Source organism: Vibrio nigripulchritudo ATCC 27043 (genome assembly GCF_000222685.1).
In the GTDB taxonomy this organism is placed as follows: Bacteria; Pseudomonadota; Gammaproteobacteria; order Enterobacterales; family Vibrionaceae; genus Vibrio; species Vibrio nigripulchritudo.
In genome coordinates this window covers 1-115,343 of the sequence record NZ_AFWJ01000223.1, presented here as the reverse complement: position 1 = coordinate 115,343, position 115,343 = coordinate 1, and the positions used below count along the sequence as shown (strand labels likewise).

Genomic DNA, 115,343 nt, shown 5'->3' with positions numbered 1-115,343 from the left:
AAGACGCACCAATGGCACTCGGAACAAAGCTATTTTTACCCGGCTCAGGCTTGAACACAGCATTGTAAATAGGCGAGGTCATCTCATAAGGTGCGACCGCTTTGTAGACGGAGTCTGGCTTTATACCTTTGTAGAATCGGTTCGGGAACATGCGCATCATTTCACCGTACGCGGAATACATATGACCCTCTAACTGGAAGAAACCGTCGTGTTTGGTTCTGCCATTGTGCAAGGTGCTCCAGATGCCATAATTCGAGTGGTTTGGATCCTGATCTTTGTATTTAGGTGGTGTTGGGTAAGTGAAAGTTTTCGCGTCATAGTCAGCACCTACTGCGCTTTCCTGAAGCGTTTTGGCGGCGTACAAGTTGGCGCTGTGGAACGGGTCATCAATTCCAGTCACGTTCTTGAACAGCTGGGCTGCGTGTGCCATCGCCATCGCCCAATGCGGTCGTTCATTTGGAATCACAAAGGAATACGGCGCGCGCCATACCTTTCTCTTCAGTATCGCTATCTCAACCCATTTATCCGCTGTTGCCTGATCAGGGGCACTCGCCCGAATTTGATCGAGTTCTGCTTCGGAGATATTGAAATCCATTTGTCCAAGGCGAATCGGACCCGTTTTAATGAGTTTATCCGCGCTCAGTTGGTAGGTGAGTACGCCTACTTCCTGACCGGGCCACGTCGTTGACGCCGAGTTCGCCGCATGTGCTGTAGAGATCGTCATTGTTGCCAGCAAGGTGGAAACAAACAAAGGTCTTAATTTGAAACTTTGCATAGGTTTTGTACCTCTAAATTGACTGGAATTGATTACTTCTTTCCCCAAGCTATCAACCAGTCAAAGAGGTCACAATCTCGCCGATCTACATTTTATAAATGACTCGCAAACTTACGTAATTAATTGATGAATCAGTAATTATTAAAGTGACCCTGATTCGATTTGCTATCCTTTTTGCATTTTTCAGTCATTAGAATCAATCACGTTATCCGTATTTATGCTCTCGGTTTGGCATCCGCATGCTTGAGCCAGAAAGAAAATAATTTAACTACTTGATTCGATGACTGATTTGTAGTTTTCTTGAGAGAGCAAAGGAGGGCTTTATGGATATTTCACCCGTTGAACCAACGGATTTTCAAGACATCGTAAATTTAGTGGCTGAAGTGACGAGGGTAGATATTCTTCCTCACTTTGATGAACAAGGTAAAACAACCTTCACTGCCAGCGTGATTCCCGATGTTGAAAAGACCATGACTAATGATCAGTACCTTTGTTTAAAGTTAACAGTAGATGGGGAAATTGTAGGATATGGCGCGATGAGGGATAAGAATTACATCACCCATATTTTCGTGAGTAAGAAAAAGCAGTCTAAGGGATTAGGAAAACAATTGCTTGAGGCGCTGCTCTCTTCGACGGATAAGAGTGAAGTTCGCTTACGCTCATCAGTTAATGCTGCCCCTTTTTATGAAAAATTCGGCTTTGTCGCCACGGATTCAGAGCAACAGGTCAATGGCATTCGATTTGTGCCAATGACCTGCTATCGATAAAACACCGTAGATTTGGTGATCTTTGACCTAATAAGCCCAAAAATCATCAAATGTGACATCAGCAGTTAGAATGACATAATCGGCGTCGTCAGTATGAAGTTCTATTGCTGAAATGTCGGACGCAGAAAACTCCGTCTCTGCTTCAACTTTTGCAAGAATACCAGAGTCGATTTCCCAGTCATCATCATCACCGTCAGTATCTTGATGAGTAAAAGCGTCAAGCCAGACTAGATGCACTTTATGGAAAAGCATTGTGTATACTTTCCCATCTGCTCCTACCCCCCAGCCGCTTTTGTTGGCTTCCAATATATCCTCATCTAGCTTCAGAAAAGTGGCATTTGGTCTGTAATGATGATAGCTAAAATGGTTGGTACCAACGACGACTTCAAAACCTGAAAACTGCGTTTTAGGGAAAGTATCATAGGGGTTACCACTGCCACCTGATATTGGAATAGCTGAGGGACCTCCCGGTAACTGGATAACATCAATACCCTCGCCACCTTCAAATTGCCTTTTCAGTCCGGTTCTTACCGGGTCCACAATACCACTGGCGTCAACAGTATCATTACCCGTCCCCATATCTACCTCCCATTCTGTAAACACAGAGTGAGGTCCCCGGTCCCTCCCGTTATCACAATCTCTAGAGGTAATTTCAAGAAAGTCGTTGCCACCATTTAGGTCGACTTTGAACTCGTTGCTCCAATGTGAGCTATTAGACTTAGGGTAAATGAAAACCGTATCGTCTCCCTCGCCCGTGGTTATTGTCCCTCGCTTGGCATGTTCAACTTTCACAGAAACACCCTCATCCGACAGCATTTGAACATTCACATCTACAATATTTTTCACGTTGGCGATGTCTGCTTCGGTAATGAGTAATGCCTCCTTCACACCAAATGCATTCCATTTGAAGGCACTTACGTCGACAACCGTTTTTTCTATTGGTTGTTGGTTTTCATCGAAAAAATACTCGTTAGAGGTCTTCATCGAGTAAAGACCTTTGTTGATCTCACCAAATCCACTCAATACTTCATAGGTTTCAAGTTCATCTGATGAGTAATCGTCCAGATATTCGGCAAAGGAGTGAATCTCGGTGGTATAAGGATTGATACCCAAATCTTTGATCAGGGTTTCAGCCAGTCCACCTAGGTACAACTGTGAGTTAATGGTTTGGTTGGGCATAATTTCCAGCTCCTGTTAGCAGAGTAACCGAGCATCAGGAAAAGAAGAATAGGAGCCCGGCTACGAGGAATAGTAGGCTGCTACAGCATGCTTGACGAAAGGCGCGATCAGCAAGATATGATCGATTTTCGAGCAAAAGAAAGCCGGAATCATTATATTGCATCGGATGCTATGAAAATGTTACACCTGCACCTTTTGGCACTAAATTAATAAAAGAATCAATTAAAACAACACTTTTCTCATCGGTCAGACTCATCACTCACCTCAAGAAAAACAGCGAAATACCCTATCGATTCTTTTCTATGCCAACTCTTAACTGAATCTATTCTTCTTCCAACGCGGCGAGTACGGATTCGATTTCCTGAGCAGCCTGGCGAAGTTTATCCACCGAAGACACAAGATGGTCGATGGTTTTCCTTGCGATTGGAGCATGGCAGAACAGGCAGGCAATCAGTCGACCATCCGGTCTTTTGATTGGCACGGAAATGGCGTTCATTCCGTCCATAAATTCTTCATTGTCGACGCCAATCTGGGTTTGCCGAATGCCTAAAAGAGACTGCTCTAAAGCCTGAGGACCAACAATGGAGTTTTTGCCCATAGGCTTAAGATCAAACTGCTTAAACATGGCGCGACGTCGGGAGTCCGGCAAACTACTCAGATACAGCTTGCCACTAGAAGAACACCAAGCGGGAACGCGAGTGCCTACTGGAATGTGTACCCTAAGAGGGTAGTCGCATTCCACCCGTCGAAATAAATCATCTCGGTGCCATCCGGAATGGCAATACCGCAGGTTTCGTCCATCTCTTTGGCAACCCGTTCAAGGATGGCGCGCCAATGGGTTTTATGAATGCTGGTGTGAAGCACATTCAGGGCGATATTGTGGAAATGGTCACCGGGAACCAGTTGACCTTTAAGGTCGGTATACAGCCAGCCTTCTTTGAGCAATGTGTTGACAATACGATGAGAGGTTGGCTTGGGAATGTCTAACCTGACTCCGACTTCCGTGGGTGAGAGCGGTTGCTCGCTGGAAGCCACTTCTTGCAATATTTCTAGCACTCTAAGGATCGTGGAACCTTTTTCACGTTTACTGCTGGCTGTCATAATGTCCTGTTATGTCTTTCGCTTGTGTTGGCAGTATATACCCATGGTGCCGATGTACCTACCGACGTGGCCTCATTTCCACATCAGAATGTGCCTCAGGTCCACGACTCTGAGGCATATATACTCAAGTCACCTCAAGATATTTGGTTCAGCGAGAATTAACTGGCTTTCAGGCAAGACACCGATTTGAAGATCTAGTGGTTCTAAATCAATAATCGGTAACGCAGTATGAAAGTCAGTTAAACTCGCCCTTGGGAGCGCATATTCTGCTCCAATTCAAGGAAAAGAATTTGGAAAGGACTCGTCATTCCGCTGCATTCTTTTCCTTGAATTGAACCAGAATATGTCGCTCTGAATCCAGTATCTTGAGGCAACTTGAGTATAGGTCCCACTACTTCATGGTTGGCATGGAAAACTCGGCTCGCATCCCTTCCGATTCAGGCCATCGGGTGGTGACGGTTTTCATTCGGGTGAAGAATCGCACGCCATCAGGGCCATGCATATTGAGTGGTCCGAATATCGAACGTTTCCAGCCACCAAAACAGTGAAATGCCATCGGAACCGGAATAGGCACATTCACACCAATCATCCCTACCAGTACGTTTTCCTGGAATAAACGCGCCGCTCTTCCACTTTCGGTAAAGATAGACGTGCCGTTTCCGTACTCATGGTCATTGATAAGTTGAATCGCTTCTTCAAGCGTCTCAACATGCACCACGGAAAGCACAGGGCCGAATATCTCCTCCTGATAGATGATCATTTCTTTAGTGACCTTGTCGAACAGAGTCGGTCCTACAAAGAAGCCATTTTCAGCTCCCGGAACCTGATAGTTTCTGCCATCGACCAAGAGCTTCGCGCCTTCCTCAATTCCCTGATTAATGTACCCCAGCACTTTGTCGCGATGAGCCGCACTGATCAGCGGCCCCATATCCGGCTCGTCTTTGTCATTACCAGCGCCCACTTTTAATTTGGATATCGCCAGTAACAGAGATTCCACCGTATTTTTTGCAGCTTCTTCACCCACACAAACCGCGACGGAAATCGCCATACAACGCTCCCCAGCCGAGCCATACGCTGCCCCCATTAGTGCATTAGTAACTTGAGAAGTGTCGGCATCTGGCATCACCACCATGTGGTTTTTAGCGCCGCCCAATGCCTGACAACGTTTGCCGTGTGCAGAAGCCGTGGAGTAAATGTATTCCGCAATAGGGGTCGAACCAACAAAGCTAACCGCCTGAACTGCTGGATGCGTCAGCAGTACATCCACCGCCGTTTTATCACCATTCACCACGTTAAACACGCCATCTGGCAATCCGGCCTGTTTGAGCAACTCTGCAAGAAACATTGATGGCGTCGGGTTCTTTTCAGACGGTTTCAGAACAAAAGTATTCCCGCACGCAATGGCGATGGGGAACATCCACATTGGAACCATAACCGGGAAGTTGAATGGTGTGATTCCTGCACAGACGCCCAATGGCTGCATCATAGAATGTGAATCGACCTGTCTTCCCACATTGAGTGAATGCTCCCCTTTCTGGGCATGAGGAATACCGCAGGCAAATTCCACCACCTCCAAACCTCGGGTGATCTCGCCCTGAGCGTCGCTCAATACTTTTCCGTGCTGCTCCGTGATGATCTCTGCCAGTTCATCACGGTATTTCTCTACCAGTGCTTTGAACTTAAACAGCACTCGGGCACGCACCACTGAAGGGGTTTTCGACCAGCCAGGAAAGGCAGCCTCAGCGGCTTCAACGGCTTGCTCCGTCGTTTTGGCAGAAGCCAGCGCCACATTGAGAATCTTCTCACCGGTTGCCGGGTTGTAGACATCGGCAAAATCTGAATCCTGGGTTCCAGTAATAGTGTTATTGATAAAGTGTCCTACACGTTCCATTGGGGTCTCCTTATGCCCATAGTTGGTGGTAAAGCTCAACGATTTCTTGTTTTACTGGCACTCGTGGGTTGTTTCCGGGTGAGCCGGATGCCAACGCCTGTTCTGCCATGGTTTCGCTGAGTGAAAAATATTCCTCTTTGTCGATACCAAATTCCGACATGGTAGGAACAGAAAGCTCTTTGTTGATATCAACTAATTCCTGAACCAATGTATTGCATGCCGCATCATCGCTGCTCTCTTCCGATGCAATACCCATAAATCGCGCGCAGTTGGCGTAACGCTCTTTGGCGGACGGTATGGAGAATTGAGTAAGAGTAGGAAGCAACATGGCGTTAGATAAGCCATGCGGAACATGGAAAAATGCGCCTATTGGGCGACTCATACCGTGAACAAGCGCGACCGAAGCGGCAGAAAACGCCATTCCGGCCAGTGTGGAACCCAGCATCATGGCTTCTCTCGCCTGAGCATTATCTGGCTGGTGATAAGCCTTACGCAGATTTGGTGCTATCAGCTTCATCGCGGCAGTCGCCTGAGCATCGCTGAACATGTTGGCTTTCTGGCTTACATAGGCTTCGATAGCGTGAGTCAGGGCATCAATTCCGGTGTCTGCGGTAACCCGAGGCGGTACAGACTCCGTGAGTTTGTAATCCACCAGCGCCGCATCAGGCATGAAACCCAACCCCACGCATAGCATTTTTTCATCCACTTCATCGTCAGTAATGATGGTAAAGCGCGTGACTTCAGACCCGGTTCCCGCGGTTGTCGGAATAGCGATTAGCGGGACACCCGATTCGGTGACAATCCTCGGAAACTTGTAATCGCGCATTCGGCCGCCATGCGTTCCAAGAATATTGATCGCTTTGGCTGAATCGATGGGGCTGCCGCCGCCCAACGCAATGATCGCATCAAAATCGCCACTTCGAAAAACCTCGACCCCCAGTTCGATAGAAGACACCGTTGGCTCAGGCACCGTATCGGCAAAAACGGTGCATGAGATCCCTACTTCTTTGAGTATCTCTTTTATTTGATTGGGGTATCCCAGCGAGACCATCACTTTGTCGGTAATAAGCAGCGGCGAACGACATCCAAGATCGTTAAGCAATGTCGCTGTCTGTTGGGTCGCCCCCGCTCCTACTTTCAAAATCCTTGGCAGTTGAACTTCATTAACCATTCCAAAAGTCCTTTTTTCTACTTTAAACATGCCGGAGCCCGATACTAAACGGGTCATACAGTGCAAACAGACCGCAAAACAACCAGCAAACAAAAACGAAACACAATGTATCGTTTTCAATACTAATCTCTACTTGATGCAATTGTAAATATCATAATGAGACTTTTTGTATCGTTATAATAAAACAATAAGTGACAAATGACTTAATAATTAGAAACCGATCACACTTCAGACGATTCGTTAATACCCTGTAAAATTCACTTGATGCGCTCCCTTTCACCATTCAAAAACCTTTAAATTTACAAGGTATTACCCCTTCCCATTTGTTTTGTTTTTGTTAACAGAAAACACCAAAAACAACATTAAATGAGATTTTTAGTATCAAAATAGCTTTGACACTCTTCAGACAGGGTGATTATTCTTGACGCAGTTGAAAGATATTTCACTTTTCTGAAATTTCGTTCAGCCAAAAATTTTATCCCCATGACCTTATCGATGATGGGCATTCATTGCCCAAAACAAGGAGTGTTAAATGAAAAGGTTCAACCCATTCTCTTTAAACATGAAGAAGTTACTCGGTGTAGCGACAGTCTCAATTGTCGCCATGACAGGAATGAGCACTCAGGCTGTTGCTTCTGAACCATTCAGATGTAAGCCCGGAGAAACGTACTACATGAACGTTATGGTTAGCGGTGTTGAGTATTGGTTTCCCGTATACGAGATGATGAAACAAGCGGCTAAGTCGATGGGATGCAAAACCGTCTACACAGGCACACCGGAATACGATGTGAACAAGCAGTTAGCTTCATTTGAGCAGGTTTTAGCTAAAAAGCCCGCGGGAATTTTGTTGCACCCAATGAATCCTGATCCCTTTATTGAACCCATCAATCGCGCAAAAGAGATGGGTATTCCGGTAGTGACGTTCGCCGCTGACTCACCAAACAGTGAACGTGTCTCCTTTATTACGTCTGACAACTATGCAGAAGGTCGCCACGCAGCCGACACCATTGCGGAGTCTATGGGTGGAAAAGGTGAATACGCGGTATTAGAAAACCCGGGACAAGACAACCACGACCGCCGTATCGCTGCCTTTATCGCCCGCATGGAAGAAAAATGGCCAGACATGAAGCTGGTATCCCGCGCCGCCAGTAACACCGACGTCACCAAGGCATACAACGCCGTAATGACGATGGCACAGGCAAACCCTAACTTGGGTGCGGTATTCATGCCAGAAGCCACCTCTGCATTGGGCGCTGCGCAAGCTGCAAAAGAACTGGGTGGGAAAATCCGGGTTATGAATGCGGATGTGAATGCCAAAATTCTGGACATGATCAAATCGGGTGAAGTCTTCGGGGCGGTCAACCCTAATCAGGGTATGCAGGGTTACATGGGCATGATGCTGCTCTATCTTGCGGCGCACTCCAACCTCATCGACCCGATGAACGACTACCAACGCTCTGGTTACAACCCAATGGGAGTACCGTTTGTCGACAATGGTTTCGCCATTGTGACCAAAGAGAACGCAGACGATTTCTACTGGGATAAGTATCTACAAAAACGCGGTACAAAAGGCATCAACGAATAACAGCATAAGTCGCCTTCCCGAACAGATCAGCAAAAGGAGTCGTGATCTGTTCGGGCAAAAACAAAAGTACCCAGCCTACACAGGAGATACCTATGTCAGCTACATCAGTTACACCGGTATTGGAAATCAGAAACGTACGTAAGACCTTCGGGAAAACCGTTGCTCTGGAAGACGTCAGTTTTACCCTGATGCCCGGTCAGATCCACGCCCTGGCGGGAGAAAACGGCGCCGGAAAGTCTACCCTGATGAAGATTATTGATGGGATCTATCAGCCAGATTCAGGCGACATTTATCTGAACGGTAAGAAAACACGCATCGCCGATCCACTGGAAGCGCAGCGCAAAGGCATCGGTTTTGTTCATCAGGAGATTGCCCTTTGCCCGGACGTTTCCGTTGCTGAAAACATCTTAATGGCAAAAACCAGCGCATCGCAAAAATGGTTTATGGACTACAAAGCGCTGAAAGAGCAGGCAAAAGCGGCGATTTCGCAACTGGCAGATATCGACCCAAATGCGTTGTTGAGCGAACTCAGTATCTCGAATCAGCAACTGGTCGAAATTGCCAAAGCCCTGACGCTCGACTGCCATATCCTCATCCTGGACGAGCCAACAGCAGCACTGACCGAGAACGAATCGAAGATCCTGTTTCAGATCATGCATCAGCTAAAAGAAAAAGGGATCAGCATTATTTACATTAGCCACCGCATGGCGGAGATCTTTGAACACTGCGATCAGGTCACAGTGTTCCGAGACGGCAATCTGGTAGTGAGCTACCCCACCAGCAACACCACCCCTGAGCAGGTGGTCAACGATTTGGTGGGACGCGAGCTAACCAATCTCTACCCCGAAAAATGCGCAGAAGATGTAGAACATAACCCCACTCTGCTTTCGGTGAAAAACCTGTCGGACAATCGATACTTCAGAGACATCCACTTTCGCGTGCATCAGGGAGAGATCTTTGGCATCTCAGGGCTGATAGGCTCCGGGCGCTCTGAAATGGTCAAAGCCATTTGTGGATTGCAGGCGAAGCAGAGTGGTGATGTAGCTTACAAAGGCAAAACACTGGACATCCGTTGTTATCAGGACGGCATCGAAGCGGGCATTGTCTATCTTTCGGAAGATCGCAAAGAAAACGGCGTCTTTCTGGAGCTTTCAATCGCATCCAACGTTTCCGCCCTTAACCCTGATCAGGTCTCACGACGCGGTTTTATCCAGCATCACCTTGAAGACGAACAGGCCACGCGGCTGACCAACGAACTGAATCTCAAATCCAGTGGTATGTCAGCGCCGGTTTCCTCGCTCAGTGGTGGCAACCAGCAAAAAGTCGCGATTGCCAAAAGTCTGTCGGTGAAACCCAAGGTCATCATTATGGATGAACCGACCCGTGGCATCGATGTTGGCGCGAAGTCCGAAATCCACAAGATGATTCGAAGGCTCGCCAACGAGGGAGTCGCCATCATTGTCATCTCTTCAGAACTCCCTGAAGTCATTGGTCTTAGCGACCGCATCATGGTGATGTGCGAATCGCGAAACGCGGGCGTGCTTACCGCCAGTCAAATTTCAGAAGAGAACATCATGCGTCTGGCATCGGGCGTTACTCAACAGCACGTTGCTGCTTGCTAATACGAGGCCCGCTCAAGTGCGGAGAAAAAGTATGGACAACAATTTAACAGCCAATAAAGGCATGGAATCTCAATCAAAAAGCGCAGTCAGAAATCTATTCTCACGAACAAAGAACATGCGCGAATTTACCTTAATTCTGATCATTGTGGCGCTGTTTGTCACCATGAGCTTTGCGTCACCTTATTTTCTAACTTGGGCCAACATGAAAGCCATGCTGCTGTCGTTCTCAGTTGAGGGCATAGTGGTTGTGGGTATGACCATGTTGATCATTGTCGGAGGCATTGACTTGTCGGTAGGTGCGGTTATGTGCCTGGCAATGGTGTTTGCAGCCAAGCTTTTTATTCTCGGCGTTAACCCTTGGTTAGCCAGCCTGACGTCGATAGTGATGTCGGGGGGAATCGGTTATCTGATGGGGCTATGCGTGACCCGAATCGGGTTACACCACTTTATTGTCACCCTCGCATTCATGGGGCTTGCGCGCGGTGCCAGCATGATCATTACACAGGGCACCCCCATTTCGCTTTTTACCCTTCCCCCTGAGTTTAAGTTCATTGGTCAGGGCACGCTGTACGGGGTTCCCTTCTCAATCATTATCTTTTTAGTCGTGGTCGCCATATCCGATTACCTGCTCCGAAATGCAACGGCGTTTCGCAAAGTCTTCTACACCGGAAGCAATGAAAAAGCCGCAGAGTATTCGGGCATTCGCACCAACAAGGTCAAGCTTTGGGTCACCGTGCTCTGCTCTGCACTTTGCGGGCTTGGAGGCATCATCTACATGTCTAAGTTTGGTGCGGCGACCCCTAACTTCGGCGTCGGGCTGGAACTGAACATCATCGCGGCAGCTGTCATTGGTGGAGCCAGCTTTAACGGCGGTCAGGGTTCCGTACTGGGGGCTATTCTCGGCATCGCACTTCTCAGCGTAGTCTCAAGCTCTCTGATTCTGCTGAATGTTTCTGTCTACTGGCAGGACTTCATCAAAGGCTTGATCCTGCTGTTTGCCGTTGCCGTCGACCACATCCTTAACAAGAAACCGAGCTAAGGAGGAGCAGATGGCTAGCGTCTCAAACATCAAATCAGTACAGGCTAAACGCGAAGCGGACTGGCTGGTGCGCAAGGTTTTGATACTCCATTACCTTGAAAACAAAAGTCAGGCAGACATCTCGAAATACCTTTCTCTGTCTGCCGCGAAGGTCAACCGCATTATCCGCAGCGCTCGGGAAGATGGTTTGGTGGAAATCAACCTGAACATCGAACACGCCGATGTCGCGGAATACGAGCGCCAGTTGGTGGAAAAAACCAATCTGCTAGACGCCACACTCAGTGCCTCGGTGAGTACCGACCCAAGTGTGAATTTCAAGTTTGTGGCGGAAACCGCCGCCGAACTTCTGCTCAACCGCCTGCGCGATGGCGACGTGATTTGCGTCAGTGGGGGTAAAGCCATATCCACACTGGTGGAAGTCATTAAGCCAACTCGCAGCTACAAAGTCACGGTTGTGCCCGCCACCGGAGGGGTTCAGGGGAAGTATTTCACCGATGTAAATCACCTCGCTTACTCACTGGCAGAAAAGCTGGGAGGAAAATCTTACCAGCTTCACGCCCCTCTTTTTGCCGATACCCGAGAAGATCGGGATGTACTCATGGGAATGCAAACCTGCAAGGAAGTACTCGACCTGGCCAGAAACGCCGACATTGCATTGGTTGGCGTGGGTGCACTGGCGACCGGTTCGGAAAGCTACTTCGACCTAAGAAGAAACATGTCGGAAGAGGAATGCGCCCAGATACGGGCAAACCTGTGCGAAGGCGAAATGCTGGCTCACCTTATCAATGTAAAGGGCGCGTCATGCATGGACAGGCTGAACGAAAAGCTGGTTGGGCTCACCTTGGAAGAGCTGAGAAATGTCCCGATGAGAATTGGTATTGCAGCCAGTGAAAGCAAGGTTGTGCCGATTCTCGCCGCACTGAATGGCAATTTCATCAATACATTAATCTCCGATGAAAACACCGCCAAACAAGTGCTGGAACACATGATTTAAAGGATTAAAAAATGCAGACAAGAACACTCGGAACAACCGACATCGACGCATCGGTGATCGGGTTGGGCACCTGGGCCATGGGTGGCTGGATGTGGGGAGGCAACGATGAAAAGCAGTCGGTTGATGCCATACGTGCGGCACTGGATGCCGGTGTCACTCTGATTGATACCGCTCCCGCTTATGGATTGGGTCGCTCAGAGGAACTGGTTGGAGAAGCCATTTCAGGCAGACGCGAAGAAGTGGTGCTCGCCACCAAATGCGGCTTAGTTTGGCACACTCAACAGGGCAACCACTTTTTTGAAGAAGAAGGACAGCAGGTTCACCGTTACTTAGGTGCAGAATCGATTCGCTACGAACTTGAGCAAAGCCTGCGTCGCCTTAAAACCGATTACATCGACCTCTACATAACCCACTGGCAGGACGATACCACCGCCATTGAGGAAACCATGAGTACACTGCTGGCACTCAAAAAAGAGGGGCGTATTGGCGCTATCGGGATCAGCAATGCTTCTCTTAAACAACTTCAGGAATACCAAAAATACGGTCCGGTCGACGCCATTCAGGAACGCTATAACATGATTGATCGTTCACTGGAGCAGAGCTTACTGCCGCATGCTCGAAACTCTCAGGTTTCCTGCCTTAGCTATTCGTCTCTCGCATTAGGGCTGCTTTCTGGAAAAATCTCTGCCCAGACACAGTTCAGTGGCGATGATCAAAGGATATCGGATCCCTGGTTTTCTCAGGAAAACCGCCAGCTTGTTCAAGGCTTCTGCCAGCAAATCGGTCCCATAGCAGACGACCATGGCGTTTCTGTTGCTCAGTTGGTGATTGCATGGACTTTGTCTCAGCCAGGAATTACCTACGCCCTCTGCGGCGCACGCAACCCGAAACAGGCGCAGGAAAACGCCAGAGCAGGAGAACTGACACTCTCTGAAGACGTCATTTCGCTGATTGCTTCTGCGGTGAATCGTAACCTGTCTGGCATTCATCAGAGCGCGTAGGGGGGAGCATGAAGGTAAACCGTCGCCCACTGGAATCTATTGAGAACAAAGCGCACTTTGATGCCGTAGTCATAGGCGGTGGTATCAACGGCATCGCGACCTATCGGGATCTTGCTTTGCAGGGGCTCAAGGTTCTGCTGGTCGAAAAAGACGATTTTTGCAGTAAAGCCAGCGCCGCGCCTTCAAGAATGATTCACGGTGGGCTTCGCTATCTGGAAAATGCGGAATTCGATTTGGTCAAAGAGTCTTTGTATGAGCGCAATCGGCTGCTAGAGAACGCTCCGCACTGTGTTCATCCGTTAAGAACTCATATTCCCTTAACCTCCATTTCCAAAGGCATTACTTCGGCGGCGCTGCGATTTTTAGGGTTCGAGCGCCCCACCTCAGAACGTGGAGCACTGATTGTGAAGTTAGGGTTGGGGCTTTATGACCTGTTTACTCGCCACGATCAGGTGCTGCCACCTCATCGCATGTTAAGCCATAAAGCGACAGAAACTCGCTGGCCACAGTTTTCCCAAGAAGTGAAATACTGCGCCAACTATTACGATGCCTGGATTAGCGCTCCAGAGAGGCTTGCGATAGAGCTGGTCAAAGAAGCCAATGCCCTGCAAGGCAATACTCATGCGCTAAATTACGTTCATGCCCAACTTTTGCCAGACGGCGAAATTCAGTTAACGGACACCATCAGCAGTCATCAGATTTGCGTGACCACCACTCAACTGATCAATGCCACAGGGGCGTGGATTGACAAGGTGAACCAGCAGGGAGGTCATCCTACCTCCTACCTGAGTAATACCAAAGGGTCGCACATTATTGTTGATCACCCAGAGCTATTGGCAGCGCTCAAAGGGGACATGGTCTACTACGAGAATCAGGAGAACCGAGTCTGCATCATGTTTCCTTATCTCGGAAAAGTGTTGATCGGGTCAACCGACATTCCGGTTTCGGAGCCAGACAGTATCTACTGCACGCCAGAGGAAGTGGCTTACATTATCGAGTCGGTCTCTTTTATCTTCCCCGGCATCTCAATTGAGCCTTCGGATATTTTGTATCAGTTCAGCGGCATCCGCCCTTTGGGGACCGCAAGCAAGGCAACCGCAGGGCAAATCCCCCGAAGCCACCAGATACGAGAAGACAAACTCGCTGATGGCAAACTCACCGGCTACTCACTGGTGGGAGGGAAGTGGACAACCTTTCGGGCATTTGCAGAACAGGTTACAGATAAGGTGCTAGAAAGCTTAGGAAAGCCGCGCCTTCGCTCCACTCAGTCGCTTCGCATCGGCGGCGGGAAGAACTTTCCTGAAAGTGCTCAGGAACACTCCGATTATCTTGACCGATTAGGCGTGCAGCCGTTTACCTCTCGACCTATGGTGGAACGTCTTCTTACACGCTATGGCACAGAATGCGAAGCCATGTTAAGCGCTATGACATCGCCGGAAAAGGCGCTATCGACTCTGCCTCAGTACACAGAACAAGAGCTGATCTACTTAATAGAGAACGAATACGTTCACCACCCGCTCGATTTAATTCAAAGGCGCACTTCCATCGCTATCGAAGGGCTTATTTCAGATGCCTCTCTCTGCGAGATCATCACCTTGATGGCAGACACGCTTGACTGGGATGACCAGACCAAGATGCAGATGCATCAAGCCACAATAGACAGCCTCAACTTTTACAACGGATTACAGCTAACGCCAACTGAGGCGCTAACCGACACTTATCCTCAACTTGCAAGGAACGCATTATGTATATGAGCAAAAAAGTAAGACTGAAACGATTGATGAACCACGGTCGATGTCTGGACGTGGCCATCGATCACGGAGTCTGTAATGAACCAACCTTTCTGGACGGTCTTGAAGACATGGCTTCGGTCGTAAAACAGCTCGCCGATGCCAGGCCAGACGCCATTCAGATGACTTATGGGCAGTCTGACCTGCTTCAAAACATCGAGGGTAAAGACAAGCCAGCGCTGGTGATGAGGATAGATCTTGGCAACCCCTACAATGCCGAACGTCATCGTGTGATGTGGGCACTGCTGCAAAACCATCAGGATCCTGTATTGCAGGCCGTTCAGATGGACGCAGCTTGTGTCGTAGTCAACTTATTCATGTTGCCAGATGAACCAGATCTGTTTCGCCAGTGCATTGAAAACATCAGTAAGGTCAAGCTCGACTGCGAAAAATACGGCATGCCATTGATGATTGAACCTTTGGTGATGCAGCCCAACTCGGGCAATGGCGGATACATGGTGGACGGCGACTGCGAGAAGATTGTGACTCTGGTTCGGGTAGCAAGAGAGCTGGGCGCAGACATCATCAAAGCCGACCCCACCAGCGATGCGAACGACTTCCACAAAGTGGTCGAGGCGGCCCGCTGTCCGGTTCTGGTTCGCGGCGGTGGCAAAGAAGACATTGAGAGCGTCTTTTCCAAAGCCCGTGCGCTGCTGGATCAGGGAGCGCTTGGCATGGTTTACGGACGCAACATCTACCAACACCCCAACCCTGCAAAGGTGGTCGAAGCATTAATGGCAATGATCCACGATAACGCTTCGGTTAATGACGCACTGGGCATTTATCAACGCTAGCAGGAACAAAATATGGGTCGCTACATCCTTGGATTGGATTGCGGAAACACCGCGATAAAAGCCGCGCTTCTGGATATGGAAGGGGTCGAGCTGGCTTCACATGCCAGCACTATCGAAACACTTTTCCCTCATCCCGGACATACCGAGCTGGATATGAGCAGGCTATGGCAGCAGTGCTGTGAGGTTATACGGCAGGTACTCAAAGAAACAGGGATAAGTGGCGACCAAATCATCGCAATAGGCGTCAGCGGTCATGGTAATGGCGCTTATTTACTGGATAAACGCCACCAGCCGTTGCTTGGCATTCAATCCCTCGACAGCCGGGCAACGGATCTGGTGGCAGACATTCAGTCGGGCGACAAAATAGCAGAAATCCGAGAGTTAAACCGGCAGGGTGTGTGGGCATCGCAAACCGCAACGTTGCTGAGCTGGCTCAAGCAAAACCAGCCCGAAACCTATCACCAGATTGGTAATGTGTTTTTCTGCAAAGACTACCTCAACTTCTGCCTGACAGGAGAGCAGTTCACGGATTACAGCGACCTCAGTGCATCTGGACTGTTTGATTTTCCTCGCCATCAGGTGAGCAAAGAGCTCCTAACGCTCTTGGATATCCAGGAAATCATCGAAGCCATCCCTACACCAGTCCACAGTGACGAGATCATCGGAAAGCTGTCTACCCAGGCGGCAGAACAATCGGGATTGGATGCTGGAACACCGGTTATTGCAGGCATGATAGATGTTATCGCCAGTGCGCTGGGCGCAGGTGTCTGGGATGAAAATGATGCGTCTATTGTGACCGGCACCTGGAGCATCAATCAGGTTGTCACCAACAAAATCCCGGATAAACGGCTCTTTATGACCTGTCTGTTTCCAGCCAACCGATATCTGGCGATTGAGAGCAGCGCCACCTCAGCTTCAAATCTGGAGTGGTTTGTGCAGGAATTTTTCCAGTTTGAGAAGGCGCAGCTGAACGCTGGTGAAAGCATTTTTGAGCTTTGCAATCAGCTTGTGGAAAGCGTCGAAATCAGCGAAACCCTTCCCTTGTTTCACCCCTATCTATACGGTTCTGGCGATAGCGGAGCAGCCCGAGGCAATTTCTTTGATCTGGCTGGCTGGCATAAAAAAGCCCACCTGCTCTACGCCGTCTATGAAGGCGTTGTTTTCGGGCATCTGGAACATGTAAATAAACTCCGCACAGCCAACATAGGGTTTACCAAAGCTCTGCTTTCCGGTGGCGGAGCAAGAAGCCAGTTCTGGTGCCAGCTATTTGCTGATGTACTCAATATCGATATTCACATTACTCAATGCAACGAAGCCGGTGCCAAAGGTGTGGCTATGGCTGCAGCGCATGCTACGGGGCAATTTTTAAGTTTTGAAGAGGCAGTTAAAGCGATGCGAAGCCCGGTGCAGGTGTTTACGCCTGAACCTACTCATCAGGCGACGCTAAAAAAACGTTACGACCGCTATCTGCAAGTGTCGGATTGGATCAACCATTTTGGTACCTCTCCACAAGGCAATAAGGAGCCTTAGCATTACTCAGTAACAGAACCTGCAAAACAATAAAAATCAGAACAACAAAGTGGGTCGTTACACCTTTTTACACTGGCGTGGTTTTTAACTTTAGGTTCTGTACCCGAGTTAAAAAGCCACAGAATTCAATACAGGAATGAGGAATTCGAGTTATGAAACCTTCGAGTTCTGGTCGTAGGGAAACACAATCCAGACGGCTTATAACGAAATGTGCCAATGCGCTTTTTGCCGCATTGAGCACCTTCTTTCTATTTTCAGGAGGGGCTTTGGCCGCACAGGGACCGGGGCTTGGAAACGTCCAGTTTTCTTCTGGTGAAGTTTTCACCCAGGTATCCACCCCCTCTGTTGACGATACCACCAATATCCTCCCACCCGACTATCCCGGAAGAAAGCACTTTGGTGTGAATGTGATGACCATGCTCAACGGCTATATGGTCGGCATTTTCGCCCCTGATAGTGGTCAGGCTCCGGGGGGATGGATCGCCCTCGATGTATCCAATCCACGCAGTATCAGCTTAGTGAAGCAAATTTACGAACCTGATACCTCCAACGCCAATCGCACCGGAGATGGTCTTCGAACCCGCGATTTTCGTGAACCTCATTCTTTTGGGTTAAGTGAAAACCACCTTATCGCAATACAAACCGGACGAGGCATTGAAATCTGGGACTGGAGTAACGTAAACAACCCGGTTCAGCGAAGTAAGCTTGCGATATCCGGCGTTAACTTTGGTGATTACAACAATGTGTCCTGGCAACTCTTCTGGCAGGCACCTTACCTTTACGTCGCACGAGGGAACGCAGGGCTAACCATTGTAGATACTTCGGATGTTGATAACCCACACGTGGTGAAAACCGTGCCAACCAATCAACTGGGTGGCTTTACTGTGGGACCGATATTCGCGCTCGGGAATGAGCTTTATCTGTCTAGTATGAATAACCGCAGCGGGTTCTCGATTCTGAATATTGATGATCCGGAAAACCCGGTTCTGACCAAAACCCTTTCTAGCCTTCCAGAAACCTATTACGCCTCTTGCTGGGATGGGAAACGAGCCTTTTTTGGTGCGAGAAGCGCGGGCGACAAGCTCCGAATCTATGACACCACCACCAATCCATTCACGCTGTTGAGCGATTCTGAAAGCGGGTTTGTAAACCTTTACTGTAACCTTCAGGACAACCGCTTAATGCTGGGAAATCAGGACGATATCTCGGTGTTAGACGTCTCTGATATCAATAACATTTCAAGTTTAGGTAAGGGGTCTCTAAATGCGACTGGGTCTGACACAGACCACGGACAAGTGTTCGCTTTCGGGAACATGGTCTGGGTGGGTAACGATCATGGTAGCGGTAGCGGGCTTATCGCATGGCAATCCGACAAAGACACCACGCCGCCTACGTTAACTCGTGCCCTGCCCGCCAGCGAACAGTCTCACGTACCTGTGACAAGCCGAATCGGGATATCGCTGTCTGACAGCGTTTTGATGGAGTCGGTCAACAGCAACTCATTCAAAGTCACTAAGTTCGGTGACAATACTCCTTTGAGCGGCACATACAGTGTCAATCTGGGTTTTGTTCACTTTAGCCCGAGTCAGAACCTCGATACCAACCAGACGTATGTGGTCACCCTTGACGGTATTGAAGACTTTGCAGGTAACGCGATGCCACAACAGCAGTATCTGTTTTCAACGGGAAATGTTCAGTCACACAACCTGACCATTTCTGCTCCGTCGTCTACAGAGGTTGGGCAAAGCATTACCCTAAGCGCCAGTGCCAACGCCATAGGAAACGGAACACTGGAGTATTCCTGGGATTTTGGCGACGGCAGTTCACCAACGGCATTTTCTACCCAGTCTGCTGTTAGCCATACCTACACCTCTCCCGGTCACTGGCAACCTGTTGTGACTGTGCGGGAGTCCAACTTCAGCTCCTCTAACACCAGGCGTGTCACCGCTTATCATCCACCAACGTCTACACCTCCGGTCACCGCTTCCACGATCAGTCAGTCAGGAAATCAGGTGTATGTGGTTAACGAAGATAACGACACCGTCACCGCCATTTCTGCAAACAGCCCGTTTAGCAAAGTGTGGGAAGCCCCTGTCGGTGACAGACCAAGGACGCTGGACATCGCACCTAATGGGCACATCTGGGTGACCAACCAGAGTGACGACTCCATCACTGTGCTCACCGCTCAGGGCAGCAAAGTGAGGGACATTGCGCTGCCGCGAGCTTCCCAGCCTTATGGTGTCGCATTTGCGCCTGACGGAAGTGCAGCCTTTGTTACGCTTCTCGCCAGCGGCAAATTGCTCAAACTCAACCCATCCACCGGAGCCGTTCAGGATGAAGTGGTGGTGGGTCACTCTGCCAGAGGCATTGCCATCAACAGCGACTCCGATACAGCTTACATCACGCGCTTTATCTCTCCGCAGAGCCACGCTGAAGTGGTAGAAGTTAACCTCAATGGGATGTCAGTTGGGCAAGTGATTCAGTTGGCAAAAGACACCAGCACCATCGACGGACCAGACCGCAGCCGGGGGATACCGAATTACCTGAATGCCATCACCATTTCTCCTGATGGTGGTAAAGCCTGGATACCGTCAAACAAAGCCAACGTCGATCGAGGGGAGTTCAATGAAGGCAATGAAGACAAAGCATTGACCTTCGAAACCACAATCCGGGCCATCGTTTCTCAGATCGATTTGAACACTAACCAAGAGTTAACCAGCGCTCAGCTAGATATTGATAACCGAGCGCAGCCTAAAGCGATTCAGTTCAGTGATTTGGGTGACTACGCGTACATCGTCATTGAAGGGCAAAACAGCGTTGAAATACGTGACGCGTACAACCTGAGTCGGGTCAATGAACTGGCAGACAGCGGAAAAGCGCCAGTTGGACTGGTTAAATCTGGCAATCACCTGTTTGTTCATGGGTTCTTGTCTCGTTCGGTGGTGGTTTACGACGTCAGCAACTTTGAAAGTCATCTGGGCGACATCACCCGAGTCGCAGAAACCACGACTGTCGCCAACGAATCTCTGCACCCCAGAGTGCTGGCAGGGAAACAGATCTTCCACAACGCCGCCGACGCCAGAATGACTCAGGATGGTTATCTTTCCTGCGCAAGTTGTCACACCGGTGGTGACTCTGATGCACGAGTGTGGGACTTCACAGATCGCGGAGAGGGGCTGCGCAACACCATTCCGTTGGTTGGGCGAACAGGGTTAGGTCACGGACGAGTTCATTGGACGGCCAACTTCGATGAAATTCATGACTTCGAGAATGACATTCGCTCTGCCTTTGGTGGTCGAGGATTTATTGATGACAGCTTGTTTAGCGATGTCGAAGATCCACTCGGTCAGCCTAAAATGGGTCTGAGCGAAGATCTGGATAACCTGTCCTTCTACGTTACCAGCTTAAATCAATTCCCTAAAAGTCCATATCGACCCGCGAGAGGAGGAATGACGAAAGAAGCGCTAGCGGGTAGACAGCTTTTCAAAGACAAAGGTTGTGCTTCGTGTCATAGCGGAGGCTACCTCACAGACTTTCAACGTCATGATGTGGGCACTATTCAGGCATCTTCGGGGCAAGGGATTTCCCAGCCACTGGCAGGGGTGGGCTTTGAAACGCCAACCTTGATTGGACTCTGGGATTCCGCTCCGTATTACCACAACGGGCAAGCCGCAACGCTGGATGAGGCACTCCAGATTGGAAGCCAGCACACGGTATCCGACTCAGCTGAACGAGCGAAAATTGTCGCTTATCTCCAGCAAATTGAATACGGTGGTCCGCCTATTCTGGTGCCTGAGCCTCCCGCACCACCAAAGTACGACTATCTGAGCGATCTGACCGAAACCAGCTCTGACAACGGTTGGGGACCAATCGAAAAGGATCAGAGTAATGGTGAGTCCGGTTCAGGAGATGGTTCCCCAATCCGTCTTGCCGGGAAAACCTATCAGAAGGGTTTAGGGGTCCATGCTCATTCTGAAATTACCTATGACTTATCTCAGAAGGATTATGACCAGTTCACAGCCGCAATAGGTGTGGACGACGAAGTGGGTAACCGAGGCTCAGTCACCTTTGAAATTTATCTGGATGACGTGCTGAGTTACCAGAGTGGTGTGCTCACCGGAAGCAGCGCAACTCAAGCTGTCATTTTGCCCATCAATGACAACCATGGAGAACTGAAACTGGTGGTCAAAGATGGCGGAAACGGAGTGGGTCACGACCATGCTGACTGGGCAGACGCTAAGTTGAGAGAAAAAGTGGAGTCACCTTCTGTTATCGGTCTCTACTACGGCACGGTTTCCGGGAATATCAACGTGAGTGATGTTAACCCGAGAACCAGCGTGACTATCAATTTGAGCGAAACTGAAGACAGCATTGCTGGAAATACAACCGAAATATACACCGGATACATCTACGATGCCGACGGCAATATCTCTTTCAGAGAACATATCGACGATAAAACCCGTCTCTGGATAGATGGCGTTCTGGTGCTGAGAAGTGAGCATTGGAGAGATGTCGTTTCCACCGAAAACCTGAACCTGAACCCCGGGTGGCATAGCTTTGAGCTGCGTATCAGTAACGGTAAAGGGGGCAGCGGACCAACCTCAGGAATCGGTTTTGCGTATGACCCAGATGGCGGAACTAACTGGCAACATCCGGAAGATCCCGGTGACGGCAGCCTGTTCCGAACTCAAATAGCTCTGACTAACCCTTCCCGCTACGTTTACCTGAGTGATCTGCCAGAATCCTCTTCAACTAACGGGTGGGGGCCGATTGAGAAAAACCGTTCCAATGGAGAACAGGGCAGTGCGGATGGCAACACCATCACCATAGATGGTCAAACCTTCGAAAAAGGACTGGGCGTTCACGCTGAATCTGTGGTGACCTATCAGTTCAATGCGGGCACCTATAACCAATTCAGTGCCGTCATTGGGGTAGACGATGAAGTTGGTAATCGGGGCTCGGTCATCTTCAAAGTAGAAATCGATGGCACTCAAATGTTCCAGAGTTCGACTCTGACGGGCGGAGGCAGTGCAGACCAGGTAACCATAGCCATTCCTTCAACAGCAACGTCACTCACCTTAAAAGTGACAGGTGCTGGCGATGGGATTGGTCACGACCATGCAGACTGGGCAGCAGCCCGACTGCGCCTTTCTAACTGATCCTTCCCTTCCTTGTTAGGCACCAGAGCTCTGGTGCCTTTTTTCTAAAGGTATAATTAACCATGAATTATTCTGTTCTGGACGATACCCGATGCATCATCGGTGAGTCACCTGTGTGCATTGACCAATGCATTCTGTGGGTTGATGCGGAATCCGATTCTATTTATCGATTCAATCTAAAGAGTAAACAGACCACACAATTCCGCGTAGACCTGCCCGTTACCGCACTAGCAAAACTGAAGCCTTCGGGCTGGCTAGCGGTAACTAAAATAGGCATCTACGCAATGGATGAGGGTTTCCAATACCATCAATATATCGCCAATCCGGTAGAGCACTTTCCAACTTCGCGACCTAACGATGGCGTTGTCAGCCCAGCGGGCGATCTGTGGGTCGGAACCATGAACAGCGAAGAGCTGGAATCCCCCGACGGAGGGTTATTTATCCTCAGCAGACAGACGCTAAGCCTTTCCAAAATAGACGCAGGGTTTTCGGTCGCCAATGGTATCGCTTTCGATAAAAAGCGACACCTTGCCTACGTCAGTAATATGTTTAAGCGCGAAGTGTATCAGTACCAAATGGATTCAAGCTGGACACAGGTACTGAACAAAAAAGTTATCGTGAAATTACCTGATGAAGATGGCATGCCTGATGGTTTAAAAGTGGATGCCAATGGCACGCTCTATATCTGCCACTGGGACGCGGGTCTTATCTCAACCTATCGCCACACAGGTCAGCCTTTCCAGCGAATCCAACTTCCCGTTAAACACGCAACCCGATGTACTTTTATCAGTAATGACAAGCTCGCCGTCACCACGGCAAGCTACGAAATGGGCGAGTCAGATTTTCAGCAACTCCCTCTTTCAGGTGCGACCTTTCAAGTAGATTTGGAAGGCGCGGTTGCCGATACCGAGTTCGAATTTGATTCCCCTTTGCTCTCAGAAAAACTCAATAAAATTAATACCACGTGAAGTGCATTGTCTTTCCTATAAAGATTCGATACCTTGTCTGAAAAGAAGGATTTTGAGTTGAGTATATGTTTACAAAAGAAATAGATAAGGACATTCAGCTAGCACTGGTGCAACCCTCATTTGCAGCTGATTATCTCAGGCTACGCAATGAAAACTTGGAGTACCTTTCAAAATGGCTGGCGTGGCCACCACATTGTGACTCAGAAGAGGATTTCCTCAACTTCGTTCGCTCTTCATTAAAGAGCTACGCAGAAGGTGAGTCGCTGAGCTGTGCCATTCTATTTCAAGGTGAACTGGTCGGAAACGCCTCTGTTTTCAACATAGATAACAACTTGAGCAAAGCCAAACTGGGATACTGGATCGCCGAATCGGCGCAGGGAAATGGCATCGTGACACGAGTATGTCAGACCCTCATCGACATCGCCTTCGACGACTATCAACTGGAAAAGGTTCAGCTACATGCGGCTGAAGAAAACAAACCAAGCCGCGCGGTCGCGGAAAGGCTTGGAATGAAGCTGGAAGGCATAATAAGACGCAATGAAAATCTCAACGGCCGAATTGTTGATCACGCCATTTATGGCTTACTGAAAAGCGAGCGTTGATACCAGCGATTTGGCTCAATAAAGGATTAGGACAATGAGTACTTCACTTTATTGCTACGATGGTCGCCACCACCTCGAATATGGCGACTATGGAGACAAATCGCACCCTGTGGTCGTTGCTTTTCATGGATTGTTGGGCGGCGCAAAGCTGGACCAACTGGGGGCGTTTTTTAGCTCTCATAATCGAAGGCTGATCAGCGTTACCCGCCCGGGTTACGGTAATGCTTCCCCCGTTGAATTTGAACACTATCGAGACATCACAAAACTCTATCAGCAGTTACTGGATCACCTTGAAATAACTCAGTGTGAGCTGTTTGGTATTTCTGCGGGCGCGCCCCATGCTTATCAGTTGGCGGCACTGGATAGTCGGATTTCCAAAGTATGGATTTTTAGCGGGCTGCCCTTAGTGTGCGACCCGGACATACTGAAACTTTACCCACCGACTTTGGAAGAGTTATACGAGCTTGCAAGAAACAGCGACCGTATTTCTGTTGGCAACCAACTCCACGACATGCTGTTCCCAGAGGTATCACCGGAATTGCTTAAAAGTGAAATGTATCAATTCACCATGTCTCACGGTGGTTTTGCACTTGGTCAGGAAATCCATTTCCAGGCATCAATGACCTGCGAGGAATTTGAAAACATTACAGCCCCTATTGTGCTTCAACACTGCAGAGTGGATACCATGGTGCCCTTCTCTGCCGCTGAAGAAACCGCCAGAAAGCTGGGCGCGGAGTTTATTCCGGAAGAACAGGGCGAGCATGCCGACTTAAACAACATGCAGAAGCTTCTTTCGTTAATGGTTTCGTAAGGTCTCACAATCCACTTTTAAACAAAAAAAGCGCCCGAGATTGGGCGCTTAGTTCAGGACAGTTTATCGCCATGCGTTACACGAAACTTGTCCAGCTTAGGCGAAATCACCATCTGGCAATATCTGCCTTCCGGATTCGCTCGGTAATAGTTTTGGTGTTTCCCTTCTGCTTTATAGAACACCTCAAAGGGCTTTACTTCGGTCACAATGGGATCGGAAAACTCAGGCTTTAACTTCTCTATGACCTCTTTGGCGACGTTCAATTGAGATTCGTCGTGCCCGAGAATAATGCTCCGATACTGAGTGCCGCGATCCGCGCCTTGCCTGTCAGGTGTTGTCGGGTTGTGCGTCGTCAGATGAATCTCCACTAAATCAGCAAAACTTATCTCACTGTCATCAAATTCAATCTGAACCACTTCTGCATGCCCAGTCGTACCGTTACACACTTCCCGATAGGCTGGATTTTTGGTGTGACCACCACTGTAACCACTGGTCACAGACTTTACACCGCGCACCTGTTGAAAAAGCGCTTCAGTGCACCAGAAACAACCGCCACCTATTGTGGCTAATGATAAAGTCATGTTGACCTCCTATTCGGATTTCTTCAGCGCGACAGCGTTCATACAGTAACGAAGCCCGCTAGGGGGAGGACCATCGGGGAATACATGCCCTAAATGCGCCTCACAGGTGTTACAGGTGGTTTCAATCCTGCGCATACCATGAGATTCATCCATATGGTATGCAATCGCATTTGCCCGAACAGGCTGCGTAAACGAAGGCCACCCAGATCCAGATTCAAACTTCACATCCGCATCAAACAGCGGCGTATCACAACATACGCAATGGTAGATACCCGGCTCAAACAAGCTGCACGAGTCACTACTGAATGCCCTTTCAGTGCCTTTCTGGCGAGTAATTCGATATTCCTCGTCACTCAGTTGTGCACGCCATTCAGCTTCAGATTTGTGAATGACGCGATCAGGTTTCAGGTTCCCATTACTGGCGAACTCAATCACACTTTGCCAATTCAACATGATGTTTACCTCGCTGTCGGTTCTCATTTGATTTGTTTATAGACAGAAAACCCGGAACACGATCAGAGCGTGCTCAGAATTTTGAGGATTACAGTCTTAAAACGATTTGAAGAGAAGATGTAGATAAGAAAATACCCGCCCTTAGCCAGAGCAGGTATTGATTAGACCGAGGTGGTTAGGAATAAATTTCACAGCCAGATTTGCGTTGCATGAGCTGTCAATCTCACCTTACTTATAGTTGCCAGAAATGGCATAAATATTGAGCTCTGGTGCTGATGATGTTCTTCCAACAGCCCAGACGATATCTCCATTTTTCAATACCTGAGGTTCAGCACCTCGTGGGATATGGACAGGCTGATTATTGTTGTCAATCAATGGAGCAGCGGACTGCAACACCTTACCGGATTTATCAATGACCATGGAATAAGTGGTATCGACTTCGCGTCTGTCTTTCAAGACTTTCTGGTAAATGACCACAAGGTTCTCACCAACCGGAAACATCTTAGGGTTTACAATGTTAGTACCATTCATGGTTTTCCCTGTATTGCCTGTTCCTGCATCAGTAAAATGTGTGTACTGAACCAAATCCGTATCTGGTACCGGCTTACCGTCAATTTTCCCTCTGTAGAAAAAGAGGTTGTAATTCGACGAGATGGTCTTGGTTTTAAGTGCAGCGGTAAAAATGCTCGCATACTCACCATCTCCTAAGCCTACGGTCTGCCCTAACTGGGTATAAGTGAAATTCGTCGTCGAACTCGCAGGTTTTTGTTCCGGCTTGAACAGCGAGGTGGCAGGCGTTTCTTTTGAAGGCTTACCGCTGCTTTCCAGTTTTCCGGGTTTGTAAGCACCGACAGTTAACCCACCACCACCATCGGATGTCCAAAGCGCAACAAACTGCTTTTCAGACGCATCGTAAATCATCCGGTGATCCATATTGTGGAAACTTAGCGTAGTAGTGTGATCGCCATTGAGCTGATTCAGATTACTGTCAAATATACCTACCCAGCCTGACTGGTGTTCCCCCTGCCCTGGATAGTTAAACTGGGTTGAAGTGTGCAGTGCAATATAACCATCGCCACTCGCCATTCGAGCTGTACTCAAAGCCATCGAGTTGTATCTGCTTTTGTGCTGACTTGGTTTGTCCGCGCCAAAGATGACCTTCTCTCTAACTAATGTGCCATCTGGTTGAATGATGCGAATAGCCGTTTTTTCTCTTGGTGCGTCATTGAAAAACGCTGCACCCATACCCCGAATTCCGTAAGAATATGCGAACGCGTAATTGCCATTGTCCAAAACGGTAAACCCAACCAGTTTGGAGAGCCTTCCTTTGATGGATTTGGATTCACGCTTCTGAAATAGCCCGTAATACTGTTCGCATTTTACATAGCCTTCTGTGTCGTAGGTGACCCATGTTCCGCCTTTGATTTGCAGGGCTCGCGCTTCTACATATCGATTAGGATCCGACGCTTTCACGACTCCGCTTTCTATTCCCTGAATCACTTGATGGATTTCAGCTTCGTAATGACGTTTCAGCTCACTCTCGGACTTGGTTTCAAGCTCTTTTAAATAATCCTGATAAACCTCTCGTGCATGTTGCGTTTTAAGCTGATTTTTAAACGTATTGTAGAGAGCATTTTGTTTGGACAAGATAGTCGCTTTGCTTTCCGATGCTATTTTATTTTTTAGATCGTTAAGCGCTTTTTTCGCAGACGCGACGTCATCTCGATGATAAAAAAGCGAGCAACCAGAAAAGTGAAGGTTTCGACTGGTCAGAGTCGACGCCTGATGACGTCCTCCAAAAACACCTCCCTGAACTGTCCAGGTTCGTCCCTTTCTATCGGTAACCACATCCTGCCTTTTGGGCATAGGTTTCAGAGGAGAGCCATAAACCGCCTGAGTTATTCGAAAATCACGGGAAACGTATGATTGACCAAAGTTCAACTCGGGGCTAAATCGATAGTTACTGATGGCATTGTGGTCATCATCAAACTCAGTGAAAACAATACCACCTTCCCCCGTTTGAGAACTGTAGTCTCGCCAGGCAACCACGTACCCACCATTAGGTTTCGCTGACACCACAACTTCAGGTCTGAATGCCGCGCCATTACCCATATTTGGCTGAGGGTGAGTAAATTTCGATCCGGAAATCGCGAATTTGGATGGCATTCCGTTGTTCATTAGAGCTGTTGTATGCGTAAACGCTTTTTGAACATTGCTCGGCTTAACGGGGTCAGGTATCACCGAGCCGCCACCCGGCTTAGGAGCAGGCTTAACATTCGACGAGGTATTGCCAGAATCTCCTCCTCCGTTACATCCCGACAATGCCACGACTACGAGAAGCGCTGTAGGTATATGTTTAAAGGTATTTTTACCAATAAATTTCACTGTTCTGCCCTTATTCAATTTGATGGGCATGAAGGTATATGGGGGGTAAAAAAGCGTCAATTAGGGTCATTAAACTCAGCCATGCAGTTTGTTTATCAATAGTCGATAAATTAAAAACTCAGTATCAAAAATGAGACACTCTTACGGTAAAAATGCCGTTAATGAAATAAACGTGCTTTTAGGTCGCAAAAATAGGTCTTCAGTTTTGATGAGGATAGGGTAAGAAAGGGCTGGGAAGAAAGGTCGAAAGATCAAGCACAAGAGGGATAAAGAAACCTCTTGTGCTTGGAAAACGGTTAGGAATAAATTTCCGCGGTTTTCTGAATGCTTGCTACCATGGCTGACAAGCCTTGAGAACGGGTGGGGGTGATGTGTTTATGCAGCTCTAGCTCTTCGAACCATTGGTTAATATCGAAATCCAGAATCTCTTTGGCTGTTTTCCCTTCAAAGGCAATCACTGTTACTGCGATTAGCCCTTTTACAATGGCGGCATCGCTGTCGCCTGAAAAATGGAAAACACCTTGGTCATCCTGAACCTGATCCAACCAAACCTGGCTCTGACAGCCTTTGATTAGGTAATCATCGATTCGCTTATCATCGGAGATTGGTGCTAAACGCTCACCCAATTCGATGATGTATAAATACTTTTCTTCCCAGTCCTGACAGCGGTTGAAGTTTTTGACCAGTTTTTCTGGTGTCATCTTTTATCCTAACAACATATTGATTCGTTTCAGCCCTGCCACCAAAGCGTCAATGTCTTCACGGGTGGTATAGAGGGCAATAGAAGCACGACAAACTGCCGATTGATCCAACGAGCTAATCAGGGGCATCGCGCAGTGGTGCCCTGTGCGAACCGCAATGCCGTATCGGTCCAGAAACGTCCCTACGTCATACGCATGGTGTTCGCCAAGATTGAATGGTATTACGCCAGCTCGATGGCTTGGTTTGCCATAAACCTCAATATTATCAATAGTTGAGAGTTGCGTCAGTGCATAATCCATCAACTGGTTCTCATATTGAGCAATCGCATCTAGACCGGCTTCTTGTACGTAATCAATCGCAGCACCCAACCCAAGAATCCCAGCAATGTTTGGTGTGCCGGCTTCGAATTTCCACGGCGCTTGGTTGAATGTGGTGCCGGTCGGCAGGCAGACCTTGTCGATCATAGCGCCGCCACCTTCCCAAGGGCTCATGGCATCCAGAAGAGACTTCTTACCATACAGAACACCAATCCCTGTTGGGCCGTACAGTTTGTGAGCGGAGAACACGTAAAAATCGCAGTTCAGCGACTTCACATCTACCGTTTCGTGCATCACCGCCTGAGCACCATCCAGCAACACAGGAATACCGCGTTCATTCGCCAGTTGAGTCACAGATTCAATCGGAGTGCGAGCACCCAGTACGTTGGAGATGTGTGCCACCGCCACAAGTACCGTGTTTTCAGACAACAGAGGTTCTAGCGATTGAATATCCAGTTCGCCATTTTCGTCGGCTTCCCAGACTTTCACGTTCAGGTTGAACTGCTCCGCCAGCATCTGCCAGGGTACGATGTTAGCGTGATGCTCCAGATTAGAGATCACGATTTCGCTTGGCTTGTCACCTCGTTCTTGAAGCAGCGGACGCAGGTAACCGTTGGCAACTAGGTTTATGGCTTCCGTGGTGCCTTTGGTAAATACGATTTCATCGCGAGTGTCTGCACCCAGAAAGGTGCAAACTTTGTCACGTACCTGCTCCATGTTATCGGTTGCCGCAGCACTTAGCTGGTGAACTCCGCGATGCACCGAAGCGTATTCATCGCGGTAGAAGCTTGTCATGCGGTCGATAACACTGTTCGGAGTCTGAGCACTGGCAGCTGAATCAAGATACACCAATGGTTTACCGTCGATTTCCTGATTTAGTGTCGGGAAGTCTTTGCGCCATGGGTTGGTATCTTGGTTTATTTCAGTGCTCATTACAGGTCCAGTTTTTGTTCAATACGACGGATGATGTGTTTGCGAACTTCTTCATGTTCAATGGCATCAGTCAGCTCACCTGCAAACGCAAAGGTGATCATTTTTTCTGCCTTAGCTTTCGGAATACCACGAGCCTGCAGGTAGAAAACCTGATTCTGGTCTATTTGACCCGTTGTGGCACCGTGGCTGCATTTTACGTCATCGGCGTAAATTTCCAACTGGGGTTTACTGTTAACCTGCGCTTTTTCGCTCAACAGAAGGTTATGGTTGTCCATCTGACCGTCTGTTTTGATGGCACCTTTGTCTACGTAAATCATGCCGTTGAATACGCCCACACCATTGTCTTTGCCGATCACTTTGTGTGTTTGATGGCTATTGCAGTGTGCGGATTTATGACGAAGGAAGGTACGGGTATCAAACACCTGATCCTGTTTCGGCAGGTTCAGACTGTTCATTTCGATCTCGCCACCTTCGGCTTTCAGTACGCTACTGGTGTTGTGTCGGATCAGCTTGCCTTCCAGAAGGAACGTATGGCTGGTCGCACGGCTGTCACGGTATAGCGTGATGTCGTTGTGACCGAAATGATGCTGTAGAGAACCTTCTTCGATCAATTTGATGTGTTCAAAGCTTGCACCGTCGCTCACGTTCGCCGTCAGACGCGCACAAGTCACACCTCCACCTTGGTTTAGAGACACATGGTGTTCGTAAATATGGCACTCAGCAAGGCGGCTCAATTCTACATGATGTCGGTAGCTCACCAGTTCACCGTCTCCACCAGAGTTCAGGTGGAAAAGATAAATAGGCTTATCCAATTGCGTGTTGTTCGCGATGTGGATGTAAATTCCAGCAGTCGCTGTAGCGTCCGTCAGAGCGGAGAACGCTTCTTGGCTGATGGTATGCGCCAGTTGCTGCTGTTGAACGTCGTCCAGCGCGTTCAGCTCGGTTACCGTGGTGTTTGGAATGTCATCAGACAGCTCTGGATTGAACTTTCCATCAAAAAACACCAGACGATAGCAATCAAAGCTCATGCTGATGCTTTCGAATGAAATGCTGTCGATGTTGTTCTTTCTAGGCTCGCGGTAATCAAGGCTTAGAAATCCATCCAGTGGCGTGTATTTCCAATCTTCGTGCTTAGCCGTTGGGATTCCCCAAAGAGCCAAAGATTGCCAGCTGTTTTCCTGCCAGCTTGAATGGCCAGCCAGAGAGCGCAGACGCGTCAGTGCGACGTCTCTACTCTTCTCCGATAATCCAACCATAACCTTTGTCCTCTAACTCTTTCGCCAACGTGTGATCGCCCGATTTCACGATCTTGCCTTTGTACAGTACGTGTACAAAATCAGGCTTAATGTAATCCAGAATACGCTGGTAGTGCGTAACTACGATGAATGAACGGTTGCCATCACGAAGAGCATTCACACCGTCAGACACCGCTTTCAGAGCATCGATATCCAGACCGGAATCCGTTTCATCTAGAATGCAAAGTTCCGGCTCCAGAACTGCCATTTGCAGAATGTCGTTACGTTTTTTCTCACCACCAGAGAAACCTTCGTTCACAGAACGATTCAGCAGATCAACGGGCATTTTCAGAAGGTCTGCTTTCTCTTCAAGCAGATCTTCAAAATCAAAGCGATCCAGTTCTGGCTCGCCGCGGTATTCGCGAATGCCATTCAGCGCGGTTTTCAGAAACAGCTTGTTGCTCACACCCGGAATTTCTACCGGGTACTGGAATGCTAGGAATACGCCTTCGCCCGCTCTTTCATCAGGGTCTAGTTCAACAAGGTCTTTGCCTTTGAACAGAACTTCGCCGTCGGTCACTTCGTAGTCTTCTTTACCCGCGAGTGTGGCAGAAAGCGTACTTTTGCCTGAACCGTTTGGCCCCATAATGGCGTGAACTTCGCCCGGTTTGATGGAAAGGTTAATACCGTTAAGGATTTGGTTGTCCTCAACACTGGCTTTTAAATCTTTAATTTCTAGCATACTGGGTTAGCCCACGCTGTGTTCTAAACTGATGGAAAGGAGTTTTTGCGCTTCAATCGCAAATTCGAGTGGCAGCTCTGAGAATACGTCTTTACAGAATCCGTTAACGATCATTGAGATAGCATCGTCTTCGCTGATGCCTCGCTGCACACAATAGAAGAGCTGATCTTCACCGATTCGGGAAGTGGTCGCTTCGTGCTCTACCTGAGCTGTAGAGTTTTTCACTTCTACGTACGGGAAAGTGTGCGCGCCACAGTCTGCACCAATCAACATGGAGTCACACTGTGTAAAGTTACGGGCACCTTCTGCACTTGGGAGAACTTTCACTAAGCCACGGTAGCTGTTTTCACTCTTACCTGCTGAGATACCTTTGGAGATGATGGTCGACTTGGTATTTTTACCAATGTGAATCATCTTGGTACCTGTGTCGGCTTTCTGATCGCCATTCGTCAGAGCAACCGAGAAGAACTCACCGACAGAGTTATCACCTTTGAGGATAACACTTGGGTATTTCCAGGTAATCGCAGAGCCTGTTTCAGACTGCGTCCAAGACATTTTGCTGTTTGCACCCTCACAAACGGCACGCTTGGTTACAAAGTTCAGGATACCGCCTTTCGAGCCTTCTACGCCCGAGAACCAGTTCTGTACTGTTGAGTACTTCACTTCGGCATCTTTGTGAACAATCACTTCAACCACAGCAGCGTGAAGCTGGTAGGTGTCACGCACAGGTGCAGAACACCCTTCAATGTAGCTGACAAAAGCACCTTCATCCGCAACCAGAATCGTACGCTCAAACTGACCCGTTTTTGCCTGGTTGATTCGGAAGTAGGTCGATAGTTCGCGTGGACAACGTACGCCCGGAGGCACGTAAACAAATGAACCGTCAGACGCCACTGCGGCATTAAGCGCAGCAAAGAAATTGTCTTTTGGTGGAACCACAGTGCCCAGGTACTTACGTACCAAGTCTGGGTATTCATGAATGGCTTCGCTGAACGAACAGAAAATAATGCCTTGCTCTTTCAGTTCATCACGATAGGTCGTTGTCACAGAAACCGAGTCGAAAATCGCATCAACCGCGACTTCCGCACCTTCACGAACAGGCACACCCAGTTGGTCAAACGCATCTTCTACTTCTTTGGTCAGGAATTCATTAGAGCCATCGGACTCCAGGTCATTACCTTCACATTTACCGCAGCTTGGCGCGGAGTAGTAACTGTAGCCTTGGTAATCCAGAGACGGGTATTCCGCTTTGAGCCAGTGTGGCTCTTCCATCTCTTTCCATAACCGATAAGCTTCAAGCCGGAATTCAAGCATCCATTCCGGTTCATTTCTCTTGGCAGAAATCGCACGTACGACGTCTTCGTTAATGCCTTTTTCTAAGGTGTCGTTGTCAAGCTGGGTGTAGAACCCTTCTTTGTATCCTTCCTTATTCATTGCCTCTTGGACTTCAGGCTGAATTTCAATTGCAGTCATTTGCTAAATACCAAAGCTCTCACCGCAGCCACACTCGGCTTTGACGTTAGGATTTTTATAGGTAAAGGTCTGATTAAGCCCTTCGCGGACATAGTCCACTTCGGTGCCATCAAGGAATGGCATCGCAGAAAGGGCGACGTAGATTGTTGCGCCATTGGATTCGAAAGACAGATCGCCTTCCTCTGGAGCTTCGATTTGATCAAGGACGTAAGCATAACCTGTACAACCCGACGCTTTAACAGACAAATGAATTGCCTTTCCGTCCGTCGAAAGTTGCAGGATTCGCTTAGCCGCAGCGGGAGTAAGAGTGATACCTTGCCATTGCGCGTCCTCTAGCGAGAACTCCATGGTTCCTTCGGTATGAGATGCCATAACCACACCTTATAGTAGTAAAGATGGAGCACATGATAATGATTATCAATTGCAGATCAACCATAAGTCCAAAGTGGTTAAACAGGAAGTGTTACAGAATGAAGATTTTTTGGCTAGGGGTGCACTTTAGCACCACCGAACGCATCTGCCAAATAATTTATAATTTCAACAGGATGCGTAAGGGTATTGTTACCTTCCAGAATGAGTACAGGTAGCCACTGATTGTTCTCACCTATTAATTCAATTACTTCATTCCTGGGCTTGGGAAATGCTATTCTGCGAACGTCCGTGTGCTGCTCCCAGTGGGGATTTGCCTGAAGTGCCCCCTCAATCATGGCGCAGTGTGAGCAGACCCAGCTTTGCCCTTCATCCATAAATGGCATTTTCAATACAAACAAAATCGGTTTCATTCATTACTTCCCTGTTGAATAACTAAGATTTAAGAATATTTTGTGCAGGAATTGGCTTTCCAAGCAAGTAACCTTGAAAATAGTCCACCCCCCACTCTTTCATGATCGCGAGTTGTTCCTGCGTCTCTATTCCCTCAGCGATGGTCGTGATGTTTCTGGATTGACAGTAATCAAGCACTTCCCATATCTGTGACCGAGTAGACACAAAATTCTGAACCATCGCTTTGTCGATTTTCACGATGTTCACATCATGCCGACGCACTCGCGCCATGTCACACCCCATGGAGCCAAAATCGTCCAGTGCGACACGAATATCGACTTCTTTCAAATTGGCGATACCCTGTGCCATTAACGACATCTCGGTATTGTTGTCTTCCATGATTTCGTAAACGACGTTTTCCTTGGGTACACCAAGAGCCTGTAAGCGTATCAACAGTTGCTCAATCGCGCCTGGAGAATTACCCAACGTGTTGAAAACACAGGGTGGAGCGTTAATAAAAATGGACTGTTCGGGCAGATAAAAACGAGAGAAATTCTGAAAATGAATTTTTCCTGTTATCAGAAAAAAAAGCATCAGCTTTTTCAAATCGCCACGTATGGGTTTCAGGTAGTCGTCGGGGGACACCACATCCCCATTTTGATCGGTAATACGAACCAAACCTTCATAGGCATACATGTTGTTTTGTCTGTCAAAAATGGGTTGATAAACACCTTTGAAGGTAATGCCATCAAACGAAGAGTAAGACCACCCCTGCTCATCGGTGAAAATAATGTCCTGAACCGGATCTTCCTGAGTGTTGTACACCACTTTCATATTAAGCCTTTATTATTTTTGTAGCTCAACTTACGTTGTTCATGTTTTTTCGAATAGCCAACAGCAAAGCAATCGATTTCTCTCCTCCAGCTATACCCTTAATGGCTTTTCAGAACAACCAGTTAGGTTAAACGAACTCATATATACATTTAGAACGTCTTTTCATTCTTGCGTATTCGGTTCATTACATAAAAAATTTCGAGTGATATCAGATTTTGATACTCAAGATTTGCAGGCAGTTCCAGAGAGAAAATTAGTGGCATTTTTTACTGATTACACCGACGAGTCTCACTTTCACAGTGAGATTGGCTAAATTACTTTGATTTTTAGAAATTTATACCCAGAAATCTCTCACTCTTAAGCAACCAATATTTGGAACAAAGGTAGCACTGTCATATTTCTGTAATCACTGGCTAAACTTGGAAAAATGGCTGAATTTTTTCGCCATTTTAGCCGCGTTCAGCAAAAAACACGGTGTTCGAACCATTACTCAGTTTATACACGTCAAGTCTCATATTTAATAACTTCATTGTTCACAAAACCGAATGCGATTTAATAACCGTAAAAACGTATAGGTATCAAGTAGCGATAACTTCAGAAAAACGTTAAATAATCGCACTTAAAAAATACCCTCTCCTCCATCCAGTTGGCATCAAGATTAACTTGCTGTTATTCGGTCATATGTGCCGTAAGAGGATGCGATGAAACTAAAAGATAAAGCCAGATTAGCCAGAACACCCGGACATATTGTTGGTGTGCGTGAAGGCACCTTTGTGTGGTTTTACAATGAATCTTTATTTGCGTGGCAACAATGGGTAAAGCGTTACCCTTCATTACCAACACTTCGCGTTTCTGCCTGCAAAGTGAAAGCACTAAATAATGCCTGGATGTTTACCGGTGTTGTGCCTTTCAAAACACTGGAAAATGCAGGTCTCGAATTCGACAAAAAAGGACGTGTTTTCATTAAGTTCGAAGCGGACTGGCGACACTGGGAAGACTGGAAGCACAAAAGTAAACCTAAGAGGGCTTCTACAGTGAAGATTAGTGACTAGTTGGTTGGCACCTTTCGCAGGTGCCTGTTTAACGTAAAAGTCATGTAATTTGCGACCGAGATATTAAAACGCAACAAAAACAGCTTTTTACAACAAAAAGCAGAGCAATAATGAGCACTAATCTCATTCCAACCAGATCATTTTATGTACTTCATTCGTCTCGCTATCACTCTTTTATTGATCGCCTTTCCACTTAGCTCTGCCGCGAACAAAGAAACTTCATATTCGTTGCAGCTCGAACTTGATTCCATCTCTCAACCATACATCCAGAAAATCGAGCAGGCTGATGGATACCGTTCAACTTTACTTGCCTACACCACCTACCACGAATTTCTTCAAGGAGAGATTTCTGATACCTATGAAAAGCTGCAAAGCAAATTAACAGATTCACAAAGAATCGAATTGTCATCCTCACAACAATTGTGGGAACAATATTTAAAGAGCAACTACGATTTGATCCAAGATGTCTGGACAAAACAAGATTTTGGAACGGCCTCAGCACATGACCGTGGACAATTAAAGTCGACGATATTGTTGCAACGCTTGAAAATCTTAAAGCACTATTTGTATTCCCTTTAAAACACCCTCTTTAAAAATCGCAACAACAAACCGTCACATTGCAGCTGTTATTAACGAGAAAAGAGCATAACCCTCTTTTCTCGTTAGCTGTGACATACATTCTTTGAAAAATTCAATTCGTTGCATAAAAAAATAGAACCACTTTTGTAAGTCACAGTTTTTTAACATTGCTTAAATAGCAATTGGTTCAATAGCTTCTACCATCTTTCCTTAATAATTTTATTGGTTAGTTGCTTAGAACAAAAACATGAACCCTCAGCGTTTCAACTTTGTGTTGCTCCATCTTATCGTCTCGATTTCTGCTCTGGTGAACTTGCTCACCGGGCTTCGCATTCATCTTGTCTCGAATCGCTCCCTTTACTGGTTATCGCCACTGCTGCCTGAAGGGCAAATGCACGATCTTCATTACCTGAGTGGGGTGATCTTATTTGCCGCTGTATTTGGGTATGTGGTGTACCTTGCATTGCGGAAAAAACGGGCAACCAAACCCACTTCTTCCTACCACTTGTGGGTTCAGTATTTTGGTTATGGGGTGACAATCTCGGCGTTAATAACTGGCGGACTTTACTGGTGGCAATCTGATTGGTTGAACCTACAGGCATGGCATTTTTGGTCGGCTATTGGCATGTTGGTCTTTCTGATATTGCATAGCCTGGTTTATATCATTCAGTATGGTGCGTCTGTTTTAAAACTTGTTCTCCCCTTTCGCACTCTCAAGCAGGCAAGGCTCTCTTTTACTCTGTTACTGACACTGACAACCGCCGGAGCTGGCTGGGCATTTATGACCACCAGCAGCCAGATGCCACTGCAGGTTCACCGCCTTAGCTCCGAGACCTTAATTGAAATCAACGGTAAGCCCGACGAGGTGTTCTGGAGCGACATTCCCTACGTTTCGGTAAAAACTACAGGCGGTGCCAATTTCGAAAATGGCGCAACCACTGTGTCCATTAAAGCTGCCGCAAACGAGTATGAAACTTACTTTCTGTTTCGCTGGAAAGACGAAACTAAGAGCCTCGCTCACCTTCCATTATTTAAGCAAGATGGAAAATGGGTTGTTCGCCAGAACGGTTTTCATGAGTTTGACGAAACCGTCTATTACGAAGATAAGTTTGCGGTGATGATTTCCAGCACATGTGGATTCGGGGCAGACGGAACTGCCTACCTTGGAAGAAAGCCCATCAAAGGAAAACCTGAAAACTGGCATGGCAAAGGTTATCACGCCAGCATGGACAATAAGATTCGCGACCTTTGGCACTGGAAGGCGGTCAGAACCAACGACATGTTTCAGGCAGACGATAACTTCTTTGGTGCGCCCAGCAACGCTCGGTTTGGTCAACGCAGATATACCGCCGGATATTTGCCTGATGGCAAAGACAGTGGCGGATACAAGATGAACTGGAAGTGGTATTCCCCCAAAGAAATCACGCCAAAGCGATTGCCCAAAGCCGAGTCAGACATCACCAAGCCTCTGGCCTGGTTTGGCAGCCTGCCATACAAAGCAAGCCTAGACACCTACTCGGAAGGCACAGAGCTTCCTTCTGTCTTATACCGTTCCAACCAGTTTGAAGGCGACAGAGCCAATGTGCGAGCTCGCGGGATATGGAAAGACGGTTACTGGACTCTGGAAGTGTCCCGTCAGCACAACACCGGCTCTCAGCATGACGTTGCGCTGGAAAATGGCACCTGCATCTGGGTATCGGCATTTGACCACTCTCAGGTCGCTCACACGCGCCACCATCGACCTTTTCAGCTGGAGTATCTGTAAATGAAGACTCGCCTGTTTTTCACTCTGCTAATGGTCTGTGTTGCCGGGTTTTACAGTTACTTCGCTGTTAATGCACTGCCCGTTCAGCTCGATCATCCCCGATACGTGAAAATCACAAAATCTGGAGACGCCCTCAAACCATGGCAAGGGCCATGGGCATGCGTAGCCGATACCGAGCAAGACCTGTTATGGGAAGTCAAAACGGATGATGAATCCATCCACGATGCTGACTGGACGTATTCCTGGTACAACGGCGAACTTGGGGATGCCAACAAAGGGGACTGCTTTTATCAAAATGGACGTTGTGACACGGATGCCTTGATTACTCGTACCAACAAGGCGGGCTTGTGTGGTATTCACCACTGGCGCTTACCGACAGGGCAAGAGCTTATCGCGCTACTCGAATACAACGATCGCCCTCATCAGGCACAAATCGCAACGGACTTTTTCCCTCGTATTAAGAACAGCGACTACTGGACACAAAACGCACAGCAATCGCTGGAACGCCATTTCCGACACCTAAAGCATGGAGCGCTGGCGGTGAATTTATTTGAAGGCAAGGCACAGCCTTTGCCTTATCGCAATGCTGCCTTTGTGGTGCTGGTCGCTGACTGGCACCGCGAGGGGCATACCTCGCAGATGACATTATCGTCAATCACTTCAAGAAATAATGAATAATAAAGGACTATCAAAATGAATTACCTCAGAACGAGTATTCTGATTGGTCTTTCTGCCATGGCTTGTCAAAGCTTCGCAGGTAGCCAATATCACCGTTTGGTGTGGGATGCTTCGCCTTCTTCCAAAGCGACGGTTGGGTTCACTCCCACATCCAGTGCAAACCATCATGTGAAATATGGCTTCACAACCGATGAGCAACAGTGGAAAAAAGCCAATGTCACCTTTAGCCACACGTTTGGTGGCTCACTGAAAAACAGTTTTGTGCAGCTTAGCAGTTTGCCGGCCAATTCCCCTGTTTACTATCGTGTGTGTGACGATGCGGGCTGTGGCGACCGTTTGTGGTTTAGAACTGCGCCAACAGACAATTCCCCTTTTGTTGCGATTGCGGGCGGCGATACCCGAACAGGTTGGACAAATCGCCGTGCGGGGAACAAGCTGGTTGCGAAAATCCGCCCACTTTTCATTATGCATGGCGGCGATTACACCAACCAAAACTCAGTCTCTGAAATGTCTGAATACCTGAAAGACTGGCAGCTGACGTTCTCTAATGACCTGATTGACGGCGTTAGCTACAAGCGTATTTATCCATTTGTGCCGACCCACGGCAACCATGAAGACGACAACTACAGCACCGTCTGTCAGGTGTTTGGGGTCGACTTCGATGGCAACAAAACCTGTAACCCTAAAGACACCTACGGTGCGTTTAACGTTTCGCCTCTGATGCGTGTTTATACCCTGAACAGTCAGTTTAAAGACAGTGGCTGGTCGAGCTACGCCACTGCGATGAACAACTGGTTAAGCCAGGATCTTTCGGCAAGTGCGTCTTCAGCAAAATGGCGAGTCGCGCAATACCACAAACCAATGTATCCGCACTATTCAGGCAAGCGTGACAATACCATTCTGGTTACCTGGTGGGCGAACTTGTTCTACCAACACAAAATGAATCTGGTGGTGGAATCGGATACGCATATCAACAAAGTAACCGAAGCGCTGAAACCTTCTGGTTCGAACTTCACCGCTACGACGTCTGGCGGTACTGTTTATGTGGGTGAAGGAAGCTGGGGTGCGCCAGCCAGAAGTGCAAACGACCCGAAGAGCTGGACCATCGATCTGGCCAGCATTCAGCAATTTAAGGTACTCAGCGTTAGCCCAGATAAACTTGAAGTACGTACTGCCCAGTTTGGTTCTGGCGCAGAGACACTGAGCCGCGATCAACGTAACGCAAACCCATTGGCACTACCAAGCGGGGTTAACTGGTGGTCGGCGTCTCAAATAGGTGATGTGCTTAAGCTGACTCAGGCATCTAACAAGCTGTCTGTGATCGATAAAGGCACCACAACACCCGACCCTGATCCAAACCCACCTACGGGCAGCAAGCTAAAAAATGGAGTTCCGGTCACTGGTATTTCTGGCTCTAAAGACCAGACCATTACCTACACTCTGGACGTACCTGCGGGTGCAACCAATCTGAATATCGCGACCAGCGGCGGTTCAGGCGATGTCGACCTGTACGTGAAGTTCGGCTCGAAACCTACCTCAACAAGCCACGACTGCCGCCCGTACAAGAGTGGAAATAGTGAGTCATGCCCATTTGCTTCCCCGAAAGCGGGCACTTACTACATTAATCTCACGGGATACAGTTCGTTCTCTGGAGTAACACTGACTGCGAGCTTCACCACAGGTGGCTCAGGTGGAGGTGGTGGCAGTTGTAATACCGCTGGTATCAACGAATACCCAAACTGGCCACAGAAAGATTGGGCAGGAAACCCTAGTCATGCTGGCACTGGCGACAAAATGGTCTATCAGGGCAAAATTTATCAAGCCAAATACTGGACAGACTCGATTCCAGGCAGCGACGGCAGTTGGGAACTCGTCTGCGGTCAGTAAGTTTACAGTGTAAATATTCTGAACAAATAAAGGGCATCCGTTGATGCCCTTCTAATCTGTATCAACTTTCATCGTGCTGTATTGGCAGAAAAGATAACCTGGAATCTCATACCCCTGTTCAAGACACTCATCGAGAGATGGAACAAAAAGTTCATCGTAGGGATCGAACGCTATTTGGTACGTTGCAAAGCCTCGTTCTTTAAACTTGGAAAGAAGCTTTTCATAAAAATGCTTCTCTTGCTTACTAGAAGAAAACTTAGCGGCATGGAACCCTGAACCTTTCCAGTAAAGCATATTTGCAGTGCCAGCATCACATTTGGGATGATCCAAAAATGCGTTTAAAACATCAAAATTACCATCGTCCCAATTGTAGTTTGCGGCTGCGTAATGAATCTCTTCTTTTGAAGCCAAACCCTCTACGGTTATAGCCTCACCCACCTCAATTCCAAATTGGTCGGTCACGTACTTTAAAATTTCTAGTTCTTCACCTTTTTCAATCAGAATCTCTTCAAGTTTCTTTTTCGTTGGTATACAGCCACATTCAAAACAAACAGACGCTCGATATTTCTCTTCTTTAGAAAGACGCTTTGCCATTCGAACTCACTCTCAATCAAATAGGTATATTTCGATTATGCACTTGGTGGAGAGAGTTGGTGGAAAATCAAAAATTATTCTTATTAATTAGACATATAATAATGAGAGAAAAACAAAGTAGTATCTTTCAACCAAAAACTAATATCCCGCAACATCACGCGCATTTCTGCTGCCTTCAACTTTACTTGCACTCTTGTCGTTATAGACTTTTCCCCTCGTAATTTGGCAAATCAGTTAACTTAATGAGAACAATAATGAAAAGATTCATCGCACTCTCAGCAGCACTGCTTTCTACTTCAGTATATGCAGGTGGTTGGACGTCATTCGCAACACCAACCCGAGTCGATATTGAACGTGGAAATGGCTTTATGGTTTACGGTAACTTTGGAAATCCAGGCAACTGCTCGATACAAAACCGTTTTTACGTTCAAAAAACGCACCCTCAATATAAAGAAGTCTATTCCATGGTTTTAGCGGCATTCACTTCAGGGAAAAGAGTGCAAGTGTATATACATGCTTGTAATCCTGTCGGATGGTACTCGGTATCCAGTACCACCTACAACACCATGACGCCTTCAGGTGCGATAAACATTTCCAATTAATGAAAACAAGAGATTAAACCAATGAAGTTTTTTATCGCTTTGACTATAGCCGTATGTTCATTTGCCACACATGCATCACAGCAAACAACACTCGCTCCTCAAACACTGAATAGAGTAGCTTCAGGCTGGGGTGGCGAAGGTATATACCTTTACTCAAAGGAAAAGCTAACTGTTTCTGGTTGTAAAAACCCTGTCTATGTAATTAAAAAGCACAACAACGTTCTGTTTTCCGAAATGGTGTCTATGGCTCTTTCTGCCTACCACGCCAAAAGCAAAGTAGCTGTTCGTACCGATGGTTGTGACGGAGATTCAGGAAGGGCTATGAACATTATCGCCATCGATCTCTTAGATTAAGATATTACCTAAAAATTTACATTGTAAATCTGCCAGATAACTAAACGACTATCTGGCAGATAAACCGCGAAAATCAGAGCAAATGATATTGCTTCGCTTTGTTTCTTAGGAAGCTTAAACCGTCGGTCATTACTTCTTCCGGGCTGTTGGCAACGGGTCGCCATACAGAAAGGGCAGAAGCGATCTGAGGAGGCAGATTAATAAAGCTTTCCATCGCCATGCCACCTTTGTAATGAATGGCAGATAGAGCTGCAAAAACCTCATCCCAATCACACGTTCCCGCCCCCGGCACACCACGATCACTTTCAGAAAGGTGAATGTATTTTAGGTGTTCCCGACACGCTAAAATGCCATTGGCCGCGCCTTTTTCTTCAATATTCATATGGTAAGTATCCAGATGAATGAAGATGTTGTCAGAACCAATCTTATTTAAAAGCTCAACCGCTTGCTCTCCCGTATTGAGCAGGTGATTTTCATATCGGTTGATTACCTCAATCCCCAATTCAATGCCTTGTTTTTTGGCATAATCGGCGGTTTTTCTCATGGTGATAGCCACGTTATCCAACTCTTTCTGCGTTGGCGGTTGACCAGTGCGCTCGCCGATGCCGCCATAGGTGACACCCGTTAAACATTGACCGCCCAGCGCCGCTGTTTTATCAATCGCTAGCTTAAGGAAATCGAACGCTTTATCAGGCACCTGCGAAGGCAAACGGTCCAGTGGCACACCCAGTGAACACACTGCATTTAACTCCGCTTTTTCCAGCAAATTTCTGGTGTGCGGTGCATCCACCCCCGGTGGGTCTAACATGGTGATTTCCAAAAAATCGATCCCTTTGTATTTGGTCGCTTCAGCAATGGCACGCTCGGCTCCCTCTCGCGTCCACTCCAACGCCCACATACTGGTATGTACTCCAAATCCCTTCATCTCATTTCTCCTTTAAGTTTTTTTCGTTGAAACCTTACCCAGCCCCAGCGAACCACCATCACAGCGATTAAGAACAGCCCCCATGCTGCGGTGGCAAAATGTTGATTGATTCCGATTAAATTCAGCCCTGAAGAGAGCGCCTGAAGAATAACCAGAGCAAGAAGCACCGAGACCACACGACCAAAACCGCCGAATGGGTCGACACCACCAAGAAAACACGCCAGTACCGTTATCAGCAGATACGACTCCCCGTGCCCGACACGTACCGAGTTGAAACGCAGCATCATGACAATACCTGCGACGGCGCAAAGCACGCCCGACAAGGTATACACCCAAGTCAGCGCCCGTTTAGTATGTATGCCGGAATAACGCACCGCTTCGATATTGGAGCCCATCAGATAGGTGATCAGCCCCAATCGGCTTTTCGCCAGAAACACGTAACACAATAGAAATACCGAAAGCATGATCAAGAGAGGAACGGGGATTCCGAGTACGCTACCGTGACCTAATGGCTGGATAAATTCGGGGAAGCCAGAAATATCTTTACCTCGGGTGAGAAACTCTCCCAAACCTCGGAGGAAAATCATCATGGCAAGAGAAACCAGTATCGGGTGAGCGTTGGTGTAAGCAATGACGGCTCCCATGATGTAGCCCGATATAGCCCCAACCAGCAACGCCACCAGACAGCCACCAATAAATGCCGCAACGGAGGCATCGGTCCCGCCAAATTGCGTCAGTATCCAGGCTAGCGTTAGTCCACAGAAGTTTGCGCTGAAGGTGATTGCCAGATTGAGTCCACCAGTCAGAATGGGCAGTAACATGGCTAGGGTCAAAATCCCAAGCTCCGGCAATTGAAACGCCATAGACTCAAAATTCGCCGCTGATAAAAAACGAGGGGAAGCCAGACTGAACCCGACAAATACGGCAGCTAGCAGCAGGCTTAACCCAATGTTTTCAATACCCACGGTTTTGATCAGATGCGACCACACACCGTCAGCCGTCTGATTTTCGGTTTTATCTTTGGTGGACTTGTTTTGAATAGAGCCAACAGGTGGATTACTCATGCGCTCCTCCCTTCGCCAGATCTTTGCGGTTTCCAAATGAAATGGAAGACCAGTCGATATTCGACACCGAGATCGCTACCAAAATCACTATCCCGACGACCATCTTGAAAGCGTATGGAGACACCCCAAGCAGGTTCAGCCCGTTTTGGGTCACCGCCACCAGCATCACCCCGAGAATGCAGCCAAGCACGGTGCCACGACCGCCGCCTAACCTTGCACCACCCAGTACAACTGCGGCGAGTACATCCAGCTCTCGTCCGTACATGGCGTTGGGCACCACTTCTTGCGCGTAATTCACCTGCATAAGCCCTGCGATGCCTGCCATCATGCCCATCCACCCAAACGCGATGTATTGCATTGCACCGATATTGATGCCGATGCGCCGGGCCCCTTCGGGGTTGTTGCCAAACGCGTAAAGCTGCCTGCCGATGTTGGTATGCCGAACCAGAATCCAGGTAGCGAGCACGCATATCGCCATCACCACAACTGGAAGCGTCAGTTCCGCCCAAGAGCCGTTCGGCATTTCGTGTTCAAAAATGATGACCCTGTCCGTCCACCAGTCCGGCAGGTTGTAAATGGAAACGCCACGGGTAAAGAACATCAACAGACCAAAGAAGGCGTTAAATGTCGCGATGGTGACCACAATGGAAATGATGCGGAAATGGTGAATCAGCGCAGCGTTGATGGCACCAAGTGCGATGCCGACCAGAGCCGACAAAGTCACCCCCATTGCCCAGCTCCCGCCACCTAAATCGATAATGGTGGTGGCTACCAGGTACTGAACAACTGATGCTCCGACGGCAAAGGAGATGTCGATGCCTCCGGCAATCAACACCACCAATAATCCGACAGCAAAAATCAGGTTGATGGAGCTGGCATTCAACAAATCAAACAGGTTGGTTAACGTGAAGAATTGCTCGGTGGAAAACGATAGCCCCACACATGCCAGCAGCAACACAAACCCAAGCCAGACTTCTGTTGCCTGATGGCGATAAATTTCTTTCCACCAAGGCAAGGTGGAATGAGCAGATACATCAGACATACACCACCTCCTCTAAGGCTTTTAGCTCCAGTTGGCGAGGGTCGTATTCGCCGACAATATGCCCGTCTGCCATATGCAAAACTCGGTCGGCGTTGAAATACACTTCCTGAATTTCATCTGAAATGAGCAATATGCCCAGCCCTTGTTTCGCCAGCTTTCTTACAATTTCAAAAATGCCTGCTCGCGCTCCGACATCAACGCCGACTGTGGGGGAATCCAGAATGAGTAATTTGGGTTCGGTTGCCAGCCATTTGGCGATCGCTATGCGTTGCTGATTGCCCCCCGAAAGCGTGGCTATCGCGTCCTCTGGCTGGCCAATTTTGACTGCCAGTTCTTTGATCCAGTGGGTGACTAATTCTGATTTTTTATTGGTTGAAATCAGCCCGGTAGACGCCAGTAACTTGCTGAGCACAGGCAGGGCGATGTTGTCGGCAATAGGTTGTTCCTGAATCAGCCCAAGCGAAAGGCGATCTTCAGACAGGTAGGCGATGCCAGCATCAATCGCATCCCGATTAGAGTGAAATATGACAGGCTTGCCGTGCATCCGAATTACGCCTGAATCCGGCTTCGACATGCCAAATAACGTTTTTCCAAGCTCGGTGCGACCAGCACCGATCAACCCGATTAAGCCTACGACTTCTCCTTCTCTCACCGTTAGGGAGACGCGGTGAAATTCTTTATTGCGAGTCAGGTTTTCGGTTTGAAGAACAACGGGCAAAGAGTGAGTATCCACCGCAGAGACGGAGGATGTGAATGATTTTCCGGTCATCAGCTCGGTTAAGCGAGACTGGGTCATGTTGTCGGTATCATACACACCGACCAGTTTGCCATCGCGCAATACGGTAACTCTATCGGAAATGTCCAGTACCTCAACCAACCGGTGGCTCACAAACACTACCGAAACACCGCTGGCAGATAACTTGCGAACCACTTCGAGCAGGTAGTCGGTTTCTGCCTGAGTGAGAGACGCCGTCGGTTCATCCATAAACACCACTTTGGCATCGGATATTAACGCTCTGGCAATCGCGACTATCTGCCTTTGCGCAATGGGTAAGGCTTTTACGGGCAGGTTTAAATCCAGTTCGACACCCAGTTTCTGCAACGCTTGGGTGGCAACGTCTGCCAGTTTAGAGTGATTAACCCAACGCGGCGACATGCCAAGGCTGCTCTCGATGGCAATGTTTTCTGCCACCGTCAGCTCTGAAAACAACGCCAGATCCTGCCAGATAACAGCGATGCCTTGCGCCCTTGCAATCTGAGGCGTGATTTTGGTTAACCTTTTGCCAGCAAGTTCCATCACGGTATTGCTGTCTGGCTGATAGACGCCAGTTATGACTTTGATGATGGTGCTTTTACCGCACCCATTTTCACCCGCCAGACAATGTACTTCTCCTGCCCCTACTTCGAAGTCCACTTCATCCAGAGCCTGAACTCCACCAAAGCGAATCGATACGCCTTTAAATCGCAGTATGGGCTTTGTTTCCGGAGCACTGTGCCGCGCTTCAGAGCTGTTGGGTTCACCCTGTTTTTCGCTTGATCTTTCCACTCAACAATCCTTGTATCCTTGCTTACTTCTAGGGTCTGTTGACCTAGAATTTTGAGCAGGGTGAAGATTCACCCTGCTCACACGATGTAAACTGCGAGCGAGTTGCTTATAGCCCCATCGCCGCTAAGTCATCGACCGTGTCTTTGTTGAGTTCGACCAGTTGGTCAACGATCAGGTTAGTGGAGCCTGCTTCAGGGTTCACCACACCCAGACCTGGGATTTCTGTACCAGCCTGAATGGTTTCGCCTTTGATCAGCTTGTCTGCCATGGTCACAAACACTTTGCCCGCTTCCATTGGGTTCCACATGAAGCCACCCGTTAGCACACCAGAGTGAACCAACTTACGACCCTGACCCGGTGAAAACGGACCAAGTACCAGAACGTCACCTGTTTTACGACGTTCCTGTACCGCACGAGCCGCACCAATTGGTCCCTGACTACCGAATGCTAAAAAGCCTTTCAGACCCGGATTTGCCGACATCAGATCCAGTGCAGTCGTACGGCTGTCATCCACACTTTCTGCCACGCCATAGCGATCGCCGATAAGCTTCATATCTGGGTGATTGGCTTTGATGTACTCGATCGCCGCGTCTGCCCATGCGTTGTGCAGGGGTACCGTCAGAGAGCCCACAAATACGGCGTATTCGCCTTTACCGCCCATTTTTTCTGCCAGCAACTTACCGTAGGCATCACCAAAACCTTTCACCGAAGCCAGTTCAAAGTTCCAGTCCACGTTTTTCTGAGCGGGTGACTCATGAGTGATAACCTTAATGCCCTGCTGACGCGCTTTCGCCAGCACGGGCTCCAGCACTTCGGCATCGTTGGGTACAACCCCAATCGCATCGACACCCTGTGCAATTAAATCCTCAATTGCACGAACCTGCAGAGCAGGGTCAGCGCTTGTAGGACCAATCATAAAAGCATCCATTCCCAAGGCTTTACCCTGTTGCTTAATGCCTTCTTCCATCGCATTAAACCAAGGGATACCACCGATTTTCACCACCACACCCATGGTGGGTTTGTCGGCGGCGACGGCAGACATTGCCGTCACAATAGCGAGAGCAAAAATTGAAATCTGTCTAAGCAAAATATTCATAGCTTTAAAATCCTTCTTCGAAACACCCCATTTGGAGTGCAGCTGAGCGACTTGTAGCAAATCGAATCTGGCAGACCACCTGCCAATCAGGACGGTCGAACTTTGTGTTCTCCCGAATCCAGTGCTCTCAACCTTGAAAGCACCATCGATTGTGCAAAACAATTTTACTTAGGCACTAAACAAAACAATGAGCTTGTCGCACGTTTTTTTGCTCAGTGACTCAGATTTAGCACAATCGATAGTGCAAATAGTAATGTATACTTGAGACAAACGAATGCCTCACTATTGATACGGATATAAAATTTAAGCTATTGATTTGCTAACTTACTAAAAAATAAATGATTATTTTTTGTGCAAATCAGACATATAACCTCAGCTTTGCATAAGAAAGCGGTAAATCTTGCTAACTCCTTTTAAATCAATAAATAAGAATTCAAGCTTTCGTCAGATGTAATTGTGTTCAAAGCCACTGATTTAGATGCAAAGCAAGGCAAAATCACAAGTCAATAGCAAGCCTATTGCGTTGATTTTAACGCTGCTAGGCGCTAAATCAGGGACTTTGAAACGCTTCTATTATGTGAAGCTGAGGTTAAGTAATTTGAAAGGCATAAAAGGAAGCGCTATGAGCCGTTCAGAGAAAAAAACCACCATTTATGACATTGCCAAAGAGCTGGAGATTTCTCCCTCCACAGTGAGCTCTGCATTAAATGGCACATGGAAAGCCAGGCGAATATCGGAAAAGAAAGCCTTGCACATCCAGCAAGTCGCCCGAGAAAAAGGGTATTACATTAATATGCAGGCGCGTGGGCTAAGAGCGGCAAGGTCAGGGATGGTTGGATTACTGATTCCGCAACACGACAGCCGATTCTTCGCTTCTCTGGCTCAGGAATTTGACCATAGCGCCAAAAGCCGCGGGTTGTGCCCTATTGTTATCGCGACCGAACGGGAATCGTCCGACGAGCTCAAAACTGCTGAAACCTTGATATCCTTTTCGGTTGACGCACTGTTTATCGCAGGTGCATCGAATCCAGATGCCATCAGCGAGCTGTGCCGGCAGGCAGCGGTGCCACATATCAACCTCGACTTACCGGGTTCAAAAGCTCCATCCATCGTGACAGATAACTTCTCAGGGGCAACGGATCTGGTTTCTGCGTTAAGGGGGAGAATTGGGAATGCATGCCCGCATACTATGGTGTTTATTGGCGGTAATTCGGAAGATTACGCCACCAGTGAACGTATCCGAGGCTTTAACCATGCGACTTCGGATTTGCCTGACAGCCAATGCGCCATCTATGCTGAAGGCTATTTACCAAAACAAGTTCAGGAAACCGCCAGCCGAATCTTTCAGCCTTCAAAACCCGCCCCAGCCGGCGTCTTTGTTAACTCCATTACCGCATTTGAAGGCATCATTCAGTTTATGCAGGAAAACCACAGACACCCACTCAGGCGCTCGGTGATTGGCTGTTTTGACTATCACCCGTTTCTCGCTTACGTCCCATACAACGCTTTTATGGTGCGCCAAAATGTGGAAGAGATGATCCATCTGGCATTTGATTGTTGGGAGCGCGGCGACACTGGCAACCATGTTGTAAAAGTCAAACCCGAGCTGGTTATCAACGGGACATAACCCCTTTACCTGTAGCAGGACGCGAGCATGCTTTGATGGATGTATAATCCTAACTAAACTCGAGCCCGGCAATCGCTATTCTCTCTGCTGCACCATCGAAAGTGATACTTGAGTTGTCCTTTAAAAACAGAACCTAAAACGTAATGAAGACTAATTTCAATTAGCCAGTAATAATGAATATCTTGTTTTCAGTCTACTTTTAACTCAGAACGAGACCACGACTAGTATCATAGATCGCAGCCAATTGTAATGTAACTTCTGGGTATATTGGAAAAAGCTACGATGTAATTTTCCGTTAAATGGAGTTTGTTTTTACGTGTTCACTGACATACAAAGCCAATGCCTAAGTAAGGATACCGTTACAGCTAAGAGCAAGATGTATGAAATAATGTCTCTCCTTAAACATACCATGTTCAAACGGTCAATCTCTTTTAGCTAATTCATATAATTACATATATCAATGACCTAATATCATAGTATTCAATTAAGCTAAAAATGGCTCTGTAATTCAGAATTAAGTAATATTAAAAATATAATAATTAGAATGATTACTAATTTTTACAAATTGAAACAATGTAAAAAATCAGAATTAAGCATTAGATCTTAGTCGCAATAATAATAATAACTCTTTAAAATCCAAGTTATTTATTTGAAGTTAGTCGTAATAAAGTAGGGCAGATTATGAAAACATCAAATACTCACATTGTTCTAATGGTTGAGTACAACATTTAAAGAATGTAACTTAATTATAACGTAAAGATTAGAATGTCTCGTTCTTGAATACTAATAATTTTCAATGAAGAGTTAATTAAATTTTAATTCTTTCGTTATCCATTAACTATACTAAAGGAAGCTTTATGAAGAATAAAAGCCTATCTACGGCAGCAGCTAGTGCTGCTGCTGCGATTCTAACATCTACATCTGCAGTGGCAGATACTCATAGGGAAGTATCTGAAGTTAAAGAGTTACAAATTAAAGATACTGTAGGAATTGAAATAACCAAATTTGAATCTATATCTCTAATGCGTCCGGTAAGACATATCCGATAACTAACATTGTTTAGGGGCTTTAGAGCCCCTTTACGATACCTACATATTAAAATCATATGAAATTAAACGTTATAGATGGCTTTAAGAAGATATATAAATCATCCTATGATTTAAACACATTTCCCGAATTTAAAATTATAGCAAAAAGTGAGTTCAATGAACATTACATTGACTTAATTTATAATGAAACTATTGCATTAGAATTATTCAACAAATACAAAATAAAACAAACAAATTCAAAACACTACCTAAACAAACTTGTAAAGGTAAAGAATGATCTGTTTATTATTACAGGTATAAGATTTTATTCAGGAGATGTTAACACTCCTTTCGTTGAAATACTTCCTGATAGAGAAATAAGCAACTTAGAAATCAATGAAATTAAGGAATTAATCGCTAAAACTTATAGAGTTTTCAATCCAAAGTATTTGATGATAGCCTCAACTAAAAGAAATTCAGAAATAATATCAAAGGATTTAAACCACATTAAAGACGACCACATACTAATAGGAAGAACTAGTAACGCTATCGTTGATGACAATCTTGGAATTTGTATTAAAAAATTACAATCAATGGACTTTTACCTAGAATACAATTCAAATTATAGTTCGTCTAACTATAGTAACATCCCCTACCAACCAAAACCTGAAGATATATCTAGTATTAGTTCATCAATAAGGGAAGGGTTATGTTTTGGGTTCTACAGAGATACTGACTTGGTAGCGATAATAGCTGGAGTCAATAGTTATATAGGTGATTTAAGGTCGTTTTATATAATTGAAAAATATATATTTCCTAAATTTCGAGGTAATGGATATTCAAAAATTTGTGAGATAATTCTTAAAAATGAATTATATAATAAATTTAATTTTATTTGGGGTACAATTAATGACTCTAATAAGCCTTCATTATATTCTGCGTTATCTTCTGGAAGAAAAATCATTAAAACAAACATACTTATACCCTTAGGTAATTAAATGGAAAAGTTAGCTAATTATTTATTTGAAAATGAAATTTCTAATTCATATTTACATCTTAACATTAATTTTAATGATGTAATAAAGGTAATTGATTCTATTGTCGAGGAAGAGAAAAAATCAGATTCAAGAAAGGATACAGCACAAATTAGAGTTTATTCTGAAGGAAATACTGCTTTATTTGATAATGAAATAAGAACATGCTCAGTCGACTCATACTCTAGTTTAGAAGAATGGGGAAGTAGTATCTTTAAAGGAAATAAATATGGAGTTGTATTCAATAGGTGTGAAAAGTGGAACGATGAACTCACTTGTAAAATAGCAACAGTGATAAAAGATATATATAAAAATGTTATTCTAGATGATGTTAAGTTTGAGATAACACTTTTTATTGGAAACTATGGTTGGACTCCATTTGGAGTTCATATTGATGATAAGAATAGTTCTGTAATTCACTTCCATTTGGGACCTGGTAGCAAGAAAATGTTTACTTGGAAACAAGATAATTTCATTAAGCTAACTGGTTCCAATCGCTCATTTTTCGAACCTGAAAAAATACTGAAAGATGCAGATTCTGTTTGTATAAATAGTAATGATATTTTTATATTACCTCCAAATAAATACCACATAGGATATACGCCTGAATTTTCAGTTGCCATAGCAGTGGCTGTTATTGATGATAACACAAAAAAAAGAAATGCTAACGCGCTAAAATGGGCTATATCAAATGAGTCATGGGTGACTAAAAATATAGAAAAAAGAATTGTTCTAAATGAATTTATAAAAAAAAGTTATAAATCCTTCGATTTGGCAAAAAAAAGTAACTTTTGCTTTCAAGATCCTCCAAGAATGTTAGATATTCAGAGTAAAAATATTGAACATCATAGTAAACTAGTTTTATGTAAGCCATTTAAGATTTATTTAAACAAGATAGATAAAAACAAGATAGAGATATATTTTAGAGGAAGATCCATTACAGTAAACCATTCTAAAGAAGTAGAAAACATGATTAAGATAATAAACAGAGGTTATCCTTTTTCTATAATTAATTTATTTGAAGAACTATGTAAAGAAAAAGAATCTATAGTGGATATATTAAAAGTATTGTTATCTGGAAGAGCAATAAAAATTTATGAGTAAACTAATCATAAACCCATATGCTAAAGTAAAAATAGTGGAGGATAGGTGCTCTATAACTCTCCAAGAGTTTGGGATAAAAATTGAATCTTCCAACGAATTAGTGAATATGATCGAAATATGTAATACAATAAGAGATAACAAAATTATAAAAGAACTTATTGAATCCAGGGTTCTTATCGAAAAAGGGAGTGAATTTCTTTCTAGACCTATTACAGTTAAATCAACTTATGACATAAGTAAAAATTGTAATGATTCAAATATAAATGAATTATTTTTCTTAGGATTACCAATAGATTTTAGCCCTGTAAAATATATAACATGTAAGGGCGGACCTGATCTAATAAGAAAAAGGTTAGGTATTTTGAAAGAGGAATCAAATGTAATATGTTACAAGACAAGAAAAGTCTATGACTTCTCTAATCTATTGATTAAGGATTTAGGCGATATAAATCATTCCTCTCCATCTGAAAATTACGAGACAATATCAAAAAAATAAATCATTTAACTTCAGACATATTTAGAAATAAAAAACCATCATTTCTATTGGTGGCGATCATTCTATATCTCTACCTTTGATCACAACAGCCTCAGAATTCAACAAAGAGCTTCAGGTCATTCATTTTGATGCTCACTCCGATTTTTATGGTACAGGAGATGATATAGAAATAAATCACTCAAATTTCATGCATTCTGTTGCCAAATTAAATAATGTGAAACATATACTTCAGCTAGGTTTGAGAGAATATCAATCAGTTACAAATTATGATGTTCTAGAAATTTCAAAAAAAATATCTTTCTTCAACTCTGAAGAAGTCGAAAGTTTTGAAATAAGTGAATTACTTGAAAGTATTGATAAAGATATTCCATGTTATATATCTTTTGATATAGACGTACTAGATCCAACGCTAAGTATGCACACAGGATCACCAGTAGTAGGTGGTTTAAGTTACCTTAAAACATCTAAGGTATTAAAGTTTATTTACAACAATTTCAAAGTTGTAGGAATAGATTTTGTAGAACTTTCTTCTTGCGAAAGCTCTAGAAACATTTCAGCGGACGTAGCCTCTGAACTTGTTACAGAGTTTATTCTTTCTAAAGTTGATAGTAAAAAACTAGAGAGGAATATATGACTAATCACCATAAAATAATTTTGAATGATACGGAGCTACTAACAAAATCTAAGTATATTCCAAATCTTCTCAGTGAATCTGATATTCAAACCATTATGCATGAGATTCATAATTGCTTTACATCATTTTCCCATAGAAAAGAGATTCCAGTTTTAAGGGCTTACATAGATGGTAGATTAGATTACTCACTGCAAAGACTTTTGAAAGAGTATAAATTCTATGAAATTGAAAACTTTGAAGAAGATATAAAAGAATGTATTGGATTTGGAAATTTTTGCATAACTTTCAATGGTATAACTAAATGGAACTCTAAAATCCATTCATTTTTGTCTAATAATCTGGTTAATGGTTTTGTCAGAAATCTCGGCACACCTTTGATCGGATTAGATACGTACTGTTTTATTGGAAACTATGGGTTTACTCCTTTTGGGATTCATGACGACAATGACCATTCTTTACTTTTCCACCTCGGCCCTAATTCTAAAAGAGTGTGGGTTTGGGAAAGAGATGAATATAGAAAAATTACGGGCAGCGAACTAATTTCTTTTGAATATAAGAAATACCTTAATACTGCGAAGGAAATAATACTTGAGCCAGGTGATTTTATCTTTATCAAAAACGGAGATTTCCATGTATTTGATAGTACGGACTTCTCTATAACATTTGGTGTAACTATATTTCCTTCTTCCAAGGAAGTTCTATATAGAGAGTCTCTAAGGAAATATTTCGAATCATACAACTTTGAAGATTCTTCGTATTTTTCTAAAAAAATAAATATCGAAAAGGGAAACATTGAAGATAATGTAAACATTAGGAATTTATATTCTAGATATCTAAATATAATAGAAAGCAACAACTATATAACAAATGAACCTTTAATTAAATATTTAAAGTTTAGTTATAATTCAAATTTTAAAAAATTCCCAAATTGCCCACTAATTTACAGGCGATGGGGTCAAACAACTGAAATATACTCAAGAGGTCGAGTAATAACAATAAGTACAAGCTTCATACCATTTTTAGATGAATTAATTGCCTACATAAACACTGGCGAAGAGTTTACAGTTCAACAATTAGTAGATATGTATGTAAAGTCATCTGAACATGATAGTATCAATCAATTAATAAATGCTTTAGTTGAAACATCTGGAGTAATTAAATTGTAAATTTATATTTCACTTCATATGAAAAATTTAATTACTTAATTAATAGAAATATTGAACACAATTTAACGTTAGTAAACAAATAAAAAATACTAACAATACACTAAAAAGATTGGCACATGCTAAAACTAATTGAGAACTCGAAGGGTTTCAATTGACGTCCATTGCTAGTTTTGTGTTCATTCTTAACTGGGCGCGAGTATGCTCAACCAAAGAAGACTCGAGCCCAGTAATCGCTGTTCCAATTCATTTTCCTCTACTTCACTTTCTGGCGTAATGTTCCGTAATCGTGTGGCTTTAGCATGCTCACCATGAAAAATCTAAAGAAACGTTATATTTTCGTAGCACCATCTAACGCGAGGTATGGGTTACCCTTTTTAATACAGCACTTAAAACGTAGGACCGACTGTTTTCTATTTGACAACATAAGTACCAATCTCATCGTTTTTGTTCTCAGTCGCCTTTGATTCAGAATTAGATTAGACTCTATATCACAGGCAGTAACCAATTGTAATACCGTTTTTTCGCATATCGGAACGAGCCATGTTGTATTTTTCCTACAAGCTACTATTTGAGGTTTATTTTTAATTGTTCGTTTGCTTAAAAGGTTAATTCCTCAATAGCAAAAAATACATGAAATCGTATATCATCACGGTATATCGTGTACGAATGTTTTTGATCTCCCTAAACTACCTTGATAATTTGCATTTAAATTCAAGGTGTCGTCGCTATTACATCTTGATACTATGGCGGTGATAACTAAGAGATATGTTTAATGGTGCCATGCTATTGACTAATGTCAGATTTAATATCTTCGACTACTGATAAGTTTACAGCTGGATTCAAAATAGTTGTACCATTAAGCATTAATAGCTCGTGGTTATGTTAATTCACAAAATGAGAACTCCCCATGAAAGCTATAAGGCTTTAATATGTAACCCAATAGAAATGCAATAAAACGGGCACAGCTCAGAGTCTTCTCAACATGACTTGCGATTCATAACCGAGATACACATAATCGAGCTCAACCTATTTGTTTAACTTTTGTTTCTAAGCCGTTAGGGTCTGTTGACCTAGACTGGACAGGTATAGTTTCATGAACATCATTTTGAACACCGATTCGTACAAAGCCTCCCATTACCTTCAATATCCGCCAAAAACAGAATTCGTATCCAGTTATATAGAATCCCGCGGTGGTGAATACCCACAAGGTGTTTATTTCGGTTTGCAGATGTTTCTTGACCAGTATTTGTCGAAACCTCTTTCTCAGGAAGACATTGATGAAGCGAAAGCCGTATTGACCGCACACGGTGAACCCTTCAATGAAGAAGGCTGGCAATACATTCTGGATACGCACAAAGGATACCTGCCCGTTGAAATTCAGGCGCTTCCCGAAGGCAGTGTCGTGCCTGCCCGTACACCGTTGGTGCAGGTTCAGAATACGGATCCAAAATGCGCCTGGCTAACCAGCTACCTTGAAACCGCGTTATTAAGGGCTGTCTGGTACCCGACCACCGTCGCCAGTAAATCTTTTGCTATCAAATCCATCATCCGACGTTATCTGGGAGAGACTGCCGACAGCCTTGATGGTTTGCCATTCAAACTGCATGACTTTGGCGCTCGTGGTGCCGCAAGCAATGAGGCAGCTTCCATTGGTGGGTTGGCACACCTTCTTAACTTTATGGGCACAGATACCGTCTCTGCTTTGGTTTACGCAAGACGTTACTACAACGAAGACATTGCGGGCTATTCTATCCCGGCGGCAGAGCACAGCACCATAACGGCATGGGGGCAGCAAAACGAAAAGCTAGCCTACCAAAACATGCTTGAGCAATTCGCTAAACCCGGAAGCCTGGTGGCAGTAGTCAGCGACAGTTATGACCTGTTCCATGCGATAGACCATATCTGGGGCGACGAACTAAAAGAGAAGGTAGAACAAAGTGGCGGAACCTTGGTTGTTCGACCAGATTCAGGGAACCCTGTTGAGATCGTCGCGCAAACCATCGAGCGATTGATGGCGAAATTTGGCGAGAGCAGAAATTCGAAAGGCTTCCGAATGCTGCCAGATTGCGTGCGCGTTATTCAGGGTGATGGTATTTCCAAAACCACCATCGAAAGCATTCTGTCGGAGCTGAAATCCAAAGAGATCAGTGCAGACAACTTGGCATTTGGTATGGGTGCAGAGCTGCTGCAGAAGGTAAACCGAGATACCATGAAGTTTGCCATGAAAGCCTCTGCCATTTGTATTGATGGTAAATGGCACGACGTCTACAAAGACCCAGCGACCGACCCAAACAAAGCGTCTCGAAAAGGTCGCCTAGCCGTAATCGAGGCATCAAACTGGGAAACGGTTCGTGAAGATGAGTTGAACGGTCGAGAAAACGCACTTCAGGTTGTGTTCAAAGACGGTAAGGTACTAAAACGCCACACACTTCAGGACATTCGCGAACGTATCCAAACCTACGTCTGATTGATTGTAATAACGTGACTTGGTGTTGCCACAACTAATTGTGGCAACACCTCTATACTCCCCCGAGCCTGTGAGCAGACACAGATGATCAGTGGAAAGTAAATCCACCATCCACATTCACCGCCTGACCCGTTACGTGCTCTGCCTGAGCAAAATACACCGCAAGCTTGCCCATATCTTCCGGGGTTTGACCTACACCTTGAGGGATCAGAATGTCTTGATGGCGCGCCCAAGATTCTTCCATGGTTTCACCTTCCAGTTTCCAACGCTCAGCTAACCCGTCCGGTCCGTACCACATGGCGGTAGGCACAATACCCGGACAAATCGCATTCACTGTAATACCTGTACGTTGCATCTCTTTTGCCAGCGAATTGGTAAACCCGACCACTGCAAATTTCGATGCGCAATAGTGCGCCAAATCAGGGAAGCCTTCTTTTCCCGCAATAGAAGCGACATTAATAATCCGTCCGCTTCCCGCTTTTTTCATGGCGGCAATTTCGGCTTTGCAACACAAGAACACCCCTTTGGCATTCACGTTGTTCACAAAGTCCCAGTCTTCTTCAGTTAATTCTTCAACAGACTTGATACTGAGTACCCCTGCATTGTTTACCGCTATATCCAACGTTCCAAAGCGTTCGACGGCTTTCGATACCATACTTTGCACATCTTCCCATTTTGAAATATCACTTTGCAGAGCCAGTGTCTCAACGTCATAACCAGTCAGCTCTTTTGCCGTCGTTTGGGCGTTGTCGACATTGATATCGGCGATCACTAAGTTGCAACCGAGTTTGGCAAATTCCGTTGCGATGCCTTTGCCAATTCCTCTCCCCGCACCTGTCACAAGCACTGTTTTTCCTTTCAGAGACATAAGATTTCCTTTCTGTTTATTGGTTTATTCAAAACTCAATAATCAAAAAGTGTTCCGGACAAGATGGTCTAACAGCCCATTAATAAATAAAGAGTTAGAAGAAAAATGAAATCTATGTGGTGTTGCAGGGAGAAGTTAGATGCAACAGGTGTGGCATTGACGGAATCAAAGGTGAGAAATGGAAAGTAGAAAGAAGATCATAAAACTTATGACCTTCATAATCAGCTAATTAGAGTGAGAGCGTAAATATTCGATCCGCATACATTTTCCCGCCGATTTCATAGGCATCGGGAACGGTTTCTTTCAATTCAAAACCATTTTTTTCAAGAACGCGTTCTGAGGCGACGTTTCCTTCAGATACTATGGCTCTGAACTGAGTAAGTTGGTGCTCACTTTCTGCCCATTTCAGTAATGCTTTAAGAGACTCAGTGCCATATTGTTTTCCGTGAAAGTCCGGCAGTAACAAGTAACCTACTTCTGCGATGCCTTTATCCATAAAGAAACCGGTCACGCCAATAGACTTTCCGGACGCTTTTTCACGAAGTACCAAACAAAGCCAAGCTTCTGATTCAGGCGTCCACTCAGGCAATCGGGATTCAAACTGTCGTCGGATATCGTCTTCCTCTGGTGCATCAAAACACAGTGCGATCACCGAAGGGCTAGTGAGAAGCTCTCTAAACAGCTCCCAATCTGATTCGGTAATAGGTGACATAGAAAGACGAGACGTTTGAATCATAGAATTTCCTTTTTATGATTGAACTAAAGATTGCCTGTGTTGGCACTGAATAAACATAAACTGGGGTTTGGTTTTTAATCGGTGGTATCGGTCTGGTGACATCTCTTTCACCTTTTCTGTTACCTGCCCTTCGGTAAATTGGGAAACCACAAGACCGCTTTGAGTGATGGCGGCGAAGCTTTCGGTTAAAGAACGGCGATAGAAAGAGACTTCAACAGGCTGGTTAAGGGTATGCCATTCCTCTTCGATCAGTTCGCACTGGAAGTAATCGCCACTTGGTGACTCAGAAAAGTCCACCATAGGGTGATGGGTAGAAAACACCAGTACACCCGTTGGTTTGAGTACTCGGGCGCACTCTTTAAAAAACGCCGATAAGTCCTTGAGATAATGAACCATAAGCGGGCATACAATCACATCGGCACTTGCCGCTTTTTCCTGGGGCAAACCAAGCGATAGATCCTGAGCGTAAGCACGAACCTTTTCACCAAACCGCGACTGGACAAGCTGGATCATCTCAGAAGACAGATCCACGCAAGTGACGTTAGCTGCCCCAGCTTTTAAGAAATGGTCTGCGTATTCGCCGGAACCACATCCCAAATCCAATACGACTTTACCCGTCACATCGCCGACCAACGCCAGCGTAGATGGACGCTCGAAATTGGCATTGTAGATATTGTCTTCCACAGCCTTGGCATACTCTTTTGCATGTTTGGTGTACATATCGAATTTCATAAAACTTCCTATGGGATAAGCACTTAAAGCCGGTGACGAGTAAAGAGTTCAACAAGACTATCGCTTTTTTCAAATTCAGTGCAATCAAAACTTTCGCTGATTCGTCTTACTAATGAAGTGCAAAATTTTCACTCATTAAAGAAGAGAATCAATATGGAACAAAAACACTCAGTTTTTGCGCAAGCTGCGCTGTTTCTTCGTTTAGGGTTGGGGACCGTCTTTGTGATTGGCGGGCTGTCTAAGCTCAGCCTTCTGCTTTCCTCATCAAAACAGGCGGGTATGGTTGCCAATTATATGGGGACAACCGGATACATTAATGAACTGTTTCAGGATTATTTATTCAGCAACGGAGTGTTAACGCCTTGGTTCTTTCTAACTTCACTTTCAGCGTTTGAGCTGGCTTCGGGCATTGCCCTGATTATTGGCTTTATGGTTCGCCCGCTTGCCCTTTTTTACGGCTTACTTTTATGGACGTTTGTCTTTTCTCTCCCGGTGGACACGGTGCCCGGAGCATCGGTGGGCGTGAAAACCTATACGTCTCCCGCAATATTCGTTCAAATCCGTGATATCAGCCTTTCCGGCATGATGTTCGTGCTGTTTAACCTCGGAGCAGGAGCGAGGAGCTTTGATTACCGACGAAACTTGGGTAATCACACAACACCAGACTGGGAATCCCTCGGGTTGCTATTGCGATTCTCCCTGGGTTTGACGTTTATTGTGGGCGGCTTTTTTGGCACTTACGCCAAAATCCCTACCTTTGCGACACCGCAGATCATTCTGGCTGTCATCGGGGTGGTGTTGATATTCGGCAGAGATCAGCAAATCAAGGCTGCCGGAATAGCGGTAATCGCGGTCATGCTGTGGTTTATGGTAACCAAAATCAGTGTCGACAAAGGCATTATCGCCAACTTAAATGGTTTTAAGCGGGAATTTGCACTCGCCGCGGCGGGTCTTGTTTTAGTAAGGCTTGGTGGGGGTAGCCGTTTTACCTACCGCGATGTATTCCATCGAGCTAAGCGCACACTGAAACCCAATAGTCTGCCTGATTCACCGATTGTGTAAGGAGCTGCCATCGCCTGCGGGTACACGCCCGCAGGCGAATACACTAGGGTCTGTTGACCTTTCGCGGTTAAATTTTGTTCGAGTTCTATGCGTTTTAATCGCGGCGCAAGGTCTTTAGCTTAGTCATTCTAAGCAAATACCTTGCAACAAAGAGTAAAGCGCATAGAACCGAACCCTTTGGGCAGCATTTGTGGCTCCTTTCTACTGCGTTACCGCTTATTGATGTAGAGCGACTACACCGAATAAGCGCTGCCTTGTATAAAGAACCCACAAATTGCTGCAAAAATCAGCTCGAAAGGTCAACAGACCCTAAATATGTTTGGTTTATTTAAACGCTCGGCAAATCCGACTTTAGACAAAGCGCTTCTTAACCAGCTCTATCGCTATGCGCTTTCGCTTTGCCACGACGAATCGCAGGCTCATGACTTGGTGCAGTACAGTTGTGAAAAAGTACTCACAGCCAAAGTCGAACCAACGCAAATCAAGCCTTATATGATGAAGGTCATCCGGCATGCATTTATCGACCAATATCGGCGAAAACAATTCGAACTGGTTAAAGACGACAGTGAAATTTTAGAGACGATTGAAAAAGAGAGTGATGTGCTGAAATCAATGGAAGACATCGCCATTGATGAACAACATGTTGACTGGATTTTATCCCGGGTCACACCGCATGAGCGAGAACTGCTTTACCTGTGGGCAGTAGAGGGCATGAGCGTTCAGGAAATCGCTGAGATGACCGATACACCAAAAGGTACTCTGCTTTCAAGACTGAACCGACTCAGGAAAAGAATCACGACAGAATTTAACCACCTCCAAGATCAGGAGGCACAGCAATGAATCAGAAACCATCAGACAAAAAGCTCAAACAGGGCGTTAAGCAGTTTTATAAGAGCCAGCATCTTTCTGAAGATCAGCTGGAGGTGCTGCTGCATAAAACATCAAAGCCCAAAAGCACTTTACCGTGGCAGCGAGTCGCCATCGCAGCCATGTTGCTGATCGCAGTCTCGTTATTCTTCCTGTTTCCGACCAAAAATCACTATTTGGATATTTCCTCAGAAATTGCCTACAACCATAACAGCCAAATGCAAATGGAAGTGATGACAAGCTCCTTATCGGGTATTCGCACGTATCTGAACCGACTAGATTTTTCGCTGACCTCTTCTCAGCATCTTCCCACCAGCCAGTGGCAAGTGATTGGGGGGCGCTATTGCAGTATTGAAGGTAAGCTCGCGGCACAAATCAAAGTAAAACACCTGGAAACCAACGAAATCTATACCCTGTATCAGGCACGTTTGCCTGATTCGTTAGAATCCGGAGTGAAGCGATACACCACCGATATTGATGGTGTAAACGTCACACTATGGGAAGAAAACGGATTGCTGATGGGGCTGGCGAACTGAAAAGCTAAACCGGAAACACTTTTTCAAAGTGTTCCAGCACCAATTCTGAATCCTCATTAAATTCAGCGCCGACTTCCCTGGCATATTGGGTAAAAAACTCGACATGCGCTTTGTGCCAGTGGGCATAGGAACGATCGCCTTCCCCTTCAGCATAAGCAAACTCTTCCGTCACTTGGTTAAACGGAGAGAAAGATACATCGGTCAGCTTAACAATGCATACTGGCTCTTCTTTCCAGTTCAATACAATGGTTAGCCTTCCAACCACCGGCAGCGGCTCATTTTCGATATCATAGCCTTGCTTCAGGCTGCACGATGCGGTTTTGATACTCTCATTAATCAGCCGAGCGCACTCGTTCGCATTGTACTCATCAGCACAAAAATACTCGGCAGTAATTTGAGGGATGGTCTCTCTTTCATGTTGCGGGAGCGTTTCAAGGTATTGGTTTAGAAAGGCTTGTTGTTCTGGTGTCATGGTTTTCCTTCATCTGATGCATTGTTGTTTTCGTTGCTGGCAAACGCTTGCAACAAACTCGGTCTTCGTGTCCGTGTAATCATCAATGTGACGATTAGTACTTGCTGCTTGAGATTTTAACTTGGAATAAGCGCTTCTTAGTTCAGCGCTGTTTATTAACTGATTTCGAAAATACATTAAGTCGTGCCATAAATCAGATTCAAAAGGCATGACATGTAAATAGTGAGTCTTAATCAGGTAGCTGTCATCGGTAAATTTGGCAAAAACGACTCGATCAGACATCTCAACTTTTAGCCTCAGAAATCCGATCGCTTTTAATTGTAATTCCAACTCTGGATTCAAATCACTAAATACACTGATCCCCAAAGCGATATCAATAATTGGTTTTGCACGTAACCCTTCAATCGCGGTACTACCAATGTGTTGAATTCGAGATGTATGAACCTTTGTCTGAGCAACCAACTCCTGTTTGACTCGCTCAAACTCTTTCTTCCAATCAGAATCGTAATCAGCGAGCACGACTTCACTGTGAGCTAAACCTAGAGTCACCTTTTCTCCTTCCTGATAAATCTATTTCATGTGAGGGAACTCTATTGAGACTCCCCCTTTTGCAGTGACTTTATAAACCCGTAGCACCAAGTTCGCAAACGAGTTTTAACCACTCATCTCTTTGCGATTTATCCGCACCAATCACAGAACCAATAAGCGTGAGTTTTGCGGCTTCCATACCACTGAATTGCAGCGTAAAACGATCCAGTTGTTCAATCACGGGCTGGGCTTGCACCTCGACGTAGTCGTGCGGGGCATCCATGGTTAAAATTAAACGAGACGTTTTCCCTATCAGCAGTTGCTTGGGCTCTGCACTGCCTTCCTCGAATTTAAACGCAAATCCGGGCAAGAAAGTTCGGTCGAGTAACCCTTTGAACTTAGCTGGCAAACCACCCCACCAGATAGGGGAAACTATCACAATATGATCTGCCCATAAAACCGATTCCTGAAAAGATTCCAAACTAGGTTCTAACGGCTGAACATCATCGTATCCACTGTCCAGGCTGATGTTAAAGTTCATTTCAGCCAGATTGATACGTTTAACCTCGGCTTGCTCTCGGGCTTGTATTTCATAGCTGTCTGCCAGTGCATGAGAAAAGCTAGACGATTTTGGGTTGGCGTCGATTACTAAGATGTTTTTCATTGTCTGACCTCGTTCAGTAAAGAGGTAGCTATTACATCTCTGCCCTTAAGGTCAGAGTCAACGACTTTTTGGGCAAGAATCTATGGCTGAGATACAACCATCAATTTTTTCTATATTTTTCATAACCCTAGTGAGTTCCTGTTGCAGATTATTTTTTATCTCTAACAAGAATACATGCACTTTTTGCCAATCAACTTCACCATCTTGGTAAGTGATCACCCCTTTCAATTGTGCCAAGGTTACGCCTAATGATTTGGCTTCAACAATAAGCTGAAGTACTTCAAGATCCGTCTCTGAATAAATACGGTAGCGCCCTCGACGCGCAGGAGGCTGAATCAGTCCCTTATCTTCATATAACCGAATGGCTTTTGCCGATAAACCCGTGTGTTTGGATACTTGTCCTATTAGCATTGATACGCCTTATTTGTTCAGTCCAGGTACTTTGTCAGTGTTTGCTGAATAAACTGAATGTCTGATGGAAAGAAGTCGTTCAAAGGCAAGTTTTTCGGTTCCATCCAAAAAAACGTTTGTTGTCTTTCAGGATCAGTCGCGATTGGCTCATTGTGAGTGTCTTCGGACAGAACCACATAGAAAATGTCGCCACCAAACTCGTTTTTCCCAATTTCGACTGCCAGTTTCGAAACCGACTCCAGTCCAGTCTCTTCTCTGAGTTCTCGGATAGCCGCTTGTTCACCGGATTCTCCCTCGTCTACAGAGCCGCCAGGAAACTCAATAACCATGCCTTTGCCGCGTCTGAAACGTTGCTGAACCAAAACCTTTCCATCTCTGACGACTACTGCCATTGCCAGGTGTCTTTCGTTACTCATGTTTCACTCCTGCACTATTTGATAAAGATGCCCGCTTTCATGATCATTTTGATAAGGCTTTTGTTTCACCCACCCCAGCGACTGAGCGACTTTCAGGCTGGCGATGTTGTTTTCTGCAATAAAGATGTGAAAAGTCGACAGGTCATAACGCCGGGATAACTGGCTAAGTGCCAGTTGGCACATCTGTTTTGCTAACCCTTTTCCCCAAAACTTTTTGCGGATGAAATAACCAAAATCGCGTTTCCCTTCGATAACTTTCATGCCACAAAAGCCCACCAGCTCTCCCGATTTTGTGCATCGAAATGCAAAACGATCCTGCTCGAAGAGAGCGGATTCAAGCCACCCTTCCGCTTCTGCCAGAGTGAGTGCTCTGCGAGGACCTAAAAAGCGCATCACCTCTGGGTCGGTTAAGAGATCAAATACGTTGTCTTTGTCGGAATTATTAAGCGTGGTGATCACTGTGTCCATCGAAGCCTTTTACATCCATTGTCATTTGCACTTCAGTAGCAGGATTACCACTGGCTAGAATTAAGATATCAGATTCAATACGTTGCGTAACTTCAAAGCCCATTCTTTCAAAGATAGATACATTTCCCGCCTGAGCCACACGCCATAGGGAAAGCCTTGACGCGGAAGCATAATTTTTAATCACTTCCTTGATCATCTTTCCGGCATTACCATTTCTACTCCGCATGAAAAGTTGGTCTCCTTTTTCGCTCTGTCGGGTCACTATTCTGAACAAAACCTACTTCTTTGCCACTTATCGTTAATGATAATAATTATCAATCATGATATAGGTATTGAGTTATATCTTTAAAAAAATAAAGGACACATCATGTTTAAGAAATGGCTGTTTTCCATTTTGCTTGTGCTTAGTACCCCAGTTTTAGCAACCATTGAAGTCAAGGACGAGCTTTCTACTCTCACGTTAGAAAAAGCACCTCAACGCGTCGTTGCACTGGAGTTTAGCTTTGTCGACGCTCTGGCCAACCTCAACATCTCCCCAGTTGGTGTGGCGGATGATGGCGATGTGAATCGAGTCATTGAGCCGATTCGCGACAAGATCAGTGACTGGACATCCGTTGGTTCCCGTTCTCAACCAAGTTTGGAGGTTATTGCTTCTCTAAAGCCAGACCTGATCATTGCTGATGTAGAGCGTCATGAAGCCATCTACGAAGACTTAAAACGCATTGCCCCTACTCTTATCCTGAAAAGCCGCGGCGAAACTTATGAAGATAACCTAGCCGCAGGCATCAAAGTCGCAGCCGCTTTTGACAGAGAAGCAGAGATGCAGAAAAAAGTGAACGCACACAACCAACGCATGGATGAAGTTGCGGCGCGAATCAATAAAAAAGCGACTGTGATGTTTGCTGTGTCCACGGCTAAGGGCGTTTGGATGCACGGTCCAAAGGCATACGCTGGCGGCGTTGTTTCTCGCTTAGGTCTTAGCTCCCCAATCACCGAAGATAACGGAAAAGCCTACATCAGCACTACTCTGGAAAACCTTGTCAGGCTGAACCCTGATTACTTCCTGGTAGGCGAATACGGCACTGAAACAACGGTAGACAAGTACAAAGAAAATCCACTTTGGCCAATGATGACCTCCGTGAAAAACGAGCAATACGTCGAAACCGATGCCCGCTTGTGGTCGCTGAATCGCGGTATGATCGCGGCTGAAATCATGGCTTCTGAAATAGAGCACCTGCTTAAATAAGCTTGCTTAAAAACAATGACAGGTTCGTTCTCTTTTTCTGAAAAGAGCGCGATTCGTACCTCTGTGGTATGTTTCGCGCTTTTTTCCCTTTTGCTGTTTGGCGCAGGCTGGTCTTTGATCAATGCGCCAAGCTTTCCCATGAACTGGAGTGATGTTTCCGACTTCGTGCTGCAACAAGACGGAAACGCCATTCATCAGCAGATTATCTCTTCGATTCGGCTTCCTCGCACATTGACCGCATTTTTGGTGGGTGCAGGTTTGGCAGTGGCAGGGCTACTGATGCAGTCGATTACCCGAAACCCGCTTGCCTCCCCGTCTATCCTTGGCGTCAGTGCCGGAGCAGCATTCGCTTTTGCCTTTGCTTCCACCGGGCTTTTACCCTGGTTAGCTGGCGTTCCGATTCTGGTGGTCACTTTTGTTGGTGCCGCTTTATCCGGCACGTTGGTTTTCTTTCTTGCCGGGTTGCACACGGCAAGACCACATCCTCTGCGCATTGTGCTGGCGGGCATTGCCCTAAATTTCCTGTTTATTTCACTGACTCGTGCTGCGGTGATTTATGCCGACGAAAACGCCTACGGGGTCTTACACTGGCTGACCGGTTCAGTGGCAAACACCGACTGGGAAGACACCAACTTGGTAATGCCTTGCGTACTGATTGGGCTGTTCGTCTCTGTTTATCTCTCTTTTCAGCTGAACTTACTGAAAATGGGTGAAGAGATGATGCGCTCTGTTGGTGGCAGTGTGTTTAAAGTGCGAGGGCTCGCCTGCTTTGTGATTGTGCTGCTCATCGCTGGTTGCGTGAGCGTAGCGGGCCCCATTGCTTTCATTGGTTTGATTGCTCCACACATCGCCTTCTTTTTGGTGGGTTCAGACGTGCGTTATCAATTGCCTGTCGCCGCCTTACTTGGGGCAAATCTGGTACTCTTTTCTGATATTGCCAGCCGCTATATTTCTCCTGGACAAGAAAGCCCTGTCGGCATCATCACCACTTTGTTTGGTGCGCTCTTTTTCCTAGCATTTGTGCGTTTTAAGCTGGGGAGGCAGTCATGATTCGCTGGTATTACTGGGCGGTTATTCTGGCTTCAGTCTGGTTGCTTTTTGCGGTCTGGCACATCAGTGCGGGCGCAGTTTCTATTTCAATGAACGACATTTGGTCGACACTGACAGGCGCGTCAAACGAGCACGAATTTACGCTATTCGGGTATCGGATTCCACGAATGATCGTCGCCTCATTGGTTGGAGCCGCATTGGCGCTTTCTGGCTTACTGGTTCAGGGCGTTGTCAGAAACCCATTAGCCTCACCTGACATTCTGGGCGTCACCTCGGGCGCGAGCTTTGCAGTGGTGCTCACTAATATCTTCTTTAACGATCTGCCCGTTCATTGGCTCCCCTTTGTTGCGCTGACTGGCGGTGCCATTTCCACGCTTCTGCTGTTAGCACTTGCCAAAGACATGCTCAATCGCCCAGCCGCTTTTGCACTAATTGGCATCGCCCTTGCGGCGGTATTCTCTGCGGGTATCGACTTTTTATTAGTGAGTTTTCCTTTGGAAATCAACACGTCTATGGTCTGGCTGACGGGTTCAGTCTGGGGGAGAAACTGGTCCCACATTCCGCCTCTTATCTTATGGCTTTTCGTGTTGATGCCTTTCGCCATCTACCTTGCCTACAAACTCGACATATTAGGGCTGGGGGATGAAGCCGCTCACGGGCTGGGAGTGAAAGTTCCGTTTGTTCGGTTGCTCACACTGATCATTTCGATTGCGCTGGCATGCGTTGCGGTATCGATTTGCGGCAACATTGGATTCATTGGTCTTGTAGCCCCTCATGCAGCAAGGATGATGGTAAGAGGACGCCATTTGGCAATCATCCCTTCGACTTTGTTGATTGGGGCGATTTTGCTGCTGAGCGCCGACCTCTTCGCCCGAATACTTATGCCCCCCATCGAGTTACCAGCCGGGGTGCTCACTGCCTTTATTGGTGCGCCTTACTTTATTTATTTACTCAGCCGCTACAAGAATTGGTAAACACATGAAAGAGATAGCTGCATTTCATGCAATGAATGTGACCTTGGGCTACCAAGACACCACCATCATACAATCGATGACTGCATCGATTAAAAAAGAAAAACTGACGGCTCTGATTGGTCCGAATGGCTGCGGTAAATCGACATTCTTGAAATCGTTGGTACGCCTGCTGAAACCGTCGAACGGGCAGATTCAGCTCTATGATGAAAAGCCCATTCATCAGTACAAAGACAAAGAGTACGCCAAGTACGTATCGCTTCTTCCCCAAACGCCTATTGTGCCGGAAGGTGTCACAGTAAGAGAGCTGGTCGGCTATGGTCGAGCTCCCTACCTCAACACATTGGGCAGGCTTACCAAAGAAGACAAACAACGAGTGGAAGACGCCATGGTAGAAACAGGCACAGAAACACTCGCAGACAGGCGTGTCGATGAGCTTTCAGGTGGTCAGCGGCAGCGCGTATGGATAGCCATGGTATTGGCTCAGAATACCGACATCATTCTGCTGGATGAACCGACCACGTATCTGGATTTGTCGCACCAATATGAACTGCTCCACTTACTGGTAAAGCTAGTGAAACAAGGGAAGACCGTCGTAGTTGTGCTCCACGATTTAAGTCAGGCTTGTCGCTATGCCGATGAACTGATGGTAGTAAAATCGGGCGAGCTCTACGCTCAGGGAAGCCCAAAAGAGGTGTTCACGGAAACCATGCTGGCTGAAGTTTTTGATCTGGATGCCCGGATTATTGACGACCCAGAATCCCACACCCCGATGGCAATACCCAAGATCCCGTCTTTAAGCTAATCAAACCCACTCTTCAATGGAAAACGCCGCATTTCGATAATAAAAGATTGCGGCGTTTTAGTTATCAAACGTGACGCTCAATTTTCACTTCGCAATTAACGCTCAAAGGTAGCGTTGTCATCGAATTGAGACATTCCGCTTAACCTTTCCGAGATACAATAAGTCATCCACCTCACCCAAACTTTCAAGCCCAAACGAACACGATCAGGTTAAAACCAATAATTGATTGGAAAAATAAATAAGGACATTTATGAATATTACCCTCGATACGGCAAAGGCATTAGTCGGAGCCGCCCGAGAAGTCGCGAAAAAGGAAGTGATGCCCTATTTTCGCAAAATGAGCCAGCTGTCTGTAGAGAGTAAAAGTTCCGCCTCGGATCTGGTCACCACCGCAGATAGGAATTCCGAAAAACTCCTATCCATGAAGATCGCTGAAATCTTGCCAGAAGCGGAAATCATCGGTGAAGAAGCGGTAGAGAATGATCCCAGCTTGCTAAACAAGATAAACACTGCCAGTCAGTGCGTGATCATTGACCCTATCGACGGCACTTGGAACTTCGTAAAAGGGGTTCCGGTATTTGGAATTATTATTGCTGTAGTAGAGGGCGGAGAAACCGTCTGTGGTATTCTCTATGACCCAGTGATGGACAACTGCACTTACGCCGTAAAAGGGAAAGGGGCGTATCACATCGCATCAGACGGAGAAGTCACACCCGTTTATTCCGCAAAACCAACGGACAGTTTTACCGAAATGGAAGGGTTTGTACCCGCTTTTTCATTTCTGCCCAGTGAATATAACTTCATGTTTAAAGATTTGTCTCAGTTTGAGCGAATCAACACCCTGCGTTGCTCCTGCCACGAATACAGAACACTCTCCGAAGGTGGAGTTCACTTTGGAATATCCGGCTCACCAAAGCCTTGGGACAACGCCGCTGGGGAGCTCGTCTTCAGAGAATCGGGTGGCTACGCTGCAATCCTAGAAACTGGCAAAGCCTACAAACCCGGATCTGATAACAAAGGAATCCTGCTTCTCGCACCAAACAAGGAAAATTGGCAGAAACTGCAACAGCATTTTCTTGGGTAGGGTTGGCTAGGGTAAATTACGATATTAAGTAGGTGACTTTATAGTTTGATATAGGTTGGCTGCTGATGCAGCCAACTGTCACAACAGCCCATAACTTGAAGTTCTGTAGATTTTTGACAGCCAGGGAAATCCATGTAGCTACATCCGTTTAAATGACTTGTTGGTTGTTCACGTCAAAGGCTAGTGCTAACATTTGTACACACACTAACAAAGGAATACATCATGGACACTAGAATTCAGTTTCGTGTTGATGAGGAAACAAAACGCTTAGCTCAGCAAATGGCTGAAAGCCAGGGTCGTACATTGAGTGATGCTTGCCGAGAACTTACTGAACAACTCGCTGAACAACAAAGAAAAACACTGTCTCACGATGCATGGCTAACTGAACAAGTAAATCTAGCATTTGAGAAGCTTGACTCAGGAAAGTCGGTTTTCGTTGAACATGAATCGGCTAAATCTCGAATGGAAGAACGCAAAGCCAGAATCCGTAACCGAGGTAAGCAATGATTTTATGGGAAGAAGAGTCACTTAATGATCGTGAAAAGATCTTTGAGTTTCTCTATGACTTCAATCCTGATGCAGCAGAAAAAACCGACAGCCTCATTGAAGCAAAAGTAGAAAACTTGCTTGAGCAACCTCTTATGGGCGTGCAAAGAAACGGAATCCGTGGACGTTTACTCATTATTCCTGAGGTATCAATAATCGTACCGTACTGGGTTGAAGGCGAAGTTATCCGCATTCTGCGTGTGCTCCATCAAAAACAAAAATTCCCTACAGATTGATTGCTCCCTCTGAGGCGCTAGTAAATGACATGAATTCCCCCCAAACTTACTAGGGTCTGTTGACCTTTCGAGCTGATTTTTGCACCCATTTTGATATTTTGTCCTTAGCTTCTTCATGACTAACCACTTTGTCATCAACTAACGCTCGCTCGCCTCGTGCAATCCCCTCAATAATTGCCAAACGGTTTTGCATAAACTCGTAATCTTCAACATCAACCAAATATGCCAATGGTTTACCGTGTTCGATAATTAAGACGGGTTGTTTAGTGTCGTGGAGCTCGGCAAGGATCTTAGTTGTTTGACGTTTTAGTGATGTGACTAATTCTACTTTCATAAGAGCTGCTCCAGACGAATACTAAAGTGATGCTATTCTGTCACTTTGAGTATAGTAAGCTCGATGCCAACCAAGAGCTGTTATCTATTGTCACGCGAGAAAGGCTCATATGTGTCATGCAAGTACTTACTCAAACTGTGTCCAAGAAAAATAAGCCATATATATACTATAAGCTCTAAGATACGTTGGTTTAGCCCCACTGTTTTTGAACTCGGATCTAAGCTTAAGAATGCTAACAGAGCCACTATCGCAGCTGTATAACCAGTAAATTTAAATATCTTCGATTTTGACCACGACATAGAACCTGAAGATAGACAGAATATTGCCATGATCCCACATAGATAACCGGGAAACGCAGAAGCCATATGAATGTTATGAGATATTGTTGGTGTATCGGGTCGGCACTCAAAGTCGCATGGAAAAAACGCGGCTATGCCAAGAGTAATACCGTAGATTGCAATGAACATAAGTCCGATAGTGTTTAACTTTGTACGGGGTAGTACGGAGTAGCTAATAAGTACAAAACCAAGTATGAACAATTCCGTTGGGATAAAACCCAAATAGTTTACGTAAGCCCCATGAGGCGCTCCTGTTGCACCTAACTCACTTATAAACTGAGAAATATGGCTGTAATCAGGGTAAAAGTAACCAGCGATGAAAACCGTACTGGTAAACCAAATGAAACTAAAGATAGGTAAAACTAATAGCAAATATCTACTGTTCAAAATGCCCTTCCTTGTTCATTTATTTAACAGTCAATATATATTACATGTCCCTATTAAATTAATGGTTAGAATCTGACTGAATTTCATCGAATCTCACTATTAAAAACGCCGCTTCTTTCGAAAGCGGCGTTAGTATTTTACAGCCTATTCATCATCGCCATTTCAGCTTCTGATGCAAACGTGTGACTTCTCCCACCACAATTAAGGCAGGGCTTTGGGCTAACTTTGCTGTGTTGGACAGGTCTTTTAGGTCGCACTGCCACACTTTCTGATCTGCTGTGGTGCCTTTCTGAATAATGGCGCAAGAAGTGTCTGCCGATAAGCCGTGGGTGATCAGGTTGTCCATGATGTTGCCGCTTTGTTTCAGCCCCATGTAGAACACCAGCGTGTTATTTGGTTGGGTCAAAGACGCCCAGTTGATAGGTTGCCCATTCTTTTGCAAATGCCCAGTGATGAACTGCACGCTTTGGGCGTAATCTCGATGCGTAAGAGGAATGCCTGCATAAGAGGTCGCACCCGCTGCGGCGGTAATTCCGGGCACTACTTCGAACCCAATCTGGTTTTCTGCCAGCGTTTCAAGCTCCTCACCGCCTCGACCAAAGATAAAGGAGTCTCCCCCTTTTAGTCTTACTACGCGTTTTCCCTCCAGCGCTTTCTCTACCAGAATCTGGTTAATCTGCTCCTGAGGCACGCAGTGATAGTCGAGCTTTTTACCCACGTAAATCTTCTCGGCATTGTCACTTGCCAGCGCCAGAATGTCTGCCGACACCAATCGGTCATACACCACCACTTCGGCTTGCTGAATCACACGATAGCCTTTAACAGTAAGTAAATCAGGATCACCGGGTCCCGCTCCGACCAGCGAGACAAAACCAGTATTTGATGAAGAATTAGAGAGACACGACATAAAAGACTCCACACATAGACGATCGCCCCGGTGGTCGGGGCGAAAAAGAAGATTAAGCGTTGCGCGCTGGCTGGGTTTTGGCGTGAGTGATGTACAGGCTCATACCCGTAATCAGCAATCCACCCACCAGGTTACCCAACGTGACCGGAATCTGGTTCCAGATAAGCCAGTCAGCAATGGTGAAGTCTGCGCCTAGCATCATGCCCAGTGGGAACAGGTACATGTTGACCACGGCGTGCTCGAACACTAAGCCGAAAAAGATAAAGATAGGGAACCACATCGCCAGCACTTTGCCGCTGACCGATTTGGACACCATGGCACCCACGACACCTAGTGATACCATCCAGTTACACAAAATGCCTTTAACAAATACGGTAATCCAGCCGTCTAAGCCATGCTCAGCAAAACCGACAGAGCGCGCAGTAGACGCTTTAATGAAAGCTTGACCGACTGCACCCGGATCCATGCTGAAGTTCATAGTGAAAGTCAATGCCACCAGAAACGCCACCGAAAGCGCACCAATTAAGTTGCCTAGCCCCACCAGCAGCCAGTTGCGCAGAATGCCCGCTTTGGTGACTCCCGGGCGCTTTTCAAACAGAGAAAGTGGTGCCAACGCAAACACGCCCGTCAGCAAATCAAACCCCATCAGGTTCAGAATACAGAAGCCAACCGGGAACACTAACGCGCCCACAATAGGCATACCCGTTTGCACGGCTGTGGTAATAGCGACGGCAACCGCTATCGCCAAGATGGCACCAGCCATAATGCCGCGAATCAGGGTGTCCCGAGTCGACATAAACACTTTGCTTTCGCCAGCGTCGATCATGGTTTGAACAAAGTCAGCAGGTTTCACGTAAGACATACTCGTCCTTATTCCTTAAGAAATTAAAAATTGAATAGACGAAGGCTCCCAGAGCTTGTTTTTTGGCTCGCCTAAGAAGCCTTCTTGCTATGCAATCTTGAAGGGCGTGATTTAACTGGTTGCCACTTCAACAATCCCGCTGTTCACACGCGCCGGATACGCTTTCACGCTAAAGCGTTCATCTTCCATGCAGGCACCGGTTTTCAGGTTGAAGCGCTGCTTTTTCAACGGGCTTGCTACCCATAACTCACCCTGATGTTCGGCTATAAGCCCTCGGGAAAGCACGTTGGAATGAGCAAAAGGATCGGTATTGCTGATCGCCAGTACGCTCTCTTCTTCGCTAGGGCGGAATATCGCCACTTGCTGCCCCTGGACCAAAGCACATACGCCTGTACCCGGAACAATGTCATTGATATCGCAGATAGTTTCGAATGCTGTTGTCATGGATTAGCCCTCCAATTCCACGTGAAGAATGTCGCCTTTGGCTTCCGGATGTTTTTCTGTGAACGTAGCCGGGCGGTGCTGATCCCTTTCAGGCACAAACACCACATTATCGTCACGCAGATCCGAGTTAATGAAGTGTGAGAAGCGTTTAAGCTGCCGATCATCGTTGATGGTGTCTGTCCACTCACAGCGGTATTCCGCCACCAGCTTGGTAATGTCTTTTTCAAGCTGTTCGTTGATACCCAGTTTGTCGTCGACAATCACTTCTCTTAAGTAATCAACACCGCCTTCCATGTTTTCCAGCCACACAGAGGTGCGTTGAAGTGGAGCAGAAGTGCGAATGTAGAACATCATGAAACGGTCGATGTAGCGAATCAGGTTTTCTTCGTCTAAATCCATCGCCAGAAGGTCGGCATGACGAGGCTTCATACCACCGTTACCACATACGTACATGTTCCAGCCTGCGTCTGTGGCGATAATGCCCAAATCTTTACCTTGCGCTTCAGCACACTCACGGGTACAGCCAGACACACCAAATTTCATCTTGTGCGGGGTGCGAATACCTTTGTAGCGATTCTCGATGCGAGAGCCTAAGCCAACGGAATCCTGAACCCCGTAGCGACACCATGTTGAACCAACACAGGTTTTCGCCATGCGAAGGGCTTTGGCGTAGGCTTGACCTGTTTCAAAGCCAGCCTCAATCAGCTTGCGCCAGATCTCTGGTAAATCGTCTTTCTGAGCACCAAACAAACCGATACGCTGGGCGCCAGTCACTTTGGTGTAGAGATTGTATTCTTCCCCCACTCTTGCCAGCGCCGCCAGCGCCTGAGGAGTAACTTCTCCCCCCGCCATTCGTGGGATCACCGAATAGGTGCCGTCTTTCTGAATGTTTCCCAGGAAGTTGTCATTGGTGTCGTGCAGTTTGACCAATTGCGGTTTGAGGATGTGTTCACCCCAGCAAGACGCCAGAATAGAGCCGATAGCAGGCTTACACACTTCACAGCCGTAGCCTTTGCCGTGTTTGGCAAGCAGTTCATCAAAGGATGTAATCTCTTCAATGCGAATCAGATGGAACAGTTCCTGACGAGAATAAGCAAAATGCTCACACAGATCGTTTTTCACTTCGATGCCGGATTTCGCCAGCTCAGCATTCAGAACAGAAGTGACAAGCGGAATACAGCCGCCACACCCAGTGCCAGCCCCTGTTACCGCTTTAATGTCTGCCAGCGTGTGGTGCCCTTCCGCAACCGCTGTGGCGATCTTGCCTTTGGTCACATCGAAACACGAACAGATCACTGCGCTTTCAGGCAGGGCATCGGCTCCCAGAGACGGTTTTTCAGCGCCTGCATGCGCAGGAAGAATTAAAGTGTCTGGGTGTTCAGGCAAGTCAATTTCATTAAGCTTCAGTTGAAGAAGGTCACCGTAATCTGAGGTATCCCCTACCAGCACCGCACCCAGCAGCGTTTTGCCGTCTTCCGATACGATGATGCGCTTGTAGACTTCCTCTTCTTCATTCTGGTAAACGTAGCTTTTGCAGCCCGGTGTGCGCCCATTGGCATCGCCAATGGAACCAACTTTCACACCCAGCAGTTTCAGCTTGGCACTCATGTCTGCGCCTTCAAATACGCTCTCATTGCCAACCAGGTGATCCACTGCCACCGTCGCCATTTTGTAACCCGGAGCGACCAGACCATAGAAGGTTTGGTTCCATGAAGCGCACTCGCCAATGGCGTAAATACTTTCATCTGACGTCTGGCAATAGTCGTTTATGGCGATACCGCCGCGAGGCGCGATTTCCAACCCCATCTGCTTAGCCAGTTTTTCTTGCGGACGAATGCCTGCCGAGAACACAATGAAATCGGTTTCCAACTCTGTGCCATCAGCAAAACGCATCACATTGCGCGCATAGCTGCCCTCTGGTGCGATTTCTAAGGTGTTTTTGCTGGTGTGGACTTGAACGCCCATGCGCTCAATTTTGTTTTTAAGCTGTAAGCCACCTTGTTGATCAAGCTGTTCTGCCATCAGAACGGGTGCAAACTCCACCACGTGAGTTTCTACGCCCAAAGCCTTAAGTGCGCCAGCAGCCTCCAAACCAAGCAATCCGCCACCAATAACAACACCGCTTTTGCTGTTCTTGGCACACGCCTCAATGGCTTTCAGATCTTCAATGGTTCGGTATACAAAGCAGTCTTTGCTTTCGTGACCTTTGATGGGAGGAACAAATGGGTAAGATCCGGTGGCGATGATCAGCTTGTCGTAAGCGATCTCGCGGCCAGAGTTTGAATACACAATTCGATTTTCTCGATTGACGTTGATGGCGCGTTCGCCCAGCAAGATGTTAATGCCGTGCTTTTCATAGAAACCTTCTTTAACCAGAGAAAGTTCGTCCGCTGTGTGATGAGAGAAATACGAAGAGAGGTGAACACGATCGTAAGCGACCCTCGGTTCTTCACAGAAAACCGTGATGTCCATTTCCGCGACATCGGTTTTCTCTACCAGGTCTTCGATGTAGCGATGACCCACCATCCCGTTGCCGATCACAACCAGCTTCAACTTGCTCATAAGACTTCCTGATAATTATTTTGTTAACTGAGCGCATTGTTGATTGTTAATGGATGTGAACACATGATGTAAATCAATTACAAAATAAAACTACCCTAAAGGGGTAGATGGTGGTGCTTAACAAGCTCTGCAAAGGTTAAATGTATGTTTATGACGTAAACTGTATGGAATAAATTGAGTATATTTGTAATTAAAATCGGTAATAAAAGAACACAATTTCACTTATATCCAATTACCCACCATTTACTCATTTTCATTTTTAGGCGTGTAACTATAAGGCGTCGTTATCGCCACCAGCTCAAATCCGTGTTTCTGCGCGAAGGGTCTACTCATGTCAGACGCATCGATGGTCAGATAGCGAATACCTTTCGATCTGGCTTCATTAATTCTCTGGTGCAACAGCGCGGTGTAGCATCCTTTCCCACGGTGGGTTTCCAGTGTACTGCCACCCCAAATTCCTGCAAACGGGCTGTCTCCATTGTAGGTAATCCAACCGGAACTGACGGGCTGCTCACCGCTGTACACCATATAGATTGAAATCTGATCGGGCTGCGTCTGCTTAAAGTTATTCAGATAGTCAAAATGCTCGCTAAGGTCTTCTTTCCATACCTGTTCCTGAACCCAAATGGCGTCTCGAATCCCCTTCTCATCAGTCACTTCTATCACTTGTTCAGGAACTGGAAGATGTGCTTCGATAGTCGTCAGATCTAACACCATAAAGGACTCAGGATCGTCGGCGACAAACCCTTTCTCCACCAGTCGCTTGGTAATGTCACTTGGGGAGTCATAATCGTAAACTTTCCATTCGAAGCTTCGGTTCAGCTTTCGGAAATATTCCATTTCCTCTTCAATCGCTGCATCGGCACTCCTTTCGTCTAAATCGAAGTAGGCAATCAGGCTGCCGCCAGATTGTTCTGAGACCAGTCGAACAACCTTCCCTGTATCGAATTTTTGGTAGCCCGTTAAGTTGATATCAATTCGCTCAAACTGGTTGTACTGCGCTCTTACTGCTTGCTTATTCATTTTGTCTCTCATTAGGCTTAATCTGGCAGCTCACTATAAAATTGGAAGTATTGGCGAAACTTTAACATCCAAATGTTGACCATTGAGTCAATTAGCATCAAACATGGAGTATAACCGCCACACATTTCACCGTTGAAAAGGAGCATAACGTGAAAGCTCTAAATACTTTATTACTGTCTGTACTGCTCGGGTTCTGTTTCTCTGCCAGTGCTGCAACTCAGCCATCTTTGAGCACTCTTGTCGGAACCTGGGAGATGGAAACGCAGGTCCTGACCGAAAAAGGGGCTCGAGTACCGACCCAAGCGAAGATTCTGAATGGAAAAAGCCGCTTTACCATTCATCCCACAAGTGAAAGCCCTTACTTCTTCACCATATTTAGCTGGTGGAAAATCACCAGTCAGGATCCCAAGGCGACACATACTCCAGAGCACGGGCTGACTTTTTTCGGTTCAAATACGCTCTTGGCGACACAGTGGCACAACGAGCCTCGGTTAAAAGCTGTCACCACCAACGAGACCAAAGTGTTTGATTTCAAGTTGCTGGATAACGGCAAACTGAGCTTTGTGATGTATGAAACACCAAACTGCGTCACCAGCAAGTGCGAACACCAGAACGTCGTAACCATTACCCGTGGAGTGGCAAGCAAAGTTTCTCAGGAACCGTTAAATCAGGCACCGGATTGGTATCCTCAGCTTTAAAGCTGAGTTTACATTGTAAATTCAGCTCGGTTTGATCACTACCTGAGTAAAATCGATCCAGCCATTGGGAAGAAGCGATGTGGTGGTAAGCTTCTCGGATACATTGGTGTCCTGCCTGATATGCAAAATTGGCTGATACAGCCCTTTGTTAATCAGTGTTGTTTCTATATTTTCAAGCTGCCTTAAACGCTGCGCACTGGTGGGCAATTGCAAGGCCGTAACCACTTTCTGTTTCAGCCACTCCGAATTAGCAGTGGCAAAACACACCTTGCTGGAGCAGGTGCAAAGCAGCCAGAACATCCACGAAAGCTCGGTATCTTCATCAAACACTTCCCCACTTACAATGATATCTGCTTCCGACAACGTGGCTGCAGAGTCAAATTCCGGATACTCATAGATGGTAATTTCGCAGTCGATACCCAGATCAGTTAATCGCTGATGGACTTGTTCCGCAGCGGCAATGTGAACATTAAGTTGATAGGTCACTACACGTATGGGGGTTTTGGGTAGGCTAGCGGGTGAAGGGATTTCACCTTTCGGTACGGCTTTTTCAAAGATAGGTGAAGTGGTCATCCTCTCGGCATACGCCACTTCTTCGCCCCAGGTCACTTCTGGCAGAGGCAGAGTCTGGATAGCCTGTTGAAGCCATTTCCGATTGGCTCGTTTTTTCATCCAAGCGTGGCGATTAGGATTGAGCTGAGCGTAAATACACCCCGGTTCCCACTGCGTTTTCTCTTTAAATCCAGCTTTAGAGCGATGTTGAAGGTGAACGCCATGAACCATGTCGCTGTTGAGTTCAAAATCCTTCGCTTTGTCGCCCACATTCCATATCTCAACGCCATCAATCCAGGGACGAAAGCCGTGATAATGAGGAGAGGTTTTCAAAAGTGTGCGCCACTCTGTTTGCTCCACCAACATAAACGGACCAGACCCGACAATTTGGTCATTAACCGATTTGGCGATGCCCATCGCACTGGAAGAGACCAGTTTGGGTATCAAATTGGGCAGAGATTCGCTAATGAATTCAATACGCAGATCATCGTGTACCACGATGCAGTCGATAAACTGGTAGAGCGCTTTGGTCTGGTGGGGCGAATTCATCAGGCGTATATAGTGCTGCTTTATGTCTTCTGCCAGCAGCGGGCTGCCATCGTGAAACCGTAACCCTTTTCTGAGGTAGAACAGTACGCCCTGTTCGGTGTACTCCCAGAATTGAGCCAAGTCCCCCCTGAACTGCTGAGTATCACCATCCCAAGTCACCAGATAGGCATAAAGATGATTGGCAATATGGACTTCTGAGCGTCGCGATACGCCAATCGAATCCAAGTCATGAGTCCCGCGATAAAACGGCACTTGAAGAATATGCTCATCACCAGTCCCGGTTTGGTATTGCGAAACAAATGCCGCGATAAACTGATCGCGCTCTTTCGCCGGTATCAGGCTGATGGCTTCCTCAGTCTTGCCTTCCTTCATCAATCTTTTGGCGTAGCGTTCTACTCGCGCTGTGACCGATTTCAGCAATATGGCTTTAGGTAAGTTACCCCGCCCTACTCCCGGCTTCCAACCGATAGCCTCTTCTTCGACCAACCGCTTGATCACTAACTGCGCATTGCGTCGGGTACAGACCAACGCTTGAGTGATGTCATCCAAAGACAGGCTTGTCCACTCTTCTCGGACTAACGTATCGCGAAAGTACGCTAATGCTCTCCAATAACGCATAAAGGTGAAATCCTTTTAATTTATTTCCATTTTTCTTCATCTTTTAATCTCGATAATAAATGAATCAGTTAGAGAGAAAAAGTACAAAAAAAGCAGGCCAGTATAGGTAAGAAGGAAGGTGTGTATGAGTCAGTCTATTTACATTCGTTTGGCGTTTTGGCTAGTGAAAGCAGAGCTAAAAAGAGAAGAAAAAACCTGGAAGAGAGAAGTAAGAAAAGATTACTTCAGTATCCCTTGGCAAAATCCTCATATGCTGAAAGATATAGGCTTTGAATCTGATGGACGAACTGTTGGACACGATGAGCCGCCAAAAGTGATCGCTGAGCGGCGCATCCGAATTCTGAAAAAACTGGCTGAAACAGGGGAAACGCAGAAGTAAGCGTGATTGAGTTTACAGTGTAAATTTTCAATCGGTTAGGTAGGAAGATCTACTTATTTATTGCTGTGAAGAATTAACTTACCAAAACATACAGAACATGAACCCATAAAACCCAAGATCAGATCCAAATAAACAAAGGCAGAGGAATTCCCCTGCCCTAACTTGCGGGTGTGTACTGATACTAGTGAAGTAAGCCCAGTTCTTCAGCTTCTTCCAGTGTCAGCCCACTCTCTTTGATTTCGCGAAGCATTTCAATCCGACGACGTGCTTCCGCTGATTTACGCTTGTTAGCCGATTTGGCTTCTGTGACTTCATCCTTAAAGTCCCATTTCTCCGCCATCTTTGACATCTCAGAATGATCGATAGAATTAATGGACATAATTGCCTCCAAAAAACCTCATAAATCCGGGGACACCTAATCTGTAGCAAAGCCATTTGAGCTTGTTAAGATAATTCGATACGGAATGTGACCAGCTCAGAATTTCCTAAAATATATCACTGCGTTTACAATTATTACTTTGATAAATTGGTTGTAGGTGATTAGATTTAGAAGATTACTCTCTAGGAAAAGTGATCAGATTTTTCCTACATTTCTACTCAAATTATTCCGTATATCGTAAGCATTCTTCTGACGAATTTATCGATAAAGCCTTTTGATAACTGACTCAATCCACAACTTGAACTGAGTCGCATTTTCCTCAAATTCACCCCCGTATATTCATGACATTCATCACCCTTTTTCGACCGACTTATTTTTTAATGAAAAATTATGGGTAATGATAATTCATATCATTTCTATTCTGGAAAAGCTGTTATGAGTGAGTCAAAACATCCTCAGGCGTTTCACCCTGAGCCAATTCTTCAGATACGTGGCCTTTGTGTCGATTACATTACCGATAACGGTGACTTTAACGCGGTGAAATCCGTCAGTTTCGATATTGGTAAAGGTGAGATTTTCGGTCTGGCAGGCGAATCAGGTTGTGGTAAAAGCACCATTGCATTCGCAATCAACCGTCTGCATAAAGCGCCAGCGTTCATTTCCGGAGGTCAAATCTGGTTTAAAGAACGCGACATTCTGCGCTTGTCTGATGAAGATTTGAGAGTACTTCGCTGGAGCGAAATCGCCATGGTATTCCAAAGTGCGATGAACTCTCTGAACCCTGTTTTGACCATCGAAGAACAGTTTTCTGATGTGTTGCGCCACCACAAAGGCTGCACAGATGCGGAAGCCAAAGAGCGCGCTGAAAAGCTGCTTGATCTGGTGAACATTCCTCGTCACCGCCTGAGCGAGTACCCTCACCAGTTCAGTGGTGGTATGCGTCAGCGTCTGGTTATTGCGATTGCCCTATCACTAAACCCGGACATGATCATCATGGACGAGCCGACCACCGCGCTTGATGTTGTGGTTCAACGTGAAATTCTGCAGCAGATTTATCAGCTTCGTGAAGAGTTTGGTTTCTCGGTTCTGTTCATCACCCACGACCTTGCTCTGATGAGCCAGCTTTGTGACCGTATTGCGGTTATGCGCCACGGTGAACTGGTTGAAGTCAACACCTCGACTGAAATCCGCAATAACCCGCAACATCCATATACTCAGAAGCTTTGGGCTTCATTCCCAAACATTCACGAAGCACGTCATAAGAAAGAGCAAGGAGAGCCAGTATGAGCGAACCAATCATTACGTTGAACAACGTTACTAAGGAGTTCAACATTGGCGGCGGCTTTGCGAAAGTTGAGACGTTCAAGGCGCTTCAGGGTGTGAGCTTCAACCTGCATAAAGGGAAAACTCTGGCACTCGTTGGCGAATCTGGTTGTGGTAAAAGTACCTGTGCGCGTCTGATCACTAAGGTTTACCCTGCAACTGAGGGAGAAATTCTCTACCGTGGCAGAAACATCAACGACATCCAGAGCCGCAAAGATGTGCTTGATTACCGCAGTAAAGTGCAGATGGTTTTCCAGGACCCGTTTGGTTCACTTAACCCAACGCACACCATTGAGCACCACCTGACGCGCCCAATTAAGATTCACAAGCAAATTGCAGACAAATCTAAGATTCCAGCGAGATTGCAGGAGCTGTTGGATCTGGTTGAGCTACCAGCAGAAACCCTGAAAAAATTCCCGCACGAATTAAGTGGCGGTCAGAGACAGCGTGTTAATCTGGCACGTGCACTGGCGGTAGGCGCTGAAATGATTCTGGCAGATGAACCTACATCGATGCTGGATGTTTCGATTCGTCTTGGCGTACTGAACCTGATGCAGCGCATGAAAGAAGAGCTTGGCATTGGCTTCCTATACATTACTCACGATCTGGCGACGGCACACTACATCGCTGAAGAAACCGCAGTGATGTACAAAGGTCAGATCGTAGAATGGGGTGACACGCATTCGATCCTAACGAATCCGCAGCATCCGTACACCAAACTGCTGATTTCTGCAGTGCCAGATCCGGATCTTCCGTTTGGCAACCTTGTTCACTCCGAACCAAATTACTCTCAGGATGCCGATAAGATCCGCGCAACCAGCGGTATTTTGCAGCCAATGTACGATCAGGTGGGTGATAACCACTTTGTTAGGCAGTGGACTAACGCTGCATGATAACGCTGGAAGCCTGGCAGGAAAAAGTGTCAGATTGGTACCAGTCCGGGAAGCATGATCAAGTGGAGTCGCTGATTCCACTTCTTCATCAGCCACCAGAAGCCGTTTGGGGTCCTTTAATCACCGATGAGCAAAGTAAGGCGATAGCTTGCTGGCTAGACGGATGTTTGAGGGTCTTTCAATACTACAAAAGGCAGGAACTTCCCCAGAAAGGCTATGAATATCTGAACTTTGCCTATGCCAGACTCCAGGCAGTCTCATGCAATCCAGAAGCAGAAATTGATTTGAAACACTGGTGTCTAAAACGACTCGACCACCTGATTGTGGTGATGCTTGAACAGTGTAACCAGCTTGGCTGGACGGAAGAGTCACAAAAGCAGATTCAGTGTCATGTAGAGTTCATGTCTCAACAGCAGCAAGGCATGAACCTCCCTAACGGCTTGTAATCTAAGCACAAGCCGGCTGCCCTTCTAAATTCTTCCCGCCTCAATCTACGATCATGCTTCCGCGCCTTGATCATCTTTCCGAATTCAGACGCATGATCATCACGACAACCTTGATCATGTTTCCGGTTGTTCGACTCTTCACTGACCTAGTGCAAAACCACAAACATGCTGAAGAAGCATTTGGATAAGTTGGTCAGAACCTCATACAACAGACAAAAAAATAGCAGGTTTTTCAACCTGCTAAAGTAATTCATTGTTTGAATGAACAATTGAGCCATTTATTAATTCATTAGAAATAAACAACATTGTTGCTATCTCAGGGCGCAGAATAAATGGCATGTTGTTCGTTCATGTCAGAGAACTGTCAAAGTTATCAAAAAGTAAATTTTCAAGATTGGCGGCTCTAACTTCCTGAAAACCTTTACTACTCAGACTATTGCCCGGTGGCGACTTCATCGAGCGTTCGCATCACCAGTTCGTCGATATGCCCTTCGAAAACTTGCTTACACACTTTCTTGCGCACCGCGAGTCCTCTGATCAGTTTTTCGATAGAGAGGTGATTCACTTCCCGCTGCCCGTTAAACAGCTCGATTGTCTTGCTGAGCACTTCATATGGCACCACATCTTCTCCGACTCTGAGCCAGTCGAGCTTCTCTACGAGCTCCTGGCACTCTTCTCGGATAGATCCCGGAGAATGTCCGGTCATTGCGGAAAGAGCCGTTATACTGCGTTCCAGAGCCTCTGGAGAGGTATATTTGGATAGAGTGATCGTCAATTCGTCCGCATTGATCTCAACAAGGTGCTTTCTCAGCTTCACCCGACGCCCTAATCGCCCTTTCGGAGAGGCGGGTTTTCGCTGGATCGGTTCAAACTCTCCGTCGATGATCTCTGCGAGCTCTTCCAGTTTCTGTTTGGACACCATTTCGTGGCGAAGCGGGTTAGGCAGCGTCGGTGCCATATTGCGTTTGCCTGCATTGGTGGTGCGGGCACGAGAGTAACGAAGCACTTCTTCCACATCGCATTTGATATCGAGCTGGTAGTCCACCACTTTGGACTTTTCTTCGATATTGGTGACCGTGATGTGGTAGCCCCACAGGTTCACCACAAACATGTCTTCGGTCCCCTTCCCTTCCGACAGGCGTTTCAGCTCGCGCATCAGATCCATCGAGAAACGACGCCATTCGATGTTACGCGCCAGCTTCAGATTCAGCTCGCTGAGCAGCATGGTATCCGTAAATCGACGGGACATACGGCTTCGGAAGAAAGAATACAGCTGGAAAACCAGCGTATGCTGACGAAGAATTTCCGGTGGAAACAGGAAGAAATAATCGCGCGTGAGCAGCTCTTCGTAGAAGGATGGTTCCCAAACCAGGATGTACAGGTTTGGTTTTATGCGTATTTCGCCCGCAGCGTCCTCTGAAGGTGCTTCTTCCGACGCAGTAATGGTTCTGGCCAGAAAACGGAAACGATCGCTCTTGAAGCCTTCTGGCATGTTCTCGCTCATCCATCGACCAGTCAGCTCATGCAACTGGAAATCGGTAAATTCGATCCTGTCGATACTTTCGCGGATCGAGTCGCGGGCAGGACCGCTGTCTTTCTTGCCCCGAAGCGCAAGAATGTCCGTGATGTAGAGCGGCGTTTTGTTCGGAACCTGCTTCGCGTTGATCTGGTAATCTTCCTGATGATGTTCGTGATACTGAACGGTCAGCGTAAACAGGGCAAACAGCGTCATGAGATCGTCCACTGTCATGATATTTTTTGATGATCGTGTTTCGATCACCGCCCGGCTACCCGAGATCGAGACCATGGATTTCTGGTAATTTTTGCGGGTTCTGGGCGGCGCGAGCGCCTGATCAATAATGCCTGCCCAGTTGGTCGGCGACACTACAAACTGTTCCGATTCGTCTTTCATTGCCGGCGGAGTATTCAACCCGTGTTCATTCAGCAACCGACGGTTAACCTGAGTTTGTGCCAGCGCTTTGGAACGCTTCTGCTTTTCATTTTGCTTGCTGGATTCTGTCATCAGGCTGGTGGCACCGAGCACGGAAATCAGCTGGCTAGGATTGACAAAGGAATGCAGCATGGTTTTTCCAGCCAGTCCTTCTTCAAAACGAACCGGGGTTTGCTTAAACAGACCGATGTTTACCGCCGCCCTCAGCCGCTGCTGTATTGCTGCACGGGTTAATTTTCCGTCAGTGGCTTCAACCAGTTCGGTGGTAGAGACATATCCATCCTTGCTACTAAAACCGCGCAGCGAGATAAGATTCAGTAGTTCAACAATACTCTTAGTGACGCCTTTGAAGTGCTGATATTGTTCGATCCAGTCAACAATTTGTTCGTTAACTAAAAACAGATGTCCATCTTTATGGGTTCTTGGATGCTTGATTAAGATCTTTTCGTCAGACGTCATTTGTTATCCGTGGTCGCTTGACCGTAATTTTGCTATTTTTCCGAAAGATTAAAGAAAAAAAATCATAAATAAAGAAAAAATTATGGCTCTTAAAAAACTGATCTTTATGATTTATTTGATCTAAAGTGATTAAGTGATCTTATGATCTGGCTGTAAAGGCGCTTGTAACTCATTGAATAAAAGAAAGTTATTTTTTTAGCCTTCAGAAGCATGATCATGTAAATCCCGAAACGATGATCAATAAGTTCTTGAAAGCATGATCAAAAATACTCGAAACAATGATCATCATCAGATCGAATCCATGATCAAGACAACTCCGAAACCATGATCAAAGACACCTCACAAGTTATCCACACTTCCCTTTGTTTACTTCTGCATCAATTGATTTACTACCCGGAAAAATGATCAAGAGAACGGATACTTTCATGTGTCCATCACGCCAATTTACAATCGGATAGACAGCCATACCGCCCGTCTACGCTTAGTTTTCCACAGACAGAGCTCATTGAAGCATGATCAAGGAGATGTCGATGGCAATAAATGTCAGTTGGATTACAGTTAATTGACCAGTTCTGACTGTTGACCAATCAGTGATGCCTTATTCAATCTACACTTCCCGTAAACTGGGCGATAATTCTCATGCTTCCGACAGAAGAATACAACTTGATCATTGATCCGAATTGGATCTGTGTGAACTGGTTGGCAAAGCGATCGAATTTACACTCATAAACCCCATGATCATTCTTCCGACTTGACCAAATTCGACTGGAAAGATGATCAAGAGCCTCTACCTTGATCATCTTTCCGTAAATCAAACATTGCATTGAAAGAGTTCGGTCTGAATTTGAAATCCTGAGCGCTGTAAATTCGAATGACAGCGACCGTAATTTAGAAGTGTTGAATAATCGTTCCGTTGAAAATAGGAGCGTTGAGCAAGATACATCCCATGTTTAAGGGAGGTATTTTTTCCGCAATGATATCCTGCAGAGCCCCCTACCTTTTGATCGACTACCTCTGCCGAGTGAGATTTCACGAATTTGATAGTAGCTTAAGGTCAGTTTGCATAAACATCTGAAGATTTTTGTTTAATCTAAATTGAGACCAAGGCTCATTCTTTGATAGATAGCTTTTCGCTTTTTGAGGTTCATGGAATAGGATTGAGTTTGGGTGAAGAGATTATCAAATTTTCACTTCGATGAAGGTTACAGATAAATATATCGTTTACACTGTAAATAAGTGATGCTGTAACATTTTAAATCTGTGTGACTTCGTGAAACTTTACAGGAAAGATTTAAGTCACTACTTTGTCAAAATTTCAGGTAATTAGTCAATTTGACTTAATTTAATGTGAGGTTGCTCAGAAGTATCTGTTCACCTTTTTATTGTTAAAGTTAGATATTGCTGTACAATGCAAAATAGTTAATTCGTTTGGATGCCTAATAATGAAACGAGAAAAAACAATAGAAAATTTAGTTGAGTTGGCGGATCAGACTCAACAAGTTCAAGCTGACCGTATTGAAATAGTCTTAGAAGAACGCAGCGATGAACATTTTCCTCCTATGTCAAAGGCATTAATGGAGACGCGCTCGGGTTTAACACGTCGTAAATTAGACGATGCAATCGGTAAGCTGGAAGAGCAAGGGCACCAATTTACAAAGAACAATGCCAACCATTACTCCATTTCTCTGCAAGAAGCTCACATGCTAATGGATGCGGCTGGCGTACCGAAATTTCATGAACGTAAGAAAAATGGCGACAACAAGCCATGGATCATCAACGTTCAGAACCAGAAGGGCGGTACGGGCAAATCAATGACGGCCGTGCACTTAGCCGCTTGCCTGGCGCTGAACTTGGATAAGCGTTACCGCATCTGTCTGATTGACCTTGATCCACAAGGCTCTTTGCGTCTGTTTCTGAACCCGCAAATCAGTGTCAGTGAGCACGACAACATCTATTCTGCTGTCGATATCATGTTGGACAATGTGCCGGATGGAGTAGAGGTTGATACGGAATTCCTCAACAAGAATGTCTTGCTTTCTACCCAATATCCGAACCTGAAAACCATTTCTGCATTCCCTGAAGATGCGATGTTTAACGCGGAGGCGTGGCAAAGCCTATCTCAGGATGCGTCTCTGGATATCGTTCGTCTGTTGAAAGAAAAGCTGATCGATAAGATTGCCAGCGAATTCGATATCGTGATGATTGATACAGGTCCGCACGTTGATCCCCTGGTGTGGAATGCTATGTATGCATCTAACGCGCTGCTCATCCCTTGTGCCGCGAAACGACTGGACTGGGCATCAACGGTTAACTTTTTCCAGCACCTTCCAACGGTATACGAAATGTTCCCGGAAGATTGGAAGGGGCTTGAGTTTGTGCGCCTAATGCCTACCATGTTTGAAGATGACAACAAAAAGCAAGTCTCAGTATTAACCGAAATGAATTACCTATTGGGTGAACAAGTGATGATGGCGACGATACCTCGAAGCCGTGCATTTGAAACCTGCGCAGATACCTATAGCACTGTCTTTGATCTTACGGTCGGGGATTTCGAAGGGGGTAAAAAGACCCTTCTAACCGCTCAGGATGCCGTTCAGAAGAGCGCATTAGAGCTTGAGCGTGTGTTGCATGGTCACTGGTCGTCACTCAATCAGGAGTCTTAATCTATGGCTATGAAAACTTCAGAATTAAACGCAAAACTGTTTGGCAAAGCCAACAAACGCCGTGCGACCTCCCCGCAAGAAGCGCAGACAGCCGCAAAAGACAAAGCCCAGTTCATTGAGCTTGCCGTGGCAGGGCAGGAACTGGTTTCTTTTGAGCTGGTTAAAGTCGCAGCCGATAAAGTGGCAACAGATACAGTTGTATTTGAACAAAACGCCCGTGAGCAGTCTTTCCTGAACCAGCACGCTTTGTCCGATATTCTGACTACGCTGGAAGAACGTGGTCAGCAGTACCCAGCCGTTGGTCGCCGCACTAAAGACGGAAAAATTGAAGTACTGGACGGCAGCCGTCGTCGTATGTCCTGTATCTTGGCGAAGAAAGACTTCCTGATTTACGTGGCTGAGAACATTGAGACAGAGCATGCGAAGTTCCTGTCTGATGTGGCAAACGCACATAAACCGCTTTCTTTGTACGAGCGTGGTCGTGAAATGCAGGCGAAACTGGATAACGGAGAAGCTGAAGACCAAAAAGCTCTGGCAACTATTTTCCAATGCAGCGAAGCGTTGGTCAGTGGAGCGCTGAAAGCGGCTGCTTTGCCACTTGAGCTACTTCGAGCTTATCCCAATGTTGGTGATCTGGGGCGTCCGACCATAGTGAAACTGCACAAGCAGTTCTTCCAGCTCACTGAGGGGCAGCAGAAATCTCTGCTGAAAAAATGCCACAGTAAGAATGGGTATGTTTGGGAAAACACCAGTACTCAAGGCGTGAGCCGGATTACTAAAGAAGTGACCGAGCAGCTCGAAGCCTGGATTGAAGAACTGGCACCAAGTAAAAAAGCCTCTGGTGCAGAGAAAGTCGACTTTATTAAAGGACGTGTCAGTTACGCCCGCAAGGGGAATGCTTTGTCCCTGAATATGAAGAAAGTGGACGACCAAACCATGGAAGACATACTCGCTTTCCTGAAACAAAAGCTTTCTTAAGCCATAAAAGCCGCAGCGATGCGGCTTTTTTATTGTTTTGCTTCCCGCCAACGTGCTCATCCCCTTGAGCTGAATTTACTCGATACCCAAGTGACCTCAATATGCAAGATTCAGAGCCCCATATTCTGTTTCAGTTCAAGTCAGTCTATTTCAAAATCAAGAACGCAACGAAATGACCAGTTCTTTTGACGATTGAAATAGGACAGAACATGAGCTCCCAAGGGCAAGTTTAACTGGCTTTCATACTGCGTTACCGATTCTTGATTTAGAACCACTAGATCTTCAAATCGGTGTCTTGTCTAAAAGCCAGTTAATTCTTGCTGAACCAAGCAACTTGAGATGACTTGGGTATTACTGCTACCATTCTTGCTGGTCGTTTTTTCTGGAGCCTTCCTTCTGTGGCGCACTCTGATTTTCTAGTACAGCTATCTCAAATCGCAAAGCACAACCGCCATCGATTTTTGGTCGAACTGGTGGGGGAGGAGAGTTGGTGTCAGGCGCAAGTCCGTGAATTTATCGACGTCGAATCGCCAAATCGGTCACTGAAGTTGGGCGGGGAAGAATGGCAAAACATCCCAACTAAGAATCATCAGTTCGGCACCAAAGTACTGGGTACGGAACTGACTCTACTGATATACGACTGTGCATCTGGTTTTGACGCTAATAGTTTTGCTGCCGCATGCGGAACCGTGGTTGGTGGCGGGATAGTGATATTACTCAACCAAAAACACCTCAATAAAGACGGTGGAAGTGAGTGGCTGGCATCCCATCTAGATGGTGAAATCTGTATCGAGCAAGATAAGACCTTGTCTGTTTTACCCATCAGAACATCCGAAAAAGTCGGCTCCTTACTTACTGATCAGCTAGCCGCCATAAAAGCCATTACCAAAGTGGTTTCTGGTCGAAGAAAACGCCCCCTAGTGATGACTGCTGACCGAGGTCGAGGGAAGTCTTCCTCTCTGGGAATGGCGTCTGCCGAATTGATGCGTTCGCGAAAGATGACAATAGTCGTCACTGCACCTGCAACCAAGGCTGTCGTTCCCGTGTTTGAACACGCCAATCAAACGCTTGGGCTTGGTCCAGGTACTTCCGGTTTTCTGATTGAAAACGAAGGGAGTACTCTGCGGTACGTTGCTCCCGATGACTTGCTTTTAACTAAGCCCGAATGCGACTTACTCATTGTGGACGAAGCTTCTGCGATTCCGGTACCGATGTTGATTGCTATGACAGAGCAATACCATCGCATGGTATTTTCAACCACGGTGCATGGCTATGAAGGATGCGGGCGCGGCTTCACTCTTAAATTCACTAAGTGGTTGCAGGAAAATCGGTCTGGCTGGCAATCTCTGCATCTCAATCAACCCATTCGATGGGCAGAGGATGATCCACTAGAAAGGTGGCTATTTGACGCCTTCTTACTTGATGCCGAAATAGAAGAAGTAGATTCAACTCTTGAGGAAGTGGTACTTAAGCGCATCGACAAAAAGGCGCTGACCCGAGATAAAAGCTTACTCAAGCGATGCTTTGGATTGTTGGTCAATGCGCATTATCAAACTTCACCCAATGACCTGTTTCAGTTACTAAGCGATTCATCCACTGATTTGTGGATGGCATGGCAAGGCAAACAATTGGTTAGTTGCTTATCTACAGTGAGGGAAGGGAATTTATCTTCTGACGTTATCGACGGCATTGTGACAGGAAAGCGTCGCCCAAAAGGGCATCTTGTTCCGTCTAGCCTGGCGAATCATTTAGGGGTCGATGATGCAGCCAAAGAGTCCAGTGTACGTGTTATGCGTATTGCCGTTCATCCCACTCTGCAAAGAAAAGGAGCTGGTAAAATCCTGCTGGAAAAGCTGGAAGAAGCACTAGAAAGTGAGGTGACTTATTTGTCCACCAGCTTTGGTGCGACAAAAGAGTTGCTGCAGTTCTGGTTAGCTTGTGGGTATCTTCCTTTACGAGTGGGAAGCAGTCGAGATCAAGCGAGTGGTGCTCACTCGGTGATCATGGTGCGAACACTAAAAACCAGCGATTGGTACTGCGTTGCGAAACAGTATTGGGAGGCCAACTTTTTCTCTCAGCTTTCAGGCGAACTGAAAACCCTCGAACCCTGGATTGTCGAACCCTTGGTACAAACATTTTCTTTACCTTCGAACTCATTAAATGCGCATGAACTGCAAATGCTTCAGCGTTACGCTCAAGGTGGAAATGGTGCAGAATCTTCTGCTGTACTGTTGGCAAAGCTGACAATGATGGCTTTGAAGTCTGGCTTTGGGGAGGCAGCTTATCCGCTTGTTGCCAAATTCCTGCAACAGCAAAGCTGGTCCGAAGTGGTTGCTGGTTTCGGTTTTTCTGGGAGAAAGTCGCTAGAGAAATATATCCGCGAACAAGTGGCTGAAATCTTGGTGAATTTACACTGTAAATTTGACTAAAAACGAGTCTCTCTTTCAATTTGAGTAAATGAGTCATTTTCCCCATCTATCAGCATTTAGTGCTTCGAATCCCAATCTGAAATTTACAGTGTAAATTCAATAACATTTGATAATTATTTCAGACCACTATCTCAAAACAATGTAAAAAATATGCTGCACAATAACAGCCTTTTTGAGCTGAATTGATATAAATGTCGACAATCGAAATGAATTTGTGTAATCGATTTATAAGGTTGTTTTTTAAGAGACTTTAATCTCATCAATGTGAATTTCTTCACTTCAATTTTTTATTTGTAGCTCATCAGGTAGCAGTTCCAACTGAGCTGTTCTGACATTTTTATTGTTGATAATCAAAGAATCCCTCCTACACTCAATTTATACGTCAACTCCGCTAATGGCTAGGTCGCAGGGATGGACATATGGAATGTCAATTAGAAGAATCCTTAGAGATTGGTAACGTCCTGAATATCAAAAACGAGTATCAACAGTGGCTCGACACCAATGAAGAGCTAGTGATTGATGCCTCCTCCGTAGTCAGAGTTGACGCTGCAGGTTTGCAGGCGTTGGCATCTCTTTTCTTTAGCGCCAAGCAGGCAAACACCGAGATAAAACTTATCAATGCTTCTGATGAATTTCAGGAAAGTATTAAGTTACTCGACTTACAAAGTGTGTTTGAAAATTAAGGAATTGAGGGGACTTTTATGACTAAGATTCTCGCTGTCGATGACTCTGTATCGATCCGTCAAATGGTTAGCCACACTTTAAAGGACGCTGGCTATGAGGTCGAAACGGCTAACGACGGAAGTGATGCCCTTAAAAAAGCGAAGATGACAAAGTTCGATGTTGTGATATCGGACGTGAACATGCCCGTGATGGGCGGATTTGAGCTGGTACGTGCCATTCGTGGCAATCCTCAATATAAATTTATCCCTATCCTGATGCTGACAACGGAAACCAGTATGGAGAAGAAACAGGAAGGGAAATCTGCTGGTGCAACAGGGTGGCTGGTTAAACCATTTAACCCTGAAACATTATTAAAAACATTGAAACGCGTGATTTAAGCGTTCGCTCCGGCAGAGCCGCTAGGCAGATTACAGGTAGGTGACCCATGGCTTTAGACATGAACCAACTTCGTAAGATGTTTTACGAAGAGTGTCGTGAAAACTTAGAAGTGCTAGAAACTGTATTGCTGGATTTGGATCCGGATAACGTTGATCTGGAAACCATCAATACGATATTTCGAGCGGCGCATTCAATAAAGGGAGGCGCTGCCACTTTTAATTTGCTGGATATCAGCGAATTCACACACAATGTTGAGGCCTATCTGGACGAAGTCCGAAACGGTCAAATGACGTTAACCCGCCACAGTGTCGACATACTGTTGAAAAGTGGCGACTGCATCACCGAGATGCTTGAAGGCTATGAAAATGAAACGGAAGTAGAATCCGCGCTCAAAGATGAAGTCAATAAAGCACTGGCTGCACTACTAGACACACAAGGCGACACCAACGCCGATTCCTCTGCTCCACCTTCAGAACATGTTGAAGCCCCTGATTCCGGCAATGGCTCCGATACCGCCAAATGGCTGGTTTCCTTTATTCCCCATACAGATTTGTTCTTCAGCGGTAATGACCCGCTTCGTATTATCGGGGAAATTAAAGAGCTGGACCCAGATTGCGACATCGTCTGTAACATGGCGAATTTACCGGAACTGAGCGAACTAGAACCAGAACTGTGCTATCTGAACTGGCGCATGACGATTTCTGGTGAAGTGGCAGAAGAAGACATTCGAGAAATATTTGAGTGGGTGGAAGACCAATGTGATTTAGACGTGCAGCGCGAACAAACCGAAGGAGAAAACGTTGCGCAGCCATCATCTGAAACTGAACAAGCAGAAACAGTACCGCAAGAGCCACAACCACAAAGTGCCGCGGTGCCTGTTCCAGAAACAAAACCAAAAGACAACAAAAAGCCCGCAGCAGCAGGAAAGCCCGCGAAGTCAGAGTCGAGTGTAAGTTCCATTCGGGTCGACATCGACAAAGTCGACAGCCTGATCAACTTAGTAGGTGAGCTGGTCATCACTCAGTCTATGCTGACGGAGATCGGAAACGACTTTACCGTGGATAAGCTAGAGAAGCTCAAATCCGGTCTCGACCAGTTACTTCAAAACAGCAAAGACCTGCAGGAAAACGTCCTCAATATTCGCATGTTGCCCATGAGTTTTGCTTTCAGCCGTTTCCCTCGTTTAGTTCGGGATTTGTCTGGTCGTCTTGGTAAACAGGTGGATTTGCAAATCAAAGGGGAAAACACAGAGCTCGACAAAACCGTTCTGGAACGGATCGTTGACCCGCTTGTTCACTTAGTCAGAAATGGCATCGACCATGGTCTCGAATTGCCGGATGAACGACGTGAAAATGGCAAGCCAGAAATGGGTGTCATCGAGCTTAATGCGTTCCATCAGGGGGGCTCCATTATCATCGAAGTGAAAGATGATGGTGCTGGTATCAACTGTGACAAGTTATGGAAAAAAGCGCAGGACAAAGGTGTGTTGCCACCTGATGCACGCCGAGAAGAAATGACCGATAAGCAGATTGTTAATTTGATTTTTGCGCCCGGTTTTTCTACCGCAGAAGAAGTCTCGGATATTTCAGGTCGTGGCGTCGGTATGGACGTGGTGAGAAGAAACATCGAAGAGCTGGGCGGACACATCGAAGTGGAATCTCAGCTAGGCACCGGAAGTACATTCACCATCAGCTTACCTCTCACGTTAGCCATTCTGGACGGCCAGCTCGTCAAAGTGGCGGGCGAAGTTTACGTTATTCCGCTGCTTACCATTATTGAATCCATTCAGATTGATACCCAGTGCGTTAAGCACGCTGCCGGTGGGGTTGAGTTGTACCGCCTGCGAGAGGAAAACATTCCCGTACTCCGACTGCACGAAGAATTTGAGATGGGAGAAAGCGGGGAACTCGAAGGGCGCATTCTGTGCTTGGTCGAGGCAGCAGGGAATCGTGTCGGGTTATTGATTGACGAACTTTTGGATCAGCAACAAGTGGTGATTAAGAGTCTGGAGTCTAATTACAGCAAAGTGGCAGGCATATCAGGAGCGACGATATTAGGTGACGGCTCTGTGTCTCTGATACTGGATATTCAAGGTCTGATTACTTCATTTCTGAATCGGCAGTCAGACAGCAAGGGCGGCATCGCAGCCTAGGGAGCAACCGTGAGCGAAGCACTTCAAGTTGTGGAAGGGGAAACCATCGCAGACAGCGAAATCAGTGAAAACGCCGATTTCCTAAGTTTTTGTCTGGCGGGCGAACTATACGGAATCGACATACGCGATGTTGAAGAAATCCGCGTATGGGAGCGTCCGACTCCGATCCCCCGTTCTCCGGACTTTGTCAAAGGCGTGATTAACCTTCGAGGTATGATCGTTCCCGTCATCGATTTGAGAGTCCGGTTTGGCATTGGCGACTGTGCGTACCTGCCAACAACCGTGGTGCTGGTGCTTCGTTGTGCGAGTGGAGAAAGTGAACGTCTGATGGGGCTCGTGGTAGATGCGGTCTCCGATGTGGTCAGCCAGGGGGATAAAGAGCTGACGCCCGCACTGGGGGATTCGGTGGTGACACCATTCACCGTAGGGCTACTGAATGTGGAAGAGCAGGTGATGTCCTTACTGGATACCGATGAGCTGCTCAACATGGAAACGATATTAAAGGCAGGGTGAGTCATGGCAGTACAAGAATTCCTGAGTTTTATTTTAAACGAAGAAGAATATGCCGTTCCCATTCTGGATGTGAAAGAAGTGCGTGGCTGGAGCAAGGTGAGAACTGTGCCCAACGCGCCTAGCTACCTTAATGGCGTGCTGGAAATCCGTGGGGAATATGTCCCGATTGTGGATTTGAGAAAACGCTTTCAGCTAGAACCTGCCGTGATTAACGCAACCACCGTTGTGATTGTTTTGAATGATACACATGGACAGCCACTTGGCATCATTGTGGACGCGGTGTCGGAAGTGTACGCACTTGATACCGACGACATAAAACCAGCGCCCAATATGTCGCTAACAGTGGACAAGAACTTCATCGTCGGCATTGTGCCAGCTAATGAAGGGCATGTGATTCTCATTAACCTGGAAGCTCTATTTAATGTCGCAGAGCTCAATAACTTATCAGAAGAAAAAGCGCTCATGTGAGAGGTGAAGTGATGTCATTTTGGAATAGAAAAACAAAAAGCGCGGAGCAGTTTGAAGCTCCCTCCCAAGATAGCCTGATGGGCGAGACTAACTCCGCTGCGGGAGCCGTCAGTACAGAGCAACTGCTGTCTGCTCTGGATACGGCGCAAACCGCGTTAATGATGATAGATCGCGACTTTAATATTACCTACGTAAACAAACGGTCGCTGGAACTGCTCCAATTACATGAACAATTGTTCCAGACGGTTTGGCCAAATTTCCAGGCTAATGAAGACTTTCTGATCGGGAACTGCATTGATGGCTTCCATACCAATCCTTCTCACCAGAGACAGATGCTGGCAGACCCCAACAATATGCCTTACACCACCACCATCGATGTTAAAGGTGTATTGCTGGAACTGAACGTGGGCGCCATTCGAGACAGGAAAGGCAATTACACGGGCAATACCCTTGAGTGGGAAGATGTAACCGAAAAACGTGTACAGGAATCCAACATCTCGAGGCTGCAATCTGCGGTCGACCAAGCTCAGACAGCCATGGTCATGATCAATCGGGATTTTGAAATCACCTATGCCAATGGCGAAACCATGGCACTGTTCAAAAAGCACGAAGCCAAGTTCAGAACCGTATGGTCGGACTTTTCCGCACGAGAAGACTGGCTGATGGGGCGCTGTATTGATGGTTTCCATCAGGACCCAAGCCATCAGCGTAAGCTACTGGATAATCCTGCCAACTTGCCGTACAGCACCGACATCGATATTGCAGACCTAAAAATCGAACTGAATGTCGCTGCCATCAGAGACGCTCAGGGTAACTACATTGGCAACACGCTGGAATGGAGTGATGTCACAGAGCAGAGAAAGCAAGCCACTGAGATTGCCAGACTGAGCGCCGCGGTGCATCAGGCGCAAACAGCCATGGTGATGATTGACCGAGACTTCCTGATTACCTATGCCAATCAGGAAACCCTAGACCTGTTTAAAAAGCACGAAGCGACGATGCGAACCGTATGGCACGACTTTACGGCATCGGAAGAGTGGCTGATGGGGCGCTGTATTGACGGTTTCCATAAAGACCCAGCCCACCAGCGCAAGATGCTGGATAACCCAAATAACTTACCTTACCAGACCGATATCACCATCGCCGATCTCAAGATAGAACTGAACGTTGCGGCGATCAGAGATGCCGAGGGTAACTATGTCGGGAACACTCTTGAGTGGAAAGATGTGACAGAAGAGCGAGCCAAAGAAGCCGAGATTGGGCGTCTGGCGTCGGCAGTCGAAGGCATGACGACGAACCTAATGATGGCCGACCAAAACGGCATCATTCAATACTTAAATCCGGCTCTTCACAAGCTCCTATCTAGCCGCGAAAGCGATCTGAAAAAGGTGCTGCCCGGTTTTGATGCCAGCAAACTGATCGGACAGAACATTGATGTCTTCCATAAGAACCCGGCTCATCAGCGAGGCATCATTTCCAATCCGGATAACCTGCCGTTCTCCTCGGATATTAAAGTCGGGGTACTGGAGTTTAACCTCACCTGTATTGCGATGCGGGATGCGGAAGGCAATTACATGGGACCCGCGCTTCAGTGGGAAGACATCACGGAACAACAAGACGGTCAGCGACAGGTTGAGTCACTGATTCAAAAAGCCATTAATGGTGATTTGAAAGAGCGTATTGATACCAGTGCTTACAGTGGCTTTATGTCTGAACTGGGTGACGGCATTAACAACTTGCTGGATGCCATTGTTGCACCTCTTGGTCAGTGCATCGACGTGATGAGTCAGGTGGCAGATGGCAACTTGAACTCCAATATGTCGGACGATAATGAAGGGGAGTTCGGGCGTCTGGCAGAAGCGGTGAACACCTCGATTGTGAATCTTCGCAATATGGTGGATCAAATCACCACTTCTTCTGCTCGCGTTGCTACGGCTTCGACAGAAATTGCGGAAGGCAATAACGATTTGAGTCAGCGTGTAGAAGCTCAGGCTTCGAATCTGGAACAAACCGCGGCCAGCATGGAAGAGATGACAACCACTGTCCGACAAAACGCTGAAAACGCGAAAGGGGCAAATGACTTATCCGATGATGCCGCGAAGAAAGCAGGCAAAGGCGGAGAAGTGGTCGGCCAGGCTGTTGCAGCAATGGCTGAGATTAACAGTGCAAGTAAGAAGATATCCGACATCATCGGTGTGATTGATGAAATTGCATTCCAGACCAACCTACTGGCACTGAACGCCGCAGTAGAGGCGGCCAGAGCCGGAGAGCAGGGGCGTGGATTCGCCGTTGTGGCGGGTGAAGTCCGTAATCTGGCACAGCGCAGTGCCGCCGCAGCGAAAGAGATCAAAGGGCTGATTAACGACAGCGTTGAGAAAGTCGATGAGGGTTCCCGTTTAGTGGATGAATCGGGCGAAACCTTGAATGAGATTGTGGATGCCGTGGCTAAAGTATCCGAACTCATCACACAGATAGCGCAATCCAGCCAGGAGCAGGCGACAGGTATTGATGAAATCAGCCGAGCCGTCGCCACCATGGATGAGATGACCCAGCAGAATGCATCACTGGTAGAAGAAACCTCAGCAGCCAGTCAGTCTTTGAAAGACGAAGGGAAAGAGCTGCTTAACCTGATGAATTTCTTCACCACCGACAACAATGTGCAAACCATATCCAAACGAGACAACAGTGGAAGTGCGAAACCAGCAAGCAACATCAGTGAAATTCGTAATGCGCCGGCACCGATCGCACCGCCAAGCCAAGCTGTTAACTCAGGGATACAGTTGAGTGAGGACGGCGACGAATGGGAAGAGTTCTAAGCCAGGCTGAACCACAAAGTCCGCTAGAAGGCAGAGAATTTGAACTAACGGAACAGGACTTTAAATACATTCAATATTTTGTCCATAAGAGTGTGGGGATATACCTGTCGGACAAAAAGAAAGCCATGGTTTATGGGCGAATCAGCCGTTTGCTGCGTGAACATGGCTTTCAACGGTTCAGTCAGTATCGGGAGTTACTGGAAAGCAGCGATTCCGAGCGAGTGAATTTTATCAACAACCTGACCACCAATAAAACGCACTTTTTCAGGGAATACCATCATTTTGAATACCTTGAAAACGTCATGATTCCAAAGTGGTTCAATGAACGAAAAACACAATTAAAAATTTGGTCCGCGGGGTGCTCAACAGGGGAAGAACCCTACAGCTACCTTGCCATGCTACAAAAAATGCAGGTTTTTGATCGCATTGATACCGTGAGAGTGCTTGCCACGGATCTGGATACCAACGTGTTGGCGCATGCCCGCAAAGGGGTATACAGCGACGAAGCCATAAAAACAATCCCAAGCGAATACCTCAAAGGGGCATTTGTGAAGGGAAAAGGTCGCATGACCGGAAATATAAAAATAAAACGTCAGTTACAGCAACATCTTACTTTCAACCAGCTGAATTTATTGGCTGATTGGCCCATGAATCAACAATTTGATGTCATCTCTTGCCGCAACGTCATGATCTATTTCGACAAGCCCACTCAAGAGACGCTCATCCGACGATTCTACGAACATCTTGCCGACGATGGTGTGTTGTTTATTGGTCACTCCGAGAGTGTTGGAAATTGTACTGATCTCTTCCGGCATCTTGGACACACCATATACGTTAAACAGTGAGGCAGGAATGAAGCAACTTCAGGCAAAAAAGCCCGATCAGACAAACCAGCAGTTTGCACGCTTTTATCACCAACAAAAGAAAGTGCACATGGTGAAAGTACTGCCCGGCGGCGTGTATACCAGCCGTGAGCCTGAAGTGATTTGCACCGGACTGGGTTCGTGCATTGCTGCATGCATGTGGGACCCACATGCCTTCGTTGGAGGAATGAACCACTTTCTGTTGCCCTTTGACAGCAAATACGAAATTGAGCACTGGCACCCGACAGAAATCATTTCAACCGCTTCACGCTATGGCAATAACGCAATGGAAATGTTGATCAACCAGTTATTGGCAGGAGGAGCAGTAAGAGAGCGAATTCGCCTTAAGCTGTTTGGTGGCGCACAGATGATGGGAAAGACGGCACTGATAGGGGACAAGAACATAGAATTTGCTCTTAATTACGCCAGACAGGAAGGGTTTGAGATCGATGCGCAGGATCTGGGGGGCATGATTCCCAGAAAAGTCATGTTCGATCCTCTGAGCGGTCAGGCGTGGGTGAAGCGCATTCGCTTTACTGAAGTGGACAAAGTGAAACGCCGAGAAGCGGCATACGCCAAAGAACTGGATATTGAGAGCCACCGTCCACACGATGATGATGCGGAGCTATTCTAATGAATAATAAACTAAAAGTAATGATCGTTGATGACTCCCCGGTATTCAGAGCACTGCTGACCGAGATCGTCGAATCGGATCCTCAGCTTACCGTAGTGGCAACGGCGGAAAACCCTTATGAAGCAAGAGATCTGATCAAGCAGCACAATCCGGATGTGCTGACGCTGGACATTGAAATGCCCAAAATGAATGGCGTCCAGTTTCTTAAAAATCTTATGCGACTGCGTCCCATGCCTGTCGTCATGATTTCCACGCTTACCCAGCACGGAGCAGACATAACGCTGGAGGCTCTGGAAATTGGTGCCGTGGACTACTTCCCCAAACCTGCCGTGGAAAACACCGCTGAAATGATTCACTACAAACAGATGGTGAACGCCAAAATCAAAATGGCGGCGGGGGCAAACGTCAAGCAGGGGCATAGCAGTCAGCAGGCGGAAAAGCAGGCGAAAGTGAAGCAAAAGAGCAAACAGTTCGACCTGATTGCCATCGGTGCGTCAACAGGAGGCACCGAAGCGGTCCGCTCTGTGTTGTCAGCATTGCCATCCAACCTTCCTCCTATCGTGATTACTCAGCATATCAGTGCCATGTTTACGCCTTCTTTCGCTCAACGTCTGGACGCGGCGAGCGAAATAACAGTGCGGGATCTGGCGGTGGACTCTGCTCCTCTGGTCAATGGCTGTGCCTACGTAGCACCGGGTGACAAGCATATGGTGATTGTGAAGCGTGGTGGATGTCTGTATTGCGAGCTGGACGATCGTCCTCCCGTTAACCGGCACAAACCTTCGGTAGATGTCATGTTTGATGCTGTGGCTGAGACGCTTGGTGATCGGGCTATTGGCGTCATCCTTACCGGAATGGGGCAGGATGGAGCTGAAGGCATGCTGAATATGAAAAATGCCGGAGCATTTACGATTGCGCAGGATGAGCAATCTTCAGTGGTTTGGGGAATGCCACGTGTCGCGGTAGAAGTCGGGGCGGTTGAGAAAGTGGTATCGCTCAACAGAGTACCAAGGTTGATTTGTGACACCTTGTTTTCGACCTAAGCGCTTCTGAACTTAAGAGGTTAATAATAATGCAGAAAATAACCAAATTCTTAACGACCTGGTGGCTCATTTTGGGTCTCCAGGTCGTTGGTCTCAGCTTCATTGTGATGGAAGTGACATCAATGTGGGTGGTCGGCTTGGCTGTGCTGGTGGCAGCGTCGCCCTGGGTGTTGATTAAATCCTCACAAAAAGCCCCTGCAGCTGAAGCGCCGAAAGTAGAAATGAAGGTGGACGTGTCCGGAGACAATCAGGCTCATCTTCAAGCGGTCCAGTCGTTGATTGACGAAGAGCTTCCGCATATTCAGGAAAGCCTGAATAAGCAGCGAGGGGTAATGGACGAATCCGTTGTGACATTGAATGACAGCTTTTTTGGCTTGCAGGATGTCTCACAGCGTCAGAGTGACGTTTCTTCCCAGTTAGTGAATAACCTTCTGGCGAATCAGGACAGTAAATACAGCCTCACACAAGTGCTTCCAAGAACCGAAAAGATATTTGCTGAGTACATCGAAATTCTGATTACCGTCTCCGAAAAAAGCATCACAGCGGTTCACAGCATTCACGATATGTCGTCCAAATTAGACAATGTATTTCGCCTGCTTGATCAGGTTCAGGGGCTGTCAGAACAAACCAACCTGCTTGCATTGAACGCCGCGATTGAAGCGGCGCGAGCCGGGGATGCGGGTCGAGGCTTTGCGGTGGTTGCGCAGGAGGTGCGTAACCTGTCGCTTAAGGCAGAAGATCTCAACGGACAAATTCAGAAAGAGATCACCATCGCTCAGGGGACGATCAAAGAAGCCAACGTCACGGTGGGTGAGATCGCATCGATTGATATGACGGTGGCGATCGACTCAAAAGATCAGGTTGAAGACATGTTGCAGGGCGTGCAACAGGTGAATGTGGAAATCAAAGAGGAGATCGACAAGATCCAGGGGATGGGGCGCGAACTGGCAGATCAGGTGAGCAACGGGATCCGTGCTTTGCAGTTTGCCGACATCGTTGTTCAGCAGGGGGAACATGCCCAGCGAAGTACCAACGCCATAGAAGAAATGGTTGGGCTAATGAACAAATTTAATCAAGGTGAAATAGAGCTTTCAGATTTGGTTCAGGGTATCGAAGAACTGAAATCCAACGCGCAAAACCGTGGTGAAGCGGCGGCGCAGCAATCTGGGATTGATGAAGGTGAAGTTGAATTATTCTAGGGAGAAGAACTATGTCTGTAACTGCTGAAATAGATAACAACCAACGACGTGTTGTGATTTCTGTCGAAGGCGCATTTGGCTTTAATCTGGTACACGAATTTCGTCAAAGTTACTGCGAACAGAAAGGGTATCGCTTTGTGGTTGATTTTCGCAAAGTCGATTACATCGACAGTGCAGGGTTGGGAATGTTGCTCAATATGCACAAGTATCTGAATCAGAAAGACGGAGAAATCGTGATCACCAACAGTATGCCGCAAGTGAAGAAAATTCTGCTGATCTCGAGATTTGATAAGAAGTTTTCAATCGAATAACGAATTCAGGAGGGCTAGGTTATGCGAATACTGATAGTCGATGATCAGAAAACCAACCGAGAAATGTTCCGATATATGCTGACCAGCATTGCAGAGGACATCACTTTGTTTGAGAACGGGGAAGGGGTGGTAGACGCGCTCAAAGAAGCCGAAGCCCTGCCGGACGTCATCCTGATGGACGTCATGATGCCCGTGAAAGATGGCTTTACTACCGCAAAAGAGATCCGTGCCGAGTTCCCGAATGTGCACATGCCGATCATTTTTCTGACGGTGCTGGATGACCGAGACTCCTTTGGGCGGTGTCTGTTTTATGGTGACGATTTCATCCTGAAACCGGTTGGTCGAAGCACCTTACTTGCTAAAGTTCAGGCGCACTATCGCATCGCCAAAATGCACAATGAAGTGAGCAAGCAGCGCGATGAGTTGAGTAAGTTCCGCGAGCAGGTGAAGTACGACTACGCGATTTCCGAATCTATTTTTACTAACCTTGCTGAAGACATGTACAAAAATATCGATGGTATTGAGTACATTTCTAACCCTTCTACGGTATTTAACGGGGACCTTATTGTTGTGGCTAACCGACCACAAGGTGGGGTTTATGTCATGATTGCCGATGCGACGGGGCACGGCTTACCGGCTGCTATTTCAACCATTCCGGCGACAAGGGCGTTTTTCTCCATGGCTGCGAAGGGCATGTCGCTTGGTGAAATTCTCGAAGAGATCAATACAGCACTCGTACGCTTTCTGCCTCTGGGCATGATGGTTGCGGCCAATGTGTTTGAGATCAGCGCCAATGGTGTTGATGTCACCTGGTGGGGCGGTGGATTACCTGACAGCTACATACTGGATTCAGAGGGCAAAATCATCAATAACCTGACGTCTGCCCACATGCCTTTGGGTGTTCTGAGCGCTGAAGAGTTCGAAACCAATATGGTGCATTTGCGTATGGAGCAGGGGCAGCAGATTGTGTGTTACACCGATGGTGTGACTGAAGCGGCGAATCCAACAGGGGAGCAGTTTGGCGAAGATCGCCTTAAAGATGTGCTCAACGCTTGTGAACCGAACGCGATTATCCCTTCACTGTATGAGGCAGTGAATGTCTTTTCTCATAAGAGCAAAGACGATGACCTGTCTATTCTGACCATGACGTTCCCTATCCACAATGAAGCGGGGCAAACGCCAGATGCCGAACTGCCATTTGTAGGCAGAGTACCGCTGAACACGCGCTTAAGCTTCCCGAAAGACGTACTCAGTGGCGTGACCGTGATGGCTGAGGTCAGGCATTACATTTCCGGTATTGTCAGCGGTGGACCGAATCTGGACTTGGTCTGCTCGGTGTTGTCTGAGTTGTTTGCTAATGCCATTGAGCATGGGCTTCTTGGGCTGGATTCCAATCTCAAGAACGATGAAGAAGGCTTCTTTACTTACTACCAGCTTCGTGAGGAGCGCTTGCAAGACCTCAGTGATGATGCGGTGTTAACCTTGGATCTGGAATACTTGCCTGAAATCAATCAACTGGCGATGACAATCGAGCATACTGGGGAAGGTTTTAACTACCACGAGTTGAATATGGTATCCGATGAAAACAGCTACGGACGCGGTATTGTTTTGGTCTCTGAGCTTTGTGAGTCCTTAGAGTATTCAAACTGCGGAAAAAGGGTAAAAGCGGTATACCAATTCACTGAAAATTAACATTTTATCTGAGCTGTTAATATAACGTAGATTTACCATAAACCAGCCAGATGCTTTTTCTAAACTCCATTGTATGGCTTATGTAACTTAAAGTTGTGCATTTAACATGAAAAATGTCATTAATGTTATGAGCTTAATAGTAAATATTCTCATTATGGCGATAAATGCGTGCTTGTATTAGTGACCATCGCCGGAATTTGAGCATTTTTTTGTTAAACCTTTGGGCAAATTCGTTACACTCATTCCAGAAATGGAGTCTTATTTTTGAGTAATGGAGTATGTGGAAAGAGTTCATCCGACTTTCAGATGACGATCAGTTTGTCATAGCGCAAATGCCCACCGATGTGACGGTAGAGTCCGATTTTGGTGAGCTTGGGCTTGATCATGCCATCGAAAGCTTGGGAGCTGCCTCTTTCTTCCTCGACGACAGTGCCGTCAAAAGTTTTATTTCCGCTGCCAGAAAAACCAAAAAGAAGCGTTTCAGGGTGTGAACATTGCATTTCGCAAGAATGCTTCAGTTAGTGTTGTGCTTGAAGATAACGATATGATCGCCCGAATGGTTGTGACTGGTGCTCAGGGTGGTCGGGCACTACGGGGCAGTGAAATTGTCGAAGCGCTTTCTCTGGCGAAAGTAACCAAAGGAATCAACAAACTTGCGCTGAAAAAAGTACTGGCGATGAGCCACAAAGTGCCGCCCGGTCAGGAATTTTCACAAGCGGTTGCCCAGGGCAAGATGCCCGTAGAAGGAAAAGACGCCGAATTCACTCCACTCTTCCCGGACATCAATGCACGCGTTCTGAGACCTCAGGAAATCAATTCCGTTACCCATAAAGTTGACATGCGCAACCTCGGTGAAACCATTACCGTGGCTGAAAATGAAGAACTTATGCGGCGTAAGCCTGCAACCAAAGGTAAACCAGGTTTCACTGTATGCGGCAAAGTGATCCCACCTAAACCGGGAAACGACAAACTTTTGCGTGAAGGTAAAGGCACCTACATTTGCAAAGACGATCCTAATTTGCTGCGTGCTGCCGTCTCTGGTATGCCGATGATGAAAAAAGGGTCTACTGTCGAAGTGGATAATGCTTTGTGTTTAAGCAAAGTGGACGTGTCTACGGGTCACATAAAATTCAAAGGCTGTGTGGTGATCACTGGCGACATCGAACCTGGTATGAAAGTTTTGGCGACCGGCTCAATTACGGTTGGCGGCTTTATTGAATCTGCCGACGTTCAGGCGCATGGTGACATTACCGCCGCGAAAGGCATTATTGGTCGTCCTATCGCAGAAGGCGAGGAAAACGCCTGTGTTGTTCGTTCTGGTGGGTCTATTACCAGTAAATACGCACAGTACGCGACCATACAGGCGCACGATGACGTGACATTTGCCATCCACAGTTTACAAAATGACGTTCGCTGCGGAGGAGATCTGACGGTTTCTGATGCGAACGGTAAACAAGGCACTTTGAGTGGCGGTGATACACAAGTCGGCGGCAAAATTACCTGTGTCAATCTTGGTGTTGAAGGGGATTCGGTCACCACCGTAGAAGCTTGTGCTCGCTACAAGAAGTACAAAGACGGTATTGAAAGGCTGAAAGAGAGTTATAAGAAGGTTCAGGAAGACACCATGAAGGTGGTTCGCGCTGAACTGGAGCTGTCTAAAACGCCTAAAGCAGAGCGTACTCAGGAGATGGTCGATAACGTCGCGACGCTTAAACAAAAGAACAACGATCTGCTTAGCCGAACCAAGAAGAAACTAGATGCGGTAGAGCTTGAATTTGAGCAGATGCTGACCGCCAATACCATTACGATAAAAAACAAAGTGTATACGCGTGTTACCGTTAAGTTTGGTGATGATACCGTTGTTACCCGACGTGAACACGGACCTTCCGTATTGTCTTACAACCATTATGAAATCAGCTTTGCTCCGCTAATGGGCAGCTAAACTATCCTATTTACCTAAAATTCATTCCATCCAGCTATTTTCAAGGGGGCACTGTGAAGCTGTCGATCCTGTATTGGGTTCTATTATCTGCCTTTCTATTTTATAGCCATCAGTCCTTTTTGTGGTTAGTAGCGTCAGTTGCACTAAGCGTAATAACGTTTCTTTTCTATGGCTGGGACAAACATCAGGCTTCACGTGGTAACTGGAGAGTGAAAGAGAGAACGCTTCACTTTCTTGCCGTTATCGGAGGCTGGCCCGGTGCGCTAGCTGGGAGAAGTCTGCTTCGTCATAAAACGCAGAAGGCGTCTTTTTATCGAGTGCTGTTTACTATCGTTTTCTTTCACTGGGTCGCCACATTTTCAGCAATAGGGTACTGGATTTGGTTGTCGGTCAGTTAATTCATATGCATTAAGTTGCTCTTCGTTGTGTCTTTTTTACACCCAGCTTATGCAACAAAATGTTTCAAGCGTAAGCATTGTAAGCTATTGGTTTTAAAGATGTAAGCTGACGTAAGGGTCTATTGATAACGATCTTTTTAGTGAAGATACTCATTCCGCAAATGAATTATTTTGCAGTTAAAAATAATTAGCAGTGGATGAATGATATGAAAAAGACAATTCTTGCTGTTGCTGTAACTCTTGCAGCAACGTCAGTAAACGCAGCAGAAATCTACAACAAGGATGGCGTTAAGCTAGACCTTGGTGGTGCAGCTGAAGTTCAGTACAAAAAAGAGCGTGCTGAAAACTCAGTAAGTAAATTCCGTCTGGATGATGGTGACCTGTTCGCTACAACAACTGTAGACGTAAACGACAGCCTAAAAGGTATCGGTAAAGCGGCATTCAAATTTGAGAAAACTGCGGTTGAAAACGACGAACTGTACGTTGGTGTTCAACACAGCAAATTCGGTACGTTCACAGCCGGTCGTCAAACTACGACTTTCGATGGCGCTGGTATCTCAGAAGGCATTGAGTTCGGTCTGAAATTCTTTAAAGACGAAGTGACAACTCTGGCAGTGGGTTCTGGTGACTCTGTTGCTAAGTACAAAGGTACTTTCGGTAACGCTTGGGTTGGCGCATCATACGCTGAATTCGAAAAAGGTGTTAAGGACTCTGAGAAGTTTGCTTACGATCTAGCTGGTGGTTACAAGTTTGGTGACATTGAAACTGCACTTTACCTTCAGCACGTTAAAGCGGACGCCGTTAAAGCGGGTACGATTGCATTTAACAAAGCGAAAGGTACAACTATCCACGGTCAGGTAAAAGCGACATTTGACGCAATTACTGTTGCGGCATCTTACGCAAACACTAAGATCACTGCTGACTCAGTTACACTGGGCTCTACTACGACTAAGAACCCTGACGCAACAACCCTAAACGTTGCTAAGCTATCTGGTTCTTACAAGCTAACTGAAAAAACTACTCTAGCTGGTGGTTACGACTACGCTGACGTAAAAGATTCCCTAAAAGTACACAACGTATACGCGAACGTTTCTCACAAACTTCACAACAACGTGAAAGTTTACACTGAAATCGGTCACGCAAATGTTAAGCCTACAGGCGCAGACAAGCTTAAAACTGAGTTTGGCTACGTTGCAGGTCTAGAAGTTAAATTCTAAAAGTTACCACTGCCTTTTCTACTTTTAGAGTTTTCACCCCGCCCTTGTGGCGGGGTTTTTCATTTTTGTCTGGGTTTCACCGGAATGACGTATTTCGATGTCATGTCAGGCAATGTGAAGTTCTTAAGCCCTTCAAACAGCTCATAATCCTGACCTTCCGCTCTCTGGTATTCTGAATTGGGTAACCAATAACCGTAGATGTAATCCATGGTCTTATTTACAGAAACTTCCGAGACTTCCTCTACCTCAAATATCGCGACCATTTGCTCTGATAATTCATAGGTAACCATACCATCCGGTATGCGCTCAAATGAGGTCACTTTCATTGCCGACAAGTAAGTTACCTCCTCTTCGGTAAACAGCCCAGAGTCGCTAATCGTCAGCCCCAGGTAGGTATCCTCCACCTTGTTTGGAATCTCATGGCGACGATCCAAAAGCTGCATCCAGGGGGCTTCCAGGAGGTCACAGTAGCTTTCCTGAAACATAAATGGTGATGGGATTTGAGTCTGAAATCCTACCAACAAGGTGGCAGGGCGAGAGACAATGGCTGGATTCAGAGCGATTCCCTGACGCAGGTGGGTGACGAGTTCCTGAGTAAGAACAGGCTTTTCCTGAAGCAGGACTTTGGGTTTCTGAACGCGAAATACTTTTGGTGAAAGACCAAAATAGGTTTTGAACGATCGACTAAACGCTTCATGTGAGTTAAAGCCCGTATCCAAAGCTATCTCCAGAATGCCAATATCAGTTTCAAGTAACTGTTTGGCAGCGTAAGAAAGACGCCTCCCCCGAACATAGCAACCTAACGTATCACCTACCAGACTTTTGAAAGTGCGTTGGAAGTGCCAGGGAGAAAGCTGAATTCGCTTTGCAAGATCAGCGATGTCCATATCATCACCAAGGTGCAATTCGATGTGTTCAACCAGCTCATTTATTTGCTCAACTAAGGACGTCATTTTGAATATCTGTTGTTGATCATTTCACCATGTTTGAGTTCAAAAATTACGCACCACCGCACAAATTATCAAGTCCTTCTTTAGACGAATTGTTAGGGTCAATAGCCCCTAGAGCAGAAAAACACTAAAGATTGGGAGAGTGGTCAATGAAAGCCATGATATATCAGGAGTATGGTTCGCCAGATGTGCTTAACGTTGCCAATGTTGAAGAACCTGAAGTGGGCAATACCCAGATTAAAATTCGGGTTCGGGCAACATCGGTGTCGGCAGCGGATATCCACATGCGACAAGCCGACCCATTTGCGGTGCGGCTTTTCAATGGATTGATAACACCTAAGCGGCAGATACTGGGTACTGAGTTTTCCGGAGAAATTGTGGCGACAGGAAATCAGGTGAAAAACTTTGCCATTGGAGATCGAGTTTTCGGTGGAACAGGAACCGATATGGGGGCGAATGCTGAATTTCTTGTGCTGGATGAATCCGCTGCCATCGCCAAGATTCCAAATGGACTGACCTTCGAACAAGCTGCCGCGATTCCTTTTGGGGCGACCGCTTCGCTGTATTTTCTTCATCATAAAATTGAGCTCAAAGCGGGGCAAAGAGTTCTGATTAATGGCGCAGGTGGAGCACTTGGCTGCTATGGGGTTCAGCTAGCCAGATACAAAGGGGCTGAAGTAATTGCCATTTGCCGAGACGATAAACGTGAACTGCTGTTACGGATTGGTGCAAAGAGGACCTGGGATTACTCAAAAGCACCAGTCAGTGAAATGAATGAACGATTTGATGTGGTCTATGACACCCATGGGAGTTTGAAATATGCAGAATGTGAGCACTTGCTTACTGAAAAAGGCATATGGATATCTGCTGCTGGTGGCGTGTCCGATTTTGCTCGTATGATGATTTTAAAACTGTTTGGTCAACGTCAGATGGTGGCTGGGTTGGCGATAGAAACTCAGAGTGACATGAACTATCTGAAACGGTTGGTTGAAACTGGAGATTTGGTTCCGGTGATCGATTCTGTGTATGACTTGGACGATTTGGTTGCAGCACATCGATATGTTGAAAAAGGGCACAAAACCGGGTGCGTTGTAATCAGGGTTTCCTGAAGTGGTTCGGATACAAAAACGCCCTCTGTATCGAGGGCGTTGTTTGAATCTAAGGAGTTTATGAAGCGCGTACCCGACCCTGCTTAAGGTTGTTGAGTACTTGTTCTTTTGGTCCGTCTGCAATAACCGCCCCTTTTTCCATCACAATAACCCGATCAACCACGTCCAGCATTGATGTTTTATGGGTAATAAGAATAAGGGTTTCACTTTTCTTCAAGCTTAATAGTTGATGCTTAATGTGCATCTCAGAGCGGTTATCCATCGAGCTGGTTGGTTCATCCATCAGCAAAACAGGAGGACGACCTATGAACGCACGGGCAATCGCTACAGACTGACGCTGACCGCCAGAAAGTAAAATCCCGCCTTCTCCGACCTGACGTTCTAGACCCGCCGGGTCCTGCTGAGTAAATACCGTTACACCGCCCCGGTTGGCTGCATCCAGCACCTCTCGGTCGTCTACTAAAGGTTGTCCCAGAGTAATGTTGTCGCGAATAGAACCGTAAAACAGAGTGATGTCTTGTGGTACACAGCCTATATTGCGTCTTACATCCACATGGTGAAGCTGAGCGATATCGGTTTCATCAATACGCACATTGCCTTGTGTCGGCTGGTACAAGCCCATAATCAGACGTTCAATGGTCGTTTTTCCTGAACCAATACGCCCGATGATGGCGACTTTTTCTCCCGGATTAATGGTGATGGATACATCTCGCACGGCAGCAAGTTCTGAGTCCGGGTAATTGAAGGTGACGCGATCCAGTTCGATTTTTCCCTGAACAATAGGGCGGTGGATGTAGCGCTTTCCTTCTTCCTGCTCGTCTGGCATCGACATGACTTGCTCAATAATCGTCATTGACGATTTCGCCTGATTGTAGCGAGTAGACAGCAATGAAAGTTGAACCAAAGGACCTACTGCACGCCCGCTCAGCATGGTGGCAGCGATCAATCCACCCATGGTCAGGTCGCCTTCCGCAATCAGATAAACCCCGACAATGATCATACCGACATTCGATGTCTGCTGAATAAACCCAGCGGCATTCTGGATAGAGTCGGTGATGCGGCGGCTCTTAATGTTCCAGTTTGCCATGTGCGCAACCGCTTCTTCCCAACGGTATTGGAACTGGCTTTGCGCACCAAAGACTTTTACCGTCTCCAAACCTGCCAGACTCTCAATCAGGTTGGCGTATTTTTGCGAAGCGAGGCGAGAGCCCTCTTCAATGCTTTTTCTTAATGGTCCCTGAATCAGCATCGAATGGATGATCAGAATCAGAATACCCACGATAGGAACGATAACCAGATTCCCCGCCACCAGCCAGATGACGACCAGGAAGAGTAGGGCAAACGGCAGATCAATCAGAGAAGAGACGGTTGCCGACGTAAAGAATTCTCTAATTGACTCAAACTCCTGCAAGTGTCTGGCAAAAGCGCCAACCGAAGCCGGACGTGACTCCATGCGGATGCCCATGACCTTGCTGAACAGCTTGGATGAAATCAGGACATCCGATTTTTTACCCGCCACGTCGATAAAGTAACTTCGCAGCAATTTGAGTAAGAAATCGAACAGGAAAACCACAAATATTCCGGATGCCAGCACCCATAAAGATTCAAACGCGAGGTTTGGGACGACTTTGTCGTACACCAGGCGAGTAAACATGGGGGCGGCAATCGCAAACACATTGATCAGAATCGAGGCGATCAACACGTCCCGATAGATGTGTTTCGATTCCAGAAGCGTGCTCCAGAACCAGTGTCCATCTCTTGGTTTGAGTATTTCAGGTGAGCGTTCGTCGTAACGGAACTGCTTTTTCACCAGAAAATAGCGACCAATATACTGCTGTTTCAGTTCATCAAGAGGCAGCGAGATAGGCATCAAATGAGAATCTGCGGTGACGACTTCGGCTTCTTGCGTTTCACTGTTTACGCTCACCAGTACGCAGGCATCTCCACCACGAAGTAGCAATACCGCCGGGAGGACCAGCTCTGAAATCGCTTCAAATTCTGTACGGTTTTCTCTGGCAACTAAGCCCGCCCGCTCAGCAGAGCGAGGAAAAAGAAAAGGCGTCAGCTTACCATCGGCTAAGGGTAAACCGCTGACAAGTGCCTCAGGCGAATTCGACATCCCATAGTATCGGCTGATGTACACCAGGGAGTTCAGTAAAGGATCTTGCATCCTGATAGACCTTAAAACTTATTTATCAACAATGAAGCCTTGGAACGCTTCAATAAAGTGCTCAGATAGGAAGTCCAACTGTGCCTGAGTTTCTACCCGCGATGCGATGGTCTTAATGCCAAGGTTGTGCGCCGTACGCGAGATGGAAGTGAGTGTGTACTTCTGTTTCTCATCATCTATCTGATGGGTGTACAGATAATCCAATTTAACGTAAGCCGGTCTGAATTCGTTGATGTACTCCAAAGAATGGAAATGTCGCCCGTAATTATCGACACCAAAATCTGCCCCTGCACTGCGTATCGCGTGACAGATCAGCGCAGTATGGTGCTGGTGGTTGATAAAACAGGACTCCGGGATTTCAAAGTGCAGTTTGTTCACCAATGCCTGATTCTTCGTCAGGATTTTGGTTAACCAGCGGATGAAACTAGGTTCGCTGACACTGCTCACCGTTAGGTTGATAGCCAAAGTATCCGTCAGCTCACGTGAGCGCAGTTTGTCGAGCATAGAGGTGATTACGTACTGGTCAAAAATATGACCCGCGTTCAGTTGCTCCAGCGCGAACAGATATTGGTTTGCGGTAAAGCGTTCACCATTTTTCTCAATCGCAGAGAAGACTTCTCGGTGATATGTCGCACCAGTGGTGGTGTTCGCATTCTGAAGTTTGAACTCCACCCATTGATTACCGATGGCTTCTTCCACCAGAGTGCGCCACTGCTGTTTACCCAGAAGCACGTGGTTTTGTTTGTCTGTCACCAGACCATAAGGCTTATCTGGGTGAGCGTGGGCTTTAGACAGGGCGTTATCCACAAGCGACAGTATTTCGGTAGTGTTCTTGCGATTTTCGTTGTAAACCACACCCAAGAAAGCAGCGGCTGGCGCCGTTCCGGTAGGATCTGGTCGAATGTCCTGGGTGTAATTCATGATGCTTTCAGACACCATGCGCAGTTCGCTCTCTTCAAGGTTTGGCAAAATGAAGCCAAATTCTGCGGTGTTGATACGAGCCAGCGTAACGTCAGGAGAAGAAGTGGTCGCCTTTAGCAAAGCTGCCAGTTCTTTCACTAAACTGTCACCTACCTCGTAACCTTCGTCATCGTAGGCATCTTTGATGAAGGTGGCCTGTAAGATCGCCACACCACCAATTGCGGACTCATTCAGCCAAGTGTTTAGCTGACCAATAAAGAAGGAACGGTTACCCAACTGAGACACAGGGTCCATGTACGCGCGTTCACGCAATTGTTGCGCTTCACGAGCCTGAGCTTTAAAGCTTTTCTCCACTTGCGCCGACATAGCATTAATGCCGTCAACTACGGCAATCAGATCGCGAGTACGTGGTCGTTCAAGAGGTTCTCCAAAGTGGTTGTTCGCCACTTCTTCCATTTTCTGAATGATGAGTGTCAGAGGTTTCAGTGCTCGCCTTACCACCGCAGAAATCACCACCACACCAATAATGAAGATTCCTGTAAATAAGGTGACTAAGCTGGTTAGAGCCTGCCAGAGCTGAAAGTACGCATCACCAGGGTGGCTGATGATTTCAACCTCTGCCAGCTGAAGCCAGCCACTGGTGACCACCCGCCGATCGTGAATGGTTCGAAATAAGTCTAAGTTGGTAAACCAGTCTGGGATATCGTGGTTTTTGATGGGGTAAGTACGGACAATTTCTTTGTCATTACTTAAAAAGATGAGTCGGACAGCGGAATACGAACTGCCATCAAACAGGGCGTTGATAACGGACTCCACTGCGACTTCATCCTGATTTTCAAGATAAGGCGCAAGGGCAAGTCCCACCGTGTTGATGGTATTGTTCACTTCGGAGCGCTGTTGTTGCTCTAGGAAGTTACGCATGATATTGAACTCGATGGCGAATACCGAGGTCATCAACAGCAGAAATACTGCCAACATCCATGCGACTAGCTGTCTATATAAAGTCATGGTGCTTACTCATCATAATTAATAATGGGTTTATTCAACTTCAAAGTTTGTTCGCGAGAGCGCAAAT

Annotated in this window: 107 protein-coding genes and 1 pseudogene (1 of these 108 running past the window's edge); 62 read left to right on the top strand and 46 right to left on the bottom strand. The window is 46.4% G+C overall.

The annotated features are described in order from the left end of the window. Positions 1 to 775, bottom strand: the 5' portion of a protein-coding gene (locus RH89_RS15995; RefSeq protein ID WP_004404145.1) for a PKD domain-containing protein. The gene continues 1,490 nt to the left of window position 1, outside the view; 775 of the gene's 2,265 nt are visible here — the first part of the coding sequence; the start codon lies at positions 773 to 775; the stop codon falls past the left edge of the window. Positions 776 to 1,098: 323 nt separating this feature from the next. On the opposite strand from RH89_RS15995, the gene RH89_RS15990 reads away from it, so the two are divergent. Next, entirely contained in the window at positions 1,099 to 1,542 is a 444-nt protein-coding gene (locus tag RH89_RS15990) for a GNAT family N-acetyltransferase (protein WP_004404144.1), read from the top strand. A gap of 27 nt (positions 1,543 to 1,569) precedes the next feature. On the opposite strand, the gene RH89_RS15985 is transcribed toward RH89_RS15990, so the two are convergent. The 5 genes from RH89_RS15985 to RH89_RS15970 all read right to left on the bottom strand — a co-directional run bounded on the left by RH89_RS15985 (position 1,570) and on the right by RH89_RS15970 (position 6,884). After that, complete coding sequence (locus RH89_RS15985; RefSeq protein ID WP_004404141.1) at positions 1,570 to 2,721, bottom strand: hypothetical protein; 1,152 nt, start codon at positions 2,719 to 2,721, stop codon at positions 1,570 to 1,572. 322 nt (positions 2,722 to 3,043) lie between these two features. Further along, positions 3,044 to 3,463 (bottom strand): IclR family transcriptional regulator, encoded by a 420-nt coding sequence (locus tag RH89_RS30250; RefSeq protein WP_206536140.1) that lies wholly within the window; start codon positions 3,461 to 3,463, stop codon positions 3,044 to 3,046. Continuing rightward, positions 3,424 to 3,822 (bottom strand): helix-turn-helix domain-containing protein, encoded by a 399-nt coding sequence (locus RH89_RS30245; protein WP_206536139.1) that lies wholly within the window; start codon positions 3,820 to 3,822, stop codon positions 3,424 to 3,426. Before RH89_RS30245 ends, RH89_RS30250 begins: the two co-directional genes overlap by 40 nt. 391 nt (positions 3,823 to 4,213) lie before the next feature. Continuing rightward, positions 4,214 to 5,713, bottom strand: a complete 1,500-nt coding sequence (locus tag RH89_RS15975) for a CoA-acylating methylmalonate-semialdehyde dehydrogenase (protein ID WP_004404137.1) — start codon at positions 5,711 to 5,713, stop codon at positions 4,214 to 4,216. Positions 5,714 to 5,723: 10 nt separating this feature from the next. Continuing rightward, positions 5,724 to 6,884, bottom strand: coding sequence for an iron-containing alcohol dehydrogenase (locus tag RH89_RS15970; RefSeq protein WP_004404135.1), 1,161 nt, complete (start codon positions 6,882 to 6,884; stop codon positions 5,724 to 5,726). 532 nt (positions 6,885 to 7,416) lie between these two features. On the opposite strand from RH89_RS15970, the gene RH89_RS15965 reads away from it, so the two are divergent. The 12 genes from RH89_RS15965 (at position 7,417) to RH89_RS15910 (ending at position 24,779) form a co-directional block, all read left to right on the top strand. Further along, positions 7,417 to 8,469: a substrate-binding domain-containing protein gene (locus RH89_RS15965; protein WP_022592373.1), complete on the top strand. Its 1,053-nt coding sequence runs from the start codon at positions 7,417 to 7,419 to the stop codon at positions 8,467 to 8,469. A gap of 92 nt (positions 8,470 to 8,561) precedes the next feature. Beyond that, positions 8,562 to 10,091 (top strand): sugar ABC transporter ATP-binding protein, encoded by a 1,530-nt coding sequence (locus RH89_RS15960; protein WP_004404133.1) that lies wholly within the window; start codon positions 8,562 to 8,564, stop codon positions 10,089 to 10,091. Positions 10,092 to 10,122: 31 nt separating this feature from the next. Then, positions 10,123 to 11,130: an ABC transporter permease gene (locus tag RH89_RS15955; protein WP_004404130.1), complete on the top strand. Its 1,008-nt coding sequence runs from the start codon at positions 10,123 to 10,125 to the stop codon at positions 11,128 to 11,130. Between the two features lie 10 nt (positions 11,131 to 11,140). Further along, on the top strand, positions 11,141 to 12,124 hold the full coding sequence (locus tag RH89_RS15950) for a sugar-binding transcriptional regulator (RefSeq protein ID WP_004404129.1): 984 nt from the start codon (positions 11,141 to 11,143) through the stop codon (positions 12,122 to 12,124). Positions 12,125 to 12,135: 11 nt separating this feature from the next. Beyond that, positions 12,136 to 13,125 (top strand): aldo/keto reductase, encoded by a 990-nt coding sequence (locus tag RH89_RS15945; protein WP_004404128.1) that lies wholly within the window; start codon positions 12,136 to 12,138, stop codon positions 13,123 to 13,125. 8 nt (positions 13,126 to 13,133) lie between these two features. Then, positions 13,134 to 14,879 (top strand): glycerol-3-phosphate dehydrogenase/oxidase, encoded by a 1,746-nt coding sequence (locus RH89_RS15940; RefSeq protein WP_004404127.1) that lies wholly within the window; start codon positions 13,134 to 13,136, stop codon positions 14,877 to 14,879. Further along, complete coding sequence (locus RH89_RS15935) at positions 14,870 to 15,709, top strand: class I fructose-bisphosphate aldolase (RefSeq protein ID WP_004404126.1); 840 nt, start codon at positions 14,870 to 14,872, stop codon at positions 15,707 to 15,709. The genes RH89_RS15940 and RH89_RS15935 overlap by 10 nt, the downstream gene beginning before the upstream one ends. 12 nt (positions 15,710 to 15,721) lie before the next feature. Continuing rightward, a complete protein-coding gene (locus RH89_RS15930) occupies positions 15,722 to 17,239 on the top strand; it encodes an FGGY-family carbohydrate kinase (protein ID WP_004404125.1) in 1,518 nt (505 codons plus the stop codon). Positions 17,240 to 17,391: 152 nt separating this feature from the next. After that, positions 17,392 to 22,398: an NPCBM/NEW2 domain-containing protein gene (locus RH89_RS15925; protein ID WP_004404124.1), complete on the top strand. Its 5,007-nt coding sequence runs from the start codon at positions 17,392 to 17,394 to the stop codon at positions 22,396 to 22,398. A gap of 62 nt (positions 22,399 to 22,460) precedes the next feature. Continuing rightward, complete coding sequence (locus tag RH89_RS15920; protein WP_004404122.1) at positions 22,461 to 23,366, top strand: SMP-30/gluconolactonase/LRE family protein; 906 nt, start codon at positions 22,461 to 22,463, stop codon at positions 23,364 to 23,366. Between the two features lie 65 nt (positions 23,367 to 23,431). Beyond that, the gene (locus RH89_RS15915) at positions 23,432 to 23,968 is read left to right on the top strand and encodes a GNAT family N-acetyltransferase (protein WP_004404121.1); all 537 of its coding nucleotides are present in this window, start codon (positions 23,432 to 23,434) and stop codon (positions 23,966 to 23,968) included. A gap of 34 nt (positions 23,969 to 24,002) precedes the next feature. Then, on the top strand, positions 24,003 to 24,779 hold the full coding sequence (locus RH89_RS15910; RefSeq protein WP_004404120.1) for an alpha/beta fold hydrolase: 777 nt from the start codon (positions 24,003 to 24,005) through the stop codon (positions 24,777 to 24,779). Positions 24,780 to 24,832: 53 nt separating this feature from the next. Here the strand turns inward: RH89_RS15910 and msrA are convergent, their stop codons facing one another. The 11 genes from msrA to RH89_RS15855 all read right to left on the bottom strand — a co-directional run bounded on the left by msrA (position 24,833) and on the right by RH89_RS15855 (position 35,196). Next, entirely contained in the window at positions 24,833 to 25,360 is a 528-nt protein-coding gene (msrA, locus tag RH89_RS15905) for a peptide-methionine (S)-S-oxide reductase MsrA (RefSeq protein WP_004404118.1), read from the bottom strand. Between the two features lie 9 nt (positions 25,361 to 25,369). Further along, positions 25,370 to 25,813: a peptide-methionine (R)-S-oxide reductase MsrB gene (msrB, locus tag RH89_RS15900; protein ID WP_004404117.1), complete on the bottom strand. Its 444-nt coding sequence runs from the start codon at positions 25,811 to 25,813 to the stop codon at positions 25,370 to 25,372. Between the two features lie 228 nt (positions 25,814 to 26,041). Next, positions 26,042 to 28,198, bottom strand: coding sequence for a hypothetical protein (locus RH89_RS15895; protein ID WP_139063295.1), 2,157 nt, complete (start codon positions 28,196 to 28,198; stop codon positions 26,042 to 26,044). Between the two features lie 296 nt (positions 28,199 to 28,494). Beyond that, complete coding sequence (gene sufE, locus RH89_RS15890; RefSeq protein WP_004404115.1) at positions 28,495 to 28,899, bottom strand: cysteine desulfuration protein SufE; 405 nt, start codon at positions 28,897 to 28,899, stop codon at positions 28,495 to 28,497. Between the two features lie 3 nt (positions 28,900 to 28,902). After that, entirely contained in the window at positions 28,903 to 30,150 is a 1,248-nt protein-coding gene (locus tag RH89_RS15885; RefSeq protein ID WP_004404114.1) for a SufS family cysteine desulfurase, read from the bottom strand. Continuing rightward, the gene (sufD, locus tag RH89_RS15880) at positions 30,150 to 31,406 is read right to left on the bottom strand and encodes a Fe-S cluster assembly protein SufD (protein WP_004404113.1); all 1,257 of its coding nucleotides are present in this window, start codon (positions 31,404 to 31,406) and stop codon (positions 30,150 to 30,152) included. The genes RH89_RS15885 and sufD overlap by 1 nt, the downstream gene beginning before the upstream one ends. Next, the gene (gene sufC / locus RH89_RS15875; RefSeq protein WP_004404112.1) at positions 31,381 to 32,127 is read right to left on the bottom strand and encodes a Fe-S cluster assembly ATPase SufC; all 747 of its coding nucleotides are present in this window, start codon (positions 32,125 to 32,127) and stop codon (positions 31,381 to 31,383) included. The genes sufD and sufC overlap by 26 nt, the downstream gene beginning before the upstream one ends. A gap of 6 nt (positions 32,128 to 32,133) precedes the next feature. Then, complete coding sequence (gene sufB / locus RH89_RS15870) at positions 32,134 to 33,600, bottom strand: Fe-S cluster assembly protein SufB (protein WP_004404111.1); 1,467 nt, start codon at positions 33,598 to 33,600, stop codon at positions 32,134 to 32,136. Positions 33,601 to 33,603: 3 nt separating this feature from the next. Next, the gene (locus RH89_RS15865; RefSeq protein WP_004404109.1) at positions 33,604 to 33,972 is read right to left on the bottom strand and encodes an iron-sulfur cluster assembly accessory protein; all 369 of its coding nucleotides are present in this window, start codon (positions 33,970 to 33,972) and stop codon (positions 33,604 to 33,606) included. Positions 33,973 to 34,085: 113 nt separating this feature from the next. After that, positions 34,086 to 34,382, bottom strand: a complete 297-nt coding sequence (locus tag RH89_RS15860) for a DUF3088 family protein (protein ID WP_004404108.1) — start codon at positions 34,380 to 34,382, stop codon at positions 34,086 to 34,088. Between the two features lie 22 nt (positions 34,383 to 34,404). Further along, positions 34,405 to 35,196, bottom strand: coding sequence for an EAL domain-containing protein (locus RH89_RS15855; protein WP_004404107.1), 792 nt, complete (start codon positions 35,194 to 35,196; stop codon positions 34,405 to 34,407). Between the two features lie 701 nt (positions 35,197 to 35,897). On the opposite strand from RH89_RS15855, the gene RH89_RS28770 reads away from it, so the two are divergent. The 5 genes from RH89_RS28770 (at position 35,898) to RH89_RS15830 (ending at position 41,157) form a co-directional block, all read left to right on the top strand. After that, positions 35,898 to 36,248 carry a hypothetical protein gene (locus RH89_RS28770; RefSeq protein ID WP_004404106.1) on the top strand — a complete coding sequence of 117 codons (351 nt, stop codon included), beginning with the start codon at positions 35,898 to 35,900 and terminating at the stop codon, positions 36,246 to 36,248. A 144-nt stretch (positions 36,249 to 36,392) separates the two neighbouring features. Further along, entirely contained in the window at positions 36,393 to 36,827 is a 435-nt protein-coding gene (locus tag RH89_RS15845; RefSeq protein WP_004404105.1) for a hypothetical protein, read from the top strand. Between the two features lie 247 nt (positions 36,828 to 37,074). Next, positions 37,075 to 38,592 (top strand): ethylbenzene dehydrogenase-related protein, encoded by a 1,518-nt coding sequence (locus RH89_RS15840; RefSeq protein ID WP_004404104.1) that lies wholly within the window; start codon positions 37,075 to 37,077, stop codon positions 38,590 to 38,592. After that, positions 38,593 to 39,270: an Lcl C-terminal domain-containing protein gene (locus RH89_RS15835; protein ID WP_004404103.1), complete on the top strand. Its 678-nt coding sequence runs from the start codon at positions 38,593 to 38,595 to the stop codon at positions 39,268 to 39,270. A 15-nt stretch (positions 39,271 to 39,285) separates the two neighbouring features. Continuing rightward, entirely contained in the window at positions 39,286 to 41,157 is a 1,872-nt protein-coding gene (locus tag RH89_RS15830; RefSeq protein ID WP_004404102.1) for a cellulose-binding domain-containing protein, read from the top strand. 51 nt (positions 41,158 to 41,208) lie between these two features. Here RH89_RS15830 and RH89_RS15825 read toward each other — a convergent pair whose 3' ends face one another. Next, the gene (locus RH89_RS15825) at positions 41,209 to 41,751 is read right to left on the bottom strand and encodes a DUF4274 domain-containing protein (protein WP_004404100.1); all 543 of its coding nucleotides are present in this window, start codon (positions 41,749 to 41,751) and stop codon (positions 41,209 to 41,211) included. A 254-nt stretch (positions 41,752 to 42,005) separates the two neighbouring features. On the opposite strand from RH89_RS15825, the gene RH89_RS15820 reads away from it, so the two are divergent. Together RH89_RS15820 and RH89_RS15815 are read left to right on the top strand one after the other, a co-directional pair. Next, positions 42,006 to 42,353, top strand: coding sequence for a hypothetical protein (locus RH89_RS15820; RefSeq protein ID WP_004404099.1), 348 nt, complete (start codon positions 42,006 to 42,008; stop codon positions 42,351 to 42,353). A gap of 21 nt (positions 42,354 to 42,374) precedes the next feature. Beyond that, complete coding sequence (locus tag RH89_RS15815; RefSeq protein WP_004404096.1) at positions 42,375 to 42,707, top strand: hypothetical protein; 333 nt, start codon at positions 42,375 to 42,377, stop codon at positions 42,705 to 42,707. 73 nt (positions 42,708 to 42,780) lie between these two features. On the opposite strand, the gene RH89_RS15810 is transcribed toward RH89_RS15815, so the two are convergent. The 5 genes from RH89_RS15810 to RH89_RS15790 form a co-directional block, all read right to left on the bottom strand. After that, positions 42,781 to 43,632, bottom strand: coding sequence for a sugar phosphate isomerase/epimerase family protein (locus RH89_RS15810; RefSeq protein WP_004404093.1), 852 nt, complete (start codon positions 43,630 to 43,632; stop codon positions 42,781 to 42,783). Next, a complete protein-coding gene (locus RH89_RS15805) occupies positions 43,629 to 44,696 on the bottom strand; it encodes an ABC transporter permease (RefSeq protein ID WP_004404091.1) in 1,068 nt (355 codons plus the stop codon). The genes RH89_RS15810 and RH89_RS15805 overlap by 4 nt, the downstream gene beginning before the upstream one ends. Then, a complete protein-coding gene (locus RH89_RS15800) occupies positions 44,689 to 45,738 on the bottom strand; it encodes an ABC transporter permease (protein ID WP_004404087.1) in 1,050 nt (349 codons plus the stop codon). Before RH89_RS15800 ends, RH89_RS15805 begins: the two co-directional genes overlap by 8 nt. Then, positions 45,731 to 47,284, bottom strand: a complete 1,554-nt coding sequence (locus RH89_RS15795; RefSeq protein WP_004404086.1) for a sugar ABC transporter ATP-binding protein — start codon at positions 47,282 to 47,284, stop codon at positions 45,731 to 45,733. Before RH89_RS15795 ends, RH89_RS15800 begins: the two co-directional genes overlap by 8 nt. 106 nt (positions 47,285 to 47,390) lie before the next feature. Then, positions 47,391 to 48,380: a substrate-binding domain-containing protein gene (locus RH89_RS15790; RefSeq protein ID WP_004404085.1), complete on the bottom strand. Its 990-nt coding sequence runs from the start codon at positions 48,378 to 48,380 to the stop codon at positions 47,391 to 47,393. Positions 48,381 to 49,002: 622 nt separating this feature from the next. Between RH89_RS15790 and RH89_RS15785 the strand changes: the two genes are divergently transcribed. The 8 genes from RH89_RS15785 to RH89_RS15750 all read left to right on the top strand — a co-directional run bounded on the left by RH89_RS15785 (position 49,003) and on the right by RH89_RS15750 (position 57,936). Next, complete coding sequence (locus RH89_RS15785) at positions 49,003 to 50,007, top strand: LacI family DNA-binding transcriptional regulator (protein WP_004404084.1); 1,005 nt, start codon at positions 49,003 to 49,005, stop codon at positions 50,005 to 50,007. Positions 50,008 to 50,864: 857 nt separating this feature from the next. Next, positions 50,865 to 51,056 carry a hypothetical protein gene (locus tag RH89_RS15780; protein ID WP_004404083.1) on the top strand — a complete coding sequence of 64 codons (192 nt, stop codon included), beginning with the start codon at positions 50,865 to 50,867 and terminating at the stop codon, positions 51,054 to 51,056. A gap of 56 nt (positions 51,057 to 51,112) precedes the next feature. After that, positions 51,113 to 52,033 (top strand): hypothetical protein, encoded by a 921-nt coding sequence (locus tag RH89_RS15775; protein ID WP_004404075.1) that lies wholly within the window; start codon positions 51,113 to 51,115, stop codon positions 52,031 to 52,033. Beyond that, the gene (locus RH89_RS15770) at positions 52,034 to 53,173 is read left to right on the top strand and encodes a hypothetical protein (RefSeq protein WP_004404073.1); all 1,140 of its coding nucleotides are present in this window, start codon (positions 52,034 to 52,036) and stop codon (positions 53,171 to 53,173) included. Continuing rightward, complete coding sequence (locus tag RH89_RS15765; protein WP_004404071.1) at positions 53,166 to 53,669, top strand: hypothetical protein; 504 nt, start codon at positions 53,166 to 53,168, stop codon at positions 53,667 to 53,669. Before RH89_RS15770 ends, RH89_RS15765 begins: the two co-directional genes overlap by 8 nt. 37 nt (positions 53,670 to 53,706) lie before the next feature. Continuing rightward, a complete protein-coding gene (locus RH89_RS15760; protein ID WP_080564022.1) occupies positions 53,707 to 54,303 on the top strand; it encodes an arginase family protein in 597 nt (198 codons plus the stop codon). Continuing rightward, positions 54,300 to 55,469: a hypothetical protein gene (locus RH89_RS15755; RefSeq protein ID WP_004404067.1), complete on the top strand. Its 1,170-nt coding sequence runs from the start codon at positions 54,300 to 54,302 to the stop codon at positions 55,467 to 55,469. Before RH89_RS15760 ends, RH89_RS15755 begins: the two co-directional genes overlap by 4 nt. 1,093 nt (positions 55,470 to 56,562) lie before the next feature. Next, the gene (locus RH89_RS15750; RefSeq protein ID WP_004404065.1) at positions 56,563 to 57,936 is read left to right on the top strand and encodes a nicotinate phosphoribosyltransferase; all 1,374 of its coding nucleotides are present in this window, start codon (positions 56,563 to 56,565) and stop codon (positions 57,934 to 57,936) included. Between the two features lie 88 nt (positions 57,937 to 58,024). Here RH89_RS15750 and RH89_RS15745 read toward each other — a convergent pair whose 3' ends face one another. From RH89_RS15745 to RH89_RS15735, 3 genes are all read right to left on the bottom strand, one after another. Beyond that, positions 58,025 to 58,804, bottom strand: a complete 780-nt coding sequence (locus RH89_RS15745) for an SDR family NAD(P)-dependent oxidoreductase (protein ID WP_004404064.1) — start codon at positions 58,802 to 58,804, stop codon at positions 58,025 to 58,027. Between the two features lie 229 nt (positions 58,805 to 59,033). Further along, the gene (locus RH89_RS15740; RefSeq protein ID WP_004404062.1) at positions 59,034 to 59,540 is read right to left on the bottom strand and encodes a GNAT family N-acetyltransferase; all 507 of its coding nucleotides are present in this window, start codon (positions 59,538 to 59,540) and stop codon (positions 59,034 to 59,036) included. A gap of 12 nt (positions 59,541 to 59,552) precedes the next feature. Continuing rightward, positions 59,553 to 60,272 (bottom strand): class I SAM-dependent methyltransferase, encoded by a 720-nt coding sequence (locus RH89_RS15735; RefSeq protein WP_004404061.1) that lies wholly within the window; start codon positions 60,270 to 60,272, stop codon positions 59,553 to 59,555. 153 nt (positions 60,273 to 60,425) lie between these two features. On the opposite strand from RH89_RS15735, the gene RH89_RS15730 reads away from it, so the two are divergent. The 3 genes from RH89_RS15730 (at position 60,426) to RH89_RS15720 (ending at position 62,737) form a co-directional block, all read left to right on the top strand. Beyond that, positions 60,426 to 61,334, top strand: coding sequence for a DoxX family protein (locus RH89_RS15730; RefSeq protein ID WP_004404060.1), 909 nt, complete (start codon positions 60,426 to 60,428; stop codon positions 61,332 to 61,334). Positions 61,335 to 61,649: 315 nt separating this feature from the next. Continuing rightward, positions 61,650 to 62,174: an RNA polymerase sigma factor gene (locus tag RH89_RS15725; RefSeq protein WP_004404058.1), complete on the top strand. Its 525-nt coding sequence runs from the start codon at positions 61,650 to 61,652 to the stop codon at positions 62,172 to 62,174. After that, the gene (locus RH89_RS15720) at positions 62,171 to 62,737 is read left to right on the top strand and encodes a hypothetical protein (RefSeq protein ID WP_004404056.1); all 567 of its coding nucleotides are present in this window, start codon (positions 62,171 to 62,173) and stop codon (positions 62,735 to 62,737) included. The genes RH89_RS15725 and RH89_RS15720 overlap by 4 nt, the downstream gene beginning before the upstream one ends. Positions 62,738 to 62,741: 4 nt before the next feature. On the opposite strand, the gene RH89_RS15715 is transcribed toward RH89_RS15720, so the two are convergent. The 7 genes from RH89_RS15715 to RH89_RS15685 all read right to left on the bottom strand — a co-directional run bounded on the left by RH89_RS15715 (position 62,742) and on the right by RH89_RS15685 (position 65,922). Beyond that, positions 62,742 to 63,209: an ASCH domain-containing protein gene (locus tag RH89_RS15715; RefSeq protein WP_004404053.1), complete on the bottom strand. Its 468-nt coding sequence runs from the start codon at positions 63,207 to 63,209 to the stop codon at positions 62,742 to 62,744. A 9-nt stretch (positions 63,210 to 63,218) separates the two neighbouring features. After that, complete coding sequence (locus RH89_RS15710) at positions 63,219 to 63,758, bottom strand: GrpB family protein (protein WP_004404050.1); 540 nt, start codon at positions 63,756 to 63,758, stop codon at positions 63,219 to 63,221. 70 nt (positions 63,759 to 63,828) lie between these two features. Next, positions 63,829 to 64,401: an NAD(P)H-dependent oxidoreductase gene (locus RH89_RS15705; protein ID WP_004404047.1), complete on the bottom strand. Its 573-nt coding sequence runs from the start codon at positions 64,399 to 64,401 to the stop codon at positions 63,829 to 63,831. Positions 64,402 to 64,458: 57 nt separating this feature from the next. Continuing rightward, positions 64,459 to 64,812 carry a MerR family transcriptional regulator gene (locus RH89_RS15700; RefSeq protein WP_004404044.1) on the bottom strand — a complete coding sequence of 118 codons (354 nt, stop codon included), beginning with the start codon at positions 64,810 to 64,812 and terminating at the stop codon, positions 64,459 to 64,461. Between the two features lie 17 nt (positions 64,813 to 64,829). Then, positions 64,830 to 65,228, bottom strand: coding sequence for an NUDIX hydrolase (locus tag RH89_RS15695; RefSeq protein WP_004404039.1), 399 nt, complete (start codon positions 65,226 to 65,228; stop codon positions 64,830 to 64,832). 3 nt (positions 65,229 to 65,231) lie between these two features. After that, on the bottom strand, positions 65,232 to 65,696 hold the full coding sequence (locus RH89_RS15690; RefSeq protein ID WP_004404035.1) for a GNAT family N-acetyltransferase: 465 nt from the start codon (positions 65,694 to 65,696) through the stop codon (positions 65,232 to 65,234). Beyond that, the gene (locus tag RH89_RS15685; RefSeq protein ID WP_004404031.1) at positions 65,671 to 65,922 is read right to left on the bottom strand and encodes a hypothetical protein; all 252 of its coding nucleotides are present in this window, start codon (positions 65,920 to 65,922) and stop codon (positions 65,671 to 65,673) included. Before RH89_RS15685 ends, RH89_RS15690 begins: the two co-directional genes overlap by 26 nt. Positions 65,923 to 66,063: 141 nt before the next feature. Between RH89_RS15685 and RH89_RS15680 the strand changes: the two genes are divergently transcribed. From RH89_RS15680 to RH89_RS15650, 7 genes are all read left to right on the top strand, one after another. Next, on the top strand, positions 66,064 to 66,942 hold the full coding sequence (locus RH89_RS15680; protein ID WP_004404028.1) for a Fe(3+) dicitrate ABC transporter substrate-binding protein: 879 nt from the start codon (positions 66,064 to 66,066) through the stop codon (positions 66,940 to 66,942). Between the two features lie 15 nt (positions 66,943 to 66,957). Further along, on the top strand, positions 66,958 to 67,992 hold the full coding sequence (locus tag RH89_RS15675; RefSeq protein ID WP_004404026.1) for a FecCD family ABC transporter permease: 1,035 nt from the start codon (positions 66,958 to 66,960) through the stop codon (positions 67,990 to 67,992). After that, positions 67,989 to 68,966 carry an iron chelate uptake ABC transporter family permease subunit gene (locus RH89_RS15670; protein ID WP_004404023.1) on the top strand — a complete coding sequence of 326 codons (978 nt, stop codon included), beginning with the start codon at positions 67,989 to 67,991 and terminating at the stop codon, positions 68,964 to 68,966. The genes RH89_RS15675 and RH89_RS15670 overlap by 4 nt, the downstream gene beginning before the upstream one ends. Before the next feature lie 4 nt (positions 68,967 to 68,970). Continuing rightward, positions 68,971 to 69,768, top strand: coding sequence for an ATP-binding cassette domain-containing protein (locus RH89_RS15665; RefSeq protein WP_004404020.1), 798 nt, complete (start codon positions 68,971 to 68,973; stop codon positions 69,766 to 69,768). 250 nt (positions 69,769 to 70,018) lie between these two features. Next, on the top strand, positions 70,019 to 70,852 hold the full coding sequence (locus RH89_RS15660) for an inositol monophosphatase family protein (protein ID WP_004404017.1): 834 nt from the start codon (positions 70,019 to 70,021) through the stop codon (positions 70,850 to 70,852). Between the two features lie 222 nt (positions 70,853 to 71,074). After that, positions 71,075 to 71,359 (top strand): type II toxin-antitoxin system RelB/DinJ family antitoxin, encoded by a 285-nt coding sequence (locus RH89_RS15655; protein WP_004404015.1) that lies wholly within the window; start codon positions 71,075 to 71,077, stop codon positions 71,357 to 71,359. Further along, on the top strand, positions 71,356 to 71,634 hold the full coding sequence (locus RH89_RS15650) for a type II toxin-antitoxin system RelE/ParE family toxin (RefSeq protein WP_004404011.1): 279 nt from the start codon (positions 71,356 to 71,358) through the stop codon (positions 71,632 to 71,634). The genes RH89_RS15655 and RH89_RS15650 overlap by 4 nt, the downstream gene beginning before the upstream one ends. A 49-nt stretch (positions 71,635 to 71,683) precedes the next feature. On the opposite strand, the gene RH89_RS15645 is transcribed toward RH89_RS15650, so the two are convergent. The 7 genes from RH89_RS15645 to RH89_RS15615 all read right to left on the bottom strand — a co-directional run bounded on the left by RH89_RS15645 (position 71,684) and on the right by RH89_RS15615 (position 78,491). Continuing rightward, positions 71,684 to 71,968, bottom strand: coding sequence for a type II toxin-antitoxin system Phd/YefM family antitoxin (locus RH89_RS15645; protein WP_004404008.1), 285 nt, complete (start codon positions 71,966 to 71,968; stop codon positions 71,684 to 71,686). Positions 71,969 to 72,048: 80 nt separating this feature from the next. Next, complete coding sequence (locus RH89_RS30680; RefSeq protein WP_425277039.1) at positions 72,049 to 72,678, bottom strand: DUF998 domain-containing protein; 630 nt, start codon at positions 72,676 to 72,678, stop codon at positions 72,049 to 72,051. 166 nt (positions 72,679 to 72,844) lie between these two features. Next, positions 72,845 to 73,600 carry a uroporphyrinogen-III C-methyltransferase gene (gene cobA, locus RH89_RS15635; RefSeq protein WP_004404003.1) on the bottom strand — a complete coding sequence of 252 codons (756 nt, stop codon included), beginning with the start codon at positions 73,598 to 73,600 and terminating at the stop codon, positions 72,845 to 72,847. A 52-nt stretch (positions 73,601 to 73,652) separates the two neighbouring features. Then, the gene (locus RH89_RS15630) at positions 73,653 to 74,462 is read right to left on the bottom strand and encodes a formate/nitrite transporter family protein (RefSeq protein WP_004403999.1); all 810 of its coding nucleotides are present in this window, start codon (positions 74,460 to 74,462) and stop codon (positions 73,653 to 73,655) included. Positions 74,463 to 74,573: 111 nt separating this feature from the next. Beyond that, positions 74,574 to 74,906: a nitrite reductase small subunit NirD gene (nirD, locus tag RH89_RS15625; RefSeq protein WP_004403996.1), complete on the bottom strand. Its 333-nt coding sequence runs from the start codon at positions 74,904 to 74,906 to the stop codon at positions 74,574 to 74,576. 3 nt (positions 74,907 to 74,909) lie between these two features. Continuing rightward, on the bottom strand, positions 74,910 to 77,468 hold the full coding sequence (nirB, locus tag RH89_RS15620) for a nitrite reductase large subunit NirB (RefSeq protein WP_004403995.1): 2,559 nt from the start codon (positions 77,466 to 77,468) through the stop codon (positions 74,910 to 74,912). Between the two features lie 243 nt (positions 77,469 to 77,711). Then, positions 77,712 to 78,491: a GNAT family N-acetyltransferase gene (locus tag RH89_RS15615; RefSeq protein WP_004403993.1), complete on the bottom strand. Its 780-nt coding sequence runs from the start codon at positions 78,489 to 78,491 to the stop codon at positions 77,712 to 77,714. A gap of 149 nt (positions 78,492 to 78,640) precedes the next feature. On the opposite strand from RH89_RS15615, the gene RH89_RS15610 reads away from it, so the two are divergent. Then, positions 78,641 to 79,189, top strand: a complete 549-nt coding sequence (locus tag RH89_RS15610; RefSeq protein WP_004403989.1) for a hypothetical protein — start codon at positions 78,641 to 78,643, stop codon at positions 79,187 to 79,189. A gap of 21 nt (positions 79,190 to 79,210) precedes the next feature. On the opposite strand, the gene RH89_RS15605 is transcribed toward RH89_RS15610, so the two are convergent. Then, positions 79,211 to 80,908 carry an ABC transporter substrate-binding protein gene (locus RH89_RS15605; protein WP_004403986.1) on the bottom strand — a complete coding sequence of 566 codons (1,698 nt, stop codon included), beginning with the start codon at positions 80,906 to 80,908 and terminating at the stop codon, positions 79,211 to 79,213. A 124-nt stretch (positions 80,909 to 81,032) separates the two neighbouring features. Between RH89_RS15605 and RH89_RS15600 the strand changes: the two genes are divergently transcribed. Further along, entirely contained in the window at positions 81,033 to 81,287 is a 255-nt protein-coding gene (locus RH89_RS15600) for a hypothetical protein (RefSeq protein WP_004403985.1), read from the top strand. A 181-nt stretch (positions 81,288 to 81,468) separates the two neighbouring features. On the opposite strand, the gene RH89_RS15595 is transcribed toward RH89_RS15600, so the two are convergent. Continuing rightward, entirely contained in the window at positions 81,469 to 81,666 is a 198-nt protein-coding gene (locus RH89_RS15595) for a PA3496 family putative envelope integrity protein (protein ID WP_004403984.1), read from the bottom strand. 435 nt (positions 81,667 to 82,101) lie between these two features. Between RH89_RS15595 and RH89_RS15590 the strand changes: the two genes are divergently transcribed. Genes RH89_RS15590 through RH89_RS15580 form a run of 3 tightly spaced genes read left to right on the top strand, consistent with a single transcriptional unit; the run spans position 82,102 to position 84,328 of the window. Further along, positions 82,102 to 82,953 carry an ABC transporter ATP-binding protein gene (locus RH89_RS15590; protein ID WP_004403977.1) on the top strand — a complete coding sequence of 284 codons (852 nt, stop codon included), beginning with the start codon at positions 82,102 to 82,104 and terminating at the stop codon, positions 82,951 to 82,953. Further along, positions 82,950 to 83,882, top strand: a complete 933-nt coding sequence (locus RH89_RS15585) for an ATP-binding cassette domain-containing protein (RefSeq protein ID WP_004403975.1) — start codon at positions 82,950 to 82,952, stop codon at positions 83,880 to 83,882. Before RH89_RS15590 ends, RH89_RS15585 begins: the two co-directional genes overlap by 4 nt. Continuing rightward, positions 83,879 to 84,328, top strand: a complete 450-nt coding sequence (locus tag RH89_RS15580; RefSeq protein WP_004403974.1) for a hypothetical protein — start codon at positions 83,879 to 83,881, stop codon at positions 84,326 to 84,328. Before RH89_RS15585 ends, RH89_RS15580 begins: the two co-directional genes overlap by 4 nt. Before the next feature lie 433 nt (positions 84,329 to 84,761). Here RH89_RS15580 and RH89_RS15575 read toward each other — a convergent pair whose 3' ends face one another. Then, the gene (locus RH89_RS15575; protein WP_004403969.1) at positions 84,762 to 86,738 is read right to left on the bottom strand and encodes a replication initiator protein RctB domain-containing protein; all 1,977 of its coding nucleotides are present in this window, start codon (positions 86,736 to 86,738) and stop codon (positions 84,762 to 84,764) included. 1,442 nt (positions 86,739 to 88,180) lie between these two features. Here RH89_RS15575 and RH89_RS15565 point away from each other — a divergent pair. The 18 genes and pseudogenes from RH89_RS15565 (at position 88,181) to RH89_RS15480 (ending at position 109,118) form a co-directional block, all read left to right on the top strand. Further along, positions 88,181 to 89,401 (top strand): ParA family protein, encoded by a 1,221-nt coding sequence (locus tag RH89_RS15565; protein WP_004403967.1) that lies wholly within the window; start codon positions 88,181 to 88,183, stop codon positions 89,399 to 89,401. Positions 89,402 to 89,404: 3 nt separating this feature from the next. Beyond that, positions 89,405 to 90,379, top strand: a complete 975-nt coding sequence (locus RH89_RS15560; protein WP_004403966.1) for a ParB/RepB/Spo0J family partition protein — start codon at positions 89,405 to 89,407, stop codon at positions 90,377 to 90,379. Positions 90,380 to 90,723: 344 nt separating this feature from the next. Then, entirely contained in the window at positions 90,724 to 92,808 is a 2,085-nt protein-coding gene (locus tag RH89_RS15555; RefSeq protein WP_004403964.1) for a tRNA(Met) cytidine acetyltransferase TmcA, read from the top strand. A 419-nt stretch (positions 92,809 to 93,227) separates the two neighbouring features. After that, a complete protein-coding gene (locus tag RH89_RS15550; RefSeq protein WP_004403962.1) occupies positions 93,228 to 93,491 on the top strand; it encodes an STAS domain-containing protein in 264 nt (87 codons plus the stop codon). 18 nt (positions 93,492 to 93,509) lie between these two features. Beyond that, positions 93,510 to 93,869, top strand: coding sequence for a response regulator (locus RH89_RS15545; protein WP_004403961.1), 360 nt, complete (start codon positions 93,510 to 93,512; stop codon positions 93,867 to 93,869). Positions 93,870 to 93,916: 47 nt separating this feature from the next. Continuing rightward, on the top strand, positions 93,917 to 96,022 hold the full coding sequence (locus RH89_RS15540; RefSeq protein WP_004403960.1) for a chemotaxis protein CheA: 2,106 nt from the start codon (positions 93,917 to 93,919) through the stop codon (positions 96,020 to 96,022). A 9-nt stretch (positions 96,023 to 96,031) separates the two neighbouring features. Beyond that, positions 96,032 to 96,535 (top strand): chemotaxis protein CheW, encoded by a 504-nt coding sequence (locus tag RH89_RS15535; RefSeq protein ID WP_004403959.1) that lies wholly within the window; start codon positions 96,032 to 96,034, stop codon positions 96,533 to 96,535. A 3-nt stretch (positions 96,536 to 96,538) separates the two neighbouring features. Next, positions 96,539 to 97,003, top strand: coding sequence for a chemotaxis protein CheW (locus tag RH89_RS15530; protein WP_004403958.1), 465 nt, complete (start codon positions 96,539 to 96,541; stop codon positions 97,001 to 97,003). Between the two features lie 11 nt (positions 97,004 to 97,014). Further along, the gene (gene aer2, locus RH89_RS15525; protein ID WP_425277038.1) at positions 97,015 to 99,819 is read left to right on the top strand and encodes an aerotaxis transducer Aer2; all 2,805 of its coding nucleotides are present in this window, start codon (positions 97,015 to 97,017) and stop codon (positions 99,817 to 99,819) included. After that, positions 99,804 to 100,664 (top strand): CheR family methyltransferase, encoded by an 861-nt coding sequence (locus tag RH89_RS15520; RefSeq protein ID WP_004403956.1) that lies wholly within the window; start codon positions 99,804 to 99,806, stop codon positions 100,662 to 100,664. The genes aer2 and RH89_RS15520 overlap by 16 nt, the downstream gene beginning before the upstream one ends. A gap of 7 nt (positions 100,665 to 100,671) precedes the next feature. Continuing rightward, a complete protein-coding gene (locus RH89_RS15515; RefSeq protein WP_004403955.1) occupies positions 100,672 to 101,316 on the top strand; it encodes a chemotaxis protein CheD in 645 nt (214 codons plus the stop codon). Next, positions 101,316 to 102,359: a protein-glutamate methylesterase/protein-glutamine glutaminase gene (locus RH89_RS15510; RefSeq protein ID WP_004403954.1), complete on the top strand. Its 1,044-nt coding sequence runs from the start codon at positions 101,316 to 101,318 to the stop codon at positions 102,357 to 102,359. Before RH89_RS15515 ends, RH89_RS15510 begins: the two co-directional genes overlap by 1 nt. Positions 102,360 to 102,388: 29 nt before the next feature. Next, a complete protein-coding gene (locus tag RH89_RS15505) occupies positions 102,389 to 103,558 on the top strand; it encodes a methyl-accepting chemotaxis protein (RefSeq protein ID WP_004403953.1) in 1,170 nt (389 codons plus the stop codon). A gap of 11 nt (positions 103,559 to 103,569) precedes the next feature. Continuing rightward, positions 103,570 to 103,869: an STAS domain-containing protein gene (locus RH89_RS15500; RefSeq protein ID WP_004403952.1), complete on the top strand. Its 300-nt coding sequence runs from the start codon at positions 103,570 to 103,572 to the stop codon at positions 103,867 to 103,869. A gap of 21 nt (positions 103,870 to 103,890) precedes the next feature. Beyond that, positions 103,891 to 105,561 (top strand): ATP-binding SpoIIE family protein phosphatase, encoded by a 1,671-nt coding sequence (locus RH89_RS15495; protein ID WP_004403951.1) that lies wholly within the window; start codon positions 103,891 to 103,893, stop codon positions 105,559 to 105,561. A gap of 278 nt (positions 105,562 to 105,839) precedes the next feature. Then, positions 105,840 to 107,503, top strand: a pseudogene (locus RH89_RS15490) (DUF342 domain-containing protein). A gap of 53 nt (positions 107,504 to 107,556) precedes the next feature. Next, complete coding sequence (locus RH89_RS15485) at positions 107,557 to 107,901, top strand: DUF1294 domain-containing protein (RefSeq protein WP_038146327.1); 345 nt, start codon at positions 107,557 to 107,559, stop codon at positions 107,899 to 107,901. Positions 107,902 to 108,107: 206 nt separating this feature from the next. Next, a complete protein-coding gene (locus RH89_RS15480) occupies positions 108,108 to 109,118 on the top strand; it encodes a porin (RefSeq protein ID WP_004403940.1) in 1,011 nt (336 codons plus the stop codon). A gap of 59 nt (positions 109,119 to 109,177) precedes the next feature. On the opposite strand, the gene RH89_RS15475 is transcribed toward RH89_RS15480, so the two are convergent. Next, a complete protein-coding gene (locus tag RH89_RS15475; protein WP_004403939.1) occupies positions 109,178 to 110,071 on the bottom strand; it encodes an AraC family transcriptional regulator in 894 nt (297 codons plus the stop codon). Between the two features lie 146 nt (positions 110,072 to 110,217). On the opposite strand from RH89_RS15475, the gene RH89_RS15470 reads away from it, so the two are divergent. After that, on the top strand, positions 110,218 to 111,177 hold the full coding sequence (locus RH89_RS15470) for an NAD(P)-dependent alcohol dehydrogenase (protein WP_004403937.1): 960 nt from the start codon (positions 110,218 to 110,220) through the stop codon (positions 111,175 to 111,177). A 58-nt stretch (positions 111,178 to 111,235) separates the two neighbouring features. On the opposite strand, the gene RH89_RS15465 is transcribed toward RH89_RS15470, so the two are convergent. Together RH89_RS15465 and RH89_RS15460 are read right to left on the bottom strand one after the other, a co-directional pair. Next, positions 111,236 to 113,347: a type I secretion system permease/ATPase gene (locus RH89_RS15465; RefSeq protein ID WP_004403936.1), complete on the bottom strand. Its 2,112-nt coding sequence runs from the start codon at positions 113,345 to 113,347 to the stop codon at positions 111,236 to 111,238. A gap of 18 nt (positions 113,348 to 113,365) precedes the next feature. Beyond that, positions 113,366 to 115,276 (bottom strand): bifunctional diguanylate cyclase/phosphodiesterase, encoded by a 1,911-nt coding sequence (locus tag RH89_RS15460; RefSeq protein ID WP_004403935.1) that lies wholly within the window; start codon positions 115,274 to 115,276, stop codon positions 113,366 to 113,368. Positions 115,277 to 115,343 lie beyond the last annotated feature (67 nt).

Excerpts from the sequence above, each read along its gene's own strand:
- RH89_RS15475 (WP_004403939.1), bottom strand. The coding sequence starts at position 110,071 with ATGACGTCCTTAGTTGAGCAAATAAATGAGCTGGTTGAACACATCGAA.
- RH89_RS15830 (WP_004404102.1), top strand. The coding sequence starts at position 39,286 with ATGAATTACCTCAGAACGAGTATTCTGATTGGTCTTTCTGCCATGGCT.
- sufE (WP_004404115.1), bottom strand. The coding sequence starts at position 28,899 with ATGACACCAGAAAAACTGGTCAAAAACTTCAACCGCTGTCAGGACTGG.
- RH89_RS15945 (WP_004404128.1), top strand. The coding sequence starts at position 12,136 with ATGCAGACAAGAACACTCGGAACAACCGACATCGACGCATCGGTGATC.
- RH89_RS15925 (WP_004404124.1), top strand. The coding sequence starts at position 17,392 with ATGAAACCTTCGAGTTCTGGTCGTAGGGAAACACAATCCAGACGGCTT.
- RH89_RS15665 (WP_004404020.1), top strand. The coding sequence starts at position 68,971 with ATGAAAGAGATAGCTGCATTTCATGCAATGAATGTGACCTTGGGCTAC.
- RH89_RS15515 (WP_004403955.1), top strand. The coding sequence starts at position 100,672 with ATGAAGCAACTTCAGGCAAAAAAGCCCGATCAGACAAACCAGCAGTTT.
- RH89_RS15910 (WP_004404120.1), top strand. The coding sequence starts at position 24,003 with ATGAGTACTTCACTTTATTGCTACGATGGTCGCCACCACCTCGAATAT.
- RH89_RS15660 (WP_004404017.1), top strand. The coding sequence starts at position 70,019 with ATGAATATTACCCTCGATACGGCAAAGGCATTAGTCGGAGCCGCCCGA.
- RH89_RS15470 (WP_004403937.1), top strand. The coding sequence starts at position 110,218 with ATGAAAGCCATGATATATCAGGAGTATGGTTCGCCAGATGTGCTTAAC.
- RH89_RS15740 (WP_004404062.1), bottom strand. The coding sequence starts at position 59,540 with ATGATTCAAACGTCTCGTCTTTCTATGTCACCTATTACCGAATCAGAT.
- RH89_RS15865 (WP_004404109.1), bottom strand. The coding sequence starts at position 33,972 with ATGGCATCTCATACCGAAGGAACCATGGAGTTCTCGCTAGAGGACGCG.
- RH89_RS15965 (WP_022592373.1), top strand. The coding sequence starts at position 7,417 with ATGAAAAGGTTCAACCCATTCTCTTTAAACATGAAGAAGTTACTCGGT.
- sufB (WP_004404111.1), bottom strand. The coding sequence starts at position 33,600 with ATGACTGCAATTGAAATTCAGCCTGAAGTCCAAGAGGCAATGAATAAG.
- RH89_RS15680 (WP_004404028.1), top strand. The coding sequence starts at position 66,064 with ATGTTTAAGAAATGGCTGTTTTCCATTTTGCTTGTGCTTAGTACCCCA.
- RH89_RS15505 (WP_004403953.1), top strand. The coding sequence starts at position 102,389 with ATGCAGAAAATAACCAAATTCTTAACGACCTGGTGGCTCATTTTGGGT.
- RH89_RS15915 (WP_004404121.1), top strand. The coding sequence starts at position 23,432 with ATGTTTACAAAAGAAATAGATAAGGACATTCAGCTAGCACTGGTGCAA.
- RH89_RS15810 (WP_004404093.1), bottom strand. The coding sequence starts at position 43,632 with ATGAAGGGATTTGGAGTACATACCAGTATGTGGGCGTTGGAGTGGACG.
- RH89_RS15545 (WP_004403961.1), top strand. The coding sequence starts at position 93,510 with ATGACTAAGATTCTCGCTGTCGATGACTCTGTATCGATCCGTCAAATG.
- RH89_RS15770 (WP_004404073.1), top strand. The coding sequence starts at position 52,034 with ATGGAAAAGTTAGCTAATTATTTATTTGAAAATGAAATTTCTAATTCA.
- RH89_RS15805 (WP_004404091.1), bottom strand. The coding sequence starts at position 44,696 with ATGAGTAATCCACCTGTTGGCTCTATTCAAAACAAGTCCACCAAAGAT.
- RH89_RS15705 (WP_004404047.1), bottom strand. The coding sequence starts at position 64,401 with ATGAAAAACATCTTAGTAATCGACGCCAACCCAAAATCGTCTAGCTTT.
- RH89_RS15655 (WP_004404015.1), top strand. The coding sequence starts at position 71,075 with ATGGACACTAGAATTCAGTTTCGTGTTGATGAGGAAACAAAACGCTTA.
- RH89_RS15975 (WP_004404137.1), bottom strand. The coding sequence starts at position 5,713 with ATGGAACGTGTAGGACACTTTATCAATAACACTATTACTGGAACCCAG.
- RH89_RS15685 (WP_004404031.1), bottom strand. The coding sequence starts at position 65,922 with ATGCGGAGTAGAAATGGTAATGCCGGAAAGATGATCAAGGAAGTGATT.
- RH89_RS15845 (WP_004404105.1), top strand. The coding sequence starts at position 36,393 with ATGTACTTCATTCGTCTCGCTATCACTCTTTTATTGATCGCCTTTCCA.
- RH89_RS15765 (WP_004404071.1), top strand. The coding sequence starts at position 53,166 with ATGAGTAAACTAATCATAAACCCATATGCTAAAGTAAAAATAGTGGAG.
- RH89_RS15630 (WP_004403999.1), bottom strand. The coding sequence starts at position 74,462 with ATGTCTTACGTGAAACCTGCTGACTTTGTTCAAACCATGATCGACGCT.
- RH89_RS15650 (WP_004404011.1), top strand. The coding sequence starts at position 71,356 with ATGATTTTATGGGAAGAAGAGTCACTTAATGATCGTGAAAAGATCTTT.
- RH89_RS15785 (WP_004404084.1), top strand. The coding sequence starts at position 49,003 with ATGAGCCGTTCAGAGAAAAAAACCACCATTTATGACATTGCCAAAGAG.
- RH89_RS15855 (WP_004404107.1), bottom strand. The coding sequence starts at position 35,196 with ATGAAAGTGGTGTACAACACTCAGGAAGATCCGGTTCAGGACATTATT.
- RH89_RS15960 (WP_004404133.1), top strand. The coding sequence starts at position 8,562 with ATGTCAGCTACATCAGTTACACCGGTATTGGAAATCAGAAACGTACGT.
- RH89_RS15790 (WP_004404085.1), bottom strand. The coding sequence starts at position 48,380 with ATGAATATTTTGCTTAGACAGATTTCAATTTTTGCTCTCGCTATTGTG.
- RH89_RS15520 (WP_004403956.1), top strand. The coding sequence starts at position 99,804 with ATGGGAAGAGTTCTAAGCCAGGCTGAACCACAAAGTCCGCTAGAAGGC.
- RH89_RS15920 (WP_004404122.1), top strand. The coding sequence starts at position 22,461 with ATGAATTATTCTGTTCTGGACGATACCCGATGCATCATCGGTGAGTCA.
- RH89_RS15595 (WP_004403984.1), bottom strand. The coding sequence starts at position 81,666 with ATGTCCATTAATTCTATCGATCATTCTGAGATGTCAAAGATGGCGGAG.
- RH89_RS15970 (WP_004404135.1), bottom strand. The coding sequence starts at position 6,884 with ATGGTTAATGAAGTTCAACTGCCAAGGATTTTGAAAGTAGGAGCGGGG.
- RH89_RS15465 (WP_004403936.1), bottom strand. The coding sequence starts at position 113,347 with ATGCAAGATCCTTTACTGAACTCCCTGGTGTACATCAGCCGATACTAT.
- RH89_RS15495 (WP_004403951.1), top strand. The coding sequence starts at position 103,891 with ATGCGAATACTGATAGTCGATGATCAGAAAACCAACCGAGAAATGTTC.
- RH89_RS15885 (WP_004404114.1), bottom strand. The coding sequence starts at position 30,150 with ATGAGCACTGAAATAAACCAAGATACCAACCCATGGCGCAAAGACTTC.
- RH89_RS15835 (WP_004404103.1), top strand. The coding sequence starts at position 38,593 with ATGAAGACTCGCCTGTTTTTCACTCTGCTAATGGTCTGTGTTGCCGGG.
- RH89_RS15550 (WP_004403962.1), top strand. The coding sequence starts at position 93,228 with ATGGAATGTCAATTAGAAGAATCCTTAGAGATTGGTAACGTCCTGAAT.
- RH89_RS15820 (WP_004404099.1), top strand. The coding sequence starts at position 42,006 with ATGAAAAGATTCATCGCACTCTCAGCAGCACTGCTTTCTACTTCAGTA.
- RH89_RS15815 (WP_004404096.1), top strand. The coding sequence starts at position 42,375 with ATGAAGTTTTTTATCGCTTTGACTATAGCCGTATGTTCATTTGCCACA.
- RH89_RS15725 (WP_004404058.1), top strand. The coding sequence starts at position 61,650 with ATGTTTGGTTTATTTAAACGCTCGGCAAATCCGACTTTAGACAAAGCG.
- RH89_RS15735 (WP_004404061.1), bottom strand. The coding sequence starts at position 60,272 with ATGAAATTCGATATGTACACCAAACATGCAAAAGAGTATGCCAAGGCT.
- RH89_RS15985 (WP_004404141.1), bottom strand. The coding sequence starts at position 2,721 with ATGCCCAACCAAACCATTAACTCACAGTTGTACCTAGGTGGACTGGCT.
- RH89_RS15800 (WP_004404087.1), bottom strand. The coding sequence starts at position 45,738 with ATGTCTGATGTATCTGCTCATTCCACCTTGCCTTGGTGGAAAGAAATT.
- RH89_RS15580 (WP_004403974.1), top strand. The coding sequence starts at position 83,879 with ATGATAACGCTGGAAGCCTGGCAGGAAAAAGTGTCAGATTGGTACCAG.
- RH89_RS15935 (WP_004404126.1), top strand. The coding sequence starts at position 14,870 with ATGTATATGAGCAAAAAAGTAAGACTGAAACGATTGATGAACCACGGT.
- RH89_RS15605 (WP_004403986.1), bottom strand. The coding sequence starts at position 80,908 with ATGCGTTATTGGAGAGCATTAGCGTACTTTCGCGATACGTTAGTCCGA.
- RH89_RS15775 (WP_004404075.1), top strand. The coding sequence starts at position 51,113 with ATGAAATTAAACGTTATAGATGGCTTTAAGAAGATATATAAATCATCC.
- RH89_RS15575 (WP_004403969.1), bottom strand. The coding sequence starts at position 86,738 with ATGACGTCTGACGAAAAGATCTTAATCAAGCATCCAAGAACCCATAAA.
- aer2 (WP_425277038.1), top strand. The coding sequence starts at position 97,015 with ATGTCATTTTGGAATAGAAAAACAAAAAGCGCGGAGCAGTTTGAAGCT.
- RH89_RS15645 (WP_004404008.1), bottom strand. The coding sequence starts at position 71,968 with ATGAAAGTAGAATTAGTCACATCACTAAAACGTCAAACAACTAAGATC.
- RH89_RS15940 (WP_004404127.1), top strand. The coding sequence starts at position 13,134 with ATGAAGGTAAACCGTCGCCCACTGGAATCTATTGAGAACAAAGCGCAC.
- RH89_RS15530 (WP_004403958.1), top strand. The coding sequence starts at position 96,539 with ATGGCAGTACAAGAATTCCTGAGTTTTATTTTAAACGAAGAAGAATAT.
- RH89_RS15500 (WP_004403952.1), top strand. The coding sequence starts at position 103,570 with ATGTCTGTAACTGCTGAAATAGATAACAACCAACGACGTGTTGTGATT.
- RH89_RS15700 (WP_004404044.1), bottom strand. The coding sequence starts at position 64,812 with ATGCTAATAGGACAAGTATCCAAACACACGGGTTTATCGGCAAAAGCC.
- RH89_RS15720 (WP_004404056.1), top strand. The coding sequence starts at position 62,171 with ATGAATCAGAAACCATCAGACAAAAAGCTCAAACAGGGCGTTAAGCAG.
- cobA (WP_004404003.1), bottom strand. The coding sequence starts at position 73,600 with ATGTCGTGTCTCTCTAATTCTTCATCAAATACTGGTTTTGTCTCGCTG.
- nirD (WP_004403996.1), bottom strand. The coding sequence starts at position 74,906 with ATGACAACAGCATTCGAAACTATCTGCGATATCAATGACATTGTTCCG.
- RH89_RS15615 (WP_004403993.1), bottom strand. The coding sequence starts at position 78,491 with ATGAATAAGCAAGCAGTAAGAGCGCAGTACAACCAGTTTGAGCGAATT.
- RH89_RS15690 (WP_004404035.1), bottom strand. The coding sequence starts at position 65,696 with ATGGACACAGTGATCACCACGCTTAATAATTCCGACAAAGACAACGTA.
- RH89_RS15600 (WP_004403985.1), top strand. The coding sequence starts at position 81,033 with ATGAGTCAGTCTATTTACATTCGTTTGGCGTTTTGGCTAGTGAAAGCA.
- sufD (WP_004404113.1), bottom strand. The coding sequence starts at position 31,406 with ATGGTTGGATTATCGGAGAAGAGTAGAGACGTCGCACTGACGCGTCTG.
- RH89_RS28770 (WP_004404106.1), top strand. The coding sequence starts at position 35,898 with ATGAAACTAAAAGATAAAGCCAGATTAGCCAGAACACCCGGACATATT.
- RH89_RS15675 (WP_004404026.1), top strand. The coding sequence starts at position 66,958 with ATGACAGGTTCGTTCTCTTTTTCTGAAAAGAGCGCGATTCGTACCTCT.
- RH89_RS15510 (WP_004403954.1), top strand. The coding sequence starts at position 101,316 with ATGAATAATAAACTAAAAGTAATGATCGTTGATGACTCCCCGGTATTC.
- RH89_RS15670 (WP_004404023.1), top strand. The coding sequence starts at position 67,989 with ATGATTCGCTGGTATTACTGGGCGGTTATTCTGGCTTCAGTCTGGTTG.
- RH89_RS15950 (WP_004404129.1), top strand. The coding sequence starts at position 11,141 with ATGGCTAGCGTCTCAAACATCAAATCAGTACAGGCTAAACGCGAAGCG.
- RH89_RS15780 (WP_004404083.1), top strand. The coding sequence starts at position 50,865 with ATGAAGAATAAAAGCCTATCTACGGCAGCAGCTAGTGCTGCTGCTGCG.
- RH89_RS15560 (WP_004403966.1), top strand. The coding sequence starts at position 89,405 with ATGGCTATGAAAACTTCAGAATTAAACGCAAAACTGTTTGGCAAAGCC.
- msrA (WP_004404118.1), bottom strand. The coding sequence starts at position 25,360 with ATGACTTTATCATTAGCCACAATAGGTGGCGGTTGTTTCTGGTGCACT.
- RH89_RS15750 (WP_004404065.1), top strand. The coding sequence starts at position 56,563 with ATGAACATCATTTTGAACACCGATTCGTACAAAGCCTCCCATTACCTT.
- RH89_RS15825 (WP_004404100.1), bottom strand. The coding sequence starts at position 41,751 with ATGGCAAAGCGTCTTTCTAAAGAAGAGAAATATCGAGCGTCTGTTTGT.
- RH89_RS15695 (WP_004404039.1), bottom strand. The coding sequence starts at position 65,228 with ATGAGTAACGAAAGACACCTGGCAATGGCAGTAGTCGTCAGAGATGGA.
- RH89_RS15460 (WP_004403935.1), bottom strand. The coding sequence starts at position 115,276 with ATGACTTTATATAGACAGCTAGTCGCATGGATGTTGGCAGTATTTCTG.
- nirB (WP_004403995.1), bottom strand. The coding sequence starts at position 77,468 with ATGAGCAAGTTGAAGCTGGTTGTGATCGGCAACGGGATGGTGGGTCAT.
- sufC (WP_004404112.1), bottom strand. The coding sequence starts at position 32,127 with ATGCTAGAAATTAAAGATTTAAAAGCCAGTGTTGAGGACAACCAAATC.
- RH89_RS15715 (WP_004404053.1), bottom strand. The coding sequence starts at position 63,209 with ATGACACCAGAACAACAAGCCTTTCTAAACCAATACCTTGAAACGCTC.
- RH89_RS15840 (WP_004404104.1), top strand. The coding sequence starts at position 37,075 with ATGAACCCTCAGCGTTTCAACTTTGTGTTGCTCCATCTTATCGTCTCG.
- RH89_RS30245 (WP_206536139.1), bottom strand. The coding sequence starts at position 3,822 with ATGACAGCCAGCAGTAAACGTGAAAAAGGTTCCACGATCCTTAGAGTG.
- RH89_RS15755 (WP_004404067.1), top strand. The coding sequence starts at position 54,300 with ATGACTAATCACCATAAAATAATTTTGAATGATACGGAGCTACTAACA.
- RH89_RS15565 (WP_004403967.1), top strand. The coding sequence starts at position 88,181 with ATGAAACGAGAAAAAACAATAGAAAATTTAGTTGAGTTGGCGGATCAG.
- RH89_RS15860 (WP_004404108.1), bottom strand. The coding sequence starts at position 34,382 with ATGAAACCGATTTTGTTTGTATTGAAAATGCCATTTATGGATGAAGGG.
- RH89_RS15585 (WP_004403975.1), top strand. The coding sequence starts at position 82,950 with ATGAGCGAACCAATCATTACGTTGAACAACGTTACTAAGGAGTTCAAC.
- RH89_RS15590 (WP_004403977.1), top strand. The coding sequence starts at position 82,102 with ATGAGTGAGTCAAAACATCCTCAGGCGTTTCACCCTGAGCCAATTCTT.
- RH89_RS15745 (WP_004404064.1), bottom strand. The coding sequence starts at position 58,804 with ATGTCTCTGAAAGGAAAAACAGTGCTTGTGACAGGTGCGGGGAGAGGA.
- msrB (WP_004404117.1), bottom strand. The coding sequence starts at position 25,813 with ATGTTGAATTGGCAAAGTGTGATTGAGTTCGCCAGTAATGGGAACCTG.
- RH89_RS15540 (WP_004403960.1), top strand. The coding sequence starts at position 93,917 with ATGGCTTTAGACATGAACCAACTTCGTAAGATGTTTTACGAAGAGTGT.
- RH89_RS15990 (WP_004404144.1), top strand. The coding sequence starts at position 1,099 with ATGGATATTTCACCCGTTGAACCAACGGATTTTCAAGACATCGTAAAT.
- RH89_RS15955 (WP_004404130.1), top strand. The coding sequence starts at position 10,123 with ATGGACAACAATTTAACAGCCAATAAAGGCATGGAATCTCAATCAAAA.
- RH89_RS15930 (WP_004404125.1), top strand. The coding sequence starts at position 15,722 with ATGGGTCGCTACATCCTTGGATTGGATTGCGGAAACACCGCGATAAAA.
- RH89_RS15480 (WP_004403940.1), top strand. The coding sequence starts at position 108,108 with ATGAAAAAGACAATTCTTGCTGTTGCTGTAACTCTTGCAGCAACGTCA.
- RH89_RS15730 (WP_004404060.1), top strand. The coding sequence starts at position 60,426 with ATGGAACAAAAACACTCAGTTTTTGCGCAAGCTGCGCTGTTTCTTCGT.